Annotated in this window: 110 protein-coding genes, 9 tRNA genes, 3 rRNA genes, 1 other RNA gene and 1 pseudogene (2 of these 124 only partly in view); 101 read left to right on the forward strand and 23 right to left on the reverse strand. The window is 37.3% G+C overall.

Going from position 1 to position 115,343, the window contains the following annotated elements; genetic code table 11:
* On the reverse strand, positions 1-425 hold the beginning of the coding sequence (gene pbp1a, locus BTR42_RS02955) for a penicillin-binding protein PBP1A (protein WP_044555485.1). The gene continues 1,804 nt to the left of window position 1, outside the view; the window shows 425 of its 2,229 coding nt (coding positions 1-425); the start codon lies at positions 423-425; its stop codon lies beyond the left edge, outside the window.
* Entirely contained in the window at positions 412-1,020 is a 609-nt protein-coding gene (gene recU / locus BTR42_RS02960) for a Holliday junction resolvase RecU (RefSeq protein ID WP_009853556.1), read from the reverse strand. Before recU ends, pbp1a begins: the two co-directional genes overlap by 14 nt.
* Before the next feature lie 74 nt (positions 1,021-1,094).
* Here recU and BTR42_RS02965 point away from each other — a divergent pair, with 74 nt between their 5' ends.
* From BTR42_RS02965 to BTR42_RS02990, 6 genes are all read left to right on the forward strand, one after another.
* A complete protein-coding gene (locus tag BTR42_RS02965) occupies positions 1,095-1,613 on the forward strand; it encodes an SLOG family protein (RefSeq protein ID WP_061459003.1) in 519 nt (172 codons plus the stop codon).
* Positions 1,614-1,739: 126 nt separating this feature from the next.
* Entirely contained in the window at positions 1,740-2,081 is a 342-nt protein-coding gene (gene gpsB, locus BTR42_RS02970; RefSeq protein ID WP_009853558.1) for a cell division regulator GpsB, read from the forward strand.
* A gap of 88 nt (positions 2,082-2,169) precedes the next feature.
* An RNA gene (rnpB, locus tag BTR42_RS02975) (RNase P RNA component class B) lies at positions 2,170-2,539 on the forward strand.
* A gap of 171 nt (positions 2,540-2,710) precedes the next feature.
* Positions 2,711-3,883: a THUMP domain-containing class I SAM-dependent RNA methyltransferase gene (locus BTR42_RS02980; RefSeq protein WP_077496351.1), complete on the forward strand. Its 1,173-nt coding sequence runs from the start codon at positions 2,711-2,713 to the stop codon at positions 3,881-3,883.
* 58 nt (positions 3,884-3,941) lie between these two features.
* Complete coding sequence (locus tag BTR42_RS02985) at positions 3,942-5,468, forward strand: cell division site-positioning protein MapZ family protein (RefSeq protein WP_077496353.1); 1,527 nt, start codon at positions 3,942-3,944, stop codon at positions 5,466-5,468.
* Positions 5,469-5,763: 295 nt separating this feature from the next.
* On the forward strand, positions 5,764-6,528 hold the full coding sequence (locus tag BTR42_RS02990) for a (S)-acetoin forming diacetyl reductase (protein WP_077496355.1): 765 nt from the start codon (positions 5,764-5,766) through the stop codon (positions 6,526-6,528).
* Between the two features lie 81 nt (positions 6,529-6,609).
* Here BTR42_RS02990 and BTR42_RS02995 read toward each other — a convergent pair whose 3' ends face one another.
* Positions 6,610-7,095: an S-ribosylhomocysteine lyase gene (locus BTR42_RS02995; RefSeq protein ID WP_009853562.1), complete on the reverse strand. Its 486-nt coding sequence runs from the start codon at positions 7,093-7,095 to the stop codon at positions 6,610-6,612.
* Between the two features lie 150 nt (positions 7,096-7,245).
* Between BTR42_RS02995 and BTR42_RS03000 the strand changes: the two genes are divergently transcribed.
* The 13 genes from BTR42_RS03000 to BTR42_RS03060 all read left to right on the forward strand — a co-directional run bounded on the left by BTR42_RS03000 (position 7,246) and on the right by BTR42_RS03060 (position 21,864).
* Positions 7,246-8,853, forward strand: coding sequence for a ribonuclease Y (locus tag BTR42_RS03000; protein WP_012961531.1), 1,608 nt, complete (start codon positions 7,246-7,248; stop codon positions 8,851-8,853).
* Between the two features lie 252 nt (positions 8,854-9,105).
* Positions 9,106-9,723: a guanylate kinase gene (gmk, locus tag BTR42_RS03005; RefSeq protein ID WP_003063524.1), complete on the forward strand. Its 618-nt coding sequence runs from the start codon at positions 9,106-9,108 to the stop codon at positions 9,721-9,723.
* Positions 9,724-9,746: 23 nt separating this feature from the next.
* Positions 9,747-10,061 carry a DNA-directed RNA polymerase subunit omega gene (gene rpoZ, locus BTR42_RS03010; protein WP_003067343.1) on the forward strand — a complete coding sequence of 105 codons (315 nt, stop codon included), beginning with the start codon at positions 9,747-9,749 and terminating at the stop codon, positions 10,059-10,061.
* A 121-nt stretch (positions 10,062-10,182) separates the two neighbouring features.
* The gene (locus tag BTR42_RS03015; RefSeq protein WP_077496357.1) at positions 10,183-12,573 is read left to right on the forward strand and encodes a primosomal protein N'; all 2,391 of its coding nucleotides are present in this window, start codon (positions 10,183-10,185) and stop codon (positions 12,571-12,573) included.
* Between the two features lie 60 nt (positions 12,574-12,633).
* Positions 12,634-13,569: a methionyl-tRNA formyltransferase gene (fmt, locus tag BTR42_RS03020; protein WP_077496359.1), complete on the forward strand. Its 936-nt coding sequence runs from the start codon at positions 12,634-12,636 to the stop codon at positions 13,567-13,569.
* Positions 13,559-14,881 (forward strand): 16S rRNA (cytosine(967)-C(5))-methyltransferase RsmB, encoded by a 1,323-nt coding sequence (gene rsmB, locus BTR42_RS03025; RefSeq protein ID WP_077496361.1) that lies wholly within the window; start codon positions 13,559-13,561, stop codon positions 14,879-14,881. Before fmt ends, rsmB begins: the two co-directional genes overlap by 11 nt.
* 37 nt (positions 14,882-14,918) lie before the next feature.
* Positions 14,919-15,656, forward strand: a complete 738-nt coding sequence (locus BTR42_RS03030) for a Stp1/IreP family PP2C-type Ser/Thr phosphatase (RefSeq protein ID WP_009853567.1) — start codon at positions 14,919-14,921, stop codon at positions 15,654-15,656.
* Complete coding sequence (pknB, locus tag BTR42_RS03035) at positions 15,656-17,533, forward strand: Stk1 family PASTA domain-containing Ser/Thr kinase (RefSeq protein ID WP_012961536.1); 1,878 nt, start codon at positions 15,656-15,658, stop codon at positions 17,531-17,533. The genes BTR42_RS03030 and pknB overlap by 1 nt, the downstream gene beginning before the upstream one ends.
* Before the next feature lie 110 nt (positions 17,534-17,643).
* Complete coding sequence (gene liaF, locus BTR42_RS03040; protein ID WP_009853569.1) at positions 17,644-18,339, forward strand: cell wall-active antibiotics response protein LiaF; 696 nt, start codon at positions 17,644-17,646, stop codon at positions 18,337-18,339.
* Positions 18,336-19,361, forward strand: a complete 1,026-nt coding sequence (locus BTR42_RS03045) for an envelope stress sensor histidine kinase LiaS (protein ID WP_012961538.1) — start codon at positions 18,336-18,338, stop codon at positions 19,359-19,361. The genes liaF and BTR42_RS03045 overlap by 4 nt, the downstream gene beginning before the upstream one ends.
* Positions 19,345-19,989, forward strand: coding sequence for a response regulator transcription factor (locus BTR42_RS03050; protein ID WP_009853571.1), 645 nt, complete (start codon positions 19,345-19,347; stop codon positions 19,987-19,989). Before BTR42_RS03045 ends, BTR42_RS03050 begins: the two co-directional genes overlap by 17 nt.
* 118 nt (positions 19,990-20,107) lie before the next feature.
* On the forward strand, positions 20,108-21,508 hold the full coding sequence (locus BTR42_RS03055) for a Cof-type HAD-IIB family hydrolase (protein ID WP_077496363.1): 1,401 nt from the start codon (positions 20,108-20,110) through the stop codon (positions 21,506-21,508).
* Positions 21,508-21,864, forward strand: a complete 357-nt coding sequence (locus BTR42_RS03060; RefSeq protein WP_003063541.1) for a S1 RNA-binding domain-containing protein — start codon at positions 21,508-21,510, stop codon at positions 21,862-21,864. Before BTR42_RS03055 ends, BTR42_RS03060 begins: the two co-directional genes overlap by 1 nt.
* A 113-nt stretch (positions 21,865-21,977) precedes the next feature.
* Here BTR42_RS03060 and cysK read toward each other — a convergent pair whose 3' ends face one another.
* Both cysK and BTR42_RS03070 read right to left on the reverse strand, forming a co-directional pair.
* Positions 21,978-22,907 (reverse strand): cysteine synthase A, encoded by a 930-nt coding sequence (cysK, locus tag BTR42_RS03065; RefSeq protein ID WP_012961540.1) that lies wholly within the window; start codon positions 22,905-22,907, stop codon positions 21,978-21,980.
* A 103-nt stretch (positions 22,908-23,010) separates the two neighbouring features.
* Positions 23,011-23,637, reverse strand: a complete 627-nt coding sequence (locus BTR42_RS03070) for a YigZ family protein (protein WP_074658787.1) — start codon at positions 23,635-23,637, stop codon at positions 23,011-23,013.
* Between the two features lie 56 nt (positions 23,638-23,693).
* On the opposite strand from BTR42_RS03070, the gene BTR42_RS03075 reads away from it, so the two are divergent.
* The 14 genes from BTR42_RS03075 to BTR42_RS03145 all read left to right on the forward strand — a co-directional run bounded on the left by BTR42_RS03075 (position 23,694) and on the right by BTR42_RS03145 (position 32,306).
* Positions 23,694-24,995: an ATP-dependent helicase ComFA gene (locus BTR42_RS03075; RefSeq protein WP_074658789.1), complete on the forward strand. Its 1,302-nt coding sequence runs from the start codon at positions 23,694-23,696 to the stop codon at positions 24,993-24,995.
* Positions 24,992-25,654 (forward strand): ComF family protein, encoded by a 663-nt coding sequence (locus BTR42_RS03080; protein WP_077496365.1) that lies wholly within the window; start codon positions 24,992-24,994, stop codon positions 25,652-25,654. The genes BTR42_RS03075 and BTR42_RS03080 overlap by 4 nt, the downstream gene beginning before the upstream one ends.
* A gap of 75 nt (positions 25,655-25,729) precedes the next feature.
* Entirely contained in the window at positions 25,730-26,278 is a 549-nt protein-coding gene (hpf, locus tag BTR42_RS03085) for a ribosome hibernation-promoting factor, HPF/YfiA family (protein ID WP_003063557.1), read from the forward strand.
* A gap of 502 nt (positions 26,279-26,780) precedes the next feature.
* A 16S ribosomal RNA gene (locus tag BTR42_RS03095) occupies positions 26,781-28,329 on the forward strand.
* 57 nt (positions 28,330-28,386) lie between these two features.
* Positions 28,387-28,459: transfer RNA gene (locus tag BTR42_RS03100), tRNA-Ala, on the forward strand.
* A gap of 144 nt (positions 28,460-28,603) precedes the next feature.
* Positions 28,604-31,502, forward strand: a 23S ribosomal RNA gene (locus BTR42_RS03105).
* Between the two features lie 82 nt (positions 31,503-31,584).
* A 5S ribosomal RNA gene (rrf, locus tag BTR42_RS03110) occupies positions 31,585-31,700 on the forward strand.
* The 16S, 23S and 5S rRNA genes sit together here with 8 tRNA genes alongside, the layout of an rRNA operon.
* Positions 31,701-31,704: 4 nt before the next feature.
* Positions 31,705-31,777: transfer RNA gene (locus tag BTR42_RS03115), tRNA-Val, on the forward strand.
* A 22-nt stretch (positions 31,778-31,799) separates the two neighbouring features.
* A tRNA-Asp gene (locus BTR42_RS03120) sits at positions 31,800-31,872 on the forward strand.
* A 3-nt stretch (positions 31,873-31,875) separates the two neighbouring features.
* Positions 31,876-31,948 (forward strand) — tRNA-Lys (locus BTR42_RS03125).
* 9 nt (positions 31,949-31,957) lie between these two features.
* A tRNA-Leu gene (locus BTR42_RS03130) sits at positions 31,958-32,039 on the forward strand.
* Positions 32,040-32,053: 14 nt separating this feature from the next.
* Positions 32,054-32,126, forward strand: a tRNA-Thr gene (locus tag BTR42_RS03135).
* A gap of 24 nt (positions 32,127-32,150) precedes the next feature.
* Positions 32,151-32,224, forward strand: a tRNA-Ile gene (locus BTR42_RS03140).
* Positions 32,225-32,234: 10 nt separating this feature from the next.
* Positions 32,235-32,306: transfer RNA gene (locus BTR42_RS03145), tRNA-Glu, on the forward strand.
* A gap of 278 nt (positions 32,307-32,584) precedes the next feature.
* On the opposite strand, the gene BTR42_RS03150 is transcribed toward BTR42_RS03145, so the two are convergent.
* The 3 genes from BTR42_RS03150 to recX all read right to left on the reverse strand — a co-directional run bounded on the left by BTR42_RS03150 (position 32,585) and on the right by recX (position 34,351).
* Positions 32,585-32,896 (reverse strand): DUF960 domain-containing protein, encoded by a 312-nt coding sequence (locus BTR42_RS03150; RefSeq protein ID WP_009853578.1) that lies wholly within the window; start codon positions 32,894-32,896, stop codon positions 32,585-32,587.
* 58 nt (positions 32,897-32,954) lie between these two features.
* Positions 32,955-33,488, reverse strand: coding sequence for a nucleoside tri-diphosphate phosphatase (gene ntdP / locus BTR42_RS03155; RefSeq protein WP_003063565.1), 534 nt, complete (start codon positions 33,486-33,488; stop codon positions 32,955-32,957).
* 86 nt (positions 33,489-33,574) lie between these two features.
* Entirely contained in the window at positions 33,575-34,351 is a 777-nt protein-coding gene (recX, locus tag BTR42_RS03160; RefSeq protein ID WP_077496367.1) for a recombination regulator RecX, read from the reverse strand.
* Positions 34,352-34,422: 71 nt separating this feature from the next.
* Between recX and BTR42_RS03165 the strand changes: the two genes are divergently transcribed.
* A complete protein-coding gene (locus BTR42_RS03165) occupies positions 34,423-35,367 on the forward strand; it encodes a DNA-binding protein (RefSeq protein ID WP_077497996.1) in 945 nt (314 codons plus the stop codon).
* A complete protein-coding gene (gene rlmD / locus BTR42_RS03170; RefSeq protein ID WP_077496369.1) occupies positions 35,367-36,719 on the forward strand; it encodes a 23S rRNA (uracil(1939)-C(5))-methyltransferase RlmD in 1,353 nt (450 codons plus the stop codon). Before BTR42_RS03165 ends, rlmD begins: the two co-directional genes overlap by 1 nt.
* A 211-nt stretch (positions 36,720-36,930) precedes the next feature.
* On the opposite strand, the gene BTR42_RS03175 is transcribed toward rlmD, so the two are convergent.
* Positions 36,931-38,148, reverse strand: coding sequence for a helix-turn-helix transcriptional regulator (locus tag BTR42_RS03175; protein ID WP_077496371.1), 1,218 nt, complete (start codon positions 38,146-38,148; stop codon positions 36,931-36,933).
* Positions 38,149-38,289: 141 nt separating this feature from the next.
* On the opposite strand from BTR42_RS03175, the gene BTR42_RS03180 reads away from it, so the two are divergent.
* The 3 genes from BTR42_RS03180 to BTR42_RS03190 all read left to right on the forward strand — a co-directional run bounded on the left by BTR42_RS03180 (position 38,290) and on the right by BTR42_RS03190 (position 40,121).
* Positions 38,290-39,240, forward strand: a complete 951-nt coding sequence (locus tag BTR42_RS03180) for a carboxylesterase family protein (RefSeq protein WP_077496373.1) — start codon at positions 38,290-38,292, stop codon at positions 39,238-39,240.
* A 111-nt stretch (positions 39,241-39,351) separates the two neighbouring features.
* Positions 39,352-39,924 carry a GNAT family N-acetyltransferase gene (locus tag BTR42_RS03185; protein ID WP_012961552.1) on the forward strand — a complete coding sequence of 191 codons (573 nt, stop codon included), beginning with the start codon at positions 39,352-39,354 and terminating at the stop codon, positions 39,922-39,924.
* Between the two features lie 126 nt (positions 39,925-40,050).
* Positions 40,051-40,121 (forward strand) — tRNA-Thr (locus BTR42_RS03190).
* 44 nt (positions 40,122-40,165) lie between these two features.
* Here the strand turns inward: BTR42_RS03190 and pnuC are convergent.
* The 4 genes from pnuC to BTR42_RS03210 all read right to left on the reverse strand — a co-directional run bounded on the left by pnuC (position 40,166) and on the right by BTR42_RS03210 (position 43,219).
* On the reverse strand, positions 40,166-40,873 hold the full coding sequence (pnuC, locus tag BTR42_RS03195; protein WP_077496375.1) for a nicotinamide riboside transporter PnuC: 708 nt from the start codon (positions 40,871-40,873) through the stop codon (positions 40,166-40,168).
* Positions 40,874-40,879: 6 nt separating this feature from the next.
* Positions 40,880-41,518 (reverse strand): deoxynucleoside kinase, encoded by a 639-nt coding sequence (locus tag BTR42_RS03200; RefSeq protein WP_077496377.1) that lies wholly within the window; start codon positions 41,516-41,518, stop codon positions 40,880-40,882.
* Between the two features lie 381 nt (positions 41,519-41,899).
* Positions 41,900-42,406 carry a GNAT family N-acetyltransferase gene (locus BTR42_RS03205; protein WP_013642751.1) on the reverse strand — a complete coding sequence of 169 codons (507 nt, stop codon included), beginning with the start codon at positions 42,404-42,406 and terminating at the stop codon, positions 41,900-41,902.
* 45 nt (positions 42,407-42,451) lie between these two features.
* The gene (locus tag BTR42_RS03210) at positions 42,452-43,219 is read right to left on the reverse strand and encodes a nucleoside phosphorylase (protein ID WP_077496379.1); all 768 of its coding nucleotides are present in this window, start codon (positions 43,217-43,219) and stop codon (positions 42,452-42,454) included.
* 216 nt (positions 43,220-43,435) lie between these two features.
* On the opposite strand from BTR42_RS03210, the gene BTR42_RS03215 reads away from it, so the two are divergent.
* The 10 genes from BTR42_RS03215 to asnA all read left to right on the forward strand — a co-directional run bounded on the left by BTR42_RS03215 (position 43,436) and on the right by asnA (position 55,217).
* Entirely contained in the window at positions 43,436-43,690 is a 255-nt protein-coding gene (locus tag BTR42_RS03215; RefSeq protein ID WP_003063586.1) for a DUF1912 family protein, read from the forward strand.
* A 1-nt stretch (position 43,691) separates the two neighbouring features.
* On the forward strand, positions 43,692-44,009 hold the full coding sequence (locus tag BTR42_RS03220; protein WP_077496381.1) for a helix-hairpin-helix domain-containing protein: 318 nt from the start codon (positions 43,692-43,694) through the stop codon (positions 44,007-44,009).
* 246 nt (positions 44,010-44,255) lie between these two features.
* The gene (locus BTR42_RS03225) at positions 44,256-44,825 is read left to right on the forward strand and encodes a flavin reductase family protein (protein WP_077496383.1); all 570 of its coding nucleotides are present in this window, start codon (positions 44,256-44,258) and stop codon (positions 44,823-44,825) included.
* Positions 44,818-45,396: a GNAT family N-acetyltransferase gene (locus BTR42_RS03230; protein ID WP_077496385.1), complete on the forward strand. Its 579-nt coding sequence runs from the start codon at positions 44,818-44,820 to the stop codon at positions 45,394-45,396. Before BTR42_RS03225 ends, BTR42_RS03230 begins: the two co-directional genes overlap by 8 nt.
* Positions 45,397-45,402: 6 nt before the next feature.
* Positions 45,403-46,341 carry a ribosome-binding factor A gene (locus BTR42_RS03235; RefSeq protein ID WP_077496387.1) on the forward strand — a complete coding sequence of 313 codons (939 nt, stop codon included), beginning with the start codon at positions 45,403-45,405 and terminating at the stop codon, positions 46,339-46,341.
* Positions 46,342-46,362: 21 nt separating this feature from the next.
* Positions 46,363-49,014 (forward strand): valine--tRNA ligase, encoded by a 2,652-nt coding sequence (locus BTR42_RS03240; protein ID WP_077496389.1) that lies wholly within the window; start codon positions 46,363-46,365, stop codon positions 49,012-49,014.
* Positions 49,015-49,349: 335 nt separating this feature from the next.
* Complete coding sequence (locus BTR42_RS03245; protein WP_064592860.1) at positions 49,350-51,242, forward strand: NERD domain-containing protein; 1,893 nt, start codon at positions 49,350-49,352, stop codon at positions 51,240-51,242.
* Between the two features lie 193 nt (positions 51,243-51,435).
* Positions 51,436-52,521 (forward strand): MmcQ/YjbR family DNA-binding protein, encoded by a 1,086-nt coding sequence (locus BTR42_RS03250; RefSeq protein ID WP_077496391.1) that lies wholly within the window; start codon positions 51,436-51,438, stop codon positions 52,519-52,521.
* A 115-nt stretch (positions 52,522-52,636) separates the two neighbouring features.
* Positions 52,637-53,851 carry an MFS transporter gene (locus BTR42_RS03255; protein ID WP_074656269.1) on the forward strand — a complete coding sequence of 405 codons (1,215 nt, stop codon included), beginning with the start codon at positions 52,637-52,639 and terminating at the stop codon, positions 53,849-53,851.
* A 373-nt stretch (positions 53,852-54,224) separates the two neighbouring features.
* Entirely contained in the window at positions 54,225-55,217 is a 993-nt protein-coding gene (asnA, locus tag BTR42_RS03260; RefSeq protein ID WP_009853597.1) for an aspartate--ammonia ligase, read from the forward strand.
* Between the two features lie 128 nt (positions 55,218-55,345).
* Here asnA and BTR42_RS03265 read toward each other — a convergent pair whose 3' ends face one another.
* Together BTR42_RS03265 and BTR42_RS03270 are read right to left on the reverse strand one after the other, a co-directional pair.
* The gene (locus tag BTR42_RS03265) at positions 55,346-56,098 is read right to left on the reverse strand and encodes a hypothetical protein (RefSeq protein ID WP_077496393.1); all 753 of its coding nucleotides are present in this window, start codon (positions 56,096-56,098) and stop codon (positions 55,346-55,348) included.
* A 171-nt stretch (positions 56,099-56,269) separates the two neighbouring features.
* Positions 56,270-57,112, reverse strand: coding sequence for a coiled-coil domain-containing protein (locus tag BTR42_RS03270; RefSeq protein ID WP_077496395.1), 843 nt, complete (start codon positions 57,110-57,112; stop codon positions 56,270-56,272).
* A gap of 133 nt (positions 57,113-57,245) precedes the next feature.
* On the opposite strand from BTR42_RS03270, the gene rsmD reads away from it, so the two are divergent.
* The 16 genes and pseudogenes from rsmD (at position 57,246) to BTR42_RS03350 (ending at position 72,228) form a co-directional block, all read left to right on the forward strand.
* On the forward strand, positions 57,246-57,785 hold the full coding sequence (gene rsmD / locus BTR42_RS03275; RefSeq protein ID WP_077497997.1) for a 16S rRNA (guanine(966)-N(2))-methyltransferase RsmD: 540 nt from the start codon (positions 57,246-57,248) through the stop codon (positions 57,783-57,785).
* 32 nt (positions 57,786-57,817) lie between these two features.
* Entirely contained in the window at positions 57,818-58,315 is a 498-nt protein-coding gene (gene coaD, locus BTR42_RS03280; protein ID WP_077496397.1) for a pantetheine-phosphate adenylyltransferase, read from the forward strand.
* Entirely contained in the window at positions 58,293-59,378 is a 1,086-nt protein-coding gene (locus BTR42_RS03285) for a SepM family pheromone-processing serine protease (RefSeq protein ID WP_009853602.1), read from the forward strand. Before coaD ends, BTR42_RS03285 begins: the two co-directional genes overlap by 23 nt.
* A gap of 128 nt (positions 59,379-59,506) precedes the next feature.
* Complete coding sequence (locus tag BTR42_RS03290; RefSeq protein WP_009853603.1) at positions 59,507-59,761, forward strand: DUF3923 family protein; 255 nt, start codon at positions 59,507-59,509, stop codon at positions 59,759-59,761.
* A gap of 183 nt (positions 59,762-59,944) precedes the next feature.
* A complete protein-coding gene (locus BTR42_RS03295; protein ID WP_077496399.1) occupies positions 59,945-60,604 on the forward strand; it encodes an MIP/aquaporin family protein in 660 nt (219 codons plus the stop codon).
* Between the two features lie 138 nt (positions 60,605-60,742).
* Positions 60,743-61,252: a hypothetical protein gene (locus BTR42_RS03300; RefSeq protein ID WP_077496401.1), complete on the forward strand. Its 510-nt coding sequence runs from the start codon at positions 60,743-60,745 to the stop codon at positions 61,250-61,252.
* 111 nt (positions 61,253-61,363) lie between these two features.
* Positions 61,364-62,689, forward strand: coding sequence for a bifunctional metallophosphatase/5'-nucleotidase (locus BTR42_RS03305; protein WP_077496403.1), 1,326 nt, complete (start codon positions 61,364-61,366; stop codon positions 62,687-62,689).
* Positions 62,690-62,720: 31 nt separating this feature from the next.
* Positions 62,721-63,299 (forward strand): YutD family protein, encoded by a 579-nt coding sequence (locus BTR42_RS03310; protein WP_077496404.1) that lies wholly within the window; start codon positions 62,721-62,723, stop codon positions 63,297-63,299.
* 21 nt (positions 63,300-63,320) lie between these two features.
* Positions 63,321-64,427, forward strand: a complete 1,107-nt coding sequence (gene rlmN / locus BTR42_RS03315; protein WP_077496406.1) for a dual-specificity RNA methyltransferase RlmN — start codon at positions 63,321-63,323, stop codon at positions 64,425-64,427.
* 2 nt (positions 64,428-64,429) lie between these two features.
* Positions 64,430-64,948 carry a VanZ family protein gene (locus BTR42_RS03320; protein WP_174564813.1) on the forward strand — a complete coding sequence of 173 codons (519 nt, stop codon included), beginning with the start codon at positions 64,430-64,432 and terminating at the stop codon, positions 64,946-64,948.
* A 174-nt stretch (positions 64,949-65,122) separates the two neighbouring features.
* Entirely contained in the window at positions 65,123-66,868 is a 1,746-nt protein-coding gene (locus BTR42_RS03325) for an ABC transporter ATP-binding protein (RefSeq protein WP_012961574.1), read from the forward strand.
* Complete coding sequence (locus BTR42_RS03330) at positions 66,858-68,603, forward strand: ABC transporter ATP-binding protein (protein ID WP_077496410.1); 1,746 nt, start codon at positions 66,858-66,860, stop codon at positions 68,601-68,603. The genes BTR42_RS03325 and BTR42_RS03330 overlap by 11 nt, the downstream gene beginning before the upstream one ends.
* A 333-nt stretch (positions 68,604-68,936) precedes the next feature.
* Positions 68,937-69,814, forward strand: a pseudogene (locus tag BTR42_RS03335) (ABC transporter ATP-binding protein).
* Positions 69,811-70,542, forward strand: a complete 732-nt coding sequence (locus BTR42_RS03340) for an ABC transporter permease (protein ID WP_077496412.1) — start codon at positions 69,811-69,813, stop codon at positions 70,540-70,542. The pseudogene BTR42_RS03335 and the gene BTR42_RS03340 overlap by 4 nt, the downstream one beginning before the upstream one ends.
* Positions 70,539-71,630 (forward strand): sensor histidine kinase, encoded by a 1,092-nt coding sequence (locus BTR42_RS03345; RefSeq protein ID WP_174564799.1) that lies wholly within the window; start codon positions 70,539-70,541, stop codon positions 71,628-71,630. The genes BTR42_RS03340 and BTR42_RS03345 overlap by 4 nt, the downstream gene beginning before the upstream one ends.
* 1 nt (position 71,631) lies before the next feature.
* Positions 71,632-72,228: a response regulator transcription factor gene (locus BTR42_RS03350; protein ID WP_012961579.1), complete on the forward strand. Its 597-nt coding sequence runs from the start codon at positions 71,632-71,634 to the stop codon at positions 72,226-72,228.
* A 198-nt stretch (positions 72,229-72,426) separates the two neighbouring features.
* On the opposite strand, the gene BTR42_RS03355 is transcribed toward BTR42_RS03350, so the two are convergent.
* Positions 72,427-72,720 (reverse strand): WXG100 family type VII secretion target, encoded by a 294-nt coding sequence (locus tag BTR42_RS03355; RefSeq protein ID WP_012961580.1) that lies wholly within the window; start codon positions 72,718-72,720, stop codon positions 72,427-72,429.
* Between the two features lie 219 nt (positions 72,721-72,939).
* Here BTR42_RS03355 and essA point away from each other — a divergent pair, with 219 nt between their 5' ends.
* The 19 genes from essA to BTR42_RS03450 all read left to right on the forward strand — a co-directional run bounded on the left by essA (position 72,940) and on the right by BTR42_RS03450 (position 91,519).
* Positions 72,940-73,410, forward strand: coding sequence for a type VII secretion protein EssA (gene essA / locus BTR42_RS03360; RefSeq protein WP_012961581.1), 471 nt, complete (start codon positions 72,940-72,942; stop codon positions 73,408-73,410).
* Positions 73,391-73,657, forward strand: a complete 267-nt coding sequence (locus tag BTR42_RS03365) for an EsaB/YukD family protein (protein WP_012961582.1) — start codon at positions 73,391-73,393, stop codon at positions 73,655-73,657. Before essA ends, BTR42_RS03365 begins: the two co-directional genes overlap by 20 nt.
* The gene (essB, locus tag BTR42_RS03370) at positions 73,647-74,798 is read left to right on the forward strand and encodes a type VII secretion protein EssB (protein WP_077496416.1); all 1,152 of its coding nucleotides are present in this window, start codon (positions 73,647-73,649) and stop codon (positions 74,796-74,798) included. Before BTR42_RS03365 ends, essB begins: the two co-directional genes overlap by 11 nt.
* A 3-nt stretch (positions 74,799-74,801) precedes the next feature.
* Entirely contained in the window at positions 74,802-79,253 is a 4,452-nt protein-coding gene (gene essC / locus BTR42_RS03375; protein ID WP_077496418.1) for a type VII secretion protein EssC, read from the forward strand.
* A gap of 6 nt (positions 79,254-79,259) precedes the next feature.
* Entirely contained in the window at positions 79,260-82,091 is a 2,832-nt protein-coding gene (gene esaA / locus BTR42_RS03380; RefSeq protein ID WP_077496420.1) for a type VII secretion protein EsaA, read from the forward strand.
* Positions 82,092-82,176: 85 nt separating this feature from the next.
* Entirely contained in the window at positions 82,177-82,593 is a 417-nt protein-coding gene (locus BTR42_RS03385) for a DUF5082 family protein (protein ID WP_012961586.1), read from the forward strand.
* A gap of 11 nt (positions 82,594-82,604) precedes the next feature.
* On the forward strand, positions 82,605-82,886 hold the full coding sequence (locus BTR42_RS03390) for a hypothetical protein (protein ID WP_012961587.1): 282 nt from the start codon (positions 82,605-82,607) through the stop codon (positions 82,884-82,886).
* The gene (locus BTR42_RS03395) at positions 82,886-83,548 is read left to right on the forward strand and encodes a DUF4176 domain-containing protein (protein ID WP_077496422.1); all 663 of its coding nucleotides are present in this window, start codon (positions 82,886-82,888) and stop codon (positions 83,546-83,548) included. The genes BTR42_RS03390 and BTR42_RS03395 overlap by 1 nt, the downstream gene beginning before the upstream one ends.
* Positions 83,538-85,082: a T7SS effector LXG polymorphic toxin gene (locus BTR42_RS03400; RefSeq protein WP_077496424.1), complete on the forward strand. Its 1,545-nt coding sequence runs from the start codon at positions 83,538-83,540 to the stop codon at positions 85,080-85,082. Before BTR42_RS03395 ends, BTR42_RS03400 begins: the two co-directional genes overlap by 11 nt.
* A complete protein-coding gene (locus BTR42_RS03405) occupies positions 85,079-85,810 on the forward strand; it encodes a hypothetical protein (protein WP_013642779.1) in 732 nt (243 codons plus the stop codon). The genes BTR42_RS03400 and BTR42_RS03405 overlap by 4 nt, the downstream gene beginning before the upstream one ends.
* 10 nt (positions 85,811-85,820) lie before the next feature.
* Positions 85,821-86,279 carry a hypothetical protein gene (locus BTR42_RS03410; protein WP_013642780.1) on the forward strand — a complete coding sequence of 153 codons (459 nt, stop codon included), beginning with the start codon at positions 85,821-85,823 and terminating at the stop codon, positions 86,277-86,279.
* The gene (locus BTR42_RS03415) at positions 86,279-86,734 is read left to right on the forward strand and encodes a DUF5085 family protein (protein WP_013642781.1); all 456 of its coding nucleotides are present in this window, start codon (positions 86,279-86,281) and stop codon (positions 86,732-86,734) included. Before BTR42_RS03410 ends, BTR42_RS03415 begins: the two co-directional genes overlap by 1 nt.
* Before the next feature lie 112 nt (positions 86,735-86,846).
* Positions 86,847-87,797, forward strand: coding sequence for a hypothetical protein (locus tag BTR42_RS03420; RefSeq protein WP_077497998.1), 951 nt, complete (start codon positions 86,847-86,849; stop codon positions 87,795-87,797).
* 1 nt (position 87,798) lies between these two features.
* Positions 87,799-88,530, forward strand: coding sequence for a hypothetical protein (locus BTR42_RS03425; protein ID WP_077496426.1), 732 nt, complete (start codon positions 87,799-87,801; stop codon positions 88,528-88,530).
* A gap of 14 nt (positions 88,531-88,544) precedes the next feature.
* Positions 88,545-88,973 carry a hypothetical protein gene (locus tag BTR42_RS03430; RefSeq protein ID WP_013642785.1) on the forward strand — a complete coding sequence of 143 codons (429 nt, stop codon included), beginning with the start codon at positions 88,545-88,547 and terminating at the stop codon, positions 88,971-88,973.
* Between the two features lies 1 nt (position 88,974).
* Positions 88,975-89,436, forward strand: coding sequence for a DUF5085 family protein (locus BTR42_RS03435; protein ID WP_013642786.1), 462 nt, complete (start codon positions 88,975-88,977; stop codon positions 89,434-89,436).
* Positions 89,390-90,151 (forward strand): hypothetical protein, encoded by a 762-nt coding sequence (locus BTR42_RS03440; protein ID WP_013642787.1) that lies wholly within the window; start codon positions 89,390-89,392, stop codon positions 90,149-90,151. Before BTR42_RS03435 ends, BTR42_RS03440 begins: the two co-directional genes overlap by 47 nt.
* A 155-nt stretch (positions 90,152-90,306) precedes the next feature.
* Complete coding sequence (locus BTR42_RS03445; RefSeq protein WP_237394388.1) at positions 90,307-90,696, forward strand: hypothetical protein; 390 nt, start codon at positions 90,307-90,309, stop codon at positions 90,694-90,696.
* A gap of 133 nt (positions 90,697-90,829) precedes the next feature.
* Positions 90,830-91,519 carry a CPBP family intramembrane glutamic endopeptidase gene (locus BTR42_RS03450; RefSeq protein WP_077496428.1) on the forward strand — a complete coding sequence of 230 codons (690 nt, stop codon included), beginning with the start codon at positions 90,830-90,832 and terminating at the stop codon, positions 91,517-91,519.
* Positions 91,520-91,578: 59 nt separating this feature from the next.
* On the opposite strand, the gene BTR42_RS12965 is transcribed toward BTR42_RS03450, so the two are convergent.
* From BTR42_RS12965 to BTR42_RS03465, 3 genes are read right to left on the reverse strand one after another with little or no spacing between them, the layout of a single operon-like run.
* On the reverse strand, positions 91,579-91,836 hold the full coding sequence (locus BTR42_RS12965; RefSeq protein ID WP_077496430.1) for a GNAT family N-acetyltransferase: 258 nt from the start codon (positions 91,834-91,836) through the stop codon (positions 91,579-91,581).
* Positions 91,837-91,847: 11 nt separating this feature from the next.
* Complete coding sequence (locus tag BTR42_RS03460) at positions 91,848-92,039, reverse strand: hypothetical protein (protein WP_077496432.1); 192 nt, start codon at positions 92,037-92,039, stop codon at positions 91,848-91,850.
* Positions 92,029-92,634, reverse strand: a complete 606-nt coding sequence (locus BTR42_RS03465) for a TetR/AcrR family transcriptional regulator (RefSeq protein WP_077496434.1) — start codon at positions 92,632-92,634, stop codon at positions 92,029-92,031. Before BTR42_RS03465 ends, BTR42_RS03460 begins: the two co-directional genes overlap by 11 nt.
* Before the next feature lie 187 nt (positions 92,635-92,821).
* Here BTR42_RS03465 and BTR42_RS03470 point away from each other — a divergent pair, with 187 nt between their 5' ends.
* From BTR42_RS03470 to trpA, 13 genes are all read left to right on the forward strand, one after another.
* On the forward strand, positions 92,822-96,187 hold the full coding sequence (locus BTR42_RS03470) for a Cna B-type domain-containing protein (protein ID WP_077496436.1): 3,366 nt from the start codon (positions 92,822-92,824) through the stop codon (positions 96,185-96,187).
* Positions 96,188-97,104: 917 nt separating this feature from the next.
* The gene (locus BTR42_RS03475; RefSeq protein WP_013642795.1) at positions 97,105-97,422 is read left to right on the forward strand and encodes a hypothetical protein; all 318 of its coding nucleotides are present in this window, start codon (positions 97,105-97,107) and stop codon (positions 97,420-97,422) included.
* Between the two features lie 132 nt (positions 97,423-97,554).
* Complete coding sequence (locus tag BTR42_RS03480) at positions 97,555-97,860, forward strand: DUF2089 family protein (RefSeq protein WP_012961603.1); 306 nt, start codon at positions 97,555-97,557, stop codon at positions 97,858-97,860.
* 49 nt (positions 97,861-97,909) lie between these two features.
* Positions 97,910-98,659, forward strand: a complete 750-nt coding sequence (locus BTR42_RS03485; RefSeq protein WP_077496438.1) for a TraX family protein — start codon at positions 97,910-97,912, stop codon at positions 98,657-98,659.
* Between the two features lie 158 nt (positions 98,660-98,817).
* Positions 98,818-99,981: a permease gene (locus BTR42_RS03490; protein WP_077496440.1), complete on the forward strand. Its 1,164-nt coding sequence runs from the start codon at positions 98,818-98,820 to the stop codon at positions 99,979-99,981.
* Between the two features lie 698 nt (positions 99,982-100,679).
* A complete protein-coding gene (locus BTR42_RS03495; protein ID WP_043878524.1) occupies positions 100,680-100,967 on the forward strand; it encodes a chorismate mutase in 288 nt (95 codons plus the stop codon).
* A gap of 13 nt (positions 100,968-100,980) precedes the next feature.
* Complete coding sequence (gene trpE, locus BTR42_RS03500) at positions 100,981-102,336, forward strand: anthranilate synthase component I (protein WP_009853663.1); 1,356 nt, start codon at positions 100,981-100,983, stop codon at positions 102,334-102,336.
* The gene (locus BTR42_RS03505; protein WP_009853664.1) at positions 102,333-102,902 is read left to right on the forward strand and encodes an aminodeoxychorismate/anthranilate synthase component II; all 570 of its coding nucleotides are present in this window, start codon (positions 102,333-102,335) and stop codon (positions 102,900-102,902) included. Before trpE ends, BTR42_RS03505 begins: the two co-directional genes overlap by 4 nt.
* A gap of 14 nt (positions 102,903-102,916) precedes the next feature.
* Positions 102,917-103,921, forward strand: a complete 1,005-nt coding sequence (trpD, locus tag BTR42_RS03510; RefSeq protein ID WP_077496442.1) for an anthranilate phosphoribosyltransferase — start codon at positions 102,917-102,919, stop codon at positions 103,919-103,921.
* A complete protein-coding gene (gene trpC, locus BTR42_RS03515) occupies positions 103,918-104,685 on the forward strand; it encodes an indole-3-glycerol phosphate synthase TrpC (RefSeq protein WP_009853666.1) in 768 nt (255 codons plus the stop codon). Before trpD ends, trpC begins: the two co-directional genes overlap by 4 nt.
* The gene (locus BTR42_RS03520) at positions 104,672-105,253 is read left to right on the forward strand and encodes a phosphoribosylanthranilate isomerase (RefSeq protein ID WP_009853667.1); all 582 of its coding nucleotides are present in this window, start codon (positions 104,672-104,674) and stop codon (positions 105,251-105,253) included. The genes trpC and BTR42_RS03520 overlap by 14 nt, the downstream gene beginning before the upstream one ends.
* Entirely contained in the window at positions 105,250-106,452 is a 1,203-nt protein-coding gene (gene trpB, locus BTR42_RS03525; protein ID WP_061458945.1) for a tryptophan synthase subunit beta, read from the forward strand. Before BTR42_RS03520 ends, trpB begins: the two co-directional genes overlap by 4 nt.
* Before the next feature lie 3 nt (positions 106,453-106,455).
* Complete coding sequence (gene trpA / locus BTR42_RS03530; RefSeq protein WP_077496444.1) at positions 106,456-107,238, forward strand: tryptophan synthase subunit alpha; 783 nt, start codon at positions 106,456-106,458, stop codon at positions 107,236-107,238.
* A 66-nt stretch (positions 107,239-107,304) separates the two neighbouring features.
* Here the strand turns inward: trpA and BTR42_RS03535 are convergent, their stop codons facing one another.
* Positions 107,305-108,645, reverse strand: coding sequence for an Nramp family divalent metal transporter (locus BTR42_RS03535; RefSeq protein ID WP_009853670.1), 1,341 nt, complete (start codon positions 108,643-108,645; stop codon positions 107,305-107,307).
* 82 nt (positions 108,646-108,727) lie between these two features.
* On the reverse strand, positions 108,728-109,378 hold the full coding sequence (locus BTR42_RS03540) for a prepilin peptidase (RefSeq protein WP_061458947.1): 651 nt from the start codon (positions 109,376-109,378) through the stop codon (positions 108,728-108,730).
* A gap of 129 nt (positions 109,379-109,507) precedes the next feature.
* On the opposite strand from BTR42_RS03540, the gene BTR42_RS03545 reads away from it, so the two are divergent.
* The 5 genes from BTR42_RS03545 (at position 109,508) to BTR42_RS03565 (ending at position 112,832) form a co-directional block, all read left to right on the forward strand.
* Complete coding sequence (locus tag BTR42_RS03545) at positions 109,508-110,038, forward strand: Dps family protein (RefSeq protein WP_009853672.1); 531 nt, start codon at positions 109,508-109,510, stop codon at positions 110,036-110,038.
* A 171-nt stretch (positions 110,039-110,209) separates the two neighbouring features.
* Positions 110,210-110,419, forward strand: coding sequence for a YqgQ family protein (locus BTR42_RS03550; protein WP_012961615.1), 210 nt, complete (start codon positions 110,210-110,212; stop codon positions 110,417-110,419).
* Positions 110,412-111,380, forward strand: a complete 969-nt coding sequence (locus BTR42_RS03555; protein ID WP_009853682.1) for an ROK family glucokinase — start codon at positions 110,412-110,414, stop codon at positions 111,378-111,380. Before BTR42_RS03550 ends, BTR42_RS03555 begins: the two co-directional genes overlap by 8 nt.
* Before the next feature lie 10 nt (positions 111,381-111,390).
* Positions 111,391-111,771 carry a rhodanese-like domain-containing protein gene (locus BTR42_RS03560; RefSeq protein WP_003063685.1) on the forward strand — a complete coding sequence of 127 codons (381 nt, stop codon included), beginning with the start codon at positions 111,391-111,393 and terminating at the stop codon, positions 111,769-111,771.
* A 14-nt stretch (positions 111,772-111,785) separates the two neighbouring features.
* Positions 111,786-112,832: a hypothetical protein gene (locus BTR42_RS03565; RefSeq protein WP_077496446.1), complete on the forward strand. Its 1,047-nt coding sequence runs from the start codon at positions 111,786-111,788 to the stop codon at positions 112,830-112,832.
* An 87-nt stretch (positions 112,833-112,919) separates the two neighbouring features.
* On the opposite strand, the gene BTR42_RS03570 is transcribed toward BTR42_RS03565, so the two are convergent.
* Together BTR42_RS03570 and BTR42_RS03575 are read right to left on the reverse strand one after the other, a co-directional pair.
* Positions 112,920-115,127, reverse strand: a complete 2,208-nt coding sequence (locus BTR42_RS03570) for an alpha-galactosidase (RefSeq protein WP_077496448.1) — start codon at positions 115,125-115,127, stop codon at positions 112,920-112,922.
* A gap of 9 nt (positions 115,128-115,136) precedes the next feature.
* A protein-coding gene (locus BTR42_RS03575; protein WP_009853685.1) for a hypothetical protein crosses the window boundary here: on the reverse strand, positions 115,137-115,343 show its 3' end. The gene runs 234 nt beyond the window's last position; 207 of the gene's 441 nt are visible here — the last part of the coding sequence; the start codon falls outside the window, past its right edge; the stop codon is at positions 115,137-115,139.

A 115,343-nucleotide genomic window follows, 5' to 3' on the forward strand; every position in this document is an offset into this window, starting at 1 on the left:
CCACCTTGGGTGCTCGAGCTAGTGAAGTTGTTAAAAGCAGCTCCAAGAATACGGTAGACATCAATACCACGGTGTTTGAAGAAACGTTTATCTTCAATAGAAGTAATGGCATTTACCAAATTCAAAGGAATGTTATCAGCCGTAACACTTTCACGTTTTTCAGAACCAAGGTCCGCAATCAAATTGCCACTTGAATCGTAAATCAAACTAGAGTTAGTAGACGATAACTTGCTTTCAGATAATTTTGGGGCACTACTTACATAGTAAGCAAAGAGAGAGCCACCAGCCAAAACAGCTGCAATGACAAGTGTTAGTCCTGCAATCAAGCCGTATTTTAAGACTTTAAGAGCAGTTGCTTTTCTTGAAGAAGTAGTAGAATTAGTTTTTTTTCGTTTTCTTGTTATTTTCTTTTTAATTGTGATCACCGCCTAAAATTTTTTGATCAATAATATCTAAATAAGGAACTTGAGGTAGTGAACTTGTTGTCACCACATAACCATTTTTTCTGATATAATCAAGTGGCATGGATTTGGTGCCGAGATTGATTTGGTAAAAATCTACTAGAGCACTAGCAGGTAGAAAATAAGTTTCCTTAAGTGTCGAAAAATGAAGTAGAACAAAGCAGATGCCGTCTTGTTTTAAAACATTTGCCATGTGCTCAATCTGGTGAGCGTGGAAATTTTTCAATGGCATAGATGTCTTTTGCCGCGTTTCTTTGGCTTCAAAATCGATATAGCGCCCTTTATAGACACCAGAATAATCGGTCGTGGAAGCTTGTCGAAAGTAGGCTTCTACAATTTTGGCACGGCTTCTTTTCGGATAATCAACTTTAACAATTTGAATCGGTGTTGGTTTTTTATGAATGACAGCAATATTACGAGATAAGTAATAATTATTGGTTTCATTAATTGCTGCCTCAAAACTCATCCCACGATTAGCAAAGTTAACGGATGATTTTTTCACCTTTTTAGAAGCAGGAACTGCTTGTTTTCGAATAAGATGATGAGGGTAATTAACCATAGAACTCCTAACATTCATGCTTAAGTCAATATAAGCAATCTTATTATAACATATTTTTAGAAAGGAAACAGAATATGGCTGCAATTCTCGTGACGGGCTATAAGAGTTTTGAATTAGGAATCTTTCAAGATAAGGATGAGCGCATTAGTGTTATCAAAAAAGCTATCCGCCATGATTTGATTCGTTATTTTGAAGAAGGGATAGATTGGCTGATTTTTATGGGAAATCTTGGTTTTGAATATTGGGCTTTGCAAGTTGCCAAAGAATTGCAAGAAGAATATGAGTTTAGTATAGCAACGATTTTTACTTTTGAAAATCATGGTCAAAATTGGAACGAAGCTAACCAAGTAAAATTAGGTGAATTTAAGCAGGTTGATTTTGTCAAATATACCTATAAAAGTTATGAAAATCCAAGTCAATTTAAAAACTATAATCAATTTTTAGTAGATAACACAGAAGGAGCCTATCTTTTTTACGACACCGAAAATGAAACAACTTTAAAATATTTGTTGCAAGTGATGCAAGAAAAAGAGAACTATCCGATTAATTTTCTAACCTTTGACCGTCTTAATGAATTCTTAGAAGAATGGTAATAAAATTTTAATAATGAAATAAAGGTAAATGCTTGATTTTTCATTAATTTTTCTGTAACATATATCTTGATATGACGATTTCATATTCTTACTTTTAACTAGAATAGTTTTGTTTGGAGAGATAGAATGGCAAGTATTATTTACAGTCCTAAGGACATTTTTGAACAAGAATTTAAAACCAGTATGCGTGGTTATGACAAGAAAGAAGTAGATGAATTTCTTGATGACATCATCAAGGACTATGAAAGTTATATTTCACAGGTTCAAGAACTACGTGCTGAAAATGAAAAATTAAAACAACAACTCGCTGCAAAACCAAAAGCGGCGCCAACACCATCTTATGTTGGTTCGCATACGGTTAATGCAGAGCAACAAACACGCGTTGCTCAGTCAGCAACAAATATTGATATTTTGAAACGTATTAGCCGATTGGAAAAAGAAGTATTTGGAAAACAAATCACTGAATAAACAGCCTAACTAACGACAGTTAGTAAGCTGTTTTGATTTTGTGTTTAACTTATTTTGGAAATTTGTCAAAGTGAGTTTATAAATTGCAATTTTTGGATAATCGCGTGGTATTTTAATACCATGAGGAAAGTCCATGCTAGCACTGGCTGTGATGCCGGTAGTGTTTGTGCTAGGTGAATCAATAAGCCTAGGGACATCTTTTTGATGTTACGGCGGGCAAAAAGGCTAAGTTCTTTATGGATATGTCTGAATAGCCCTGAAAGTGCCACAGTGACGTAGTTCTTAGGGAAACCTAAGAAGTGGAACGCGGTAAACCCCTCAAGCTAGCAACCCAAACTTTGGTAGGGGCATGGGATAGTTGGAATCCGAACAATCTATCCTGACTGGAAACAGTAGACAGATGATTATCGAAGGAGATAAGACCTAGTTATCTCTGGAACAAAACATGGCTTATAGAAAATTGCATATAGGTATATAGCTAGCTTAGGCTAGCTTTTATTTTTGGTTGTATTTTAATACTAGATATTGGCTAATAATGGTGTTTGAAAATTAATTGATTTTTACTAGCTTAAAGCCAGTAAAACGTGTTAAACTTATAGATAAGTATTTGATGAAATAGGAATTAATGAATGAAAAAAACGTTTAATTTAGTAGCGACAGCGGCAGCAGGACTTGAAGCGGTTGTAGGACGTGAAATCCGTGATTTAGGCATTGACTGCCAAGTCGAAAATGGAAAAGTCCGTTTTCAAGGGGATGTTAGAACGATTGCGACAACCAACCTTTGGTTACGCGCAGCTGACCGTATTAAAATTGTAGTCGGTGAATTTCCAGCTCGTACCTTTGAGGAGTTATTTCAAGGTGTTTACAAATTAGATTGGGAAAATTATTTACCACTTGGTGCTAAGTTCCCGATTTCAAAGGCAAAATGTGTGAAATCTAAACTACATAATGAGCCAAGTGTTCAAGCTATTAGTAAAAAAGCTGTTGTTAAAAAACTACAAAAAGTTTATCATCGTCCAGAGGGTGTTCCGTTGCAAGAAAATGGAGCAGAATTTAGAATAGAAGTTTCCATTTTAAAAGATAAAGCAACAGTTATGATTGATACAACAGGAGCAAGTCTTTTCAAACGCGGTTACCGTGTGGAAAAAGGTGGGGCTCCGATTAAGGAAAATATGGCAGCAGCAATTATTGAGTTGTCAAACTGGTATCCAGATAAACCTTTTATCGACCCAACATGTGGTTCGGGAACCTTCTGTATCGAGGCGGCTATGATTGGCATGAACATTGCGCCAGGCTTTAATCGTGACTTTGCTTTTGAGGAATGGAATTGGGTTGACGACGATTTGGTTCAACAAGTTCGTGATGAAGCTGAAGAAAAAGCTAATTATGACATTGAACTTGATATTTCTGGATTTGATATTGACGGACGCATGATTGACATTGCGAAAAAGAATGCTGAGGAAGCAGGACTTGCAGATGTCATCAAATTGAAACAAATGCGACTTCAAGATTTAAAAACTGATAAAATCAACGGTGTTATCGTGTCTAACCCCCCTTATGGTGAACGATTGCTGGATGACAAAGCTGTGGACATCTTGTATAATGAAATGGGACAGACTTTTGCTCCGCTAAAAACATGGAGTAAATTTATCCTAACAAGTGATGAACAATTTGAACGAAAATATGGTTCACAGGCTGATAAAAAACGTAAATTGTACAACGGTACACTAAGAGTTGATTTGTACCAATTCTATGGGGAACGTGTTAAACGTTCAGTTGCTGCGCCAGCGCAAGAAAAGTAAAATACGGCGTTAAACAGCCTAATAAAAATGACAATCTGATTTAGAGAGGTGAACAAGCGTGTCAGACAAGAAAGAATTGCCGTCTTCTGAAGAACAAGAAGGACTTAATTTAGAAGATGTAAAAAATATGACCATTGGGGAGGCTGTTCGGAAGGATTCTGAATTAAAAGCTGGGGTGACTGAGTCTGATGGTGTTTTGGATAAATACATTAAACAGCACCGAGACGAAGTGACATCGCAAAAGTTTGAGGCTAAATTATCTGACTTTGACGATTTAGATACCAAAGCTTTGGACAATTTCATTAAAAAGCAGCGCGAGGAATTGGTTAACAACGGGATTGTTGGTGAGTCTGCTTTGAAAGAAAACGAAGCTATGCCTAAAGCTGTTGATTTTGAAGCAGAAAAGGTTGAGGATACTCAAGAGACTTCGCAAGAAGTACCAGTATCAGAAGATGTAGCATCTGAAAACGACTCAACGATTCAGCAAGAAAATGTTAGTATTGAAATACCAAATGCTGATTCAGCAGTTTCAGAGCCAACTCCAGAAGCTGCGTCAGCTGTGGTTGCTGATGACAAAAACAGCGAAGCTATTGCTCTTGAAACGGCAGATGAGCAGCCAACTTATAAAAATAAACGTGTGATTATTGGTGGCTTGGCAGCTCTTGTTGTCGCTATTTTTGGTGTGGCTTACGGTTTAAATTATACCAGAGAATCAAGCACGAGTGTTGCTAGCTCATCAACATCTACAACTAAGAAATCAACATCATCTAGTTCGTCTGCAGCAGCTAAAAAGGCAAAAACAGCATTTGACGATGCCTATGCAGCTTTCTTTACAGATGATACTAAAACAAAATTGAAAAATAGTGAATTTGATAATATTTCATCATTAAAAGAAAAACTAGATGACTTAAAAGACACAGATTACTATGACGATGCTAAGAAAGAATACGATACTTTGGCAGCTCAAATTACAGCTATCCAGACAATCAATGCTTTATTTGAATCAAATGTTATTGTAAATGGTGAAAAAGCTTCAGCAACTGTGAAATCTGATGCTAACTTTGATAATTTATCAAGTGACCTTTTGAATACAGGCAATGCTAATCTAGATACATTGTTGCAATCAGCGATTACCGATGGTAAGAATCAGTTAGCTGCTTTGGCGTCATCAAGTAGTCAAGAAGCAAGCGCAAGCACATCAAGCCAGACAGAAAGTGCATCATCATCTGATACGTCAACAACACAAACTGTCTCTGGAGCTAGTGGATATGGTATCACATCTTATGATGCTTCTACACTTCAACGTAGCTTGAGCCGTGTTCCTTATAGTGATTCAGCGATTGCGGATTCAAGCAATTCTGCTTGGACATTTGCGGATGGTGTACTTGATAAAATTGTGGCAACATCTCAATCACGTGGTTACTTCTCAGGAAATGATTACATTCTTGAAAAAGTTAATATCATTAATGGAAATGGTTACTACAATATGTTCAAGGCTGACGGAACATACCTTTTCTCAATTAACTGTAAAACAGGTTACTTTGTTGGGAATGCTTCTGGTAATTCGGATGCACTTGATTATTAAGAAAAAGAGGCTGAGACAAAAGTACTCAGCTTCTTTATTTATAAAGTTATTATTTACAAGGCGCAGTAGTTGAGTGGGTTCTAATGCGCTGATAAATCAGCTTTTACAACCCTACTCAACCTTGCGGGGGTGGGACGACGAAATCGAATTTCTTTGAAATTACCGATTTCTGTCCCACTCCCTTTTTATTTGATAAATAAAAGTAATGAAAAATGATTGAAAAAAGTTTCAAAAAATTGACAGAAAATTTTGTAAGCGCTATAATCAAGTTAACTTAAAGATAAGGGGTGATATTATGGTAAAAGTCGCTATTGTTACAGGTGCAGGTCAAGGAATTGGCTTTGCTATTGCAAAACGTCTGCATGAAGATGGTTTTAAGGTGGGAATCCTTGATTACAATCAAGAAACAGCTGAAAAGGCTGTTCAGGAAATTTCTCCAGCAAATGCCTTTGCTGTGGTTGCAGATGTGTCAAAACGTGACGAAGTAGCAAAAGCTTTCGCAAAAGTTGTTGAACACTTTGGAGATTTATCAGTTGTGGTTAATAACGCTGGCGTAGCTCCAACGACGCCTTTGGATACGATTACCGAAGAAGTGTTTGAACGCACTTTTGCCATTAATGTCGGAGGTACGATTTGGGGAGCCCAAGCAGCTTTGGCAGAGTTCAAAAAATTAGGACACGGTGGTAAGATTATCAATGCAACTTCACAAGCAGGTGTTGTTGGTAATCCTAACTTGACTGTTTACGGTGGTAGTAAATTTGCGGTACGTGGTATCACACAAACCTTAGCACGTGATTTAGCTAAAGATGGTATTACGGTAAATGCTTACGCACCTGGAATTGTTAAAACACCAATGATGTTTGACATTGCGCATGAAGTCGGTAAAAATGCTGGTAAAGATGATGAATGGGGAATGCAAACTTTTGCAAAGGACATCACTTTAAAACGTTTGTCAGAACCAGAAGACGTTGCAAAAGCTGTTAGCTTTTTAGCAGGACCTGATTCTGATTACATTACAGGTCAAACAATCATTGTTGATGGCGGTATGCAGTTCCATTAATCGATAATAAATAAAAAGGCAAGGAGAAATGCTTCTCTTTGCCTTTTGTGATTTAAAAAGCTAGCTAAGCTGACTTTAATATTAGATGACATGACGTTCAAATGGGTCGTCTGAAATACCGTCTTTTAAGATTAATTTTGCCCATTCTTTAGCGGTAAAAAGGCTATGGTCTTTATAGTTGCCGCAAGATTCAATGGTTGTTCCTGGAACATCTTCCCATGATGTTACGTTGGCAATTTCTTCTAAACTTGATTTGATGACTTTGGCGATTTCAGTTGTATTGTGTTTCCCCCACATAATCAAATGAAAACCAGTACGGCAACCAAACGGAGAGCAGTCAATCATTCCGTCAATTCGTTCACGAATAAGTTTAGCAAGCAAGTGTTCGATAGTATGTAAACCAGCTGTTGGAATAGCATTTTCATTAGGTTGCACAAGACGAATATCAAAGTTTGAAATAACATCGCCTAGAGGTCCAGCTTCTTCTGAAATAAGGCGGACGTAAGGGGCTTTAACGATAGTGTGGTCAAGTTCAAAACTTTCCACAGTAACTTCTTTTTTAGACATAGTACACTCCTTTTTTGTTCCTTGTAAATATCATAACACAAAATTTAGTAAAACGCTTTACAATTTTAAATTGTGAAAAAGCTTATTTTATGATAAACTTGAAAGTAGCTTTCTATTGATGAAATCTAAAATTTTTATTGAGGTAAAAACATGCCAAATATTATTATCTTGATTGTTTTTGCCCTCATTGGTTTGATAGTTGGTTATGTGCTGATTTCAGTTAGACTTAAGTCTGCGAAAGAAGCGGCAGAACTCACTCTTTTAAATGCAGAACAAGACGCTGTTAATCTACGTGGTCAAGCGGAGTTAGAAGCTGAGCACATCAGAAAAACAGCTGAACGAGAAAGTAAATCACATCGTAAAGAATTACTAATCGAGGCAAAAGAAGAGGCTAGAAAATATCGTGAAGAGATTGAAAAAGAATTTAAATCTGAAAGGCAAGAGTTAAAACAAATGGAAACTCGTTTAACAGAACGAGCTTCTTCTCTTGACCGCAAGGATGAAAACCTAACCAGCAAGGAAAAAGTGTTGGATAGTAAAGAACAAAGTCTAACCGATAAATCTAGACACATTAATGAGCGTGAAAAACAAATCGGAGAACTAGAAGAACAGAAAAAAGCAGAACTTGAACGCGTAGCGCTCATGACGATTGCTGAAGCGCGTGAAATTATTTTAACGGAAACGGAAACTAATTTGACGCACGAAATTGCTACTCGTATCAAAGATGCTGAACGTGAAGTCCGAGATAAATCTAGCAAACTTGCTAAAAATATTCTCGCGCAAGCTATGCAACGTATGGCAGGTGAATATGTTACTGAACAAACTATTACAACAGTTCACTTGCCAGACGATAGCATGAAAGGTCGTATCATTGGACGTGAAGGACGTAATATCCGCACACTTGAAAGTTTGACAGGAATTGACGTTATCATTGATGATACCCCTGAAGTTGTTGTTCTTTCAGGATTTGATCCGATTCGTCGTGAAATCGCTCGAATGACTTTGGAAGCTTTGATTCAGGACGGACGTATTCACCCAGCTCGGATCGAGGAATTGGTTGAAAAAAATCGTTTGGAAATGGATAACCGTATTCGTGAATATGGTGAGGCTGCTGCATTTGAAATTGGAGCCCTTAACTTGCACCCTGATTTGATTAAAATTATGGGACGCCTGCAATTTAGAACATCATACGGTCAAAACGTCTTACGTCATTCTGTCGAAGTTGGTAAGATGGCAGGTATTCTCGCAGGGGAACTTGGTGAAAATGTGACGCTTGCTCGTCGTGCAGGTTTCTTGCATGATATGGGGAAAGCCGTTGACCGTGAGGTTGAGGGAAGCCATGTTGAAATCGGAACGGAACTTGCTCGTAAATACAAGGAAAATCCGATTGTCGTTAATGCCATTGCTAGTCACCACGGTGATGTAGAACCAGAAAGTGTTATCGCTGTGATTGTTGCAGCTGCAGATGCGCTTAGCTCAGCTCGTCCAGGTGCTCGTAACGAATCAATGGAAAATTACATCAAACGCCTTCGTGATTTGGAAGAAATTGCCACAAGCTTTGATGGTGTTCAAAATAGCTATGCTTTGCAAGCAGGACGTGAAATCCGCATCATGGTGCAACCAACTAAAGTTTCTGATGATGAGGTAACAATCTTAGCTCACAAAGTTCGTGAAAAAATTGAAGGTAATCTTGATTACCCAGGTAACATTAAAGTTACCGTTATCCGTGAACTTCGTGCAGTTGACTATGCAAAATAAAACAATCTTTAAAGGAGGTGCTAATCTTAGCGCTTCTTTTTTAATCGACATTTATTTACTAAAAACAGTCACTGAAATTACTAGAATTTAAGTAGAATGTCTAACTAAGATTTAAACAGCATTTTTTATGAGGAAAGAGCCACGGAAGCTTTTAAAATTCCTTGAAAAATGGGTATATTTTTGATACACTAGTTTGTAGTCTAATTGATAAAAAGCAAGTCTTAACTTGTAGTCTATAATAAGGAGAGTGGCATGACCGAACGTGGTTTGTTAATTGTTTTCTCAGGACCTTCTGGGGTTGGTAAGGGAACAGTTCGCCAAGAAATTTTTTCAACACCAGATCATAAATTTGAATATTCCGTTTCTATGACAACACGCCAAAAACGGCCAGGAGAAGTCGATGGCGTTGATTATTTCTTCCGAACTCGTGAAGAATTTGAGGAGCTTATTAAAAATGGTCAAATGTTGGAATATGCTGAATACGTAGGTAACTACTATGGCACACCACTGACTTATGTTAATGAAACTCTTGATAAGGGGATTGATGTGTTCCTTGAAATCGAAGTGCAAGGAGCGCTTCAAGTTAAGAAGAAAGTTCCAGATGGGGTGTTTATTTTCTTAACGCCACCTGATTTGGACGAATTAAAAGATCGTTTGGTAGGACGTGGTACAGATAGCGAGGAAGTTATCCGCCAACGTATCGAACGTGCTAAAGAAGAAATCGCTTTGATGCGTGAGTATGATTATGCTGTTGTTAACGATGAAGTGCCTTTGGCAGCTGAACGCGTTAAACGCATTATCGAAGCAGAACATTTCCGTGTTGATCGTGTTATCGGACGATATAACGACATGATTAAAGATATTGATTAAAAAAGAGAAAAGAGAAAAAAGCTATGATGTTAAAACCTTCTATCGACACTTTGCTTGATAAAGTGCCTTCAAAATATTCACTTTGTATTCTTCAAGCCAAACGTGCTCACGAACTTGAAGCAGGTGCTAAACCAACTCAAGAATTCAAATCTGTAAAAGCAACTTTGCAAGCACTTGAAGAAATTGAATCTGGTAATGTTGTGATTCACCCAGACCCAGAAGCTAAACGCGCAGCTGTTCTTGCTCGTATCGAAGCAGAACGTCTAGCTAAAGAAGAAGAAGAACGTAAAATCAAAGAACAAATCGCTAAAGAAAAAGAAGAAGGAGAAAAAATCTAAGGTGTTTTATCTTAGATTTTTCTTGTAATAAATCATTGTGATAAGCTAGACAAACATTGGTCGCTATCATGATGATTATTCTTTTTCATGAATAGCTAAGGACTAGATAGAAAGGAAATTTATGGTAAAAATTGCTCAGGTCATCGTTGATGTCCCGCTTATGCAAACAGATAAACCTTTCTCTTACATCATTCCGAAAGATGTTGAAGACCAAGTGACCATCGGCTCACGAGTTCATGTGCCTTTTGGACGTGGTAATCGGCTTTTGCAAGGCTTTGTTATCGGTTTTTCTGATACTTTTGATAATACTGTGACTGACTTAAAAGCTATTAGCGAAGTTTTGGATTTTGAGCCTGTGTTGAATGCAGAACAGCTAGAATTGGCAGAGCAGATGCGTCATACGGTGTTTTCTTATAAAATTTCCATTCTGAAATCGATGATTCCTAACCTGCTGAATTCGCAGTATGATAAACGTTTAACGCCCACAGAAAGCTTATCTAGCGAAGAACATTTGGCATTGTTTGGCGAGAAAGAGAGCCGACTTCATTCGTCATTGACCGAGGAAGAAGCGAAAAAAGTCGCTCGCTTGGTTCAAGCAGGAAAAATTACCGTTGATTATTTAGCTAAAGATAAGAAAAATATCAAGACGGAAAAATATTATCACGTTCAAGCTGAAAAAATAGCTGCCGCAGACATCTCCAATCGTGCCAAAAAACGATTGGAATTACGTGATTATTTGTTAGAGCATCCTGAAGAAGGAAAATTATCAGATTTGCATCACCTTTTTTCACGTGATGTTGTCAAATTTTTTGTGGATAACCAGTTGATAACTGTTCTTAAAAGAGAGAAAAAACGTTCAGACGCTTATTTTGATGTAGCAACAACGGATTTTCTTGATTTAAATGCTGAACAAGCGGCTGTCGTTGAACAAGTAACTAGCCAAATTGGTCAGGAAAGTAAGCCGTTTTTACTGGAAGGTGTGACAGGCTCAGGAAAAACTGAAGTTTATCTGCATATCATTGACAAGGTTTTGAAACTCGGTAAAACAGCCATTGTCTTGGTGCCTGAAATTTCTTTGACACCACAAATGACCAATCGTTTTATTTCACGTTTCGGCAAGCAAGTAGCTATCATGCACTCTGCTTTGTCAGACGGTGAAAAGTTTGACGAATGGCGAAAAATCAAGTCTGGACAAGCGCGTGTCGTTGTTGGGGCACGCTCTGCCATTTTTGTTCCTATTGAAAATATTGGTGCCATTATCATTGACGAGGAACATGAGGCGACTTACAAGCAAGAATCCAATCCGCGCTACCATGCGCGTGATGTGGCTTTGCTTCGTGCTAAATACCATAAAGCCGTATTATTAATGGGTTCGGCAACACCAAGCATTGAAAGCCGTGCTCGTGCTAGTCGTGGTGTTTACCAATTCCTACAATTGATACATCGTGCTAATCCTATGGCAAAGATTCCCAAAGTTGAAATTGTCGATTTTCGCGATTATGTTGGACAGCAAGAAGTTAGCAACTTTACTCCGTACCTCTTAGAAAAAATTGCTGACCGTCTAGAAAAAAATGAGCAAGTCGTGCTCATGCTCAATCGTCGTGGTTACTCTAGTTTTATCATGTGCCGTGATTGTGGCTATGTTGATGAATGTCCAAATTGCGACATTTCCTTGACGCTGCATATGGATACCAAAACCATGAATTGTCATTATTGTGGTTTTGAAAAATCCATTCCACACACTTGTCCGAATTGCCATAGCCGTAGTATTCGGTATTATGGAACAGGGACACAGAAGGCTTATGATGAACTCGTGGAAGTTTTTCCACAAGCTCGTATTTTACGAATGGACGTTGATACCACACGTCAAAAAGGGGCTCATCAACGCATTTTGGATAAATTTGGCAACCATGAAGCCGATATTTTACTTGGCACACAAATGATTGCTAAGGGACTTGATTTTCCAAATGTTACTTTGGTAGGAGTTTTAAATGCGGATACGTCTTTAAATTTACCTGATTTTCGTTCTTCTGAACGCACATTCCAATTGTTGACACAAGTTGCAGGGCGTGCAGGACGTGCAGAAAAAGAAGGTGAGGTTCTTATCCAGACCTACAATCCGCAGCACTATGCCATTCAACTAGCGCAAAAGCAAGACTACGAGGCATTTTACGCTTATGAAATGGGAATCCGTAGGCAATTAGCTTATCCGCCTTATTATTTCACGGTCGGATTGACCTTATCACATAAAGATGAGCAGTCCGTTGTCCGTAAATCATTTGAACTCTTGCAATTATTGCGCCAGCAATTATCAGATAAAATCAAAATTCTCGGTCCGACACCAAAACCGATTGCCAGAACGCATAATCTTTATCATTATCAAATTATCGTTAAATATCGCTTTGAGGACAATTTAGAGAATGTCCTGAACCAGATTTTAGATTTGACACAATTACCAGAAAATAAAGATTTACGCTTAGTCATTGACTATGAGCCACAAAATTTCATGTAGCGGATGACTATGCTATAATAGAGAAAATTTAAGTAAGAAAATCCTTTGAAAGGAACTGAAATGACAAAATTAATTTTTATGGGAACACCTGATTTTTCAGCGGCTGTTCTAAAAGGTTTGCTAGATGATAGCAACTACGATGTCCTAGCGGTGGTAACGCAACCTGACCGTGCTGTTGGACGCAAAAAAGAAATCAAAATGACACCTGTTAAGGAAGTTGCTTTGGCGCACAATTTGCCAGTTTATCAACCTGAAAAAATGTCTGGTTCAGAAGAAATGGCAGAGCTGATGACTTTGGGTGCTGATGGCATTGTGACAGCTGCGTTTGGTCAATTTTTACCAACCAAATTGCTTGATTCTGTTGATTTTGCGGTCAATGTTCATGCTTCGCTTCTTCCCAAATACCGTGGCGGTGCACCAATTCACTATGCAATCATTAACGGAGAAGAAGAAGCTGGCGTGACAATCATGGAAATGGTTAAGAAAATGGACGCTGGTGATATGATTGCCAAGGCTTCAACACCGATTACTGACGATGATAATGTTGGAACAATGTTTGAAAAATTGGCTGTTATTGGACGTGATTTGTTGTTAAGAACATTACCAGATTACATTGCAGGCAATATCAAACCAGAACCACAAGACGAAAGTAAAGCCACTTTCTCACCAAATATTACACCAGAAGAAGAACGCATTGACTGGAATAAATCAGCACGTGATGTCTTTAATCACATTCGTGGCTTGTACCCATGGCCAGTAGCTCATACCCTTCTTGACGGCAAACGTTTCAAGATTTATGAAGCGACTTTAGCTGAAGGTCACGGAAAACCAGGTGAAATTATCGAAAAAGGTAAGAAATCACTTGTCGTAGCAACAGGTGACGGGGCGATTTCGCTTAAAACAGTACAACCAGCTGGGAAGCCACGCATGAGCGTTGTTGATTTCCTTAATGGTGTAGGACGTAAGCTCGAAGTAGGTGACCTTATTGGCGAATGATTGGAAAAATCAGGCACGTGGTTTAGTGCTTCTTGTCCTTGAAAATGTCTTTGAAGACGGAGCTTATTCTAATATTGCTCTCAATCAAGAATTAAGCCATACGACATTATCGCCAAAAGATAAGTCTTTAGTGACAGAAATCGTTTATGGAACAGTTGCACGAAAAATTACCTTAGAATGGTATCTTGCTCATTACATTAAAGACCGTGATAAGTTAGATTCTTGGGTTTATTACCTATTAATGTTGAGCCTTTATCAGCTCGTGTATCTTGATAAAATTCCTGCCCACGCTGTGGTAAATGACGCGGTTAACATTGCTAAAAATCGCGGTAACAAAAAAGGTGCAGAAAAATTTGTCAACGCTGTTCTACGACGTTTTACCAAGGAAGAATTACCAAATCCTAAAACGATTAAACGTAAGAATAAACGTTACTCTGTGCTTTATTCATTGCCAGTTTGGTTAGTCAAAAAATTAATTGATCAATTCGGTGAAGAACGCGCGGCAGCTATTATGCAAAGCCTTTTTGTCCGCAATAAGGCAAGTATTCGTGTGACAGATCCTGATAAATTAGCTGAGATTAAAGCTGCGACTGGTGCAGAGCAATCTATCTTATCGCCAGTTGGTTTGGTGAAAACATCAGGACATTTTGCTGGGACAGATTATTTTGCTAATGGTGATATCACAATTCAAGATGAATCTAGTCAACTAGTTGCTCCAACGCTTGATATTCAAGGAAATGAAGACATTTTAGATGCCTGCGCTGCCCCAGGTGGTAAGACAACTCATATGGCTTCGTATTTAAAAAAAGGGCACATCACAGCACTTGATTTATATGACCATAAATTAACGCTTGTCATGGATAATGCCAAGCGCCTGCATGTCGCTGATAAAATCAGCACACAAAAAATGGATGCCACAACTGTTCATGAGCATTTTGTGCCAGATTCTTTTGATAAGATTTTGGTAGATGCCCCTTGCTCAGGAATCGGCTTAATCCGCCGTAAACCAGACATTAAGTACAATAAAGAAAATCAAGATTTCTCGGCTCTGCAAGAAATTCAACTGCAAATACTTGATAGCGTTTGTCAAACGTTGCGTAAAGGTGGTATAATAACTTATAGCACTTGTACAATTTTTGATGAGGAAAATTTCCAAGTTATTCACAAATTTTTAGAAACTCATCCAAATTTTGAACAAGTAAAACTGAGTCATACGCAAGAAGATATTGTTAGAGATGGATGTATTGCAATTACCCCAGAACAATATCAGACAGACGGGTTCTTTATAGGACAAGTCAAACGTATCTTGTAATCTCAAGGAGGAAACTGACACAGTCAGAAGAAAAACTATGAAAATTTCACTTGTAACTGATATCGGACAAAAACGTTCAAACAATCAGGATTTTATTAACAAATTTGATAATAAAAACGGCATTACTTTGGTTATTTTAGCAGATGGCATGGGTGGTCATCGTGCAGGAAATATCGCTAGCGAAATGACTGTTACAGATCTTGGACGTGAATGGATTAATACCGATTACACTGAGTTAAGTCAGATTCGTGATTGGCTTTTAGTGACATTAGAAGCTGAAAATCGCAAAGTCTATGAACTCGGTCAAACTGATGAGTATAAAGGCATGGGAACAACAGTAGAAGCCTTGGCAATTGTTGATAACAATGTCATCTATGCTCACGTTGGGGATTCACGCATTGGTTTGCTCCACCAAGGAGAATACCGATTGTTGACAAGTGATCATTCTTTAGTTAATGAACTGGTAAAAGCTGGTCAATTGACTGAAGAGGAAGCTGCAAATCATCCTCAAAAAAATATCATTACACAGTCTATTGGACAAGCAAACCCTGTCGAACCAGATTTAGGTGTTCAGGTACTTGAAGAAAATGACTATCTCATTATTAACAGTGATGGTTTAACTAATATGATTACCAATGACGAAATTGTTAGCATTTTAAGTCAAGATAAAAATCTTGATGACAAGAACAATGAGTTGGTTACTCTTGCTAACGAACGTGGAGGTCTTGATAACATTACCATTGCTTTAATCCACGCCGAAAGTGAGGAAGCTTAATGATTCAGATTGGCAAATTATTTGCTGGTCGTTATCGGATCCTCAAATCTATCGGACGGGGTGGAATGGCAGATGTTTATCTGGCAAAAGATCTCATTCTTGATAATGAAGAAGTTGCCATTAAGGTGCTTCGGACGAATTATCAGACTGATCAAATTGCCGTAGCGCGTTTCCAACGGGAAGCGCGTGCCATGGCAGAACTGAACCATCCAAATATCGTCTCGATTCGTGATATTGGAGAAGAAGACGGACAGCAATTCTTAGTAATGGAATATGTTGATGGCTCGGACTTGAAAAAATACATTCAAGATCATGCTCCGCTTTCTAATAATGAAGTTGTTAGAATCATGGAAGAAGTCTTATCTGCGATGACTTTGGCGCATCAACAAGGAATTGTTCACCGTGATTTAAAACCACAAAATATCTTATTAACCAAAGACGGAACTGTTAAAGTTACTGACTTTGGTATCGCCGTAGCCTTTGCCGAAACAAGTTTAACGCAAACCAATTCAATGCTAGGTAGTGTGCATTATTTATCGCCTGAACAAGCACGTGGTTCAAAAGCGACTGTTCAAAGTGATATTTACGCTATGGGGATTATGTTGTTTGAAATGTTAACAGGTCACATCCCATATGATGGCGATTCAGCTGTTACCATTGCGCTTCAACATTTCCAAAAACCACTTCCTTCCATCATTGATGAGAATAAAAATGTGCCACAAGCACTAGAAAATGTTGTTATCAAGGCGACTGCAAAACGTTTAAGTGACCGTTATGCGTCAACTTTTGAAATGAGTCGTGATTTGATGACGGCACTTTCTTACAACCGTAGCCGTGAACCTAAACTTGTTTTTGAAGATACTGAAAATACAAAGACACTTCCAAAGGTAACAACATCAACATCTGTTCCTTCAACGACAGAACAACTCTTGAAGAAACAAAAAGCAGCTAAAGAAGATAAAGCAGCAACAGAAAACAAAGCGACTAAGGCTAAAACAAAGAAGAAAAAATCACGTCGTATGTTCGGCACATTGATGAAAATCTTTTTTGCAGTTGTGATTGTAGCTATTGCTATCTTTACTTACTTGACGTTGACCTCACCATCAACCGTGAGTGTTCCAGATGTTGCTGGCTCTAGTTTATCAGAAGCAAAAACAACGATAAAATCATCAGGTCTTAAAGTTGGAACCGTTCATAAAGTATCAAGTGATACCGTTGAGAGTGGTTATGTTATTAAGACAAGTCCAACTGCTGGTTCATCGAAAAAAGAAGGGTCATCAATTGATATTTACGTATCAAAAGGCTCATCAGGATTCAAGATAAAAGACTATACAGGTCAAGATTATCAAACAGCCGTTAAAGATTTGGTCAATAATTACGGTGTTTCAGAGTCGCAAATTGAGATTGAAGAAGTCTCAACGTCAGACTATGACGAAGGTGTTATCATCAGTCAAACGCCTAGCGAAGGTGAAACCTTTAAGGTAAGTGGCGATGATAAGATTACCTTTAAAGTAGCCGCAGAAAGCACAGTAACAATGCCAAATCTGACAGGCTATACTTATTCAGAAGCTATTGCTGCCTTGACGGCTCTAGGTGTGTCAAGTTCACATATTACGGTTTATCAAGCCGACCCAAATTCTTCTACGGGTTATGTGCAAGTAAGCTCACCATCTTCAACAGCAACTGTCACTGCTCAGACACCTTATTATGGTGAAACGTTAAGTGGTAACGTGGTACTTTACCTAGCAGCTGATGAAGAAGAAAGCTCACAGGCACCATCGTCATCAAGCTCAGAATCCTCTGAATCAAAAGAATCAAGTTCATCAAGCAGTAGTACAGATGACAGTAGCTCATCGACAGAAACAAGTGATGAATAATGACTTAAAAGTCTAGGAGAATTTCCTAGGCTTTTAATGTTGCTTTTTTAGTTAGAAACCTGCAATTTTGGCAGCTTTTTGGTAAAATACAGAAAAAGAAAGGGTATGATATGAGGAAAGTTCAATTTTTTGTCATTGTAGAAACGATTTTGATTGTGATGGGCTTGATGACTATCATGGCAAATAATCTATCGAGTTTTATTCTTATTCTTGTTTTGATTTTATTGGCGCTGCGATTTTATAATCAAGATAAACGGAACAATTTTTTATTGACCATTGGTCTTGTTCTTTTATTTTTGATTTTTATGCTTAATCCTTATATTATCATGGCGGTGGTATTAGGCGTTGTTTACGTTGTTATCAATCATTTTTCACAAGTTAAGAAAAAAAATCGCTATGCTTTGGTGCGTTTTCGTGAGGAAGAATTAAAGGCAAAGCCTGTCCGTAATCAATGGATTGGAATGGATACGCACGATAGTGATTTTTATGCATTTGATGATATTAATATTATCCGTTTGACAGGAAGTGATACGATTGATTTAAGCAATGTCATTATAACTGGAAAGGATAATGTCGTTGTCATTCGAAAAGTTTTTGGTCCAACAAAAATTTTGGTGCCTATTGATGTTGCCGTGAAATTAGATGTTAGTGCGATTTATGGTAGCGTTCGGTACTTTGATTTTGAAGAATATGATTTACGTAATGAATCGTTAAAATTATGGCATAGTGAGGACGAAGAGTATTTAAAAGCAGTGAAAATTATCGTTAGTACGCTTGCTGGAGATGTTGAGGTGGTGCGCAAATGAAAAAACATCATTTTATATTATTTATTCTTTATGCGAGTATTATTATCATCTCAATCGTTATCGTTGTTTTGGATAGTTTAAATCTGCATCTGAAAAATCTTATCACAGATTTCTGGATGGGAGAACAATTTGTCTTTTCAATTGTCTTTTTAATCCTAGCAGTAACGATTTTGTTGCTTTTGCTTTGGGTTATTTTAGATGATAACAGCAAACGTGGCATCAACCAAAACTTACGCCGTATTTTGAATAATCAGCCTATCAGTCTAGACGAAGATACAGAAATCAATACGAATTTATCGCGTTTGTCTAAAAAAATGACGCATTTGACAAATAGTTTGCAAAATACAGAAAATAGTCGTATTCTAAACAGTCAAGAAATTGTTGAGCAAGAACGAAAACGAATTGCGCGTGACTTGCATGACACGGTTAGTCAAGAATTATTCGCCTCTTCGATGATTCTTTCAGGCGTGTCTGCTAATCTTGACCAAATTGAAAAAGAGCAATTAGAATTTCAATTGACGGCTGTTGAAAGCATGCTACAAAATGCTCAAAAAGATTTGCGAATTTTGCTATTGCATTTACGACCAACAGAATTAGAAAATAAAACCCTTTCAGAAGGTTTTGATATCCTCTTGAAAGAATTGACAGATAAGAGTAGTATAGAGGTTGTTTATAAGAAAAATATCGGTCAACTACCTAAGAAAATAGAGGATAACGTTTTTCGAATTGCACAAGAATTCATTAGTAATACCCTTAAACACGCTAAAGCCAGTCGTTTAGAGGTTTATCTAAATCAAACAGAAACCGAGCTTCAACTTAAAATGGTCGATAACGGTGTCGGTTTTGATATGGATGAAAGTCATGATTTAAGTTATGGTATTAGTAATATTGAAGAACGTGTTGATGATATGGCTGGAACAGTTACATTGCTGAGTCAAAAAGGTAAAGGAGTATCAATGGATATTCGTTTGCCACTGGTAAAGGGAGGAAACGAGGAGAAAGAAGATGACCCAGAAAATTAAAGTTATCCTAGTTGATGACCATGAAATGGTACGTTTAGGGTTAAAAAGTTTTTTGAATTTGCAACCAGATGTTGAGGTGGTTGGCGAAGCTGGAAATGGTTTAGATGGTATCAATTTGGCTTTAGAATTAAAACCAGATGTGGTTGTTATGGATTTGGTAATGCCAGAAATGAGCGGTGTCGAAGCAACATTGAAGCTTCTGGAAGAATGGAAGGAAGCTAAAATTCTTGTTTTAACATCTTACCTTGATAACGAAAAAATTTATCCTGTCATTGAAGCAGGTGCTAAAGGTTATATGTTAAAAACATCTAGCGCAGCAGAAATTTTAAATGCCATTCAGAAAGTTGCACGTGGTGAGTTAGCTATTGAAACAGAAGTCGATAAAAAAATCAAAGCTCATGATATGCAACCAGAATTGCATGAAGATTTGACAGCGCGTGAACGTGATATTTTGAGATTACTTGCTAAAGGGTATGATAATCAAACTATTGCTGATGAGCTATTTATCTCACTAAAAACCGTCAAAACACACGTTTCAAATATTCTAGCTAAGTTAGAAGTTGATGACCGTACACAAGCAGTCGTTTATGCCTTTAAACATCATTTAGTACCGCAAGATGACGAATAATGATATAATATAACCATGGCTTTTCTTTGATTTTTAATTAGAAAGGAAAATGGGAAAGTGATGTCACTTTTATGGAAAATGAGATTCTGATGACCTTTTCCTTTCCCATAATTTTCAGATGGATGTAAAAACTAAATACAAGGCTAAAAAAACTAAAATTGTCTTTTTTGACATTGATGACACCTTGCGCGTAAAAGCAACAGCCTATATGCCAGAATCAATTAAGTATGTTTTTAAAAGCTTAAAAGAAAAAGGTATCATGACTGGGATTGCAACCGGGCGTGCCCTTTATGGCGTTGTGCCAGAAATTCGCGCTCTAGAGCCTGATTATTTCGTGACGATTAATGGCACATATGTCATCGATAAAAAAGCAACAGAAATTGTTAATGACCCGTTGCCACGAGACATTGTCGAAAAATACGTTGCTTGGGCTAAGTCAGAAGGAATTGAATACGGTTTTGCTGGAAAAGATAAACCAATTGTTTCAGCTCGTTGTGACCTAATCGATGACGCAATGGTACCAATCTACGGTGTCTGCGACGTTGAGCCTGATTTCTATTTGACAAATGATGTTTATCATATGTGGACCTTTACGGAAAATAATGCTCAGTTGCAATTACCTGATGAATTAGCTACAGAAATTCGTTTAGTCCCTTGGCATGAACATTCATCTGATGTCGTCAAAAATGGTATTTCTAAAGCTTCAGGTGTTGCGCACGTACTAGAAAGTCAAAACTTAAAACCAATCAATGCCATGATGTTTGGTGATGGTCCAAATGACATGGAAATCTTTGATTATGTTGGCTTGAAGATTGCTATGGGCAATGCAGTCCCTGAACTCAAAGAAAAAGCAGATTTTGTAACAAAGACAGTAGAAGAAGATGGCATTTTATATGCTTTGGAGGAACTCGGTTTGGTAGAAAAACAATTAAATTTCCCACAAGTTGACTTAACAACAGTTGAAGGTCCAGTTGCGACAATCAAAACTAATCACGGTGATATGAAGATTCAACTCTTCCCAGAACACGCACCAAAAACAGTTGCAAACTTTATTGCCTTGTCAAAAGATGGCTACTATGACGGTATTATTTTCCACCGTATTATTCCTGAATTTATGATTCAAGGTGGTGACCCAACTGGTACTGGTATGGGTGGACAATCTATCTATGGCGATAGCTTCGAAGATGAATTCTCAGAAGAACTTTATAACGTTCGTGGGGCTCTTTCAATGGCCAATGCTGGACCAAATACAAACGGCAGTCAGTTCTTTATCGTTCAAAACAGCAAAATTCCTTATGCACAAAAAGAATTAGAACGTGGTGGTTGGCCAAAACCAATTGCAGAATTTTATGCGACAAATGGTGGAACGCCACACTTGGACCGTCGCCATACCGTATTTGGCCAAATCATGGACGACGATTCATACAAAGTTTTAGATGAAATTGCTAACGTTGAAACTGGCGCTCAAGACCGCCCAGTTGAAGATGTCGTTATCGAAACAATTGAGGTAGTGGACTAATGAGAATTGGCGACAAAATCACTGGAACAATAACAGGTATAAAACCTTATGGTGCCTTTGTCGCATTAGATAATGGGACAACAGGTCTTATTCATATTTCAGAAATTAAAACAGGTTATATTGAAAACATTTACCAATTACTCAGTGTTGGTGAAAAAGTTTTAGTCCAAGTTGTTGATTTTGATGAATTTACGCAAAAAGCAAGTTTATCTCTTCGCACACTGGAGGAAGAAAAACATCACTTACACCGTCGTCACCGCTTTTCAAATAGCCATCTAAACATTGGCTTTCAACCATTGGCGGACAATTTACCAAAATGGACAAAAGAAAGCCTAGAATTATTGACGAAAGAATAATAAAAAAGCCTATCACAGTGACTGTGATAGGCTTTTGCTTTTATACATAGATAATTATTTTAATGATAGAGGAGAGAAATGTAACCTAAGGAAAGTTAACATAATTGGTGACATTAGTCGTTAAAATCATAAAGAGATGTTGAAAGGTAACGTTCACCGTTATCTGGGAGAAGTGCGAGAACCTTTTTACCTTTACCAAGTTCTTTTGCTTTTTCAATAGCTGCATAAATAGCTGCACCAGAAGAAATACCAGCAAGGAATCCTTCTTTTCCACCGAGATTGCGGCTAGTAATGATAGCATCGTCAGAAGCTACACGAATAACACCGTCATAAGCTTTGGTGTCAAGAGTGTCAGGGATGAAACCAGCTGAAATACCTTGGATTTTGTGTGGACCAGGTTTTTCACCAGAAAGCACGGCAGATTCATCAGCTTCAACAGCATAAACTTGAACGTTAGGATTAGCTTTTTTAAGAGCATGAGAAACACCTGAAACTGTTCCACCAGTACCAACACCAGAAACAAAGGCATCAAGACCCGTTGGACCAAAAGCTTCGATAATTTCAGCACCTGTTGTATCTTCGTGCACAGCAGGGTTAGAAGGGTTAGCAAATTGAAGAGGCACCCAACCATTTTTTTCTTCAGCAATTTCTTTTGCTTTGGCAATAGCCCCTTTCATTCCTTCACTTCCAGGAGTTAAAACGAGTTCAGCACCATAAGCTTGAATAATTTTGCGACGTTCAACACTCATTGTTTCAGGCATAACGATAATCACTTTGTAGCCTTTAGCTGCGCCAACCCATGCAAGACCAATTCCTGTATTTCCAGAAGTTGGTTCAACAATAATATCGCCTGGTTTGATTGTGCCTGCTTTTTCAGCATCTTCAATCATACGAAGGGCAATACGGTCTTTGACAGAAGAACCAGGGTTGAAAGCTTCGATTTTAACATAAACATCAGCAGCATCTTCAGGGACAATGTTGTTAAGTTTTACGATTGGTGTATTTCCAATTAATTCAGTAATTGAATTGTAAATTTTTGACATATGTTCACCTCTTATTGATTTAAAAATTTATAGATAAAAGTATATGCCTAATCAATTCCTTTGTAAAATACATATTTCTTATCAAGGTGATAAAAAAATACTATCACAAGGGAACTTCGACAATTTTTGAACCTGATTTAGTAAAGTCAACTTTGCCTTGGTAAAATTCAATCAAACGCCCACTAACTTCTTTAACATTGTCAGGGTCAAGGTAAATATAGGTTGTGACATTTTCAAGAAATTCTGTATCAAATTCTTGCAGGTTTTCAGCCTGTAAAAAGTTAGTAAAGGTTTGGTATTGAGGATAAGAAAGGGTGATTTTGAGCCCCTCTTGCTCTTTTACCTCAACCAGACCAATTTCCTTGAGAGCATTAGCAACACTGCCTGAATAAGCCCGAATAAGCCCACCAGCACCTAATTTAATACCACCAAAATAACGTGTCACAACGGCAACAACGTTGGTCAAGCCTTGTTTTTCTAGAACAGTTAGCATTGGAACACCAGCAGTTCCACTTGGCTCACCATCATCGCTAGAACGCTTGATTTCAGCATGTTCACCAATAATCATAGCCGAGCAAGAATGTGTTGCTTTATAATGTTCTTTTTTGATTTGTGCAATTAATTGACGTCCCTCTTCCTCTGTGTCAACTCGTTTTAACTGACAGATAAAGCGTGACTTTTTAATTTCTTCTTCAAAAATACCATCATTTTTAATCGTTTTATAGTTCATACCAAAATTTTACAAGATTTTAAGCTATTTAGCAAAATTTTTCGAATAAATAAAGTATGGATAAACTGGATAATTATTATGGAAGACTATTTACACAAGCTCAACTTTCGGATGCCTTAAAAAAGCATGCTAAACAGTTGCCAGCAATGACAAAATTAAATCATCATTATGTTTGCAATCGTTGTGGTAGTCAAGTGTCTTTACAAAATAAACTTCAAACAAACGTTTTTTATTGTCGAAATTGCCTTGTTTTTGGAAGAAATACGAGTAATGGACATCTCTATTATTTTCCACAAAAACGTTTTTCTAAAAAAGATTCTCTTATTTGGAAAGGAAAATTGACTCCTTACCAAGATGACGTTTCAAAAGGGATGTTAGAAGGCATTGATGCTAAGAAAGACCTACTTATTCATGCTGTTACAGGTGCTGGAAAAACAGAAATGATTTACCAATCTGTATCCAAAATAATTGATGACGGTGGTTGTGTTTGCCTAGCAAGTCCGCGAATTGATGTTTGTCTGGAGCTTTATAAACGCTTGTCACGTGATTTTTCGTATCCGATTACATTGCTTCATGGAGATTCTGAACCCTACAAACGTGCCCCTTTAATCATTGCCACAACACATCAACTTTTAAAATTTTACCAAGCTTTTGATTTGTTAATTATTGATGAAGTTGATGCCTTTCCATTTGTGGATAATGCCGTGCTTTACCATGCTGTTGATAAAGCTATCAAACCTAATGGAACCAAGATTTTTTTAACAGCGACATCAACAGATGAATTAGATAAAAAAGTAAAAACAGGAACTCTGACCAAATTGCACCTTGCTCGACGCTTTCATGCCAATCCATTAGTTGTGCCACAAAAAATCTGGTTGTCTGGCGTTTTATCCAATATGCAAAAGAAGAAAATTCCCCAGAAATTAATAAATCTTCTAAAAAAACAACGTCAAACCTGCTATCCTTTGCTAATTTTCTTCCCAAATATCGAACAAGGAGAAGCCTTTACTCAAATTTTACAAACTTACTTTCCAGAAGAACAAATCGCTTTTGTGTCTAGTAAAACAGAAAATCGCTTAGAAATTGTAGAAAAATTTAGGAAACAAGAACTTTCTATTTTGGTAACAACAACCATTTTAGAACGTGGTGTCACTTTCCCATGCGTAGATGTTTTTGTAGTGCTTGCCAATCATAGATTATACACCAAAAGCGCGCTAGTTCAGATTTCAGGGCGAGTTGGGAGAGCAGCAGAGCGTCCAACAGGAGAACTGTTATTCTTGCATGACGGTAGCACTAAAGAAATGAGAAAAGCTATTGCTGAAATTAAAGCGATGAATAAAAAAGGAGGATTTGCATGATTTGCCTGCTCTGCGGACAAGAATTTTCCAAAAAAGAACAATTTTTAAACCTCATCTTAATGAAGAAAGATGACAACGGCGTTTGTCTGGAGTGTCAAAAAACATTTGAAAGAATAGGAGATGTTCATTGCCCTAACTGCTGCCGAAATGGATTTTCTCAGCAATGTCCAGATTGTCAAGCATGGGAAAAACAACATCATCACGTCTCTCATGAAGCGCTTTTTACCTACAATTCTTCAATGAAAGATTATTTCTCAAAATATAAATTTCAAGGAGATATCCTTTTAAGTCACGTTTTTTCAAAAGAACTCAAACAAGCATTAAAAAAATATAAAAATTATACCTTTGTTCCAGTTCCCATAAGTCCAAAACGGCTAAAAGAAAGACAATTTAACCAAGTAACAGCGCTTTTACAAGCAGCTAAAATCTCCTACGAAGACTTACTAATCAAGAGAGAAATCAGTAAACAGTCCGATAAAACACGAAAAGGGCGCCTAGAAACTCTCAATCCTTTTTCTTTAAAAAATGTTTCAAAGGTGCCAGAAAATGTCTTGATTATTGATGATATTTACACAACTGGCGCCACTTTAAAAGGAATATATCAACTTTTCTATGAAAATGGCGCAAAAAATGTAAAAAGTTTTACGATTGTGCGGTAAATGCTTGCAAATTTTCATGAAAGCAGTATAATAAAGGAGTAAAGAAAGCGCTTTATAGCGAGAAAGAGGTGTTTTATGATTAAATATAGTATTCGTGGAGAAAACATCGAAGTAACTGATGCTATCCGTAACTATGTCGAATCAAAACTCGGAAAGATTGAAAAATACTTCCATGCTGAACAAGGTTTAGACGCTCGCGTTAACCTTAAAGTTTATCGTGAAAAAACTGCCAAAGTTGAAGTGACCATTTTAGTTGATTCTATTACGCTAAGAGCAGAAGATGTCTCACAAGATATGTATGGTTCAATTGATTTGGTAACTGACAAAATTGAACGTCAAATCCGTAAAAACAAAACAAAAATTGCTAAAAAGCATCGTGAAAAATTACCAGCTAGTCAAATTTTTACAAGTGAATTTGAAGCAGAGCCTGTGGAAGAAGGACCAGTGGTAAAAGTTGTTCGTACGAAACACGTTAGTCTAAAACCTATGGACATCGATGAAGCGCTTCTTCAAATGGATCTTTTAGGACACGACTTCTTTATCTACACAGATGCAGAGGATGGTGTTACAAACGTTCTTTATCGTCGTGAAGACGGTGAACTTGGCTTAATTGAAGCAAAATAATTTACTAACAAATCAGAAATCCGCAATTTGCGGATTTTTTATTAAGACCAAAATATCAATGATAATCTGCATTTTTAAGTGTTAATTTAAGACATTGAGATAAGTTTTTATTCCTAAGAGTCTGAAAAATACCAAAAAAGATATTGACAAAATAGGTCATGAAATGATAAGCTATTATGGCTGTCAATTGAGCAGCGAATTTATCAGCAATCAAGAATTGCAACCTTGAAAATTTTTTGAAAAAAGATGTTGACAAAAAATTTCTTGGATGATACACTAATATAGCTGTTGTCCGAGAGGGGTGCGGCGGAAATCGGATTGAAACAGAGTTGAAAAAAACTTGAAAAAGTAGTTGACAAGCTGTTTCAGATTTGATAGAATATAGAAGTTGTCTCGCAAGAGGCAAAGACCTTTGAAAACTGAACAAGACGAACCAAACGTGCGGGTTGAGAAATCGACCTGTTAAGAAAATAAATCTGTCAGTGACAGAATGAGAACAAGATTAAATGAGAGTTTGATCCTGGCTCAGGACGAACGCTGGCGGCGTGCCTAATACATGCAAGTAGAACGCTGACTACTTTAGCTTGCTAGAGTAGAAGGAGTTGCGAACGGGTGAGTAACGCGTAGGTAACCTGCCTACTAGCGGGGGATAACTATTGGAAACGATAGCTAATACCGCATAACAGTGTTTAACACATGTTAGATGCTTGAAAGATGCAAATGCATCACTAGTAGATGGACCTGCGTTGTATTAGCTAGTTGGTGGGGTAACGGCCTACCAAGGCGACGATACATAGCCGACCTGAGAGGGTGATCGGCCACACTGGGACTGAGACACGGCCCAGACTCCTACGGGAGGCAGCAGTAGGGAATCTTCGGCAATGGGGGCAACCCTGACCGAGCAACGCCGCGTGAGTGAAGAAGGTTTTCGGATCGTAAAGCTCTGTTGTAAGAGAAGAACGTGTGTGAGAGTGGAAAGTTCACACAGTGACGGTAACTTACCAGAAAGGGACGGCTAACTACGTGCCAGCAGCCGCGGTAATACGTAGGTCCCGAGCGTTGTCCGGATTTATTGGGCGTAAAGCGAGCGCAGGCGGTTTAATAAGTCTGAAGTTAAAGGCAGTGGCTTAACCATTGTTCGCTTTGGAAACTGTTAAACTTGAGTGCAGAAGGGGAGAGTGGAATTCCATGTGTAGCGGTGAAATGCGTAGATATATGGAGGAACACCGGTGGCGAAAGCGGCTCTCTGGTCTGTAACTGACGCTGAGGCTCGAAAGCGTGGGGAGCAAACAGGATTAGATACCCTGGTAGTCCACGCCGTAAACGATGAGTGCTAGGTGTTAGGCCCTTTCCGGGGCTTAGTGCCGCAGCTAACGCATTAAGCACTCCGCCTGGGGAGTACGACCGCAAGGTTGAAACTCAAAGGAATTGACGGGGGCCCGCACAAGCGGTGGAGCATGTGGTTTAATTCGAAGCAACGCGAAGAACCTTACCAGGTCTTGACATCCCGATGCTATTTCTAGAGATAGAAAGTTTCTTCGGAACATCGGTGACAGGTGGTGCATGGTTGTCGTCAGCTCGTGTCGTGAGATGTTGGGTTAAGTCCCGCAACGAGCGCAACCCCTATTGTTAGTTGCCATCATTCAGTTGGGCACTCTAGCGAGACTGCCGGTAATAAACCGGAGGAAGGTGGGGATGACGTCAAATCATCATGCCCCTTATGACCTGGGCTACACACGTGCTACAATGGTTGGTACAACGAGTCGCAAGTCGGTGACGGCAAGCAAATCTCTTAAAGCCAATCTCAGTTCGGATTGTAGGCTGCAACTCGCCTACATGAAGTCGGAATCGCTAGTAATCGCGGATCAGCACGCCGCGGTGAATACGTTCCCGGGCCTTGTACACACCGCCCGTCACACCACGAGAGTTTGTAACACCCGAAGTCGGTGAGGTAACCTTTTAGGAGCCAGCCGCCTAAGGTGGGATAGATGATTGGGGTGAAGTCGTAACAAGGTAGCCGTATCGGAAGGTGCGGCTGGATCACCTCCTTTCTAAGGAAAAAACGGAAGCACGTTTGGGAAGTCTTGTTTAGTTTTGAGAGGTCTTGTGGGGCCTTAGCTCAGCTGGGAGAGCGCCTGCTTTGCACGCAGGAGGTCAGCGGTTCGATCCCGCTAGGCTCCATTGAATCGAAAGATTCAAGATGATTGTCCATTGAAAATTGAATATCTATATCAAATTCCACAATTAGAAATAATTGTAGAAAGTAACAAGAAATAAACCGAAACGCTGTGATTTAATGAGTTTAAGGTCAGAAGACCAAAATAAGGTTAAGTTAATAAGGGCGCACGGTGGATGCCTTGGCACTAGAAGCCGATGAAGGACGTGACTAACGACGAAATGCTTTGGGGAGTTGTAAGTAAACATTGATCCAGAGATGTCCGAATGGGGGAACCCGGCATGTGATGCATGTCACTCATTACTGTTAAGGTAATGAAGAGGAAGACGCAGTGAACTGAAACATCTAAGTAGCTGCAGGAAGAGAAAGCAAACGCGATTGCCTTAGTAGCGGCGAGCGAACTGGCAAGAGGGCAAACCGATGTGTTTACACATCGGGGTTGTAGGACTGCGTTGTGGGACGCAAGATTATAGAAGAATTACCTGGGAAGGTAAGCCAAAGAGAGTAACAGCCTCGTAATCGAAATAGTCTTAAACCCTAGCAGTATCCTGAGTACGGCGAGACACGAGAAATCTCGTCGGAATCTGGGAGGACCATCTCCCAACCCTAAATACTCTCTAGTGACCGATAGTGAACCAGTACCGTGAGGGAAAGGTGAAAAGCACCCCGGGAGGGGAGTGAAATAGAACCTGAAACCGTGTGCCTACAACAAGTTCGAGCCCGTTAATGGGTGAGAGCGTGCCTTTTGTAGAATGAACCGGCGAGTTACGATATGATGCGAGGTTAAGTTGAAGAGACGGAGCCGTAGGGAAACCGAGTCTTAATAGGGCGGCTTAGTATCATGTCGTAGACCCGAAACCATGTGACCTACCCATGAGCAGGGTGAAGGTGAGGTAAAACTCACTGGAGGCCCGAACCAGGGCACGTTGAAAAGTGCTTGGATGACTTGTGGGTAGCGGAGAAATTCCAAACGAACTTGGAGATAGCTGGTTCTCTCCGAAATAGCTTTAGGGCTAGCGTCGATGTTAAGTCTCTTGGAGGTAGAGCACTGTTTGATTGAGGGGTCCATCCCGGATTACCAATATCAGATAAACTCCGAATGCCAATGAGATATAATCGGCAGTCAGACTGCGAGTGCTAAGATCCGTAGTCGAAAGGGAAACAGCCCAGACCACCAGCTAAGGTCCCAAAATATATGTTAAGTGGAAAAGGATGTGGGGTTGCACAGACAACTAGGATGTTAGCTTAGAAGCAGCTATTCATTCAAAGAGTGCGTAATAGCTCACTAGTCGAGTGACCCTGCGCCGAAAATGTACCGGGGCTAAAACATATTACCGAAGCTGTGGATACCTTTTAGGTATGGTAGGAGAGCGTTCTATGTGTGAAGAAGGTGTACCGTGAGGAGCGCTGGAACGCATAGAAGTGAGAATGCCGGTATGAGTAGCGAAAGACAGGTGAGAATCCTGTCCACCGTAAGACTAAGGTTTCCAGGGGAAGGCTCGTCCGCCCTGGGTTAGTCGGGACCTAAGGAGAGACCGAAAGGTGTATCCGATGGCCAACAGGTTGATATTCCTGTACTAGAGTATATAGTGAAGGAGGGACGCAGTAGGCTAACTAAAGCGTGCGATTGGAAGAGCACGTCTAAGCAGTGAGGTGTGATATGAGTCAAATGCTTATATCTATAACATTGAGCTGTGATGGGGAGCGAAGTTAAGTAGCGAAGTTAGTGATGTCACACTGCCAAGAAAAGCTTCTAGCGTTAATTATACTCTACCCGTACCGCAAACCGACACAGGTAGTCGAGGCGAGTAGCCTCAGGTGAGCGAGAGAACTCTCGTTAAGGAACTCGGCAAAATGGCCCCGTAACTTCGGGAGAAGGGGCGCTGGCTTAGAGTCAGCCGCAGTGAATAGGCCCAAGCAACTGTTTATCAAAAACACAGCTCTCTGCTAAATCGTAAGATGATGTATAGGGGGTGACGCCTGCCCGGTGCTGGAAGGTTAAGAGGAGCGCTTAGCGTTAGCGAAGGTGTGAATTGAAGCCCCAGTAAACGGCGGCCGTAACTATAACGGTCCTAAGGTAGCGAAATTCCTTGTCGGGTAAGTTCCGACCCGCACGAAAGGCGTAATGATTTGGGCACTGTCTCAACGAGAGACTCGGTGAAATTTTAGTACCTGTGAAGATGCAGGTTACCCGCGACAGGACGGAAAGACCCCATGGAGCTTTACTGCAGTTTGATATTGAGTATCTGTACCACATGTACAGGATAGGTAGGAGCCTACGAAATCGGGACGCTAGTTTCGGTGGAGGCGTTGTTGGGATACTACCCTTGTGTTATGGCTACTCTAACCTAGATAGGTAATCCCTATCGGAGACAGTGTCTGACGGGCAGTTTGACTGGGGCGGTCGCCTCCTAAAAGGTAACGGAGGCGCCCAAAGGTTCCCTCAGAATGGTTGGAAATCATTCGCAGAGTGTAAAGGTATAAGGGAGCTTGACTGCGAGAGCTACAACTCGAGCAGGGACGAAAGTCGGGCTTAGTGATCCGGTGGTTCCGCATGGAAGGGCCATCGCTCAACGGATAAAAGCTACCCTGGGGATAACAGGCTTATCTCCCCCAAGAGTTCACATCGACGGGGAGGTTTGGCACCTCGATGTCGGCTCGTCGCATCCTGGGGCTGTAGTCGGTCCCAAGGGTTGGGCTGTTCGCCCATTAAAGCGGCACGCGAGCTGGGTTCAGAACGTCGTGAGACAGTTCGGTCCCTATCCGTCGCGGGCGTAGGAAATTTGAGAGGATCTGCTCCTAGTACGAGAGGACCAGAGTGGACTTACCGCTGGTGTACCAGTTGTCTTGCCAAAGGCATCGCTGGGTAGCTATGTAGGGAAGGGATAAACGCTGAAAGCATCTAAGTGTGAAGCCCACCTCAAGATGAGATTTCCCATGATTTAATATCAGTAAGAGCCCTGAGAGATGATCAGGTAGATAGGTTAGGAGTGGAAGTGTGGTGACACATGTAGCGGACTAATACTAATAGCTCGAGGACTTATCCAAAGTAACTGAGACGAATTGACAGCGCGTCGGAAACTTGTTAGAATATATAGGTATTCAATTTTGATTGGATAATCAATCAGAGTTAAGTGATGATAGCCTAGGAGATACACCTGTTCCCATGCCGAACACAGCAGTTAAGCCCTAGAACGCCTGAAGTAGTTGGGGGTTGCCCCCTGTTAGATATGGTAGTCGCTTAGCAAAAGGGAGTTTAGCTCAGCTGGGAGAGCATCTGCCTTACAAGCAGAGGGTCAGCGGTTCGATCCCGTTAACTCCCATTAAGAAGGTAAATATACCAAAGGTCCCGTGGTGTAGCGGTTATCACGTCGCCCTGTCACGGCGAAGATCGCGGGTTCGATTCCCGTCGGGACCGTTAGACTCGTTAGCTCAGTTGGTAGAGCATCTGACTTTTAATCAGAGGGTCACTGGTTCGAGCCCAGTACGGGTCATATTAATATGCGGGTTTGGCGGAATTGGCAGACGCACCAGATTTAGGATCTGGCGCTTAACGGCGTGGGGGTTCAAGTCCCTTAACCCGCATTAATAAGAAAGTAGCCGGCTTAGCTCAGTTGGTAGAGCATCTGATTTGTAATCAGAGGGTCGCGTGTTCAAGTCATGTAGCCGGCATAACCTTTTATAATTGTAGCGTTCGGGCGCATAGCTCAGCTGGTTAGAGCGCACGCCTGATAAGCGTGAGGTCGGTGGTTCGAGTCCACTTGTGCCCATTAGAAATATGGTCCGTTGGTCAAGGGGTTAAGACACCGCCTTTTCACGGCGGTAACACGGGTTCGAATCCCGTACGGACTATTTTATTTATTTTTTAAAAAGGTTGAGGAAGACTACTTGGTCTTCTTTTTTGGTTTTGTTTCGATTTTTAGTAGTTGGGATTCTACTTAAAAGTTACAGAGCTTTTTTGAGCTGTGCTGTTTCGAATGGTTCCAAAACAATGCTAACACAGGCGGACAAAAACTATTTTGTTTTAAATATATAAAAACTCTCTACACAATTTGTACTGAATCCAAAAGTTAGGCATAAAATCTAACGATTGGGGTGTAGTTCAATTAGTATAGTAGAGAGTTTTATTATTAATCAAGTTCGTGTGGGAGTAGGAGTGTTTCTACGCCTGCTTGGTCAATGATGTGTACGATTTCTGGGAAAAAGGGATCAAACGGGAAGTTGTAATCAAAACCAATGAAGATTTTTCGTTTGCTGTCGTGATATTCAAACGTTACATTGTTATGATTATTAGCTAGTCTAAATGTTAAAATTGGGTCAAGTGGAACAACATTTTTTAGGTAGTGGTCTAATAAATCCCAAAATGTATCTATAATTTCATGTGGTAAGCTAGTAGCGACGCCAAAGCTTGCGTAACGTTCTTTGGTTTTTTCAAATGCCATTGTGAGTTACTCCTTTCAAGTAGTGTAAAAGCACTCCAAAAAGGAGTGCTTGCAACTTTTAACGATTCTTCAGTTCAAGATAACGTTTGTACCAAATATTAATATAGGCTTGTGAAAACGGTCCTTTGCCATTATTAATCCAGTCAACGAGAATTTTGACATTCTCTTTTAGAATAAAATCAATGTCTGGAGAGTAGCCCATTTCTTGCTTATGTAATTCGTACTCATCGACGTCAAGTAGTCTTTTTTCTCCATCTGCAAAAACTTTGACGTCTAAATCATAGTCAATATACTTAAGAGCCTCCTCATCCATAACGTATGGACTGGCAAGATTGCAGTAGTATGAAACACCGTTATCTCTTATCATAGCAATAATGTTAAACCAGTATTTTTTATGAAAATAAAGGATAGCTGGTTCTCGCGTAACCCAACGTCGCCCATCACCTTCTGTGACTAGTGTATGATCGTTAACTCCTATAACAGCATTATCTGTTGTTTTTAGTACCATAGTGTCGCGCCATGTACGGTGCAAACTACCATCATGCTTATAACTTTGAATTGTAATAAAGTCGCCTTCCTTAGGTAATTTCATGCCTTACCAACTTTCTACAATTAAACTTATCTGTTATAGTTTATCATAATTTTCTGAAAAAAGACACTTAGAAATGTTATTTATTTCTATAAATAGTCTCTGAGGGCGCTGGCTATGTCATCAAAACTGAAGCCTTTTCGTGCGAGTGACTGGGTTAGTCGTTGTTTTAATTCGTAGCCGTCATATTTTTTACTATATTTTCGGTATTGTTTATCGAGTTCTTTATAAAGTAATTCAAATTCTTGTTCGTTATCTTTTTCAACTTCAAGGTTTTCAAAAGCTATTTTGGCTTCTGAGTAGGAAAAACCTTTATTCATCATATTTTGAATGATTTTATCTTTAAGTGTTTTTGTTGAGAGTTTATGCTGATATTTTCGGAGAAGTTTTTGCGCTACTTTTTCGGAGAGAGGTGAGAAGTCTAAATTGGCTAATTTTTGGTCAATGAGTTGGGAATTAATTCCTTTTTGAATGAGTTTTTGTTTTAAAACGTAGGTACCTTTGTCACCTGTATTGAGATTTTGTGATAAATACGTCTCAACGTATTGCTCGTCGTTAATCCAGTTTTCTTTTTTGAGATTTTCAAGAATTTCAGGGATATAAAGGCTGTCAATATCATGCTGTTCAAGGTATTTTTTGACTTCGGCAGCTGTACGTTGTTTAAAAGAAATGTGATAAAGCGCTAGATTTTTGCCATAAGAAAACTGAGCAAACTTTTGAATGTCTTTGAGTGTTGCTTCGTCAATTTCCATATTTTTACTTAACATGAAGTGAACAATAGTGTCTTCTGTAACGTAAAGTTTATCATCAGCGTCGATTTCTAAAAGATAAAGTCGTTTTTTCTTTTCAATTTTAGTGATTTTCATATATTCATTATAACAAAAATGTTAAAATAGAAGGGATTAGAATTAAAGTGTAGAGATGGGAGGGTGAGATGATGAAAGGTGATAAGAATAAAATAATTGATTGGGAGACAATTCTTCAGAAAAAAGAGCTTTCTGAGTTAGCAGGGGAAGATTTTTGGGATTTGGATGATTTCATGTTTGACGATGATGTGCTTGATTTTGCTGGCAAAAGAGATGAACAAGTTGTACCTAGAGATGTTCGGTTATCGGATGATTTGTATTTTGATATCAAGGCTCTTGAAGAGATGCTCGATTCTTTGGCTGGGAATTCTGAACAAATGTCTTTTGCTTTTTTTAGTGAAAAATTGAGATTAGCATCGCTTTATAAGGTAAATGGACTTTATCAGAAGGCTTTAACACAGTTTGAGGAGTTAAATAAATTTGATGAAAATGGTGACCATGGTTGTCATTATGAAATTGTGTCACTTTATATTTTGATGTCGGATTATGCTTCAGCTAAGGCTTTTTGTGAGAATTGTGTTTCTTATGAACATGATTATTTGCTACAAACGCTTCTTTTGATTGGTGCGATTCTTGCGGATGATGATTTTACTGCTCATGAATTGCTCAAACGATTATTTGATGAAGTTGAGGGATTTGAGGACTTTTGTTTACGTTCGGATTTGTCATTGAGCAAGGTCTTGGCAGAAGATGATTCTGGTTTAAAACTTGAGTATGCTGAAAATGATATTGAGGTTGTTTATGCGGCGTTTCGTCTTGTTTTGCCGTTGGTGGAGAGAGCAGCAAGTTATCTTTCGGGGTATTTGAGCAGTTATTGTTTGGATACGGTAATGGATATACTGTTGGATGAGCTTGATTTTTTGACGACAGCGCAGCTTGATGTCTTTGAAGAAAATGGTATTTATAGCATCAATGATTTCAAGGTATGGTCTGAAGAAGAGATTTTGGATTTGCCGAAAATTGGAAAAATTACGATAGAAAATTTAAAAGATATAGGAGTCATATTTAGTCACTAATGAATTTAAAAGTAAAGCAAAAAATTCCTTTGAAAATTAAGCGTATGGGAATCAATGGTGAAGGGATTGGATTTTATAAGAAAACCTTGGTGTTTGTCCCGGGTGCTTTGAAGGGTGAGGATATTTTTTGTCAGATTACAGCGGTTAAACGTAATTTTGCACAAGCAAGACTGATAACCATTAATAAAAAATCGAAATTTCGTGTGGAGCCCGCGTGTCCGATTTATCGAAAATGTGGTGGTTGTCAAATCATGCATCTTCGTTATGATAAGCAGTTAGAGTTTAAGGATGATTTGATTGCTCAGTCGTTGAAAAAATTTAAGCCTGCTGGCTATGAGAATTATGATATTCGCCATACGCTTGGTATGGAGGTGCCATATCATTATCGTGCCAAGTTGCAATTTCAAACACGTTCATTTAAAGGAAGTGTAAAATCTGGTCTTTTTGAAGAAGGTAGTCATCGTTTGGTTGATATTAGAGATTGCTTGGTGCAAGATGAATTGACGCAAGCGATTATTAATCGTGTGACTGAACTTTTAGAAAAGCACCACATTCCAATTTACGATGAACGTAAAATTGCTGGGGTGCGTACGGTTATGATTCGTAAAGCTATTGCGACCAATCAAGTGCAGTTGATTTTTATCACTAGTCGAGATGTTTTTTTAGTCCCTGTCATTAAGCAATTAACAGCTGAATTTGACATGATTAAGGGAATTGCTGTTAATGTTAACCGTTCTAAATCAAGTGAAATTTATGGTGAAAAAACTGAAGTTATCTGGGGAAATGCTGATATTTCCGAGGAAGTTTTAGATTATCAATTTTCGCTTTCGCCACGAGCTTTTTACCAGTTGAATCCACAGCAAACAGAAGTGTTGTATGGCCAAGCTGTTGCAGCGCTTGATGTTTCAGAAAATGACCATGTTATTGATGCTTATTGCGGTGTTGGGACAATTGGTTTTGCATTTGCAGCTAAGGTGAAGAGCGTTCGCGGTATGGATATTATTCCAGAGGCGATTGCTGATGCCAAGAAAAATGCGCAGCGTATGGGCTTTGAGAATACTCACTACGAAGCTGGGCGCGCAGAGGATATTATTCCTAAGTGGTACAAGGAAGGTTACCGTGCAGATGCTTTGATTGTTGACCCACCACGTACGGGACTTGATGATAAGCTTTTGGATACTATTTTGAAATATCAGCCTGCTAAAATGGTTTATGTGTCATGTAATACTGCAACGTTAGCTCGAGATTTGGTCAAGTTGAGTAAAGTTTACGACGTTCATTACATTCAGTCGGTGGATATGTTTCCGCATACCGCACGGACAGAAGCGGTAGTGAAATTAGTGCGTAAGTGATTTCTATTTTGGGCAAAAGCCTGAAATCAACTACTCCTACATATAGCAAATACGGACAGAAGCAATGGCAAGTTGATGCGTGAGTGAAAAATGGATGATTGACTAAGAAGTAACTATAATAATAAACAAAAAAGCTGAGCGCTTTGTACTGCTACTAATTGTTAGAGTTTTTATCTAACTTTTGGTGTGGTACATTGTCTCAGTTTTTTTGTTATTTTAATCGTACTCGATATTGTTTTGGTGTGATTCCATAGGTTTCTTTAAAACGTTCTGTGAAATGGCTTTGGCTAGAAAAAGCTAACAACTCTGAGATTTCCTGAATCGAAATGTTTGTTTGTATTAATAGGCGACAAGATTCTTTTAATTTTTCTTGTAGGATATATGCTGCTGGTGTCAGGTTTAAGTCTGCTTTAAAATAGTGAGTGAGGCTAGAACGATTAACACCGACTTGTTTAGCTAAATCACTAACCGTTAGGGCTTGATTAAGCTGGGAATGGATAATATCAACAGCTAAGTGTGTATAATAGGAAAGGTCAGCAAGACCTTTTTTCTGTTGCACTTTTTGACAAATCTCTCGTAAACACTTGTGTTCGTAATTTTCAATTGCTTGTATTGTTTCCAGCTGGTCCATTTGTAAATAAAAATAATCTCCCAGAACTTGCATAGATTGCCAAGGAATTCCCGCAGAAATGGCTGCATTTTGTCCTAATGTAATATTGGCAATAAAATGATAACGGGCTTGTTGAAGTTGAGAGTGGCTTAGTTGCCGAATATTAGTATTTGGAGCTTGGAGCAAGTGTTCAAGCTCATACAGGTTGCCTGAAGCAATCGTTTGGAAGATAGCTTCTTCTTTGGTGGGAGTTTTGGGAGTATTTGCTGGAAGAGGTGTTTGCTGACTCAATTCAAAAGCATTAGGGGATTTTTCTTGCGATAATTGATGGCGTTCTTGGTGGGAATTTTGATAGTGAATATTTAGTCCTTCAGGCATTTCTTGGTGATAGAGGAAATAGGCTAATTCTCCAAAGGCTTTTAATTGTGCTAAATTTTGACACGGAATAGACAGTAATAAACGATGAAATGCTGTTATATGTTTAGAAGTAAAGCCGATATTTGGCTCGTGGACGAAATCTAAAGAAGCTTCGGGGTGTGTGCGAATCGGAGCTGTCACAAAAATAGTTTGTGGGTCTAATTTCCAGATAACAGAAAAAACAAGAGGAGCTCTTTCAAATAAACTAACGCCGTCAAAATAGTGCTCCCTATCTGTGGGAGTTCCTCGATTTTGTTTCCAAAAGTTAACGTCGTAAAACTTTTCTAATCCCACAGGAAATGAGTAAAATGGACCGTCTTTCAATGAGAAAAGCGTAAACGGAATTTGGCTCATCTCATAAAGATTTTGAAATCTTTTTAGGGTATTTTGTGATAAATTCATAGGTATTTCTTTCAAATATAATAAAAAATAAACAAAAATGATAATAACTTTATTGTATATAAACTATAATAAGCTTGTCAATTGAAAGACACAACTCACTATGAAAGGAATTTGCAATGACAAAAAAAAGTTAAGAAGAAAATGGCGTTATGGAAGAAAATAATTCTTGGTGTTTTAATTGCGCTTTTGGTAGCTTTGATTGCAACTTGGTCAACATTTTCTTACTATATAGGTGTCCTTTTGGCGGCACATAGTAGTTCTGTTCAGTCTTTGAAGTCTGAGGTCGCCGATAAATTTACAACGGGAACTTATACTGATAGTGAAACAGGGTTAACGATTAATTATAATCTTTATGTGCCAGAGGATATGACAAGTGATGAGACTGTCCCTATGGTGGTCTTTATTGCAGACTCGAGTTCGGCTGGTGATTATGAAACAACAGCGCCACTTTATCAAGGGTTTGGTGGTATGATTTGGGCGAGTGATAGTGAGCAAGCTAAGCACAAGAGTGCTGTCTTGGTACCACAATACCCAGAAATCATCTTAGATGACCATGATGGTTATACCATGACTGATTATGTAGAAGCAACGGCACGGATGATTGAGTCAGTTGCTGGAGAAAATCAAGTGGATACGAATCGGATTTATGGAACTGGTCAATCTATGGGAGCTATGACTACAATGTATCTTCAAGCTACGCATCCTGATTTGTATGCGGCGACCATTTTAGTTGATGGTCAATGGGATATTTCGACATTATCTGGTTTGCAAGATGCGACATTTACTTATTTTGCTGCTGGTGGTGATACGCGTGCGGTAACTGGTCAAACAGAAGTCAAAGACATGCTAAGTGAAGCAGGAATTAGTTATGGCGAATTAACGGATGTGGATGCACAGGCGGATTCAAGTGAGCTAAATACGCTTGCAAATGATATGTATAGTGATAATTATAAACAAAATTTCATTACTTATACGAAAGGCTCAGTATTGCCATGGTATGTCCCAACAGGTGCTGAGGAACACCTGTTATCGTTTAACTATGGTTATACTATTGAGGCGGTGCGTGATTGGTTATTCGAACAGAGTAAATAACGTTTTAAGAGTAGAAAATAGCTAACGAAAGATGTCACTTTATTTTTGACAGTAAAGGATTTTCTCGATATACTGGTGAAAAATTACGTTCGAGAGGGTATTTTGGGAAATATGACAGTTATCATTCGTTTGGCTCGTTTAGAGGATGCCAAAGATTTACTTGCTATTTATCGTTATTATGTTGAAAAGACGGCTATTACTTTTGAGTATGAGGTGCCAAGTTTAGAGGAATTTCAGGAACGAATGCGCTCTATTATGGCTTTTTATCCGTATTTGGTAGCAGAAGAGGCAGGGCAGATTTTGGGTTATGCTTACGCGTCATCTTTTCATCCAAGAGCTGCTTATGCTTGGTCGGCTGAGGCAACGGTGTATTTGGACAAGGCTGCGCGTGGAAAAGGTGTAGGACGTCAAATTTACCGTGCTTTGGAAGAATACTTGATAAAAATGGGAATTTTGAATCTCAATGCTTGCATTGCTTCAACTGAGACAGAAGATGCTTATTTGACAAATGGCAGTGAAAAATTCCACCGTGCCCTTGGTTACCAGTTAGTCGGAAAATTTCATCAGTCTGGCTATAAATTTAACCATTGGTATGATATGATTTGGATGGAAAAAATGTTAGGTGAGCACGATAACCATGTAAAACCTGTCAAATCAATTCATGAAGTTACACAAAAAGCTTAACTCATATTCTGAGTTAAGCTTTCATTTATAAACATGAAATGCAGGTTTAGTGGAGTAGTTTGACAAGAATGAGTTCGGTAACTTTTTCTTGCTAGGAAAGTGATTTCATGTTACTATAAGTAGGTAGCCGCTATAGTTAAATGGTATAATAGAGCAATGGTAATGCTCCGTTCCGAGTTCAATTCTCGGTGGCGGCAAAGATAGTTTGGAAGCCTCGCGTGAGGCTTTTTTTAGTGGAAATTTAAGCTTGTCCTTTGCCTTTCTTCCAAATCATAATCCCAACCAATCCTTGAGCAAACATGCCGAGGTAGCTGAAAGCGACGATTTGGTTTCCAATGGAAATAAATAGTATAAAACTAAGAAAGTCAACCAAAAGCCAAATGTAGTAGCCATCAAGGTGCCCTTTTACTTGTCGTTGTTGGGCGGTGAATGATAGTCCGTTTGTCAAAGCATCGAGGACAATTTTTTGTCCACCCATCCAGTAAGACAGAAAGCCAAGTCCAATTGTCCAAAAGAAGATAGCGAGAAAGACGTCTTTGGCTCCGAATTTTTTATCGACAACAAGTTCACCATTATCATTACGGCGTTTTTTCCAACTGTAATGCCCGATAAATTCGGTTACGAGGTAATAAAAACTTGTAAACATATCACCGTAAATGCCTTGCATTCCAGCAACTAAAATCCCAGCGACGTTTTGAATCCCATTTGCCTTAAAGGTGTGTTGCCATTGGAGCGCCAAAGTCCATGTTCCGATAAAGCCAAAGATTGACATGATAATTGAGAGAGTATTTAAGGTGGTAAAATCACCTGTGACTAGTGTCGATAACATGCCATAGAGGGTAAAGCTAAGTGACGCCAGAAAAGCGATAATGACAAACAGTTTTTCTTTAGTGTTTAGGCGATTCCATGCAAGGTTGAAAGAATTTTTAAGTGATAATTGTTTTTTCAAAAAATGTTAATCTCCAATTCCAATTGATTTCATTTCTTGACGGATCATTTGATAAACTTTTGCCCAGTCCTCTGATTTTGTAACATCGATATGGTCGGTGTTGATTTTCATTTTAGGACTGTATTGGTAGTTTTCATACCAGCTGTTGTAGTGTGTGTGAAGGAGTTTGTAGTAATTAGTGAGCCCGTTAGCATTATCAGGCTGTTCAAAATCACGTCCACGTTTTTTGATGTTGTTCATGATGTGGTCAAAACTGCCTTCGAGGTAAATGAGCAAATCAGGGGATTTTTTAGGAAGTCCGTCAATCTCCTCCATCATGTTATCTAACAATTCTAGGTAAATCTTATATTCTTGTTCGCTGATACTGCCTTGAAGGGTATTGATATACGTAAAGAGAGCATCTTCGTAGATGGAACGGTCTAAGACATTATTATCAGTATCATAAGCTTTTTTTATGGCTTTAAAGCGTTTATTTAGAAAATAAATCTGCAAAGCAAAGCCGTATTTTTCAGGGTCTTCATAATATTTATCTAAAATAGGGTTGTTATCAACAGGTTCAAAGAAAGCTGTTGTGCCTAATTCTTTGGCTAAAAGAGAAGTATAGGTAGTTTTTCCAACTCCTATCATTCCTGCTAGAATAATCACGATGGTAATGCACCTCCAATATGCTAATGTAAGTGAGAATAGTTATGGAAATAGATTTGAGCATCTATTTAAAAAATGGTAGTAAATGTTTGGTGGAAGTTATGGTATTGTGGAAATAAGAAGATAGCCTCCTTTCTCTAAGTATTATCTATGTAGTGGCAAGAAATCGTTCTTGTTGAAACTGCATATTAAACACAATATCTTGTGTTCTGTATAAAATCTTAGCACTATATTTTGTGTTTTGCAAGACTTGAAAATTATTATTTTTGTGCTATACTGATTACTTTTATCTGAACGGATAGCTTGAACAAAATAACAAAAAGCCTCCTGCTAGGTTACCATAAAGGTAATATCAGAATGCTTTTATTGATGTGAATCTGCTTAATCAGGCAGTTTGGTTAAGTCGTAATAGTGTGGAATAATGTCCTCGTACTCATTGTTTTTATTGAGGAATCCTGCAGGAATCGTTCCAAGTTGGTGGAAGCCTAGTTTTTGATAGAGGGCAAGTGCGGCTTGGTTTGATTTGACAACGGCATTGAATTGAAGAATTCTAAATCCTAATTTTTTAGCAGTCACCATAGAATGGCGGACGAGTTTTTCACCGATATGTTGTCCACGAAAATGACTATCAATAGCGTAGCTGGTGTTGCAAATATGTCCACAACGTCCCACATTATTTGGGTGAAGAATATACAGACCGACAATTTGTCCAGTATCCGCTTGGTAGGCAACGCCTGTGTAAGTTTGGGCTTTGAAAAAGGCTTTTCCTGTCTCAAGGGTTAAGGTTTCAGTTTGTGGAAAGGCTACTCCGTCGGTCACGATTTGATTCCAAATCGCAATGGCTTGAGCGGTATCTTCGTCAGTAAATGATTTAAATTGAATGTCCATGTTTCTCCTTTTTTCGGAAAAAAAGTTATCACTATTATAATGATTTTAACGGAATAATTCAACGGCAAAACTTAAAGCAATGTTTGCAATACGGTCTTTGGTTTCAAGGTCAGCATCGTTAGCCAAAGTTCGAGGTTCCCAAGTTTCAACGTCTAGATTGTCAGCCGAATAAAAGAATTGAAAATGATTAATCTTGCGGAAGTTGGCAAATGCGGCAATCGCAGAGCATTCCATATCAACGGCGATAGCACCTTGTGTCTTTCGATTTGCCGTCTTTTGATGGGTTTCACGGTAAATACCGTCAGTTGTCCAAACCTTTCCTTCTGTATAGGAGATATTTTGCGCGTCAAGAAACTGTTTAAACTGTTTGCGATAGGTGTGATTGAGCGCAATTTCACTTGTTGGCGGAGCGTAGTGATAGCTTGTGCCTTCGTCGCGAATAGCGCTTGTAGGAATGATGATTGACGTTTCTTTGATACTGCTATCTAGGACACCACACGTACCAAAAACAAGGATATTTTCAGCGCCCATAGCAATAATATCCTCTAAAATAGCAACACAGCCACTTGCTCCAACATAGGAGTTGAAAAAAGCAATTTTTTGACCCTGAAAATTTAGCTCATAGATTGGAATTTCCAAATTTGCGACACTTGTTTTTGCGATTTCACGGTGAGGAAATTCAGCTAAGATTCGTGCGAAAGTTCCTCTTGCAAAACAGGTCACAGCTGTCTTTGGAAAATCTGGCAAAGCTTGGATGACATCCCCTGGGTTAATAATCGCCGTTTGCTTATGGTCAAATTGTGATAAAATCATGCCAACACATCCTCCTTGAATTTCAAAATATTTTTAACATTTTACTTAAAAACTCTGGAAAAAACAAGATAATTCACTAAAAATGATGGTTTTTCTGAAAATTTCCCTGTAAAAAGAAATGATTCGTGGAAATCATGTTACAAATCCTTTACAAACTTCTCTTTTTGCCTATGTTTGTGTTATAATATGACCTAGGAAATCAGACGAGAGGTGTTTATGACTTACGAACAAGAATTTTTAAAAGAATTTGAAGCTTGGGTAGATTCACAAATCGCAATCAACGAAATGGCGATGGAAGCTAGTCGTAAGATTGTGGAAGAAGATAAGGATGAACGCGCAGCTGATGCCTACATCCGTTATGAAAGTAAGTTAGATGCTTACAAATTTATCCAAGGCAAATTTGCTAATTATAAAGCCGGAAAAGGTTTCCACGAATTACCAGATAATCTTTTAGGGGAGAGAAATTACTAAAATGGCAAAGAAAAAGAATCGAAAAAAAGAGTACTTATTGAAATTGAAACGCGCAGGTATTATCAAAACAGCTGCAACAGCAACTGTTAAAGTAGCTACTAATGTTGTTTCAAAAGCGACTCTTAGTTTGGAAGAATTTTCAGCGATTTCTGCCGTAGAAGGCATTCGACCAAAACTTATTGAAACACTTTACAATGAAGGGATTAAATCAGTTTCTGATTTCAAAAACTTCACTGAAAAAGACGTTTTGGCCTTTAAAGGAATTGGTCCAGCAACTGTTAATAAATTGAAAGAAAATGGCGTAGCTTTCAAAGCTTAATCTATTTGCGTTAGCTGACTAAATCTGTTAAAATAAAAACATTCAGAGGTGTCTTAAAGACCATTTGTTACAGAAAGCGGTGTGGTTGAGAAATCCGTACAAATGTTAAGGCTGGTTGCTGAACGTTGTAACTGAATAATCAAGTTGCGAGTGCTAGTCACTCGAATGTGGGTGGTACCGCGGATTTATAAAAAGTTCGTCCCTGTCGAAAGACAGGGGCGATTTTTTGATTGTAGGTGTTAACAGATGAAAAAAACGTTTAATACTTCAAAATTTTATTATGCTTTTCCGATTTTTATATTAGGTTATAAAGATGAAAAATTTTCCTATAACATTACGACATGCAGTTCATCGTTTAGTCTGGGTGATATGGTAGTTATTGGGATGTTTAAGGGGAGTAATGCAGTTAAGCAAATTAGTAAATTTAAAGAATTTACGATTAATATTCCAACTAAGGAACAAGGTTTTTTAATGGAAAAAGCCGGTTTCTTAACAAAAAGAGATAAGTTGACATTATTATCAGTTCCTTATGAATTATCCTCTGTAATAGATGCTCCATTATTAGAAAAATGCCCTGTATCTATGGAGTGTCGGGTAGAGCAGATTCAAGAATTTGGTGAGTATGTCAATTTTACAGCTCATATTATTAATCGTTGGTGTGATGAGACATTACTTGATACTAAAGGGAATTTTAAGAGTGCTATATTCTCTCCAATTGAGTATATTGGTGATGAAAAGCGACGTGTTTATCGTTATTTAGATGACAAGAATAGTGATAAACTAGGAACTTTTATAAGGAGTTCAAAATATGATTAAAATTTTAGGTCAGATTAAGGACAGTAAACGTCCTGATATTGAGACAGAACGGCTATATTTACGCCCACGTCTGGTCTCAGATGCTGAGGATATTTTTGCTTATGCGAGCTTGCCAGAAGTGACTTGGCCAGCTGGTTTTCCACCTGCAGAAAGTGTGGAAGCAGAGGCATATTATCTTGAAAACATTATGCCAAAGCGCTGGGTTGAGCGAAAGGTGCCGTCTGGTTATGGTATTTGCTTAAAAGGGACAAATAAAGTCATTGGCTCGGTTGATTTTAATAAGCGCCATGCTGATGATGTTCTTGAAATGGGCTATCTGCTTCATCCAGATTATTGGGGTCAAGGACTCGTGCCAGAAGCTGCGCGTGCGTTGTTGGAAGTTGGATTTACCCTACTCAATCTCCACAAAATTGAAATTGAATGTTATGGTTACAACAAAGCAAGCCAACGTATTGCTGAAAAACTAGGTTTCACCCTCGAAGCTCGAATCCGTGACCGCAAAGACGCACAAGGAAAACGTTGTGACCTATTGCGCTACGGACTATTAAAAAGTGAGTGGGAGGGGAGATGATTGAAGATGATTATAGAAAATTCTATTTTAACAGAAGAACAAATAAAAGGAATCGATGAAAAATATTCTCATTTGAAAGATACTGATGTTATTGAAAGTCTGGGACGCTATGAAATGGATTCTGAACAAAATAATTTGGTTATTACTGAATTTCCAATTAATAAGGAAGATTTAATAGAAATTTCTAATCAAATTTCCAACATTCAACAGGAATTTGAAAGACTTAAAGTAATGTATAAAATGTTTATTTCGGACGTTTTTGATTTTTTGAAGTTGAATTCTGAGTTAGAGAAGAAAAATAAGGTGACTAATGAGCTTGATGTAAATCGTTTCATGATGCACTTACTTTCTAGTGGAAAATTATTTGTTGATTTTGCTGAAAATCAGATAAAAACAAAACATAGGCAAAAATTTAAAAAATTTCATAAACTTACTAGTCAACAATATGACAATAGTTTTGCTTATCGATTTTGCTATAATCTTAGAAATTTTTCACAACATGTTGGAATTCCAATCTCTGCACTTCATAAGAAACAAGATTACGTCGATGACGAAAAGGCAATTATTAGTCTTTGGATTGAAAAAGACTATTTATTAAATTCTAGTTTCAATTGGAAAAAATTGCGCAATGAAATAGAGGCAAGAAATGATATTGATGCAGTTGAGTTGGTTAAATCTTATATGGAAGCAATTACGATTTTATATGGTGAATATAATAAATTTCTTTTGAATATACACCATTGTAATTTAATAAATTTAAAACTTTCACTTGAAAATTTTGGATTAGTACATAAAAAATACTGTATAGTTGAAAGAACAAAATACAATTTAAAGTACAATCCAGCTAATATCACAACAAGACCTTTACTGGGATTAGCAGATATTGATGCAATTTATGCGCATCTTAGTGAAATTGGAATTGTAAAACTAGTTAATAAAGAATAATATAAATTTAGGAGACATATTATGTCAAAAGAACTTTCACCAAAATATAACCCAGCTGAGGTTGAGGCTGGGCGTTATCAAAAATGGTTAGATGAGGATGTTTTCAAGCCTTCTGGCGATAAGAAAGCTCATCCGTATTCTATCGTTATTCCACCACCAAACGTAACTGGTAAACTTCACCTTGGTCACGCTTGGGATACTACTTTGCAAGATATTATTATCCGTCAAAAACGTATGCAAGGTTTTGATACTTTATGGCTTCCTGGTATGGACCATGCGGGGATTGCAACACAAGCAAAAGTTGAGGCACGTCTTGCTGAAGATGGTATCTCACGTTACGACCTTGGTCGTGAAAAATTCCTTGATAAAGTCTGGAAATGGAAAGATGAATACGCATCAACAATCAAACAACAATGGGGTAAAATGGGTATCTCTGTTGATTATTCACGTGAACGTTTCACCCTTGATGAAGGATTGTCAAAAGCGGTTCGTAAAGTCTTTGTTGAACTTTATAAAAAAGGTTGGATTTATCGTGGTGAATTTATCATCAACTGGGATCCAAAAGCTCGTACAGCCCTTTCTGATATCGAAGTTATCCACAAAGATGTCGAAGGTGCTTTCTACCACATGAACTACATGTTGGAAGATGGTTCACGTAGCCTTGAAGTTGCCACAACTCGTCCTGAAACAATGTTCGGTGACGTAGCCGTTGCGGTTAACCCAAATGATGACCGTTACAAAGATTTGATTGGTCAAAATGTTATCCTTCCAATCGTTAACAAAGCTATTCCAATCGTCGGTGATGAACACGCTGACCCAGAATTTGGTACTGGTGTAGTTAAAATCACTCCAGCACACGACCCTAATGACTTCTTAGTTGGTCAACGTCATAACTTGCCACAAGTCAACGTCATGAATGATGACGGTACAATGAACGAACTTGCTGGTGAATTTGCTGGTATGGACCGCTTTGAAGCTCGCAAAGCTGTTGTTAAAAAATTGGAAGAAATCGGTGCGCTTGTTGAAATCGAAAAAATGGTTCACAGCGTTGGTCATTCAGAACGTACTGGTGTGCCAGTTGAGCCACGTTTGTCAACACAATGGTTCGTTAAAATGGACCAATTGGCTAAAAATGCCATTGCTAACCAAGACACTGATGACGAAGTAAAATTCTACCCACCACGTTTCAACGATACTTTCCTACAATGGATGGAAAACGTTCACGACTGGGTTATCTCTCGTCAATTATGGTGGGGTCACCAAATTCCTGCATGGTACAATGCTGAAGGTGAAATGTACGTCGGTGAAGAAGCTCCAGAAGGTGACGGATGGACTCAAGACGAAGATGTGCTTGATACTTGGTTTAGTTCAGCACTATGGCCATTCTCAACAATGGGTTGGCCTGACACAGAAGCAGAGGACTTCAAACGTTACTTCCCAACATCTACATTGGTAACTGGTTATGACATCATCTTCTTCTGGGTATCACGTATGATTTTCCAATCATTGGAATTCACAGGACGCCGTCCATTTGAAAACGTGCTTATTCATGGTCTTATTCGTGACGAGCAAGGACGTAAAATGTCTAAATCACTTGGTAACGGTATTGACCCAATGGATGTTATCGAGAAATACGGTGCTGACGCGCTTCGTTGGTTCTTATCAAACGGTTCTGCACCAGGTCAAGACGTTCGTTTCTCTTACGAAAAAATGGACGCCGCTTGGAACTTCATTAACAAAATCTGGAACATTTCTCGTTACATTTTGATGAACAATGAAGACCTTACACTTGACCAAGCTAGCGCAAATGTTGACAAAGTTGTTGCTGGTACGGCTGGTAACGTAACTGACCGCTGGATTCTTCACAACTTGAATGAAACAATTGCTAAAGTTACTGAAAACTTTGATAAATTTGAATTTGGTGTGGCTGGTCATATCCTTTACAACTTCATCTGGGATGAATTTGCTGACTGGTACGTTGAATTGACAAAAGAAGTGCTTTACAGTGACAATGAAGATGAAAAAGTTATCACTCGTTCAGTTCTTCTTTACACCCTTGATAAGATTCTTCGTTTGCTTCACCCAATCATGCCATTTGTTACTGAAGAAATCTTTGAACAAATTTCTGAAGGTTCAATCGTAACAGCTGAATACCCAACAGTTAACCCAACGTTTGAAAATGAAGCTGCGCATAAAGGTGTTGAAAGTCTTAAAGACCTTATCCGTGCTGTCCGTAACGCACGTAGCGAGGTGAATGTTGCTCCAAGTAAACCAATCACACTTCTTGTGAAAACAAGTGATAAAGAATTGGAAGACTTCTTTAACAGCAATGTGAACTATATCAAGCGCTTCACAAATCCTGAAAAACTAGAAATTTCTTCTGCCATTGAAGCACCAGAATTGGCGATGTCTAGCGTTATCACAGGTGCTGAAATCTTCTTGCCACTTGCTGACCTTCTAAATGTTGAAGAAGAATTGGCACGTCTTGATAAAGAACTTGCTAAATGGCAAAAAGAATTGGATATGGTTGCACGCAAACTTGGCAACGAAAAATTCGTTGCTAACGCTAAACCAGAAGTTGTCCAAAAAGAACGCGACAAACAAGTCGACTATCAAGCTAAATACGACGCAACAGTCGCTCGTATCGAAGACATGAAAAAATTGGTGAAATAAGTTATTATATACAACCTTAAGTGAGATGGAGAAGTTGGAAGATAGTCTATTTAAATGAGCTATAAATAAACTTCCTACAGTTTTCTGTAGGAAGTTTTTGAGTATTTTAAAAAGAACAAAGTATAAAAATTAAATAATCTAATGGATTTTAGAATATTTGGTATATTGTAAAAATAAATTGAAGATTTGAGAATAATCTTTTGAAGAAATTATTGATTGTAGTTTAGCGAATAGATATTATAAAATTGACTTAATTGGATAAAAAGTTTTTGTTGTAGCAATGTGCTGATTTTACAAAAGTTTATGGAAAATACCAAGAAAGAGGTGTAAAAATTATGATTGAAAAATTTTCCTATAATCTTCATGAATATGATGGATTAGTTAAAATAAAAACTAACAAAAGTTTAGATAGACTAAGCAACGATTTTCTTCTTAAATTAGATGGAAAATCAATTCAAGATATAATTCATATTTTGAAAGTTAGTAATATTGTTGGTGATTTAAGTCTCGGAAAAATTCATGACTATAGGGAAGTTTTGTTAAAAAGAACAAATAACTATGTAAGACATAATTTTTCTAAGGAAGATATTAGTGTTTGGGAGGATTTCTATACGCAAGTAATAATGTTGAACCAGTTATATAAACTTTTTTTACAAAAAAGGGAGGAATATTTTGAAGAAAATGTTATAAAATCAAAGCTTAGTATAAATTTATTATTAGTATGTCTTGAAAAGGTTTTAAGAGATTATTCGAGTAATCAATTGATAAAAAGTGATATTGAAGATTTTGAAAAATTATCGCATATTAGAGATATTTTAAAAGGTTATGCGGCTGAGATTTTAAAATATTTTATGTTCATCGATAAAGAAAAAAATATTTCTCATCAAATCTACTCCGAGAGAGATGTGAATACAGTATGTGAGCATTTTACTTTTTATGATACATATGAATCGATTAAAGATATTATGGAATATTTTAGATTTTCCCAAATTAATGTCTCGTTGGATGACAAATTTAGTATTGAAATATTAGACAGAGAATTTAATGAGAGTGTGTTAGTTTCTAATTTTAGGGAGAAGGGGTCTAGGAATAGTAGTTATAACCATTTAGTTAGTAATTTACATAGATCAAATTTGAATCTAACAAAAAACAGTCAAGAATTGTTTTCCGTACAAGAATTAACAAAGATATTTGGAACTGATTGGAAAAATATGGAATTAGGAGGAATCTCACTCTATCACCTACATAAAGCATATTTATACATCTCGGAACTATGTGATGAAAAATTAAAAAAATCTAGTAAGATTAATCAACTTTATAAGATGTGTATCGTAAAAAAGAAGATAGAATGGATTAATAAATTAGCTCGTTTTCTTAATGTCTCTAAAGACTACTCACAAAAAATTATTGATTATTTAACTTTTAGCAATGCATCATACGATTTAATTGATACCCCTTTCATTGAATTAGAAGATAGTTTAATAATAGTTCCATCAATATCTGAAGGTACTTCTATTGCATATGCAATCATATCGAATTTTTCAAAGCACTTAGGTGAAATTAGCGAATTATCTAAAAAAGGTTATGTCCTTGAGAATAAAATTGCAAACAAATTGAAAGAAGCAAAAATAACTTTTGTATCAAATATAAAAGATAATCTAGATGGAGAAGACTATGAAATAGATCACATATTTGTAATTAATAAAACTATATATTTCGTAGAATGTAAGACTCTTCCTTTTCCCTATACTGTTAAAGAACATGCTGAACAGCAATGTCAAATTTTTCAGTATTTAAGGAAATTTTCGAGAAATGTAAAACATTTTTTAGAGAAAAAGGAATTATTTATTAGTGATTTACGTTTGAATAGCGCAGATGATATAAGAGTAGAGAAGATATTTGTTACTTCTACAATGCGAGGAAATAGTGATAACTATAATGGTATAAATATTGTAGATGAATCAGCATTTTCATCCTTTCTTTCTAGACAAGCTCCTATGGTTTGGGATCCCACTAATGGTAAAAAAGTACTAGAACAAAATATTTCATATTACAAAGGTGAGATAACAACTCATAAGCTTAGTCAATTTTTTAAAAAGCCCGCTTCTATTTTATCTATGAGAGATAAAATGGGAATTCGGAGAGAAGATTATTTAACACATTCGTTAAGAAGTTATGAGCTTGTTAAAAATAGCCAATATTTATTTTTGAATAAAAAGTGGAGATAAAACTTATAAAATTAGTCAATTTAATTTTTTCGAAAAATTTATCCTCAAGCAAGCTCTTCGTAAGACAGAAGGAACCTGATATTGAAAAAAACTCTTACGAGAATATTACCTCATTCAATGATGAAAAGAAAGGGCTGGAAAATGTTATTCCAGCCTTTTTTTGTTATACTTATGCTAAACGAAAGGAGTCCTTATGTCATTTGAATCGGATATTTTTAGGAAGAAGCGGGTGGTGTTTGAGCGCTTGGTACCGTTTGGTTTTCAGAAATCACAGGGTGGTTATGAGTTCCGCGAAACTATTTTGGACGGCGCTTTTGAAGTGCGTGTTCATGTTGCGGCAGGTGGGGAGGTGTCAACTCATGTGATTGATACTGATTTGAACGAGGAATATCTTGCCATTCATGTGGCGCAAGCAATGGGAAATTTTGTTGGGCAAGTCAGAGAAGCTTATCTTGCGGTGCTTGAACGTGTGGCGACAGCTTGCTTTGAAGCTCTGCCATTTCTCAATCCACAAACCAATCGTCTCGCACACTACTTGCAAGCGACATATGGCGACATGTATGACCATCCTTTTGAAAAATATCCTGAGTTTTCGTCTTACCGTTATCCGCAGAATCATAAGTGGTATGCGTTGATTATGACGGTTGCGCGTGGAAAGTTGGATTTGGGCGATGAAACGTGGTCAAAAGAGGCATTGGAACAGAAAATCGAGATTATTAATATCAAAGTTAACCCCAAAGACTTGCCCCGATTGCTTGAAATAAGCGGCATTTACCCGTCTTACCATATGAGCAAGAAATCGTGGGTGTCGCTAGTGCTGGACGAGACGGTTTCGGATGATTTGCTTTTTTCTTTGGTGGAAAATAGCAGAGCTTTAGTTGCAGGGAAAAGTCTTGGAAGCTTATCTGGGCCTGATTATTGGATTATCCCTGCCAATCTGAAATATTACGATATCGATGCGGAATTTGCTGCAAATTCGATTATTAATTGGACACAAAAAGCCAGTATTAAAGCGGGTGATTATGTTGCCATTTATATTACGGCACCAACACGCGCCCTTCGCTACCTTTGCCGTGTCTTAGAATCCGACATTCCAAATAGCGGTTATCGGGAAGAAAAATCAATTAAAAAATTAATAAAAATTGAGCTATTGCAAACTTTTTCGGATAGCCAATTTCCAATCGCTGTGCTGAAAGAATGTGGTGTCACTAACATTCGTGGACCACGCCGTATGACAAAAGAATTAATTACCTTGATTGATTCGAACATAAAATCGTGAAATCTTGTGCGAAAGTGCAAGATTTTTTGTGTTTTATTTTAAAAAGAATTGAAAGAATATTGCAAAAAATACTTTGAAGGTATATACTATTTTAAGAACGGGGGAGATTTATTATATGAAAAAAGTAGAACAGAAAAACGCTAGTTTGCTTGTTTCAAGCAGCGCCATTTCAAAAATTGGGGACGTTTTATTTGATTATGTTAACAATTCATTCTTAGCTAGCTTGAATATGAATTCAATGGTGTTAGTTGGGGTATATCAATCACTTGAAAACATTATGGGAGTCCTTTTTAATCTTTTTGGTGGTGTGATTGCTGACCGTTTTCGTCGAAAGAAAATCATCATTTTGAGCGATTTTTTAAGTGGTCTAGCTTGTATAGCCTTGTCATTTATCAGTGATAATACATGGTTAATTTATGCGATTATTGCAGCCAATGTGTTTTTGGCATTTTTATCATCTTTTTCAACACCTGCTTATAACGCTTTTACGAAAGAAGTGGTGGAAAAAGACAATATTGCTCTACTAAATTCTTACTTGCAAACAGCGGCTACGGTTGTCAAGATTGTGATTCCAATCGTTGCGGTCGGCGTTTATCGCTTGATAGGTATTCATGGTGCTCTGCTTTTGGATGGTGTTTCCTTTATATTATCAAGCATCATTGTAGCCTTTGTTTCTCCGATTTTAGAAGAAAATACAAAAAACAGTCATTTTTCAATGGCTAGTATTTTTCAGGATTTAATCAGTGGCTTTCGTTATTTGGCACAAAAACGCCAAGTTTCGGTTTTGATTGCTCTATCGGCTTCTGTGAATTTTTTTATGGCTGCTTATAATCTATTACTGCCTTACAGCAACCAAATGTTCCCGAAAATTACTGAGAATATTTACGGAACATTTTTGACAGCTGAAGCGGTTGGTGGGCTTATTGGTGCTCTTATCAGCGGTAGGGTTAATAAAAAATTATCAACTGACTTGTTAATGACTTTCTTGGCAGTTGCTGGTTTATTTCTTGGTTTAGCACCAATTTTGTATCATATTTTTCCAAATGTTGTTTTTCTGGCGCTATCACCAGCTTTTTGTAGTATCTTTTTGACGGTCTTTAACATTCATTCTTTTTCGCTTGTTCAAAGAGAAGTTGATAGCGATTATTTGGGGCGTGTTTTGGGAATTGTCTTTACAATAGCGGTGCTCTTTATGCCTCTTGGAACAGCTATTTTTACAATCATATTGCGCCCAGACTATGAATTTAATTATTTATTCGTTGGCTTGGCGGTAATCATCTTATCTTTCATTTTCTTGGTTTTACTACGCAAAACGAATGATAAAGAATAATATTTGGTTAGAAAAAAATTTTTTAGAAAACTTTTGAAAATTATAACAGTTATTAAAAAAGAATCATTTTAACAATATAAAAAGACTTTGAAGAAGATTGCACACACAACTTTTTCAGGTCTTTTTTCTTGTATTTTTTTTGGTAAAAATAGCTGAAATTCCTTGATATGATTGACTTATTCCAAATATATGTAAGGTTTTCTAACATAAACTTAAAAAATATTGTAGAAATTTTCAAAAAAGTATTTATTTTTTAAAAGCTTAGGTGTATAATAGCTCTATCGTTGTAAAAGCGGTCACGAAATACAAAATTATCTCACTATCTTTATTTATCATTTTGGTATTTCAATAAAAAATTTTTAAGGAGGAGCATATGAAGAAAAGCTTTATTCATCAACAGCAGGAGATTTCTTTTGTCAAGAATACTTTCACTCAATATTTGATTGATAAACTTGACATCGTTGAAGTGCAAGGACCTATTCTCAGTCAGGTCGGGGATGGTATGCAAGATAATTTGAATGGTATTGAAAATCCCGTATCAGTGCACGTAAAACGTATTCCTGATGCTGAATATGAAGTTGTTCATTCACTTGCTAAGTGGAAACGTCATACCTTAGCACGTTTTGGCTTCAATGAAGGAGAAGGGCTTTTCGTACACATGAAAGCTCTCCGACCAGACGAAGAAGAATTAGATCCAATCCACTCTATTTATGTTGACCAATGGGATTGGGAAAAAGTTATTCCAAATGGTCGTCGCAACATCGAATATTTGAAAGAAACAGTTGAACAAGTTTATAAGGCTATTCGTTTGACAGAATTGGCTGTTGAAGCTCGTTTTGATATCGAAGCTGTTTTGCCTAAGAAAATCACATTCATCCACACAGAAGAATTGGTAGAACGTTATCCAGATTTGACACCGAAAGAACGTGAAAATGCTGCCGCTAAAGAATTTGGAGCAATTTTCCTTATCGGTATTGGTGGTATTTTGCCAGATGGTCAACGTCATGATGGTCGTGCACCTGACTACGATGACTGGACTTCTGAATCAGAAAATGGTTACCACGGTCTTAATGGTGATATCATTGTTTGGAATGAAGCTTTGGATTCTGCCTTTGAATTGTCATCAATGGGTATTCGTGTTGACGAGGAAGCTCTCAAACGTCAAGTTAAAATCACTGGTGACGAAGATCGTTTGCAACTAGAATGGCATAAAGCTCTTCTTAATGGTCTCTTCCCACTTACTATTGGTGGTGGTATCGGTCAATCTCGTATGGCAATGTTCTTGCTCCGTAAGAAACATATCGGAGAAGTTCAATCAAGTGTTTGGCCAAAAGAAGTTCGTGACACTTACGAAAATATTCTTTAAGTAGAAGAAATCTTATTTTAAGGACTAAGAAAAGTCGGCTAGGATAACTAGTCGGCTTTTTGATTTTGGGAATAGAAAAAGTTGTTAGAGCGAGTTTCTAACAACTTTTGTAAAATTATTTAAATTGCTTACCAAGGAAGACCTGCTGCAGCAATTTCAGCTTTTGAAGCGTATTGTCCATTTGGACGATGCCATCTGCCACGAGCATCTCTAGAGTATCCACTAGCAGCTTGTTGTTGTGCCTGTTGAGCCGCTGCCTGTTCTTGTGCTTGGCGTGCAGCTTCTTCGGCTGCAGCTTGTTCTTGAGCCTGTCTAGCGGCTTCTTCAGCCTGTCTAGCCTCTTCGGCTTTTCTTGCTTCTTCAGCTTGAGCCGCTTCCTCGGCTTCTTTAGTCTCAATAGCTGAAACAACGGCGTTAATACGATTGTTAAAATCACCTTTTTTAGCTGTGTCTGTTACCGCATCAACTTTATTTTTAGCATCGTCAACATTTTCACGAGTTTGATTAGCTTCTAAGTTTGCAACAGCAGTTTCAGCCGCTGCCTGAGCTGTCTCTTCTTGTTTTTGTGTTTCTATCACAGTCTTGACAGTTGCGATACGTTTTTTAAGCTGTTTTTTGACTTTTATATTTTTTACGGCTTTAACTTTTTTGCTAGCTAAATCAAGATTTTCTTGGGTCTGGTCCTTTTCAAGTTGTTTAACAGCTTTTTTTGCTGCTTTAGTAGCTTTATCGTCTTTTTTGGTGGTTTTACTTTTAGACTTAGTATCCGCTAAAACAACATGATTGTTTTCGACTGGTGTTGTTAAAAATCCTTGGTCTTGAGAGACTCCGATGAGGGCAGTTGTCATTAATAATATGGCGAGTTTCATTTTCTTCTTCATGTTTGATTCCTCCTGAAAAAACTTTGAATGATAAAATTTTTACACTAAAAGAATACCATTTTGGAATAATTCTGTAAATCTCTTTTTAAGGAAAAATTAAGCAAAAAATGTTTGCGTAAAAATACTATAAAAAAGCCGCTAGAGCAATCTCTAACGACTTAAAATAATCTATTATTCAAAACCACAGAGTGTTAAGCCTAAGGCTTGTGCTTCTGATAAGCTAACTGGTGTAGTGCTTTTTGAGCGATTTAAGCCACGGCAATTTGGATTGAGGTGGTAGTGGCTACCAGTTCTTGTAATGTAAACTGTTGTGGTATCTCCTGGTTGGGCAGCTGCTTGGTTTTGTTGTTGCTGTGACTGTTGAGCAGCAGCTTCAGCAGCGGCTTGTTCTTGAGCTTGTTTAGCAGCTTCGGCTTCTTTGGCTTCGATAGCTGAAACAACAGCGTTGATACGGTTGTTGAAAGCTTCCTTTTTAGTTGAATTATTTACCGCATTAACTTTATTTTTAGCGTCATCAATGTTATCACGCGATTGGTTATTTTCAAGGTTTTTAACCGCAGTTTCTGCTTTATCTTCTAGTTCTTTTTCTTTTTTAGCTTCAATGGCTGTTTTGACAGTTGCGATACGCTTTTGAAATTTCTCTTTTTTGTCAGCGTCTGTAACAGCGTCAACTTTACTTGTTGCTAAATCAAGATTAGCCTGCGTTTGGTCTTTCTCGAGATTTTTTACGGCAGTTTCTGCACTGTTTTCAATCTCTTTAGTCTTTTGAACTTCTTTTTTGCCGACTTCAATGTAATCAGCGTTTTCTTCTTTAAAATCAGCCAGTTCATCTTGGCTATCTTTTAAGTCTGATTTGGCTTGTTTGACATCTTGGCTAAGCTGTTCAATCTTATCCTCTGCTTGGGATAATTCTTGACTTTGGTTACCTTGACTAGAAAAACTAGCAATCAATAATACCGATAAAATGGTAATGGCAAGATTTTTCTTGTCTTTAAAGAATGTTTTAAAATTCATCATAACTCCTTTATCCTAAAAAACTTTGACAATTAAAATTATCACAACAATCATATCAAATCTCATTTTTAGTGTAAAGATGACTTGATCATTTTTTAAGGTATTTTATTTGAATTTTGCTATAATGGTTGTTATGAGAGTTGTAGCAGGAAAATTTGGTGGGCGTCCTTTAAAGACGCTAGATGGAAAAATTACGCGCCCGACAACAGATAAGGTTAAAGGTGCTATTTTTAATATGATTGGTCCATTTTTTGATGGTGGACGTGTTTTAGATTTGTTTTCTGGTAGTGGAAGTTTAGCGATTGAAGCTATTTCACGCGGAATGGATGAAGCTGTATTGGTTGAACGCAATCGTCAAGCGCAAGCTATTATTTTAGAAAATATCAAAATGACAAAGTCTGAGCAGCAATTTCATTTGTTAAAAATGGATGCTAATAAGGCAATTGGCGTTGTCAGCGGACCGTTTGATTTGGTGCTTTTAGACCCACCATATGCTAAGGAAGAAATTGTCAAAAATATTACGGAATTAGAAGAAGCAGGGCTTTTGTCTGAGGATGTCATGCTGGTTTGTGAGACGGATAAGGCTGTTGATTTACCAGAAGAAATTTCAAATTTTGGCATCTGGAAACAAAAAACATATGGCATTAGTAAGGTTACGGTATATGTTAGGTAGAATTGAGTGATTTTATCACTAATGGAGGCAATATGGCTAAAATTGGTTTATTTACGGGGTCTTTTGACCCTGTGACAAATGGGCATCTTGATATCATAGCGCGTGCAAGCAAGTTGTTTGACACACTTTTTGTGGGCATTTTTTACAATAAAGATAAGAATGGCTTCTTTAGCGTTGACGAGAGACGGCAGATGTTAGAAGAAGCACTGCAAGAATTTCCGAACGTTAAAGTGATTACGGCGCGTGATTCTTTGGTGGTGGATATTGCCAAGCGTTTAGAAGTTAGTTATCTCGTGCGAGGTCTCCGTAATGGGAAAGATTTAGAATACGAGGCTGATTTAGCGTTTTATAATCATTATCTGGCATCAGAGATTGAGAGTGTTTTTTTATTGAGCTCTCCTGATTTGGTTCATGTCTCATCAAGTCGCATCCGTGAATTGATTTATTTCCATTCAGATATTTCGGATTTTGTGCCAACAAGTGTTGTCAAAAAAGTGGAGGAAAAATATGGCAATCTTAAAAAGATTTAAAGAGATTTTGAAAAAGTTGGGTCGTATTTTATATCGCTTTAAGTGGTGGATATTAGGTGTTGTAGGCATTGTTTTTTTACTATTTAGCTTGTTGTATCCGCTTGATTACTATATTGAAATGCCTGGTGGTGCTTATGATATTCGTAGCGTTTTAACGGTTGATAATAAGGAAGATGACGAAGATGGCTCTTATAATTTTGTGGCTGTCACGGTTAGTCAGGCGACCTTGGCACAATTGGTTTATGCTTGGTTAACTCCCTACACAGAAATTTCGACAGCCGCAGATGTGACTGGTGGTTATAGCAATGCTGATTATCTTCGTATCAATGAGTATTACATGGAAACCTCTCAAAATACAGCGACTTATCAAGCCTTAACCTTGGCAGGAAAGGAAGCGACGCTTGATTATCAAGGGGTTTATGTTTTAAATGTTAGTGATAATTCGACGTTTAAAGGGATTTTGAATATCGCTGATACGGTAACTGGGGTTAACGGTCAGACATTTAACAGCTCGGCAGAATTAATGGCCTATGTGGCTGATTTGGATTTAGGGTCTGAGGTAACAGTTCAATATACATCAGACGGCGAAGCAAAAGAAGCCACAGGAAAAATTATTGAATTGTCAAATGGAAAAAATGGTATCGGAATCGGTTTGGTAGATCATACGTCGGTGTCATCAGATGTTGATGTTGATTTTGATACGAGTGGTGTCGGTGGTCCAAGTGCTGGTTTGATGTTTACGCTTGATATTTATGACCAATTAAATAGTGAAGATTTGCGTAAAGGTCGTAAAATTGCTGGTACAGGTACGATTGAATCAGATGGTTCAGTCGGGGATATTGGTGGCGCAGCACTTAAAGTTGTTGCTGCTGCTAAAGCTGGTGCGGATATTTTCTTTGTTCCAAATAACCCTGTGGATGAGGAAACATTGAAAAAAGATCCTGATGCAAAAACGAACTATGAAGAAGCTGTCGAAGCTGCTAAAGACCTCGATACCGATATGAAAATCGTCCCAGTAACAACCGTCCAAGAAGCAATTGACTATCTACGAAACAATGATTAAAACGAAAACATCTCTGTGAATACGGAGATGTTTTTTGTTCACTTTAAATTAATTTTTTCTTAAGCTTCATTGGGTAAAATTTCCTTAAAATGTAGCAGTAGATTAGTAATAATAGATAGGAGGGAGTTATGACGAACTGGCAAAAGCGATTTGTGATTTGGTTTAATCTTGCCATTTTATTTATTTTTTTAGATGTGACTTTGTTGATATTTATTCGGTCGATTAATAGTGATGGTGTTTATCAGACAATGCAAATGAAATGGCTAACGTTTTTAATGTGGATTCTCTGTTATGCTTTTGTTTGGATGTGTCAGGGTGTGGGGTATATGTTTTTTAAACACATTAAACAAGCAAGAAAACAAGAAGATAGGCATGTGGTTTAATAGTAGATAATGAGTTGGATTTACAGAATCTGATTCATTTTTTATGCTTAGTTTAATAAAAATAATGCTTTAAATAGGTGCAAATGTGCTAATTTTTAAAATGATTATAATTAACGAGTCGTTTTATTTACGAATTCTTAAGAAAAGTGTTATAATACACATAATTTTAAGGAGGAGATTTTTATGTCAAAAAAATTCTTTGCAGAACTAATTGGGACATTTGTTTTGGTTTTTCTTGGGACAGGAGCAGCTGTCTTGGGCGGCGGAGCAGATAGTGTTGTTGGCTATGCGTCGATTGCATTGGCATTTGGCTTAACGATTGTGGCTTCTGCTTACAGTATTGGTACAGTTTCAGGTGCGCATTTGAATCCAGCGGTTTCGATTGCAATGTACTTGAATAAACGTATTGATAGTAAGGAACTTGGTACTTATATTTTAGGACAGGTTGTGGGAGCACTTCTTGGCAGTTTTGCACTTTTGGTCATTACTGGTGATAATGCTACTTTAGGGCAAAATGTTGTTGCGGATGGCTACAGTCTTGTGACAGGCTTCTTAGTAGAAGTGATTCTAACCTTTATCTTTATTCTAGTTATTTTAACGGTAACTTCGAGTCGAAAAGGCAATGCTCAGTTGGCAGGTTTGGTTATTGGATTGACCTTGACGTTAATTCATTTTGTTGGTATTCCAGTAACGGGTATGTCAGCTAATCCAGCACGTAGTTTAGCGCCAGCGCTTTTGGCAGGTGGAGATGCTTTAAGTCAAATTTGGATTTTCATCTTGGCACCAATTGTTGGTGGAGTTCTAGCTTCTATTGTTTCGCAAAGTTTACTTGAAACAGAATAACATATGATAATCTGCATTAGTTTTAACTAGTGCAGTTTGTGTGTACAGATGTTTTTTAAAGGGCTTTCATTTAGGATGTTAATTAAAAAGAGTAAAAGGAGATGTAAAAAATGATGATTAAGTTTCGGAGAAGTAGGCATGTCGGCTAAAGGTAAGCGGTTATTGGTAGTGATAACGCTACTTGGTATCACGACAGTTTGTTCTGTTATTGGCTATCATGTTTACCGCCGTAACGATTTTAAAAGGGCTTATGAACATGGAACGTTATTTGAGCAGCTAGATGTGTTAATGAACAGTCAACGTTATGTAACTGTTATTGAAGAGGCTGGCTATGAAGTGGATAAAGTTGATTACGTCATGTATAATTGGATTGTAACGCTCACGACAACTGGTACGCCAGCGATTACGATTGAGTCATCAAGCGATAGTAGTGCCTTTTTTGTGACATTTGAAACGACTGAAGATGAGCAAGAAGTGTCGGTTTATTTTGAGTTAGATGGTGATTTTAATATCGCTTATCAAACGGTAAGAGATGCTCAAGGAAATGATGTTGCTATAACAACGACGCAACAGACGAAATTACTCAATATCGTCAAAAAAGAAGTAAGAAAGATGCTTAAAACGATTTATCGGACAATGTATCCTTAAAAAGTAGTAGGATGAGTTAGATTTTTAAAGTCTGGCTTATTTTTTTGTGATAAAAATGGCTTAAAAACGCTAGAATATCACTATTTACGCGGAAAATGCTATAATAAAATTATGACAGAAAAGCTAACGATTTTACATTTAAATGATTGGCATTCGCATTTTGAAACCTATCCAAAATTAAAACGATTCTTCCAAGATTATGCTGACCAAGATGCTGAGGTTATCAAGATTGATGTTGGTGACAATATTGATCGTTGGCATCCGATGACTGATGCAACGCAAGGAAAATATAATGTTCAATTGATGAATGAGCTAGGCATTGATTTTGCGACAATTGGGAATAACGAAGGCATTGGACTGGCTAAAACGATGCTCAATCAAGTCTACGAAAGTGCCAATTTTGATGTGATTTTAGGAAATTTAGAGGATAAAGCAGGGCGTCCAACATGGGCTAAGCCTTACAAGATTTATGAGACAGCTCTTGGAACCAAGATTGCCTTTCTAGCCTACACTTTTCCTTATTACCTGACGTATGAACCAGGTGGTTGGCAAGTGTTGGACCCAATCACATGCTTAAAGCGTGATTTGGAAATTCCAGAGGTCAAATCAGCAGATTTCCATATTTTATTGAGTCATCTTGGTTTGCCATTGGATGAAAAAATCACCGCAGAAGTGCCAGAAATTGACTTGATTATTGGTGCTCACACGCATCATGTCTTTGAGGACGGTGCTTGTCTTAACGGCACTTATTTAGCGGCTGCTGGAAAATATGGTCAGTTTGCTGGTGAAATCAACTTGACCTTTGAGCACCATGAGCTGAGCGATATCACCATTCATGCCCACGAAACGAGTCATATGCCAAGTAAGCCTGGTGATAAAAAATGGATAGAAACAGTTGAAGCGAATGGCCGCAAACTGTTAAGCCAAGAAGTAGTCAAATCTTTTGACCATGAATTAAGCCTTGATGAGTCAGGTCAAATCGTTATGGCAGCAATGAAAGAATACGCTAATGCAGATATTGCCATGATAAATTCTGGTTTAGTGGTGACCCCATTTTCTAAAAAGGTCACCAAGGATACACTACAGCATTCCTTACCACATCAAATGCGTTTGGCAAGACTAGAAGTGACGACTGACGAATTAACGACGATTTGCCAAGACGTCTTTTCACAAGCAGAATTGTTAGCTAATCAACAAATCCGTGGCATGGGCTTTCGCGGAAAGGAATTTGGTAGGGTTTTAACTAGCGGCTTTGATTACAAAAATGGAAAAATAGTGTATAATAAAAAGGTTACGAATGAAAAGGACACTATCAGTTTAGTCTTAGTTGACCAATATTACTTTGCACGTTATTTTGAGACCATAAAATCTCACCAAGCAGAGTTACTTTTTCCCGAATTACTACGTGAACTGGTAGAGACCTACCTAAAAAAATAATATGAATTTTAGCGATTAAGAGAGGAGACCGATGAGAAAAGATATCTCTCCTGAAATGTACAATTACAATAAATTTCCTGGTCCGCAATTTGTGGTGTTCTCTGACCGTGTCAAGAGTGATGATATTGAATTGTTAATTTTGGAAAATGAGAAGAATGCTTTTGATGCAACTGTTTTTAGTCAACGTTTTTCAGAAATTTTACTAAAATACGATTATATTGTCGGTGATTGGGGAAATGAACAGTTACGTTTGAAGGGATTTTACAAGGATGACCGAGATGTTAAGAAAACAAATCGCATCTCACGTCTAGACGATTACATTAAGGAATATTGTAATTTTGGTTGTGCTTATTTTGTGCTTGAAAATTTAGAGCCTCGTCGTGTTAAATCTGACGACGATAAGCCAACGAAACGTCATAAATCACAAAAACGCTCATCACAGAAAAAGAAATCAGAACCTAAAAAATCTGACCGCTCGGCAAATAAACATTTTAAGAGCCAAAAACGTAAAGATACAAAAGTACGTGGTGAACGTCAACAAAAACGAGAACAACAAAAAGAAATTCAATCGGCAAAAAAACAATTTGTGATTCGCCGAAAAGAGAAATAGGAAGGATTTGGTATTTACAGAATGCAAACAGAAACTAAGGACATGAAGCCCTCGATTTACGTTTTAACACGTGATGAATTGATTGAATGGGCAATCGAACACGGGGAAAAGAAATTCCGTGCGACACAAATTTGGGATTGGCTTTACCGTAAACGTGTCCAATCTTTTGAAGAAATGACAAACATCTCAAAAGATTTTATTGCTGTTTTGAATGAAAACTTCTGCGTGAATCCTTTGAAACAACGTGTGGTTCAAGAAGCTTCTGACGGAACAGTCAAATATTTGTTTGAATTGCCTGATGGCATGTTGATTGAAACAGTATTGATGCGCCAGCATTATGGCTTATCAGTCTGTGTGACATCACAAGTTGGTTGTAACATGGGGTGCTCATTCTGCGCTAGCGGATTGATTAAAAAACAGCGTGATTTGACAAGTGGCGAAATTACATCACAAATCATGATGGTACAAAAATATTTTGATGAACGTGGTCAAGATGAGCGTGTGAGTCACGTGGTTGTCATGGGAATTGGTGAACCATTTGACAATTACAACAATGTTTTACGCTTCCTACGTACGATTAATGATGACAATGGTTTAGCAATTGGTGCGCGTCATATTACGGTTTCAACATCAGGTTTAGCACATAAAATCCGTGATTTTGCCCACGAAAGCTTGCAAGTGAACCTTGCTGTGTCACTTCACGCGCCAAACAACGAATTGCGTTCACAAATCATGCGTGTCAACCGTTCATTCCCGCTTGAAAAACTTTTTGCAGCGATTGAATATTACGTTGAAACAACAAATCGTCGTGTGACATTTGAGTATATCATGCTAAATGAAGTCAATGATTTTCCAGAAAATGCGCAAGAATTGGCTGATTTGACGAAGAAAATCCGCAAGTTGTCTTATATTAACTTGATTCCGTACAACCCAGTATCAGAGCATGACCAATACAGCCGTTCAAGTAAAGAACGTGTGGCTGCTTTTTACGATGTTCTCAAGAAAAATGGGGTTAACTGTGTCGTTCGTCAAGAACACGGAACTGATATTGATGCAGCTTGTGGACAGTTGCGCTCAAATACTATGAAACGTGACCGTCAAAAAGCCGTTGCTGAAAAAACAAACTAATGATGTCAAGATTTTTGGATAAGACTGCTGAATTAACGCCACTGGGACATCGGATTATAAAGGTGCTTGTGGTTTTATACGCCATAGCCATTTGTTTGATGTGCTTTAGCCCACAAACGACCATTGATGGCATTGAAACACCAAATATCATTTATTACGGTCGTTTACGTTTCTTGCTTGTGCCGTTTAACACGTTTGTTGGATTTAGCCAATTAGATGGATTTTTGGAGATTTTTTGGGTAATTGCGCAAAATGTGATGAATATTTTTCTGCTTTTTCCCTTAATGCTAGGGGTGGTAGCATTATGTCCAAAATTGAGAACATGGCAAAGAGCTACGTTATTGGCGTTTATTATCAGTCTTTGCATTGAAACTACGCAGCTTGTGGTGGATTTGCTGTACAATGCTAATCGTGTTTTTGAAATTGATGACCTTTGGACAAATACCTTGGGTGGTTTGCTAGCCTTTTTAGCTTATCAGTGGTTTGTCAAACGATATCAGAAATATCAAAGAGAAAATTAGGTTATAAAGAGTGAGATGACTATTTTCCAATGAATAGTTGTCTTGCTCTTTTATTATTGAAGTCGTGTTTTAGTTTGCGTGGTGTGAGATAATGCTAAGATGAGTTGAAGAGGAAATATAACTTGACTTGGAGTTTACTCCAAGGTGTATAATAGCAGCTAGAAAGCAGGTTTTATGAAAATTATAAAAGATCTCTGGTGGTTTTTTCGTCAGGAGAAAAGGCGCTATCTTATTGGGATTATTTCTCTGAGTTTGGTGGCGGTTTTAAACCTTATTCCACCTAAAGTTATGGGAACAGTTATCGACCGTGTGACGGCGGGCGATTTAACACACTCTGAATTACTATTAAATTTATTGTGGCTAGTCTTATCAGCAGTTGCCATGTATTTTTTGCGTTACATTTGGCGCATGTACATTTTTGGAACGTCTTATCGTTTGGGGCAAATTATGCGTTTTAGGCTTTTTGACCATTTCACAAAAATGTCACCGAGTTTTTATCAAAAATACCGAACAGGTGATTTGATGGCGCATGCAACGAATGATATTAATGCCTTGACACGTTTAGCTGGTGGTGGTGTGATGTCAGCAGTTGATGCCACGATTACAGCCATGGTAACCTTAATTACCATGTTTTTTACGATTTCTTGGCAAATGACCTTGGTTGCCATTATTCCGTTGCCGTTCATGGCTTATGCAACCAGTCGTTTAGGACGTCAAACGCACAAGGCGTTTAGTCAATCTCAAGCGGCTTTTTCAGAGCTTAATAACAAGGTTCAAGAGTCGGTTTCTGGTATCAAGGTGACTAAATCTTTTGGTTATCAAGATGATGAGTTACAGTCTTTCCAAGAGACCAATGAAATGACTTTCAAGAAAAATATGACGACCATGAAGTATGATGTCATGTTTGACCCTTTGGTGCTTTTATTTATCGGAGCAAGCTATGTGTTAACGTTATTTATGGGAGCAATCATGGTTGCGGCTGGTCATGTGACGGTCGGTAGTCTGGTAACGTTTATTACTTACTTAGATATGCTTGTCTGGCCTTTGATGGCGATTGGTTTTTTATTCAATATGGTGCAACGTGGATCGGTTTCCTATGAGCGAATTAGTCAACTATTGCAACAAGAATCAGATGTTAAAGAAGCCGAAAATCCACTCCCAACGATTAAAAATGGGCGTTTGGTTTACGATATCGATGCTTTTCACTATGAAAATGAAGAAACGCTTGCGGATATTCATTTTGCGCTTGAACAAGGTCAGACTTTGGGCTTAGTTGGGCAAACAGGTTCTGGAAAGACAACTTTAATTCGCTTGCTACTGCGGGAATATGATTTGCAAGAGGGACAAATCACGCTTGACGGGCATGATATTAGAGAATATCGATTGGCTGATTTACGTCGCTTGATTGGCTATGTTCCCCAAGACCAATTTTTATTTGCGACGAGTATTTTAGAAAATATTCGTTTTGGGAATCCGAAAAGCTCTTTGGCGCAGGTTGAAGCAGCGGCTAAATTAGCAAGGGTTTATGACGATATTGTAGCAATGCCTGACGGTTTTGAGACAGTGATTGGTGAAAAGGGTGTCAGTTTGTCTGGTGGGCAAAAGCAACGTATTGCCATGAGTCGTGCCATGATTCTTGACCCTGATATTTTGATTTTAGATGATTCTCTTTCAGCGGTTGATGCCAAGACCGAGCATGCGATTATTGAAAATCTTAAAGAAACACGGCAGAATAAGTCAACGATTATCACGGCGCATCGTTTAAGTGCAGTGGTTCATGCTGATTTGATTTTGGTGCTGCAAGACGGGCATATTATTGAGCGTGGTCGTCACGAGGAACTTATTGAACAAGGTGGTTGGTACGCTGATACCTATGAAGCTCAACAATTAGAAATGGAAGGAGATGCTGATGAAGAATAATGCAAATCAATGGCGGGTTTTTAAGCGTCTCATGAGCTATCTCAAACCATATAAATTTTTAACAATCTTGGCTTTAGCTTTGCTATTGTTGACGACGGTGGTAAGAAGTGTCATTCCTTTGATTGCTTCTTACTTTATCGACCATTTTTTGACTGATATGAATCAGACAGCCATGTTGATTTTGGTTGGTTATTATCTCATGTATGTCTTGCAGACGATTATCCAATATTTAGGGAATTTCTATTTTGCGCGTGTGTCATACAGCGTTGTCCGAGACATTCGTCGAGATGCCTTTGCCAATATGGAAAAACTGGGAATGGCTTATTTTGACCAGACGCCAGCAGGTTCGATTGTGTCGCGTTTGACCAATGATACGGAAGCTGTCAGTGATATGTTTTCAGGGATTTTGTCTAGTTTTATTTCAGCGATTTTCATTTTCACGGTAACGTTATTGACCATGTTAAGATTGAACGCTGTTTTGACGGGCTGGGTTGCCATTTTTCTCCCCTTTATTTTTATTTTGGTTAATCTTTATCGTAAGAAGTCGGTTGCAGTCATTGAAAAGACACGTGCTTTGTTGTCGGATATTAACAGTAAACTTTCTGAGAGTATTGAAGGGATACGTATCATTCAATCTTTTAGTCAAGAGGACCGTTTGAAAGACGAATTTGAAGCGATTAATGAGGAGCATGTGCTCTATGCTAATCGTTCCATGGCGTTAGATAGTCTTTTTCTTCGCCCAGCTATGTCGCTGTTAAAACTCCTTGCTTATGCTATTTTAATGGCTTATTTTGGTTTTCGTGGCATGGAAATTGGGATTTCAGCAGGGTTAATGTACGCTTTCATTCAGTATGTTAATCGATTATTTGACCCTTTGATTGAAGTGACGCAGAATTTTTCAACGCTACAAACGTCAATGGTTTCAGCTGGTCGTGTGTTTGATTTGATTGATGAACGGCAGTACGAACCTGAACAGAAAAATGGCGAAGCAACCGTGCAAGCTGGGAATATTGAATTTAAAAATGTCAGCTTTTCTTATGACGGTGAACGCCAAATTTTAGATAATATCTCATTTAAGGTAAATCAAGGCGAAACGATTGCCTTTGTTGGCTCGACAGGTTCTGGCAAATCATCGATTATCAATGTTTTCATGCGCTTTTATGAATTTCAGTCTGGAGAAGTTTTGCTTGACGGCGTTGATATTCGTGAGTATCCTAAAGAAGAGTTGCGCCGTAATATCGGTCTCGTTTTGCAAGACCCTTTCTTATATCATGGTACAATTAAGTCCAATATCAAGATGTATCAGGATATTTCAGACGAAGCTGTTCAAGCCGCTGCGGCATTTGTAGATGCTGACCAATTCATTCAAAAATTACCTGAAAAATACGAGACAAAAGTCACCGAACGTGGTTCGAGTTTTTCAACAGGGCAACGTCAATTATTAGCCTTTGCAAGAACCGTGGCTAGTCAGCCTAAAATCCTTATCCTTGATGAAGCGACAGCCAACATTGATTCTGAAACTGAAACCATTGTTCAAGAATCATTGAAAAAAATGCGCCAAGGTCGGACAACGATTGCTATTGCGCACCGTTTGTCAACGATTCAAGATGCTAATTGCATTTACGTGCTGGACAAAGGCAAGATTATCGAATCTGGCAGTCATGACGAACTCCTTAGCCAAAAAGGCACTTACTATCGCATGTATCAATTACAAGCAGGCATGATGGAAAACTAAGGGAGTGAGACAAATGAAGTCTCCAGTGGAGACTTTATTCATGAGTCTAAAAAGCAAAAAGCGAAGTTTCGCAGAAACTTGATTTTCAGCAAGTCTTAATTTCTTGTTGCTGACCTAAAACGGTCTATCCCCAGATTGTTGAAGTCCAAACCACTGCGTCTTGTAAATAATAACTATGTAAACAAAGAAGCTGAGCACTTTTTGTCCCAGCTTCTTTTTTAGTCTCCAAAACATGACAAAAGTCATGTGATGTTATGACATTATGAGCTAAAAAGCTTGGCTATTTTTTCATAAAATAAATTTATCACAGATGAGAAAATTGGAGATAATGAAATGATAACAGTTGAGAATTTATCTAAAACAATTAAAGGAAAGCCGATTTTGCAAGATATTTCCTTTGAAGTAGGTGCTGGAGATTGTGTGGCATTGATTGGTCCTAATGGCCTGGCAAAACAACCTTGATGTCATGCTTGTTAGGTGATTTGAAAATCAGCAAAGGAAAGATAGTCATCAATGCTTTAGCACCGAAAAGTCAGCAATTAAAAGAAATCGTCGCCGTGTTACCACAGGAAAATCGTTTGCCGCAAAAGTTAAGAGTGTCTGAACTCATTGAATTTTTCAAGTCCATTGCCAAGACACCTTTAGCAGACCAAGAAATTGATAAGATTTTACAATTTAGCGAGGAACAAAAAGCACAATTGACAGAGAAATTGTCTGGTGGACAAAAACGCTTATTAGCATTTGCCTTATGCCTCATTAGCCAACCAAAAATTCTTTTCTTAGACGAACCAACGGCAGCAATGGATACCTCAACACGTCAGCATTTTTGGCAGATTATCCAAAGTCTGAAAGCAAAGGGCGTAACGATTTTTTATTCGAGCCATTATATTGAAGAAGTGGAACATACGGCAGAACGCATTTTGGTCTTGCATCATGGAAAATTGCTGCGTGATACGACACCGTTTGCCATGCGAGAAGCTGAACACGAAAAACAGTTGACTTTACCAAAAAACTTTTTGTCGATAGTGGAAAAATTACCACATATTGATAATATTGAACTGAAAAACGACACGGTGACATTCATGACTAAAGAAATTGATAGTGTCTGGCAGAAATTGCAAGAGCAAGGTTGTCAGATTGCCGATATTGAAATTCAAAATAAAACGTTATTAAACACATTGTTTGACCAAACACAGGAGGATGAAAAATGATTGCTTTATTGAAAATTGAATGGATTAAAACATGGCGTTTTTGGATGACCTTTGTTTTGTCGATTGGTATGCCTGTTTTCTTTTTCTTGTTTTTCTCAGGTATGGAACTGTCGTCGAATCCTGAAGAACAAAAAGAGCTTGTGACAGCTTATATGCTGACAATGACTGCTTTTTCTATGTCAAGTTTTGGATTTTTCTCATTTCCAGCTATGCTTGTTGAGGATAAAACAAGCTATTGGTTGACTTATATTGAACATTCTTCTGTTCCTATTTGGCAGTATTATTTGGCAAAAGTGATTCGTGTTTTGTTTTGCTTCTTACTTTCTATCGTGGCGACTTTTTTATTTGGAGCTATTTTCCGCGGGGTGAGCATGCCACTTAGTCGTTGGTTTGGAGCAGGTGCTTTGTTATTAGTATCAAGTTTTCTTTTCTTAGCATTTGGGCTATTGATTTCACAAATTAAATCACAACAATTAATGACGATTGTCGGAGATATTTCTTTTATTGGTTTAGCCATTATCGGTGGTTCATGGATGCCAATTGAGAATTTCCCAGACTGGATGCAAAAGATTTCTAAAGTAACACCAGTTTATCATGTGAATCAATTGGTGACACAGTTTGCTCAAAAAGGAGAGGTAAACGGCAAGTCCTTGATTATCATACTCGGCTATGTCATAATAATAGCAGCATTAGCGCTTATGATTAAGAATAAAACTGAGGTTAAATGATGTTGAAAAGAATTAGGGGCATTCATCCGTTATTTTATATGCCATTAGCATTCCTAGCATTCCCCGTTTTAGGGGTATTCTTTTTTGATTACCCAACTTGGACACTTGGGATAACTTTTCTGTTTTTACTAAGCTATTTATTTCTCACACATTTTGAAGAAAATATCCTAACAAACCTTTGCTGGATTTTTATGCTACTTTATGTTGTTTATATGACCATTTATGTAGATGGTGGCATGATGTGGTTTACCTTTTATTTTAATAGTTTGCTAGTTTTTCGATTTCAAGATAACTACGCTTCCTTTCGATTTCTCGCTTATGATTTAGCAATGCTGTTTATGACTATTGCTGGTGTCAGTTTGGCAGATGACTTATCGTCACAGGTAATGATTTTTTTGGTTCCTGTTGTCAATTATGGCATTTTAGTTTATTGGATGGATGATCGAAAAAATGAAATTCAACGAAAAGCAATCATGGAAAAGAATAGCACTATTAATCTTTTATTGGCTGAAAATGAGCGAAACCGTATTGGGCGTGATTTGCATGATACTTTGGGGCACGTTTTTGCGGCAATGACCTTAAAAACAGAATTAGCACTCAAGCAATTGGAAAAAGGCAAATATGACCTTGTCAAAAAAGAGTTGGAAGAATTGAATCAAACCAGCCGTTCTTCCATGCATGATGTCAGAAACATTGTCAATAATCTCAAATTCAGAACGGTGAGCGAAGAGATTGAGCATTTGAATGAGTTTTTTGCTATGACAGATATTGATTATCAGCTGCAAAATGATTTGAATGTGGAAGCCATGGCACCCTTGATGCAGTCAAGTATCGGTATGATTTTGCGTGAATTAAGCAATAATGTTATCAAGCACAGCCAAGCGCAAACTTGCCGTATTCACCTTTTTGAAAACCAAGAAAAATTAGTGATGACCATTACAGATGATGGAGTTGGTTTTGACGACTTAACAGGAAATGAATTAAAATCCATTCGTGACCGTTTGCTGTTGGTCAAGGGAGATGTGGAGATTTTATCCCAAGTTAAACCAACCATGATTCAAGTTAGTATCAGTTCAAAGGAGAATTAAGATGAAATTGTTAGTTGCCGAGGACCAATCCATGTTGCGAGACGCACTGTGCCAATTGCTTCTTATGGAAGATGATGTTGATGAGATTTTGCAAGCAGGAGATGGCGCGCAAGCTATTGGCATATTGCAAGTGGAAAATGTTGATGTGGCTATCCTTGATGTGGAAATGCCGAAAAAATCAGGTCTGGATGTTTTGGAATGGATTCGAAAACATAAGGAAATGAAAGTGATTATTGTGACCACGTTTAAGCGCGTGGGCTATTTTGAACGAGCCGTTAAGGCAGGTGTTGACGCTTATGTCCTAAAAGATCGCTCAACATCAGAACTCATGACGACCATTCACACGGTGCTTGCCGGGAAAAAGGAATACTCACCAGAGCTCATGGAAACCATGATGACCCAAGATAACCCACTTAGCCAACAAGAAAAACGCATATTACAATTAATATCACTTGGCAAAACAAACCAAGAAATCGCTGATACCCTTTACCTCTCAAACGGAACTGTCCGAAATTACATCTCATCTATCCTTAACAAATTATCCGCCAACAACCGCGTAGAAGCCACAAGAATCGCCGAAGAACACGGATGGGTGTAGGGGGAAATGAAAACTTATCCAATACTGCTAAGCTAGCAGATAATAGTATTTGGTTTATTTGTGAATAGAAAAATCCCTTGTAAGCTTAAGCTTACAAGGGATTTATGTTAGAGTACAAATGTTGTGATAAAGGTGGTTATATTCAACGACATTGCATTGAAAATCTCCCATTTCACCTTTAAGCAGAAAACTTGAAAATTAGTTAAGTCCAAATGAAGCAGAGTCTTGTGCATCACGTTCTGCAACAGTTTCAGCATAATTGTTCAATTGTTGATTGATGCTTGCAAGTAATTCTTCAAATTTTTGAACTTGAGTATAAAGCTGATTGTATTGTTCAAGATAAGCGTTGAAAGCTTGACCTTTCCATTCTTCAGCAATTTGGCTATTCATGCTGTTAACAGATTGAATAGCTTGCTCAATTTGTTCTTTAGAACGTGTGTAGACTTGAGCTTGTTCCTTAAGTTGTTCTGGCGTTACGCTAATAGCGGTCATAAAAATCTCCTTTAAATTTTATTTTTTTATAAAATTATACCGTTTTATTTTTATTTGTAAAGTATTTAGTCAAAAAATAATATTTAATTTTCGAATTTAGCAAGTTTTTTTAGTTAAAAATAGCCCATTATATGCGATTTGGGTATTGGTATGTTGCTAAAAAAAATGGTATAATTATTAGACGTAAATAAATGGGAGATTTATACGAGGGATATAGTCGTGAAAAAATTAACATTGGGAGTTTTTTTAGTTTTTTTATTAATAAATACACAATCTGTTTTAGCAGAAGACGGTAATTTGAATTTAAATACGGATTCTATCGCTAACACTGAGCAAAAATCAGCAGGTAATAGCATTGAAGAACTTTATGCCCCTAACCTTTTTCTGGATAGGACGCAGAAAGTTGTTGACAAAGAACATCAAGATGAAGAAGAGATGTTAGAAACTGCTGAAAGTCGACTTTTTACTAGTGATAACCAACAATCTAATTATTATCACTTAGATACAGAGTCGATTGATGAAAAGCAATTTGTTGATTATCAAGTTGATGAAAGTTACACAGTAGCCAGTGTTGAGAATAGTCAAAAGAAGTCGTATATGAATTCAATTGTCGTTTTTTGCTTTTTTGTTTTGATGACAATATTTGGAGTTTTTTTGGGAAGGATACGTTATGGCATTCGAAAACATTGATATAACAATTGAGTATCAGAATAAGCAAATTGATTTACGTATTTCTCGTGGATTAACCCTTATCAGACTCGAAGAACTGCTAAAAGAATTAAATATTTTAGAGCAGCTTGGGCTGAATGAAGATTCTGATAAGAAATGGGAACTTCACTTGAAAAATAAAAATATTACTGTGAATCGTTTTGAAATGTTAGTCAATTTTCCACTTGGAAATGGGGATATTTTGGAGATAGAAACTTATGATATTTGAGTATAATCATCTTAAACTTGTAGAAAAAGAGAATTATTTAACTGTAACTGTACAACCAGCTGATTATGACCGTAAAAGTCAAACTTTTATTGAAAATTATGTTAATGCCGAGATTTCATTTGTAGAAAATGGAGAACTTGTTCTTTCGTATGCTATCCCAGAGTTTTCAAAGAGCTTGAAAGATTGTATTGCAGAGGCAAAAACAGATTTGGAACGTTATTCTTTAGCACAAAAAATGGCTGCTATTGTTACTAATAAAAGTGATTTTAACATCATTTACCTTCACCCACAGAATATTTATATCTCAGGAAATGATGTTAAACTGTTGCATTATGGTATTACTAATATTTTAGCACCACAAACGTTTCAAACGGAACATTACTTGAACGTTTATAAAGCTTTGATAGCTTCAATTTTACTACCTAAGATAAATTTTGATTTAGCAATCGAAGGGCTTGATGCTATTCGTGAAAACATTGCTGAAAAGATTAATGCTTTCGACTCAATCGAATCAATTAATCAATTTGTCAGTGAAGAGTTTCATAAATTAGAGCAAAAAAATAAGCAAAATAATATACAGGTTAATAAAAAACGTTGGAGAATTTTGTTAGTTACAGCGGTGATTCTAACTTTAGCAACTTTAACTTTAGGTGTTTTCACTTATAGATCTTACACGAGAGACTTGCCATTAAAGAATGCGGTTATAAAAGCTCAATCAGCTTTTATGGCAACAGATTATGATAAAACGATTGATGCTTTAGACTCTTATAGTGTCAATCGACTTCCAAAATCTGCCAAGTATGTTTTAGCGACTAGCTTTGTAAAATTAGATAATCTCAGCTCTGAGCAAACAGAAGCGGTGCTCAACACAATTACACAATCTTCAGATGACATGATTTTAAACTATTGGATTTATTTGGGACGTGGAGATTTAGAAAAAGCACTTGATGTGGCACAAAATATTGGAGATACGCAGTTAATTTTACACGCTTATACAAATTTGTATGAAAAAATAAAAGCAGATACAGATATGAGTGGTTCAGAAAAACAAAAGAAACTGAAAGAATACGAAAAAGAAATTAGTGAGCTTTCAGATGAGCTCAACGAAACAACAAGTTCACAATCAAGTGGGGAAGAATGATTTATGATTCAAAATGATAATATGACTTACTATCACCATTTGGGAGATTATTTGGGAGAAGAGATAACTTCAAAAGCCTTTTTAGTGTGTTTGTCTGATAAGTTATCATATATGCAATTTTCAGATGATGTTCCTCTTAGTTTTGAAGGGGTTCGTTATAGTCTTCAAAATGGCGATATTTTCCGAAATGGTGATAAATTAGAAGGGCATAAAATACAAGACAATCAGGTAGATTACTATCTCTTAAAACCTAAGACTGATATATTTACTCTCTATTTTTATCCACCTTATACAGATTTTGTTTTATCATCTATGGATACGGCTGATATTCATTTAGATGGAGAAACGATTGTTCTGTTTTCACAAAATAGGCTATTTATTGACTATGATGCTAATTCGGTTGTATATGTTAATGGTGTTCGCATTAGTGATAATTTATCGGTGTCATTTAATGTTGGGGATTCTGTTTTTATTGAAGATTATTTGATTGAACGTCGTCGTCATCAATGGCGAGTAATACGATTTTACGATAAACCCAAATTTACACGACCAGATAAAATTTTACTTCAGGCACCAGTAAGTGATTTTCCAAGTGATTTCCCAGATTATCATCGAAGTCCACGTGTTATTCCAACTATATATAGTGATGCCATTAAATTGGATAGTCCAATGGAACCAGCATCTATGGGACGTAATTCTTTATTACGTGCCATTGTACCACCACTTGGGATGTTTGCTATCACTGCTTTGACAGGTTTAGTTAGCCGTCGTAATCCGTGGATGATGCTTGGCATGGGAGGATTTAGTCTACTTACTGCTGGAATGACGATGACACAGTATTTTCAAGACAAAAAATATTATAAAAAGCAAGAGTTAATACGTGTCGAGGATTATGATTCTTATCTCTTAAAGCAAATTTCACAGATAAGTCATTATCACAATGAAGAAAGAGATATTTTAAACTACAATCAACCAAACATTGATACTTTATCCAAAATGGTTTTTGATTATGATTCTCGTATTTATGAACGAATGAATTATAATGCAGATTTTTTACAAGTGTCTCTAGGAACTGGTGATATTGAAACAAATTTGAATCTCCAAACTTCTTTTAAAGAACAAAGTAAGGACGAGCAAGCAATTTTTGCTAAAAAAATTGTTGAAAAATATAAGATGCAACATGATGTCCCTATTACATTATCTCTTAGCCAAGCAACTTTAGGTATTATTGGTACTTATGATACGACTCGACCAGCAATTTTTAATCTTTTGACTCAATTAGCTGTTTTTCACAGCTATCAAGATATTAACTTTGTTATTTTGGTGCCTGAAGAGTCATATGCTAATGATTGGTATCAGTGGCGTTTCCTACCTCATCTTAAACTTCAGGAACGTAATGTTCGAGGAATTGTTCATGATGCTCGCAGTCGTGATGCTGTTTTAAACGCTTTGTATCAAATTATCCAAAAGCGTATGCAGCTTAAACGTGAAATGGGAAATAAAGATGTTCGTTTTGCTCCGCATTATATTATTACGGTATTCGATGATTCTTATTTGGTCGGCCATAGTTTAAATGAGTATCTGGCTGAAGATTTGACAGAATTAGGTGTAACAGTTATTTGGATAAAAGAAGCACAACGTTTTTTACCAGAAACAGTTACAACTCTGGTTGAGTACCAAAACCAAAATGTTGGTCAAATTATTAATGACAATGGTGAGTATCTAGCACAACGCTTTATACCATATCCAGAAAGCAAAGATTATGAGTTAGTTGCAAGAACATTAGCTAACTTAAATCACGTTGAGATTGAAAAAAATTCAATTCCGAAATCAGTTACATTCTTGGAGCTTTATAAAGTTCAAAAAGTTGATGAATTACGATTAGGTGAACGTTGGGCGAAAGCAGACACCTCTAAGACTTTGGCAGTTCCTTTAGGACTTCGTGGGAAAGAGGATATTGTTGAGCTGAATTTACATGAGCGTGCACACGGTCCACATGGTTTGGTTGCTGGAACTACTGGTTCAGGAAAATCGGAAATTTTGCAATCTTATATGTTATCATTAGCAGTTAATTTTGGACCAGAGGATGTTGGCTTTTTACCAATTGACTTCAAGGGTGGTGGAATGGCTAATCTCTTTAAAGGTCTTCCGCATCTTATGGGAGTGATTACCAACTTAGATGGTGCAGCTAGTGCGCGTGCCCTTGCCTCAATTAAAGCAGAACTTCAGAAGCGTCAACGCTTCTTTGAAGCATTTGGCGTGAACCATATTAACGGCTATACGAAGTTATATAAGCAAGGAAAAACAGCAACTGATGGTGGTCATTATCCAACTAAGCCATTACCGCATTTATTCCTGATTAGTGATGAGTTTGCGGAATTAAAAGCTAACGAGCCCGAATTTATGACAGAGTTAGTTTCTGCAGCGCGTATTGGTCGTTCACTTGGGGTTCATTTGATTTTAGCAACACAAAAACCTTCTGGAGTTGTTGATGACCAGATTTGGTCAAACTCACGTTTTAAATTGGCTCTGAAAGTATCAGATAAATCTGATTCAAATGAAATTATTAAAACCCCTGATGCCGCTAGTATCGTTGAACCAGGGCGTGCATATCTGCAAGTCGGAAATAATGAAATTTATGAACTCTTCCAATCGGCTTGGAGCGGTGCAACTTATCAGCCTAATAAGTCAGATAAGGAAGAAGAAGTTGACGATCGCATTTGGTTAATTAATGATTTAGGGCAATATGAGCTCTTAACTGATAACCTTGCTTTAGAAGAGGAACTTAGTGTTCAATCAGAAAAAAATCAGACGGAATTGGAAGCTTTAGTCGACTATATTTCAAACTATGCACAAAGTACAGAGGTTAACATTCCTGATAAACCTTGGTTACCACCGTTGAAAGAGAAGATAGCTTCTCCAGCTTTGACTGTTTCTTGGTCCGACGAAAGAAAATTAGCTGTACCTTTTGCAATGATGGATGTTCCATCTGAACAATCCCAACGCAATTTTGATTTCGATGTCGAAGAATTAAGTCATACTGTTATTTATGGTTCTCCAGGTTTCGGAAAATCTGTTGCTCTTCAAACATTAATAATGAATTTTGCTCGTCTTAATACGCCAGAACAAGTGCAATTTAATCTTTTTGATTTTGGGACAAATGGGTTGTTGCCATTAAAAGATTTACCACACGTGGTCGATTTAACGCGTTTGGATGAGGAAGAAAAACTTCTTAAATTCTTGAAGCGAATTGACAGTGAATTAAAAAGACGAAAAGATTTATTTGCTGAATATAGTGTAGCAACTCTTGCGCAATATGAGCAAAAAACGGGTGAGAAGTTATCAGTTGTTTTCACAATTGTAGATGGTTTTGATGCCATCAAAGATAGTCCGATGGAAGAAACTATTGAAGCAAGCTTGAACCGTATTTTACGAGAAGGGTCAAGTCTCGGTTGCTATCTTATCATAACCGCTTTACGTGCTAATAGTTTGAAAATCAGTATGTCAAGTAACGTTTCGACTAAGATGGCACTTTTCTTAGTTGAGGACAACGCTGTTAAGGATATTATTGGACGCAATGCTTTGATTCAACAAGAAATATTTGGCCGAGGGCAAGTACGTGATGACGTACCTTATGAAATTCAAATTTACTTACCAAGCAAAGGTGAAGAAGATATTGAACGCTTGCGTTATTTGGAAGAAGAAGTTGCTACAATTGATAAAATGTGGACAGGTCAACGTCCTAAAGCTATTCCAATGTTACCAAATGAACTTGATTGGGATGATTTCTATGGTAACAGCTATACAATAAGAATGCTAAATCAAATGCAATTACCACTTGCCTTTGATAAGGAATCAACAGATGTTGTTGGGTTTATACCAGAAGAACATGGTTATTTTGTAATTATGGATGATACCCCAACTCAGACACGATTGTTGGAATCAATTATTGTTCAGAATATGACTTACTTCCAAGGACAAGCCCAACGAATCATTTTTGATTCTGACCAACGTTTTGAAGGAGCTATTGAAAGTTTTGATTTAATAGCAACAGAAGAAACTTACAATACTGTTATGAATGATTTACTTGGAGAATTAAATTCACGTTCACCAGAAAATCCTAATCAGCCAATTTTTGTTTATATGCCAGATGCTCAAGGAATTAATGATAAGATGATGATGTCTAATAGCACTTTGGATACAATTTTGAAAAAAGCTGCTAAAGTGGGGATTTACTTTATTTTCCAAGCACATCAAAAAACACTTGAAACACGTTTTGATGAATTTAGTAAACGTCTACGTTCAAATATTCCAGCAGGAATGTTTGGCACGAGATTTGCTGACCAAAATATCATAAAGGGACGTACACGTTATGGTGAACCGTTATTAGAAGAAGACGAAGCACATTTCTTCGTAGGAAGAGATGTCTATCGTGTTAAAATAGCAAAGGAATAAGGGGAAATGAAAAAATTTAAGATAAAACCAAGAGTTATTGTGGTAGCAATTAGTGTCTTTATTTCACTACTAGCTATTATTTCAGGAGTATTTGTTTATACGCAGGATAAGGAAGTCTCTGTGACAGATAAAGCTAAGAAAACAGAGCATTTGACTGTTGCTTTAGTTAATGAAGATGCCGGTGGTAGCTTAAATGATGTAAACTATAATTTTGGACAAGAATTCACTAACTTGTTAACCAATGCTGATAATACAAGTGACAACTGGATTACAATGTCACGAAGTTTAGCTGAAAGTAAATATAGTGACGGTAGTGCGGATGTAGTTATTTATATTTCAAAAGATTTCTCAGAAAAAATTCTGCAATTAGAAAGTTTTAATCCTTCCCAAGCTGAAGTGAGCTACAAAGTAAAAACGTCAACTGATACTGTTAAAGAAAAGAATGTTGAAAGCCAAGTTGGAACATACTTGAATTTAATTAATCAACGTGTCATTAAAATGTACTTTTCAAGTGTCATTGGTAATTTGGATGACGCTAAGCGTAATGTATCAAATATTGTTAGCGATCAAGAAGCTAGCTATACTAGCTTATCAAGTTACATTTATTCGCCATCAAATTCGGCAAGTCAAAGTTTAAGTGGTTTAACGAGTGCTGCTAATGCATTACAGACGAGCAATAAAAGCTTTGAGGATACTCAAAGCAACTATGTTAGTAGCATTTCTGAACTCTTAAATTCAACTAGTAGTGGTTTAAATAGCGAACTACCTGAAGTTAAAAGTTTTGTAGACTTGCAACAAGATATTGCTAAAACAAACGTAGCAACTGCGAATACAGCAATTTCAGACCAATATCAAACAGATACAGAACTTTACGATGCTTTAAATAGTAACATTCTTAGCAGCTTAAGCAGTTTTTACACTTCTACATCAGATATTACAACAGAATCAACAAGCAATGGTACTGTTTATAAGTTATTTGAAAACCAAATTACAGCTTATAACGAAGAAGTTGAAAATTACCGTTCAAAAGTTGAAAATGCGAGAACTGAGTTATCTGATTTATTAGAAGAGGTAAAAGCAACTCGTTCTAAAGTTTCTAATCAATATTTTAATTCTGATTTAGCGCTTGATATAAATAGTTACTTCGCAACAACTAATCAAGAAGAACGTAAATTAGCAATTAAAACAGATCTGCTTAATCAAGTAACAGACGATAGTGTTAAGTCTGCCTTAGCTAATCAAATTCAAGAATCACTTGGTGGAACACTTCCTTCTGAATATGAGACAGAAATTGCTAGCCTTATGGGAAGTGTAGATGTAGCTGCTTCTGATTATGCAACTCTATTTTCAAAATTAGAAGAAATGGGAGCAATGACGTCTGATGAGGTAAGTGATTATCAATCAAAATTGGCCTTGTTAGGCAAATATAAATCTGCTAAAGGCGTGACAACTGCTTCTGGTGCTACATACTCATTCTTAACAGCTGAAGATGCGAAGCCTGAACAGAGCAATGTTATTTCTGTAGATGTTGCTCCAACTTCAACACAGATAATAACAACGACTACTTCATCAACTTCAGAAGATGAATCAAATACAGATGATACTTCTTCAAATTCATCAGAAGGGAATGAGCAAGAAACAACACCAACAACTACAGAAAATACAGAAACCAAGGAAGATCCAACAACTGTTACAATTTCTAATGTTTCAGGAGGAACAGTTGTTTTTGCAGATGATAATTCAGTAAGCAAGACAATTTCAAAAGCGCAATCATTAAAAATTTCTTATACTTTTGATTCTTTATCTGTAGGAACTCATACGATTACCTTTGATTTAAATATTGGAGATAATCGTATTCCAATGACTTATACAATTTACGTGACAGATACAGCTGATGATGTTAGTCTTGTTAAGGATGATTTAAAAACAATTTTTGCTCAATTAAGCAAGATTGATACTGCCTCTGCGATGATTCAAACACTTTATGGAGAACCTGGTCAAACTGATTTAAGTCAAATTGATATTACTAATCCATCTGCTAATTCCGTGGCTAATATGTATGGTAACTTAACATTTGATAATATCGATGGTCTTGATGTGACAAATTTCAAAGAAAGTGGAGTTACTTTATACACAGAGTTGACTAATGAAATTATTGAATTGCAATCTACCATTGATAGTTTGCCAACTTTACCAGAAGGCTATATGCCAACAGACTATTTTTCAACAGAATTGCAAAGTCTTGTTAATTGGTATAAAACAACCTCACAAAGTCTGAATAATGAGTATGCAAAATGGTCACAAAATCAAGCTAAAGAGCTTAACGTGGGTTCTTATGGTAGTGGAAATTCAGATAGTTCAACGCTTTATACAGATACTGCTAGTGGAGATGCTCTTTATGATGGTATTTCAGAACTTGTCAAATCAACGGCTGATAGTGCTCAATCAACAACAAGTAATTATGAAGCAATTGGTACAATGACAGATGATTTTGAACAGCTTGTTTCACAAGTCGGTACCATTCAAACAAATGTTGACGATACCATGACAAATACTAACAAACTCATTAGTGCCCAAGCAGAAAATATTGAAGAAAGTACAACGTATGCCAATAATTTTGCTAAAGTATTAAAAAATGCACGTAGTGGTGGTACAGATAATGAGGCTGTTATGAACTTCTTGTCAAATCCTGTTAACATCACAAAGAAAACAACTAGTGGAGTAACATCTGATAAAGATAATACTATTTGGATTATTGTGACAGCAGCTATTTCAAGTGTCCTTTCAATTATTGTTACTTATTTCTTAACGAAATCAAGCAAGAGTAAAAACAGTTGATTGGTGACAGTCGCAATTGATAAGACCAGATACTTTGGTATCTGGCTTGTCTTGTATTTTAATAACTTTAATATGGGAGAATGTTGTGGGAAGTAAGGAAGTAAAATATTACCGAGGTTGTGCTAGAACTTGTCGTAATCATAGTAAAGCTTTACGCTCAAATCGCCAAGCTGCTATAGATAAAAAGGAAAAATTAGAGACAGCAAAATCAAAAATTACTAGTAAACTAAGCCAAGTATCTAGTCAAAAATCAACATTGTCAAATTTAAATAATGTCAATACGGGAGAATTTAGTGGTGCTCGTCAAACAAAATATCAAGGAAAAATGTCATCAGCACTTCAAAAATTATCAACCTACAAAACAACTGAAAATCAGAATGTAACAACTATTAATAATAAAATCGCTGAACTAGAAAGTAAAATTACAAGTTTAACGTCACAAATTAATAGTTGGGACCAACAAGCTTTAATGTATGATCGTATGGCAGCAGGTAGTATGTAAAGGGAGATTTTATGGCAAAGACAGGAGTAGATTTAGAAGAATGGAAAAGTTTGACTGATGGTGTATCATCATCGACAAGTAATATTAGTAAAATCAAATCACTAACGTTTACCGAAACAACTTTAAAACCATTTACAGAATTCAGTAGTATCATTGATAAGTTTAATAAATCTATTAAGAAGCTAAAAACTTATACAAAAACCGACGCGGAGAAAATGTATAAAGCTGGTAAAAATAAATCTGATGATGATTCAAATGAAGCTAAGAACACACGTAGTAAAGGAGGCAAATAATGCAAAATGAATGGCTAACTTTACTTAGAAAGGCTTTAGAAAATTTACCGATAACTGATGAGGATACAGTTTTCTTAGAAAATCTAGCATTGGTATTTTCTGGACATCCAGATATTTTTAAAGCTTGTCAATTGGCTTATTTGGATGAGGAAAAAGAGTATCATTATCATCCTGTCATTGGAGCTCCTTATGATTTTATATTTGATTATACATTGGGGCAGGTGACAATTTACCAATCAGATAAGCAGTTGATTTTGGAGTTACCTATTTTTCAAAGTTACTTGTCTTATGTAGATTTATTGTTTGGAAAAATTTATCCAGTAGGTAGCATTGTAGAGCTTGATAAAGAGCTTTTACCAGATGATTTGGTAGCAGCATTTGCTAGAGAAAACATGGATTTTAATGTTGTTATTTCGGGACGTCGTGTCTTGATAAATAATCAAACATCCTATGTCGACTATGTTGGTTATATTTGGCCTTATGGGTTTGATTTTGAGGCACACCCATTATTGCTTAGTCATCTTTTTATCAAACGTGTCATTTCTGAAGGTTATACAGATGTGCGTGATAAACATTATTGTGATGAAGAGTTACGTCGTGCTTACTATTATGATAAGATTTTTTCAGTGATGTATCCAAAGGGAGAGAGTTATGAAGATTAAGATGAGCGAGGTCTTGTCGCAAAAGGAGAGCCTTGCCAGTTCCATTAGTAGCGCTAAAAGTCAGTTGGAAAGTGCTAGTCGCAAGCTAAAAAGCACAGCTGATTCAGACGCACTTCAAGGGAATGTTAAGGAGGCTATTGATAACAAAATCACCAACTATCAAGTGCCTTTATTGACCAACTACGTGAATAGCTTAGCGGTTATCTCACAAGGGTATGATAATCTGATTAGTACCTTTAAAGAAACCGTTAGTGAAACGAGCGATAGTGCCATTATTGACACGGATATCTTACAACAAATGGTGGACAAATTTGATTCCCCCTTAGAACAATTAAAGACTTGCTCTGATGAGATTAATAAAGCAATTGACGAGGTTGCTGACATTGTTTCATTAACCAAAGTGACAACTGCTGATGCGATTTCAGAGTTTAAGAGTGCTAAGAAAGTCCTGACCAACACGATTAAGGATATGGGGATTTTCAATAGCACAGTCCTTACAAGTGAAGCAGGGGATATTCTAGAGGAGCAGAATACGCAACTCAGTAGCTTGTCAGATTTAGGAAGTAGCTCATATACAAGTAAGAAAGCCAAAGATTTTTACAAAGATAGCACCTTTAAAGCTGAGGTCAAAGAGGTCAAGTCAGTTGTTAACGGCAAGGCTAGAAGAGACCAACTTAAAAATGCTCTTGCTAAGAATTTGTATGATTCCAAGTATAGTGGGTATATGTTGGAAACAAGTGGTTTAGAAGTAAAAGCTGGCATATTGATTACTTCGACTAAGAAATCGATAGGTAAGGGGAAAAAAGTTGTAAAAATTTTGGATGCAACTGATAAAGCTTTGAAGCAGAAGAAATTTATTGGTGGTCGTGAACTCACGGTCGATTCAAAAGGTCGTGTGAAAGTTGGCGAACGTTTCTTGTATAAAAAGCCAAGCAAAGGTAAAACAAAAACAGTTCACCTTTATTCCAAAGGTACTAAAGAATATAAAAAGACTGTTGGCGAGGATTTTTCATTTAAAAAGACAACACTTTATAATGGTCGAAAACTTAAGGCAAATGGAAAAGTAGGAATAGACTGGAAAGGTGTCGGAACTTCAGGGAAAGAAGCTTTTAAATCTGGTTTAAAAGATAATTTTAAATCAACAATTAACCCGCTTAATGAATTTAAAGGGTTTAAAGAGGCTTCTAATTTCTCTAAAGCAGGAAAAGTTTTAGGCTTTGCAGGGACGGTAATGACGATTGGTTCTAACATCAAAACTGACTTTATTGACGATAGAAGATCATCTACAAAAGAAAAAGTCAGAAATTTTGCAGTAGACACTACAGTCGATGTTGTATCAAGCTCAAGTGCAGCAGCTACAGGTGCTGCAATAGGAACGTTAGTAGGTGGACCATTGGGAACTGTGGCAGGAGCAATAGTTGGAATTGCAGTATCTGAATTCATGAATACGAATTTAGAAATATTGGGAAATAAATCATTAACGGGAGTTGCCAAGAGTGGCTTGAAAGGATTAGCAGGGAAATTTGGATTATGAGTAAATTAAAAAAACAATCAAAAAAAAATCAAGAAGAGGATATTTTAGAACGTTATCATGGACCTTTAATCACGAATGGTGTGGAACTAGGGTATATAAAAATTGTCCCGTGGTTAAATTTGATATTTGACTTATTGTTATATTTTATAGCGGGTTATGGGGATAATTTGGGATTATTGAAGGGAATTTTTTTAATCTGTACACTTATCAACTTATTTAGTATTTTGTATTCATTTTTTAATTTTATTATTATAAGATATAAGGTCTTAACCTATTTTTTGCTAATGTTAAATTTTGTTACCATGGTAATTTGGTTAAATTTTTTAACTTTAATGATGTTTATTCCCTCTAAAGAGGCTTTTGGTGCCAGTACCTTATACGATTCTTCGCTAACGTTATTTTATGTCATTCCTATGATTGCTCTTTTTGTTATTATGGTTTTCTTTGTCTATCCCTATTTTTACAGACGAGATCGTCGTACAAATGGTGCATACCGAGAAAAAGAATCGAAATTTAATAGTGAGGATAATAAGTTATTCTCAAGTAATTTTTTGATTATTTTCGGTTTAGTTGTTTTTGTTCCACCGTTTTTAACAGGGTATCTGGAAAATGTTTTTGGTTTTGTTGGAGGAATTCTTTTTACACTTGTTATTCCAGCTTTGGTAGTAGACGCTTTTTATGCGGCGCTTTATGCTAAACAACATCCAGAAGAGATTGATGAGCTTTAGGAGAGAAAAAATGGATATTAAATCGAAAAAATTAAGTCTCGTTCAAATCGTTGGCTTCGAAGCAAGTTTGCCTGAAGAATTTATTTTAGAAGAAATGTGTGCAGAAGCCTATACGTCTTGTCAAGAATTTATCGGAGATATGCTGGATGTGATTTATTCAGACGGACCAGTTTATTTTAAGTTCTACCCTTTATCAAGTAGCAAGAGTGATATTGAAATATTTACAACATTTGGCAATGCGATTAATCCAACAGGTAAAGAACCTCAACTATTATTTAAAGAAAATCTATTGATTGACAGCAAAGACTTTGCGCAGATTAGTGCAGAAGAGTTGGCTGATTATTATACTTATTTAGTTTCCAAATATTCAGAAGATGAACATGAACGTTTAGCGGTTTATCATGTTTTATCACTTTCTTCAGATGATGAGTTGATGGTTGATGTATACAGTGATTTGGAGGTAGACTAATGGAATATACTGTAGCTGAGGGAGTTACTGTTCAAGATGCTTTTCAAGCACAAAACGTCCTTAGGAAACGAAAGACTTTTCATATCACAGAATTAAAAGAAGAATTGGATACTTTTTTAACTGCGGTAGAAACGGCTGGCGCACATCCATCAGGACCGCTTGTTTATAGCTTAAACAACGTTCCAGAAGATGGTAATATGGATATTGAATTTTTCTTGCCTGTTGAAGAGGATTATATTGAGATTGAAGGAATGAGATTTTCATCTTATTTTGAAATTGATAATATTATTTTAACAGCAATTGACCGTGATTATGAGGAATTAACTAAAGAAGCATATGCGCGATTATTGTGGACATTGGAACAAAATGACCGAGAATTGAACACTCCGTTTTATCATGTTTTACCAGATGATGGGGCAGAAAAAGTCATTATTTTAGTTGGGTATGCGTATTAATTAAGTGGCACACTTGTGCCCTTTTTATTTAAAGGTTTACTTTGGATAATTTTAGTAACAGAATAATGCTCTTGCTAAGAATTTGTATGATTCCAAGTATAGTGGGTATATGATGGAGCAGACAAGACTGGAAGTGACTGTTGCTAGCGTTACAACACCTTATTTGGTTGGAAGAAAATATTACAAAAAAGCTAAAAAATGGGCAACATCAGCTTATGCAGAACATCGTTTTTCAAAAGATTGGATGGGAAATACAATCATCAAAAAATCTGAGAAAACCGTTGATCATGCTCTAGACTTTATTTTTGGAACAAGCAAAACTCTTAAAAAGAAAAAGTCACATAGTATTGTTCAATATCATGGCAATAAAACAGTGACTAAGAGTTTTGAAAATCTGATGAAAACGCTAGGTGAAACGGACTATTCAAAAGAAATCAGTAAGGCAAAAGAAATTGCTAAAGGTGTTCTGAAAGGCACAAAATCTAATTTGATTTCTGAAGCAGAAGAAGCATTTTATGTCAAAACACTAAAAAATGTGGCTAAGGCTACTAAAAAAACTGGTCAAATCACTAAGGGAGTAAAAACAGCATTTAAAGAATCAAATGTTGTAACAGCTCTAAAAACAGGCTCAAAATTTACTAAAGGTGTGGCAGTCCTTAATGTAATTGATGGTGTAGCTGAGACTTTTGACAATGTTAGTAAAAATAAAACCCAAGCTAAGAAGCAAGGATTACAAGGTGCGGAAGTTTCAGCTAGTGTAGCGACAGGTTTTGCCGTGGACGCAGCTAAAGCAACTGTTAAAGGTGTCGCAAGTACAGCAGCAGCTACAGCAGGAGCGACACTTGCAGAGGCGGGAATTGGAGCTCTTGCAACAACGTTTGGTCTTACAGTTGGAGCACCAGTGTTACTTACTGGTATAGTAGCTGTGGCAGCAGGAGCTGGGGCAGCGTATTTGATTGATAAATTTGATAAGAGTACTAATCTAACCAAGAATGTAAAATCTACGGCTAACTCTTTTATTAAAGGGTGTGGTGATTTTGTAAAAGGACTGAAGGGATGGTAATATGGGACTAATTGAGCGTTTTAAAATATTGTTGAAGTATCATGAAGGAAATGTTAAGAGTGGAGTATCCCGTTCAGGAAATTTATCAGGATTATTTATTTTATATCCTATTGTATTTTTTATGTTTTATGCCACTATGAATGACTCTGAACTTCCAATGGTATTAAATAAAATGATTTTTTATTTGGGTATTATTATTTGGGTGACATCCTTCTTTTTAACTATTTGGGATTTTTTTCATGATAATCAATTTCTTGTTGGGATTTCAACTGGTCTGATGTTTGCTTATTATCTATTTACCTCACCCATTTCATCATCAGCTGCTTGGAGTGATGGTAATTTGAACTTTATTATTTTTCAAGAAACTTCAATTATCTTATATCCTATAATGTGGGAATTTATTTTAGCATACAGCATTGTAAAAAATAACGGAGAAATTTGTTCAGAAAAAACAAGAAGAAGGTTAGCCTATTTAATGTGTACCCCTCTTTTGATTATGGGGATACCAGCAATTCTAATGGCTGAATTTATTTCAGATTATTACTTTGTTTATTTAGTCTGGGGATTAAATTCAGTATTTTCTTTTTCGATAATTTCTGGATGGTTTATTATTCTCTACCCACTCCGCCACAAGGCTGACTTAGCAGTCGCTTCAAAGGTTCAAAATCAAGCAGTAGATGCATTAGGTGATATGTTACAGGAAAAACATTTTGATAAAGAGAGATTTAAATAAAAAGGGGAGTTAAAATGATTGAAAAAACTATTATTAAACAGACACATTTGATAAAAAAGACGGTTCGTATTGAGGTAGAACAATTGCCTGCTTTATTTGAATATACAGAATATCTGCCATTTGAATTTGGAATTTATAAGGACGGACCGACATTCTTTGAAATTACCCCTTCACAATTTCAAGAAGAAAAACAAACATATGGTGTTTATATTCCAATTAATACAGAGGTTACTTCAACGGAAGATTTTACTTATGTACCGAGCTTAGAAATTAAAGGTGTTCGTAAGCGTGTACCTTTTGAGGAAGGGCTTGATGAACATTTAAATAGTATGAAAGATTATATGAGAGAAGAAGGATTAGTTATTCCTGATAAACTCTTTTTGATTATTACGCCTGTTTATGGACAATTATTTGCAGATATTATTATTCCAGAGGAGAAGTGAGATGACAGAGTTTTTAGAAGGACGTAATCAAACGATAACGTTATCTAACGTTTGGAGTATTAATTATACCGTTGAGGTAGATAAGATAGGTATTGCTTTTAAAGATGCTTTAGATAGTATCACGACTGCTGGTTACACACTAAAGACTGACCTATTTTATTCAACACCACAAGTAGAAGGACATGATGGTGTGTTAGATATCACGGTTTATCTGCCTGTGAATGAAGACTATTTAGGAGAAGAGGTTGAATTAGCAGAATTTAATAGCTATTTTTCAATTCCCACCATGTATGGTGTTCGCATTTCGAGTACAAAACCTGAAGATTTTGATAAGGCTTTGGATAGGCTGCAAGCAATGTTATTAGAAGATAAGTGCCAAGAAGCTTCGCCAATCTTTTTCATGTCTTCAAAGATTAATGGAACTGTTTATACAGACATTAGAATCGGTGTTCGTTTTGAGTAGAGTTAAAAAACAACAGGAAGAAATTATTTTAGAACGTTATCACGGTCCATTAATTACAAATGGTGTGGAATTAGGGCATATTAAAATAGTTCCATGGTTGAATTTGATATTTTCAAGTCTTTTTTATATTTTTAATTCTTTAATGGGGTATGATGTAGATTCAGAATTCGTTAAGCGAGTGTTCTTGATTTGGTTGTGCATAGACATATTATCTATAGTATATTCTTTTTTTGATTCCATTATTGTGAAACATCAAGTTTTTACCTACATTTTGTTAATTATTAACTTTGTAAATCTTTTATTTTCTTTAAATTATATGGGATTTATTCTGGCAACATCGGCAGAAGGTACAGGTAATTTTTTCTCAAGTAACCTTTTTGTTATGGGAAACGCACTACTAATAACACTTATTTCTCTCATCATGACATTCTTTGTCTATCCGTACTTTTACAGACGTGACCGTCTAACAAATGGTGCTTATCGTGAAAAGGAATCGAAATTTAATAGTGAGGATAATAAGTTATTCTCAAGTAATTTTTTGCTTATCTTCGGTTTAGTTGTTTTTGTTCCACCACTTTTAACAGGTTACTTGGAGAATGTATTTGGGCTTGTTATCGGAATACTATTTTCACTTGTTTTTCCAGCTTTGGTAGTAGACGCTTTTTATGCGGCGCTTTATGCCAAACAACATCCAGAAGAGATTGATGAGCTTTAAGAAAATTCATTAGGCAGAATGTACGCTATCATTATAATTTTCGTATCTTTGCCAATATGATTTGGCTGTTTATAGAAATGAATTTGTTCTTTCTTTCAGTATATACTCCTACTTTTACTGTCTGGGGAGTTTTATTTCTCTTTATATTAGTTATTATGGCAGGGTATGTAATGGTAAATACACAGTTAAGACGACTTAAGCGTATATTATATGGTGAAGATAATCCGATTTCTGCTATGGAAAGAATTGTAAAAAAAATATCTATTTATGGTATGGGAATATTAGGTATAGGTGTTATTATAAATATAATAACGAAGTTATTCTCAGTAAATATTGCCGAAAGATTAGAGTATTTTCTATTTTCTTTAGTCTGGCCAGTCGGTAATCTTGCATTTTTAGTATTATTTATATTCGTAGAGCTGTCTCACTTTCTTCCAGCCTACTACAAACTTAAATATCCCGAACTATATCGTAAATATGAAGGGAAATCCGTTGAGGAATGGTACGGTAAAAAATATTTGAAAAAACACACACTCTCCTCATAACCTCAAGCTATTCCTATGTTTTGGTTGACCGTTTGGAAGCAATATGATATAGTTATTGTATTAATGATATAATACGGAAAAGTTAAATTTACGGTTTCCTGTGTTTTTCTGCTTATACAGAAAGTGGGTGCTTATGAAAATTTTTCTCAATGTTCTCAAAGTTTTAGGGATTATTTGTTTGTCTCTTACCTGCAACTCTATTCCGATAGTGTTGTTGTGGGTTCAAAATGACTTGTCAACTCCGATTAAATGGTTGTTAGGAATTGCTTATGTGATCTTTATCCTAGCGGTTATTTTTTTCCTTTGGAAAAAGTTGTCTGCACATGATAAGGAAAACTTATTTAAACAGCCAATTAAGCTTAAAGATTTCGGCTTTGTTGTGCTTTACTGGTTGGCCGCACGTATTATTGCCGCTGGAGGAACGGTGATTATCACTGCCTTAACAGGAGCGTCTTCGACAGCAAATGATGAATCTCTAATGAGTGTGGCCACTTACTTTAGTGGTGGTTTCTTTTTCTACACTGTGTTATATTGTTTATTAATTGGTATTTTTGGTCCCATTATCGAGGAAATGGCTTATCGTGCTTTTCCAACCTACCTTCTGTTTAACGGAAAATTAACTTGGGTAACAGGTGTCGTCACAACAGCCATTTTTGCGCTACCACACGCAACGACTATTCTTGAATTCATCCTTTACTTTGGCATGGGAAGTGCTTTTTACCTTGCTTATCGTCGTCGTGGCAATATCAAAGATTCGATGTTGGTGCACATTCTCAATAATATTCCAGGGGCAGTCCTATTTTTGCTCTTACCATTCGTTTAATATATTAAATAAAAATCCTTTGAAATGCTTCCAAAGGATTTTCTTATGCTTAAAAAGTGTTAGGATTTTGGAGTGACAGACTTAACCATTTTGGTAATTTCTTTGTTAAAGCCTAACCTTTCATAAAAGGAAATGGCTTTTTGATTAGCGCTAAAAACGTCTAAAACAAGTTCTGTGCAATGCTGTTCTCTACACCAATCTTCTGCTTTTGTCATCAATAGTTGCCCAACTCCCTGACTTTTTTGCGGTTGAAAGCACAGCGATAGCTTCAATGTAAGCAACTTTTTTTGAGTGAAATAATTTTTTAGGCTACTCATTTCTAAGTAGCCTAAAAATGCCCGTTTGATTCCGCGACAAAAATATTAGAAGCGTTGCTTGCTATCGATTTTTGTGCAAGTTCTAATTGCTTTTGAGTCATAACATCACGGTCGCGATAGGTTAAAAAGTCTATCTCGTTAAAACGTGAAGATAAAGCTAAAATTTGAGGAGCATGTTCTGATTTAAAAGCTCTAATTTGCATGATTAACCTCTTTCTGATTTGAAGTTTTATTGTCGTCAACATTCAGATAGGTAGAAAGTGGAGCATTGATGAGCCTTAGAAAATCGTCTTTAAATTCATCAGGTGGTGTGGGATTTTCTTGGATAATCCAATTTTTGATAATGACCATGGTCTGTTCGACGATTAATTGGGTTAAAACATCGTCTGGTAAGTGGAATTTCTCACTTTGTGGATGGACGTTTTCCATGCCCCATTTGGTATAAGTAGAGACAATAAATTGCTCAAAAGAAGAGTCAATCGCAGAAGTGTATAGACAAGTAATCCACGTTCTTCCCTCGTAAATGACAGGAAGGACATTATCAGCCACGTAGTTAAATGGGTTGCCGTCTGTCGTCATATCATAATCACTATAAACTTGATGAATCTGCTTATCAATCAGAGTATGTACGTAATCGATAATCTCTTGAAGACTTCGAAAATGTTTCCGATATATAGCTTGACGCGTCAGGCCAGCTTGGCGAGCAATTTCTGACATGGTAAAAGTAGTTTTTTCGGGATTGTTTATAGCCAACTCAAAGAAAGCATTGATAATTCTTTCACGGGTGCACTTTGCCATAGAAACTCCTTTAAATGATGAATAAAACGTTTGCATAAATTATAACTTAGAACTTAAAGATAATCAAATTAAAATAAAGATAAAAAAATAAATTTACACTGTGTAAATTTATAATTCTTTTCATTTTTTAATTTGTATATTAAAATTATTTTGTATATATTTTAAGGTTATTTTAAGGAGGAGACAAATGGCTAAGCTAAGGAAGATACTCATTGCCCTACTATTACTTTGTAGTAGTATTTTCTCTGCTAGAGTAGCATTTGCTGATACCGTAGATATTACTGTTAGTAATACTTCGCTATCTACGAATGCCATTAATGGAGGAACTTCTACGGAATTTTCGTTTGACTTTGCAGTGCCAAATTCAGCAAAATCTGGAGATACAACGGTTATTTCATTACCAGATGAATTAAATTTTCAACGCAATCAAACATTTAACGTTTATGCTTCAGATGGTACAACAGTGGTAGCAACTGCGGTCATTGATACCACAACTAAAACATTGACATTAACTTATACGGATTATGTTGATACGCATGATGATGTTACAGGACATCTCTCAATGAATGTTGTTGTGGATAGAACAGTTGTAACAGAGGCGACAACAGTACCAGCAACAGTAACGATAAATGGAACAACGACTATTACGATTAGTAGTGGTGGTATTAATTATACTGTTAGTACCGGTGATAGCGATGATATTGACTTTTGGAAATATGGAGTCAGTTATAGTGATGACGAAGTCATGTACTTGATTAATGTCAATACATCTGCAGCTACTGTATCTAATGTCGTTATTTCTGATACGATTAATTCTGCTGGATTGGAATATGTAGATGGAAGTTTTGAAATATTTGAAGGGACTTGGTATAAAAATGCTCAAAATTATTGGGCGCTAGGTGGTTCAACGAATGTTACTAGCAATTATAATATTGAGCTTTCTGCTGATAATACCTCTTTTTCAATTAATCTTGGAACAATTTCTAAAGGGTATATGATTAGATATAGAGTTAAAGCTAACTATACTCTTATTAACGGTGAGCAACTTAGTAATTCGGCGACTTATTATTCTGAAAATACTGCACTAAATAATGCTGATAATACTTTTACGTATCAAGGGGCTTCTGGCACAGCGAGCGGTTATAACTATAGTTTAACCGTTCAAAAAGTGAATGAAGCTGGCGAAGCGCTTGCTGGAGCTGAGTTTACAGTAACACGTGAATCAACTGGACAAGTTGTTGGGACTATTACGACTGGTTCAGATGGTACTGCGACAATCAGTGGATTGTTAAAAGATAATTATATTATCACAGAAACCAAAGCACCGACAGGTTATGCTATTGCAGACCCAGTTACAGCAGAAGCTGATAATTCAACGGTCACAGTAACCGATAAAAAAGCAACTGTTGAGGTGACGGGAACTAAAACATGGGATGACAACAATGACCAAGATGGTAAACGTCCAGATTCGATTATCGTTAACCTACTAGCCAATGGCACAGTCGTTGACACTAAGACAGTAACAGCGGATGACAATTGGACATATGCTTTCTCTGATTTAGAGCAATATGATGCTGATGGTAATGAAATTGCTTACACAGTTTCAGAGGAAATGGTAGATGGTTATACAACAGTTGTAGATGGCTATAATATTACGAATACCCATACCCCAGAAACAACAGAAGTTTCAGGCACGAAAACGTGGGCTGACAATGATGACCAAGATGGTAAACGTCCAGATTCGATTACCGTTAACCTTTTAGCTAATGGTACAGTTGTTGACACTAAGACAGTGACAGCCGACAGTAATTGGAGCTATGTATTTACCGATTTACCTAAATATGCTAACGGTAATGAAATCACTTATACGGTGACAGAAGATGCTGTAGCTGATTACACAACAACTTATGATGGTTACAATATCACTAACAGTTACACCCCGGGTGAAACAAGCATTACAGTCACAAAAGCTTGGGATGATAATAATGACCAAGATGGTATCCGTCCAGACGCTATCCAAGTGCAATTGTACGCAGACGGTGAAAAATCAGGTGACGCGATTACCTTGACAGCAGCTGAAAATTGGACCTATACATGGACAGGTCTTGCGGAAAAAGCAAACAAACAAGACATTACTTATACTGTTGAAGAAGTGTCAGCTGTAGATGGTTATGCAACAACTACAGGTGTGGTTGAAAACGGAAATGTTACGATTACAAATGTGCATAATCCAAGCACAACATCTCTTAAAGTTGATAAAGTCTGGAATGACAATGATGACCAAGATGGTCTTCGTCCGACTTCAGTAACCATTAACCTTTTGGCTAATGGCGAAGTGGTTGATACAGTGGATGTGACACCAAATGCTGATGGTGATTGGACTTATACCTTTACCGATTTAGCAGAATACAGTAATGGTGAAAAAGTTACTTATACCGTTGAAGAAGTCAATACTCCAGAAGGTTATACGTCATCTGTAGACGGCACAACTATTACCAATACCCACACTCCAGAAACAACAGAAGTGTCAGGAACTAAGGTCTGGGATGATAATAACGACCAAGATGGACTTCGTCCAGATTCGATTATTATTAACCTTTTGGCAAATGGTGAAGTAGTGGCTAGTCAAACGGTAACAGCCGATAATGATTGGAACTATGCCTTTACTGATTTACCTAAGTATGACAATGGTAATGAGATTGTTTATACGGTTGATGAAGCAACAACACCAGATGGCTATACGTCATCTGTAGACGGTACAACTATTACCAATACGCACACCCCAGAAACTACCGAAGTTTCAGGCACGAAAACGTGGGATGATAATGATGACCAAGATGGTAAACGTCCAGATTCCATTACTGTGAACCTACTAGCTAATGGTACAGTTGTTGATACTAAGACAGTGACAGCGGATGATAATTGGAGCTATTCATTTACAGACTTACCTAAATATGACAATGGTAACGAAATCACTTATACGGTGACAGAAGATACTGTAGCTGACTATACAACAACTTATGATGGTTACAATATCACTAACAGTTACACCCCGGGTGAAACAAGCATTACAGTTACAAAAGTTTGGGATGATAACAATGACCAAGATGGTATCCGTCCAGACGCTATCCAAGTACAATTGTACGCAAACGGTGAAAAATCAGGTGATGTCATTACCTTGACAGCAGCTGACAATTGGACTTATACATGGACAGGTCTTGCGGAAAAAGCCAATAAGAAAACTATTACTTATACTGTTGAAGAAGTTTCAGCTGTTGATGGTTATACCGCAACAGTTGGTGAGGTTGAAAATGGTAATGTGACCATCACAAATACGCATACGCCAACGACACCAGAAACACCATCATCAGATGAGCCAACAACACCAAGTCAGTCAAATAAAAAATCTGATAAAGAGCAAGATAAAAACATCATTGCAGCTCTTCTCCCGTCAACAGGAAGCCGTAGTGGCTTGGGATTGACAATTCTTGGCTTAGTGCTTGTTATTGCGCTCCTTGCTGGATTGGTTTATCACAAAGTTAAAAAGGCTTAGGAAACTTTTTAACTCAAATAATATACACTTTTAACACTTTAACACCTAGAGGCTGAGATAAAATTCTCAGTTTCTTTGTTTATGTAGTTATAATTTACAAGATACAGTGGTTTGGACTTTAACCAAATGATACTTTGCGCTGCTTAAACAATTTTGGAAATTGTTTAAGGTTGCGGATAAGAGAAACGAAGTATCTCCTACATCTCCTACATCTCGGAAGCTTTAAGAACTCCTTTGATTCTTCTAACAGACCACTGTATTATTAGACTTACGATGACTTAAAGCATCCAGTAGATGCTTTGAGGTCTGAACCTAGAAATTGAAAAGCAAGGAAGCTAAGGAAAATATCAAGAAAGACTTTCTTTTCAGTTTTAAATCTTTACTAAAGATTTTTTCTTTTTATAATCAATAAAAAAGGTTTACATAGTGTGAATTTATAATGATTATATTTCATAATTTTCTGTGATAAAATAAAATTATGGGGGATGGGAAACGATATGAAAGACTAACAAACTCATAAATGCTGTTTATGTTTTAGCTTGCTAGCAGAATACTTTGCATTATTAATCAGTTTAATTATTCTTTTCCTTTAATAGTAGAATTGCTAGTGGTATGTTAGCTTTTCATACGTCCTCTCGTATTTGGTAATACAAGTGACTTTACTAATTTAGAAGTGATGGGGAAATATCTGTGTTCAGGAAGTATGATAAGATATTTGCTACTTCGTTTGTTTTAGCAACTTGTATCACTATATTTTTATTTTTTACCAATGATAATTTTTTTGAATGGTCCTTTACACGTCATCAGAATATTTTGAGTTGGTATATTAGACCGCTGTTTATTATCCCTATTATGATAGGTGCACTAAGAAAATCTTATACAGTTATCTTTGGTTCAATTTTTATCTGTTTACAAGTATGTTTTGGTTTGCAAGACCTGATGAGATAGATGATAGTGTTATAGAATTTTTAAATTTTGAACGAAACTATTTAACAGCAGGGTGGAATTTGGATAAAATTTTTGTGGTAACTGCTGTTATACATTTCTTTATTTTCTTAATTTATACAACGTGGAAATGGTTGCTAGTTGTTATCATCATTAGTGCAATATTAAAAGTTATACATAGTGTTATTTTTGGTGGCAGTAGTGGTTTATTAATTATTAAGCCTGCTATTCTTGGAATTATTATATGTACCTTAGTCATTTGGGGATTTTTTAGAAAAAATGATAAATAATTTTTTGTGAGTTATCAAAAAGTATACATTGTTAAACTATTTGATGATTTTTTATGCTATTTCTTATGAAACGATATTTAAATAATAATTTTAATATCGTTAAGGTATACGGTTACTAGGGAAGGTGAGGGTATGACAAATAATAATCAATTGCCACCGTGGTTAGCGGTGCTGACCGAGAAAGACCTTGATTTCATTAGGCAATTTATTATAAGCTCAGGTTCATTAAAGGAAATGGCGAGCTACTATGATATTTCTTATCCGACTGTTCGATTAAGGCTAGATAAATTGATTCAAAAAGTATCAGGTGATGGTATGGTTGAAGATGATAATTATATTCAGTTGATTAGGCAGTTAGCTTTGGATGGTAAGATGAGCTATGACACGGCTAGAGAGTTGATACTTTCTTATAGGAAAGAACGACGGTATTTATGGTGACACACTGTCAACCGAAAGTGGTTTATATCTAAGGATTCCTTTTGATATAATGAAAATAGGAGAAGCGGTATGGAAAAAATTCAAGTTGAATCGAAATCAGTTAAAAGCTCTTGCGACTATTTTTATGGTCTTTGATAATATTTATCTTCGTTTTGCTGGTTTGCCAAGCATTATTCATTTATTAACTCGATTTGTTGCTCCTTTATTTGCTTGGTTGATGGTTGAGGGATTCTTTCATACCCACTCTCGAAAAGAATATTGCAAAAGGTTGTGGATAGCTGCTGTTTTGATGCAGATTGGTGACTTTATTTCACTGGCTTTGTTGAAAGAAAATGGTATTTCTGACAATATCTTTCTGACCTTAGCGATATCATTTAGTGTGATATGGCTGATTGATACAGCTAAGAAAGCAAAAGGAAATAAAAAAATTTTGCTAAATTTGGGTGCGGTAGCACTTGCTGCTGTGGGCATGGTAATAAGTGAAGGTGGTTTATCCATTATTCCATTTGTTTTTATCACGTATTTGTTTTATCATCAAAAAACAAAACAAGCGGTGGTTTATTTCCTTTATTGCTTTATTCTTTTCTTTACGCTTTATGGTGGCTTGAGTTTAGCCATAAAACAAGGTTTTGAGATGTTCTGTGTGAATTCGGACTGGATGGGATTTTTAGTGATTCCTTTTATGTACCTCTATAATGGTGAAAAAGGGCAATCAAGACCTTATCAAAAATGGTTCTTCTATGTTTTCTATCCTTTGCATTTATGGATTTTAGCCATTATAAGTGTCGTTATAAAGTGAGATTATTTTAGAAGAGGTTGAGGCAAAAGTGCGTAGCCTCTTTGTTTATGCAATCAAAATTGATTATCGTGGAAAGGCAATTTTCGTCGGTCTAAAAATATATTTTCCCCTGAGAATAAGCTGTTTTGAAAAAACATGTTAGATGGTATAATGATGATATGAACAAAGAAAGATTGCATATTGTTTTAAACAAAGACATTATTGACCAGTTGAATCTTGCTAGTGGGCAGGAGCTGGAAGCCGAGTTATACGCTGATAAATTAGTGCTGCAAAGAGAAGAAGAGCCTGAACGGCGTACCCTTTCGAGTTGGGTATTAATTATTGCGACTGTTTTGCTGAGTGTGGTCTTTTTTGCCATTAGTTCTATGCAAAATAGGAGCCAGATTTTATTGGTTGGCGACTACTCGATTATCACCTTTTTGATTGGCTTTGGTGGGGTGCTTGGAATGGCAATTTTCACCATTACCTTCATTCTCAACCGTCATCTGTTTCTGGGTGGGCTGAAAGCGCGTGTTTTCTGGCGGATGCTTCCCGTCATCATCATGTCCTTTACGGTTATTTTATTGTTAGCTTTATTAGGCTTTGGCTGGCTGCTGGAGCAGATTTTTACAGGAGCGTCTTTTGATAAATTAACAGCTACCTTGATTTTAGGAGTTTCGATTTATGCTGTAAGCGCGCTTTGGGGGCAAATAGCAGAGCAGATTAGAGCGACTTGGTTGACGACAGTATTTACGGTTATTATGATTAGCGGCGTCTTTATTTCCATGGCAACCAATAGTTCATTGCAATGGTGGCACTTTAATCTTAGTTTTTTAGGAACAAAAGAAGCTAAAGACAGTTGGCAATTCAATTTGACCTTAATGTTGTCGGCGCTGATTTTAGTTGCCTTGGTTGATTACCTTTTTGTCGCTCTCGGTGAAAAATACGGCAGAAATTGGAAATTACGACTGATGCGTGTGATGCTAACCGTGCTAGGGCTTGATTTGGGCGCTGTTGGCTATTTTCCAAATAATGCCAGCTCACATCTTTTGCACACTCGTGTTGCTGGTTACTTGGTTTTCATTATCATTGCCTTGATTATTAGTGTCAAATGGCTTTTGCCAAATGTGACCCGAGATTTTCTGGTAATGTCATATGTGATTGGCGGCATGTTGGTTGGGCTAGAGGTAGCTTTTGAAGTTATCCATTACTTGTCCTTAACAGCATTTGAAATGAGTGCTTTCTTGTTAGCATTTACGTGGTTGATTAGGCTCATCAATCATTTAGAACGCCTACTCGTTCCAGAAAAGAAAGTCATGACTGTTACGCTTGAATCATTTTAATCTTTTTAACATCATCTCTAAGCTTTTAGTCTGAAAATACGGATGACTAGTGGTTTAGAGATATTTTTTCACATTAAAGCTCTTTTTAGTGGCTAAAAACGTACATTTTGGTGAAAAATGTTGTATTTTTTAGAAAATTCGCAAAAAATGCTTGACAAGGAGAAAAACGGTGGGTATAATGTTAATCAATCAGAAAGTAACAAGGATTTGCTTACAGGGAGCCCGTGGTTGCTGTGAACGGGTAGCAGGTGGTTGTGAAATTGGGCTGATGGTATATTGTTGAAGATAAGAAATAGTTTTCAGGTGAGCACCCCTTATCGTGCAGCTCCTTGCTAGAGGAGATAGAGATGACGGAGTATGATTTTCCGTTAAAATGAGGTGGCACCGCGCTAATAGATTAGACGTCCTCACACAGAAGTTTTTTCTGTGTGAGGTTTTTTGTTTAGCATAAGTGAGTTAGGTAGCAAACTGCGAAAAGATTTCTTAAAAACAAAGTGAAGCAAACGCTGATGAGTTGAGAATTAGTGGTACGCTTCAGGTGGGCACCCCTTATCGTGCAGCTCCTTGTTGGAGGAGATAGAGATGACGAAACTTATTTTTCGTTAAATGAGGTGGCACCGCGCTAACTAGCTTTAGACGCCCTCACACAGAAGTTTTTTTCTGTGTGAGGTTTTTTGTTTAAAAATGGAGGAGAGGTAATGAGAGATTTAGCAACAGTTCGTCAAGAAATAGATAAGATAGACGAACACTTAATCACATATTTAGCTAAGCGACAGCGCTTAGTTGAAGAAGCGGGACTCTTAAAACCTAAAAATGACCTTCAAGCGGTAAATGCACAAGAACGTGTTGAAGAAGTCATTAGAAATTGTTGCGAGCGTGCACGAGCAGCAAATTTATCTCCTCGCGTTGCAGAAGCTATCTGGCGAACGATGATTGGAGCGTTTATAGCGTTAGAGACAGAAGTAAATAGTCAGTCAAAAAAATAGAAAAGAGTTTTTTATGCGAAAAATTTTAACTGCTGATACTTTAACACCTATTCTTGCTTATATGCGAGTTCAAGGTGAGCATAAGGTTATTCTTGAATCAATTCCACGAGAAAAAGAAAATGCGCGTTTTTCAATCGTGGCTTATAATCCCGTTTTTGAAATCAAATATGAAAATGGCGAGTTAACCGAAAATGGTCAAGTCATTACTGGTGACCCACTTGATTATCTTAATCACGTAACGGTCAAAGGAGAAGCTACTGATCTGCCTTTTGGTGGCGGTGCGATTGGTTTTGTCGGTTATGACATGATTAGCCTTTATGAAAATATCGGAGACATTCCTGAAGATACTATTGGAACGCCAGATATGCATTTCTTTGTTTACGAGTCTTATTTGATTTTTGATCATAAGACAGAAAAAGTTTACGTGGTTGAAGATAATATTTACAGTCATCGTGACAATGATGCGACACGTCAAGCGCTTGGTAAGGTCGTCAAAGATTTGCAAACACAAGCGCCAAATGAATTTTCTCCACAGGAATTACATTCTTTAACCTTCAAGCACCATATTGAAAAAGAAAAATTTGAACAGATGGTTGACACGGCTAAGAAACTGATTCGTGAGGGAGATATGTTCCAATGCGTGCTTAGTCAACGTTTCTCAAGCCCGTTTGAGGGTGACCCGCTTGATTACTATCGCAATTTGCGCGTGACAAATCCGTCAAATTATCTCTATTTCTATGATTTTGGCGATTATCAGATTATTGGCGCAAGCCCAGAAAGTTTGGTTTCTGTGAAAAATGGCGAAGTCACTACAAATCCGATTGCAGGCACACGTCCAAGAGGGGCAAACGATGCTGAAGATGCTGCGCTAGCTAAAGACTTGCAAGCTGACATCAAAGAAACAGCTGAGCACCGTATGCTAGTGGATTTAGGACGAAATGATATTGGAAGAATTTCTCAAAACGGTACGGTCAAGGTGACGAAATACATGGAAGTTGAGTATTTCCGTTATGTCATGCATTTGACGAGCGTGGTTAAGGGGCAATTGCTACCAGATGTGCAAAGTATTGATGCTTTGAAAACGACTTTACCAGCTGGTACTGTATCAGGCGCGCCGAAAATTCGTGCTATGAAACGTATTTACGAATTGGAAGAAGAAAAGCGTGGCGTTTATGCGGGAGCGATTGGTTATCTTTCGGCAACTGGTGACATGGATTTTGCCATTGCGATTCGGACAATGATTCTCAAAAATCAAAAAGCTTACGTGCAAGCAGGAGCAGGAATTGTTTATGATAGCGTAGCAGAAAATGAATTTTACGAAACGATTAATAAAGCTAAAGCAATGACACGAATAGGGGATAGCCAATGATTTTACTAATTGATAATTATGATTCTTTTACCTATAACCTAGCACAATATTTGGGAACTTTTTCAGACGTTCAAGTGTTGCGAAATGATGATGCGGCATTGGAAGCAGCTGCTCAAACAGCTGATGCGCTTGTTTTATCACCAGGTCCTGGTTGGCCAGCTGATGCTGGAAAATTGGAAGAAATGATTCGTTTATTTGCTGGAAAGAAACCTATTTTAGGAATTTGTCTTGGGCATCAAGCGATTGCTGAAACCTTTGGTGGAAAGCTCGGCTTGGCTAAAAATGTCATGCATGGCAAGCAAAGCGATATTGAGCTCTTGGCAGAATCACCTGTTTTTTCAAATCTAGCAAATGAATTACCAATCATGCGTTATCATTCGATTGTTGTGACGGAGATGCCAGAAGAGTTTGAGGTCGTGGCAAAAACAACGGACGACCAAGAAATTATGGCAATTCAACACAAGAACTTGCCAATCTATGGGCTTCAATTTCACCCAGAAAGTATTGGCTCACCAGACGGGCTTCAAATGATTGAAAACTTTGTGCGATTGGTTGTTGAGAAATAAAGTGAGGAAAAACAATGAAAGAACTTTTTAATCAAATTGCTAACAGAGAAGATTTATCCGAAGAACAAGTTGAGGCACTTTTTGATGGCATTTTAAATAATGATGTCTCAGAAAGCGAGATTGCAGCTTTTCTCATGGGGCTTAAGGTTAAGGGAGAAATGCCTTCTGAAATTACTGGAATTGTGCGTGCGCTTAAAAGTCATGCGGTCGATTTACCGCAAGTATTTGACGACGCCATGTGTAATTGTGGCACAGGTGGTGACCAATCTTACAGTTTTAACATTTCAACAACAGCTTGTTTTATCCTAGCAGCAGGTGGTATCCGCATGGCTAAGTTTGGAAATCGTTCGGTTTCATCAAAATCAGGTTCTGCCGATGTCCTTGAAGAATTGGGAATCAATATCACAGCCTCACCAGAGACGCTTTCTAAAGCACTAGACGAAGTTGGCGTTGCCTTTATCTTTGCGCAAACCATGCTTCCTGCTATGCGTTTTATTGGTCCAGCTCGTCAGGTTCTAGGAATCCCAACGATTATGAATATTGTTGGACCTTTGGCAAATCCACTTGACCTTGAAACTCAATTAATGGGTTTGTATCGTGCAGATTTGCAAGAAACGGCTGCGCAAGTTATGCAAAAACTCGGTCGTAAACGTGCCATTATCATTACTGGTCCAAATAACATGGATGAAGCAGCGCTATATGGTACCAATACCTATACGCTTTTAGATAATGGCAAGATTAGCCAACATCAGTTTACTTATCAAGACCTTGAAATGCCAAAAGTTGAACTTGATGATATTGTTGGTGGAGATGCCAAGCAAAATGCAGAGATTTTGCTGAGTGTTCTTCAAAATGAACCTAGCCCTTACCTTGAAACAACGGTATTGAATGCTGGACTTGGCTTTTATGCTAATGGAAAAGTGGATAGTTTAGAAGAGGGTGTTGCCCTTGCTCGTCAGTTGATTGCAGACGGTTCAGCCCTTGCTAAGCTTCGCCAATTACAAGAGGTGCAAATATGAGTAAAGAATTTCTCCCAACTATCTTGAAGCAAAAAGCAAAAGAAGTGGAAGAGTTAGAAACGGAATCCTTACAACCACTTCGTGAGACTTACAAGCTGTATGACTATCTCAAAAATAATGCCAAGAAACTTCAAGTGATTGCTGAAGTCAAAAAAGCTAGTCCTAGCCTTGGTGACATTAACCTTGATGTTGACATTGTCAAACAAGCTAAAACTTATCAAGATAGCGGTGCGGCAATGATTTCGGTGCTGACAGACCCTTTCTTCTTTAAAGGTGACATTGATTACCTCCGTCAGATTTCTAGTCAAGTGAGTATTCCAACACTTGCCAAAGATTTCATTATTGATGAAAAACAAATCATTCGTAGTCGTAATGCAGGAGCAACAGTGATTTTGTTGATTGTGGCAGCTTTGCCAGAAGCTCGTTTGAAAGAGCTTTATGATTTTGCGACAGGGTTAGGACTAGAAGTTTTACTCGAAACGCATAATTTACCTGAATTGGAAGTCGCACATCGCATTGGTGCTAAAATTATCGGCGTTAATAACCGTAATTTAGTGACTTTTGAAACAGATATTAATACCAGCTTAGAATTATCAGCGCATTTCAAAGAAATGCCAGTTTATATTTCAGAATCAGCTATTTTCACCAAAGACGACGCTGCCTTGGTTGCCCCATTTTTCAATGGCATCTTAGTTGGCACGGCATTGATGAAAGCAGATAATGTTTCTGAAAAAGTGAAGGAGTTGCAAATTGACAAAGGTTAAAATTTGCGGGCTTTCAACACAAGCAGCCGTTGAACAGGCAGTCAAAAGCGGAGCAGATTATATCGGTTTTGTCTTTGCCAAAAGTAAGCGGCAAGTTGGCATAAAACAAGCTAACTATTTAGCACAGTTTATTCCAGAAACTGTCCAGAAAGTGGGTGTTTTTGTAAGTCCAACATTGGTGGAACTTCAAGAAGCGATTACTAAAGTGCCTCTTGATTTTGTACAAATCCATGGAGATTTTGAAGAAGAGCTCTTTAAGAAAATTGATGTTCCAAGTATTCGTGCCATTCCTGTCCAAAAAGCACTGGAAGAAATTGATAGTCAAGCGGATTATTTATTATTTGACGCCCCCTTGGCTGGTTCGGGCAAGACATTTAATTGGGAATTGTTAAAAGATAAGAAAATCACGAAGCCATATTTTTTAGCAGGCGGATTAACTGTCGATAATGTCCAGCAGGCCATAACTTTCTTTCATCCTTACGCTGTTGACGTTTCTTCTGGTGTTGAGACGGATGGTGAAAAAGATTTATTGAAGATTGCAAAATTTATAGAAAGTGTGAAAAAATGAGCTATAACCAACCAGATACTAATGGATTTTACGGAAAATTTGGTGGACAATTTGTTCCCGAAACACTGATGACTGCGGTTATCGAACTTGATGAAGCTTACCGCGAAGCTAAGGCAGACCCAAGCTTTCAAGAAGAACTCGATGCGCTTTTGAAAAATTATGTCGGTCGTGAAACACCGCTTTATTATGCAGAGCGTTTAACAAAACATATCGGCGGTGCGAAAATTTACCTCAAACGTGAAGACCTTAACCACACAGGTGCTCATAAAATTAATAACGCCCTCGGTCAAGTTCTTCTTGCTAAACGAATGGGTAAAAAGAAAATTATTGCCGAAACGGGTGCTGGTCAACACGGGGTTGCAACAGCAACAGCAGCTGCACTTTTTGACATGGAATGTACGATTTATATGGGTGAAGAGGACGTGAAACGCCAAGCACTCAATGTTTTCCGTATGGAATTGCTAGGCGCTAAAGTCTTTTCTGTAACTGATGGTTCACGCGTTTTGAAAGATGCCGTAAATGCAGCCCTTCGCGCGTGGGTAGCTAATATCGAAGATACACACTATATCATGGGGTCAGCTCTCGGACCTGCACCTTTCCCTGAAATGGTTCGTGACTTCCAATCTGTTATCGGTCAAGAAGCAAAGAAACAATATGCAGAGATTTCAGGAGGAAAATTGCCTGATGCTGTCCTAGCCTGTGTTGGCGGTGGTTCAAATGCGATTGGTCTTTTCTATCCATTTGTCGAAGATGAATCAGTTGCTCTTTACGGTGCTGAAGCAGCAGGACATGGACTTGATACTGAAGAACACGCTGCAACATTTGCCAAAGGACGTATAGGTATTTTGCATGGTGCTTTGATGAATGTTTTGCAAGACCGTCATGGACAAATCATGGAAGCTTTCTCAATCTCAGCTGGTCTTGATTATCCAGGCGTTGGTCCAGAACATTGCCATTTCAAAGACATTGGTCGTGCAACATACGATTCTATTACCGATGATGAAGCACTTGAAGCATTCATGCTTCTATCACGTTTGGAAGGGATTATTCCAGCTCTCGAATCAAGTCATGCCATTGCTTTGACTCAAAAAGTGGCTAAGGAATTAGGACCAGATAAATCAATCATTGTTTGTCTATCTGGACGTGGTGATAAGGATGTTGTGCAAGTAAAAGAACGTTTGGAAGCAGAAGGGAAATAGACTATGACTAAGACACTCACAAAACATCTTGAAAACATTGGAGCAAGCGGTAAAGGAATTTTTGTGCCATACATTATGGCAGGAGACCACGAAAAAGCTTTAGACGGTTTGTTTGACACCATTACTTTTTTGGAAAATAGCGGAGCTTCTGCTATTGAAGTGGGCATTCCATGGTCAGACCCCGTTGCTGACGGACCAGTCATTGAATTGGCAGGGCAAAGAAGCTTGGCTAACGGTGTGAATTTAACAGCGATTGTTCAAAAATTACAAGAAAAACAAACGACAGTTCCTTTGGTCATCATGACTTACATCAATCCTGTCTATCAATACGGCATTGAGAAATTTATTGCTGACTTGAAAAATACGTCTGTTAAAGGGTTGATTATTCCTGATTTACCACACGAACACGAAAATATGGTAAAACCATATCTTACCGACACAGATATTGCGCTTGTGCCACTCGTTAGTCTGACAACAGGTATTGAACGTCAAAAAACGTTATGTAAAGATGCTGAAGGCTTTATCTATGCCGTTGCTATTAACGGTGTTACTGGTAAAACTGGCAATTATCGTGATGATTTGGATAAACATTTGACCAATCTTAAAACCATTGCAGACATTCCTGTTTTAACAGGTTTTGGTGTCTCAACTCCAGCGGACATTGAGCGCTTTAACAAAGTATCAGACGGTGTTATTGTCGGAACGAAAATTGTTAGAGACTTACACGAAGGAAAAACAGATGATGTTGCTGACTTCGTCAAATACGGCTCAAATTATCAAAAATAAACTCATTTCAGCAAAAAAAAACAGAGATTCCTTTGATGTGGAGTCTCTGTTTTTAATTTATTTTATTTAGAACAAATCAATGATGAGTTTTAAATTGAGCAGTGTTAATACAATAGCGACGAGATAGCCGAGAATAGTGTTCCATTTGGCATTGACAAATTCTCCCATAAGTTTGCGGTTTGATGTGAAATAAACCAATGGAAAGATTGAAAATGGCAAAGCTACCGAGAGAAAAACTTGTGAGTAAACAATGAGTTGGTCAAGGACACTTTCGCGACTACCATAGAGCACAGCCACAATCATAACGGGAGCAAGAGCAGCCAAACGTGTCACCAAACGGATAACCCATTGTGGCAAATGGAGTTTCAAAAAGCCTTCCATGACAATTTGTCCAGTTAGCGTGCCTGTAATGGTTGAATTTTGCCCACTAGCAAGCAAAGCGATAGCAAATAAAGTTGATAGAGCAGCACTAGCAACACTACCTGCAATTTCAGAATTTTGAAGAGCGTCATACATTTGTGAAAATGCGTTGATTTCACTAGCATGCCCATAAAAGAGTGAAGCTCCTAAAATGAGCAATAGGGAATTAACCACAAAAGCAAGCGAGAGTTGAATATTGGAATCCCAAGTCATGAAACGCACAGCTTGTTTAATGGAATCTTGACTCTTATAATTAACTTTTCGAGTTTGTGAGATAGAAGAATGGAGATAAAGATTATGTGGCATAACTGTCGCCCCAATAATCCCCAAAGCTAATGTCAATTTACTATTAACGCCACTTTGTTTTAAATCTAAAATCGACGCATTAGGGAGATAGCCGTGCAAAATTCCTGAAAGACTTGGCTTTGATAAGATGACCAAGTAAAGGAAAATAATCAAAATCGTTGCAATCAAGGTCGATACGATAGCCTCAATTTTACGGAATCCCAATTTCATCAAAGATAAGAGAATAAAGACATCTAAAATCGTGATGAAAATCGAGAATAACAAAGACCAACCAAAAAGTAAATGAAGAGCGATTCCCGAACCAATGACTTCAGCCAAATCTGTCGCCATTAATGCTAATTCAATCACAATAAAAAGTAAGTAGCGGAGCTTCTTTGGCAAATGTGCAGCTGTTGCTTGAGCCAAATCCAATTTGGTCACGATACCTAATTTTCCAGCCATTTGTTGCAACTGCATCGCAATCAAAGATGAAACAAGGATAACAGACAAAAGCAGGTATTTATAAGTTGCTCCACCGACTACGCTAGTAATCCAGTTACCAGGATCCATATAACCAACGGCAACCAGAGCTCCTGGTCCAATAAAGGCTCTAAGGGTACGCCAAAATGAGGCATTTTTTGGGACAGCAATACTTTGATTAACTTCACTGAGTGATTTTTGGTAATGTGTAGAAGTTTCCAAGGCACTACCTCTTTTCTAAATCTCTTATTAATGCCTATTATAGCAGAAAATTTTAAAAAATAAAGCATATTTAATTAAAAAATTAAGTATGGTTAAAAATAAACAAAATTAGGTATCCTAAAAATAAAAATGGCACAAAGGGAATCCGTTTATTTGTCTGGAAAAAGTAGTAAATAATACCTGAAAGAGAGCCAAGCTCGATAATCCATAAAATAGTTTGAAGGTCAAGAAGCAGACTCAAACTGGCAAGGTAGAAAAAATCACCGCTACCGATTTTCAAATCAATCAGCTCTGCCATTATCCCAAAAGCCAAAAGAATAATAGCTAGCGCATTAATCGGCGTGACAAAAAGCAAAAAAATACTTGGAAGGAGCCAAACCAACAATGGAAACTCTTGACGTTTCAAGTCATAAAGACTAAGAGTTGTGCTAAAAAACAAGATAAAAACTTGGTCGAGTGAGAGAAGTGCGCAATAGTAAAGTACGACAATGACCCCAAAATAAAGCTCTAACAGCCCATACCAGAAAGGAATTTTGGTGTGGCAAAAACGACAACGTGAATGATTTATCAGTTGAGAAAAAATGGGAATCAAATCACGAACGGCAAGTTGTTTTCCACAAGAATCACAATGACTGGCAGGAAAAATGATTGATTTTTCAGGAAATCGATCAACGATTAAACTAAGAAAAGAAGCAATAGAAGCCCCTAGAAAAAAGAATAATAAAATGTCCATACTAGTTTATTCGAAAAATAATTAAAAAAGTGAGCATATTATTTGCTCTTTATTTAGAATTATTCTAAAATAGCATTGTAAAGTAAAGGATGAGAAATCCTAAAATGTCATTTGACGAGGAGGTTTACTATGACTCAAACAATCACTGAAAACATTTACGCATCTGTAACACATAATATCTCACAAAAATCAACTGCTAAAAATGCTAAAACAAAAGCTGTTCTTAACCAAGCGGTTGCTGATTTGTCAAAAGCTGCCTCAATTGTTCACCAAGTTCATTGGTATATGCGTGGAGCAGGCTTCTATTACTTGCATCCAAAAATGGACGAATTGATGGACGGTCTTAACGCTTCATTGGACGAAATGAGTGAACGTTTGATTACAATCGGTGGTGCTCCATATTCAACGTTGAAAGAATTTGACGAAAATTCTAAACTTGAAGAAACAACTGGTTCATTTGATAAAACAATGGATGAACATTTGGCACGTTTGGTTGACGTTTATACTTACTTGTCAGCACTTTACCAAGTTGGGCTTGATGTCACTGACGAAGAAGGTGACGCACCTTCTAACGATATTTTCACAGCTGCCCAAGCAGACGCTGAAAAGACAATCTGGATGCTCCAAGCCGAACGCGGACAAGCACCAGGAATCAAATAATTTTCAAAATAGATAAAAAAAACGTCCAGTGGACGTTTTTTCACTCGCCTAGAAACAACAAAGCAGGTCGCATGACCTGCTTTTAGTTTATGTTAAAAGTATGTAAAAACCAGAGAAACCGATTGCATATTCTTATTGAAAATGCTTGCTTTTTTTGATAAAATGCTTCATATGAAAACATTATATGATGTGCAACAATTGTTGAAACGATTTGGTATTTATGTCTATATCGGTAAGCGTCTTTATGATATTGAAGTCATGAAACTGGAATTAGAAAAATTGTATGAAAATGGGTTGATTGACAAGACGGATTACCTGACAGCTGAATTGATTTTGCGACGTGAGCACCGTTTAGAAATGGAGAAAGAAAATAATGACTAAAAAACTTTTAGGGATTGACCTTGGTGGGACAACGATTAAATTCGGTATCCTAACACTTGAGGGAGAAGTGCAAGAAAAATGGGCAATTGACACGAATATCCTTGAAGATGGTAAACACATTGTCCCTGATATTGTTGAATCAATTAAACACCGTTTGAATCTTTACGGTTTGACAAAAGATGATTTTGTAGGTATCGGTATGGGGTCTCCAGGTGCTGTTGACCGCGCTAAAAAAACAGTTACAGGTGCTTTCAACTTGAACTGGGCACACACTGAAGAAGTCGGTTCAGTTATCGAACGTGAACTTGGCATTCCATTTGCTATTGATAACGATGCAAACGTAGCTGCACTTGGTGAACGTTGGACAGGTGCTGGCGCAAACAATCCAGATGTTGTTTTTGTAACACTTGGAACTGGTGTTGGTGGCGGTGTTATCGCTGACGGTAACCTTATCCACGGTGTCGCTGGTGCTGGTGGAGAAATTGGTCACATGAATGTTGAACCAGTTGATGGATTTGAATGTACTTGTGGTAACAAAGGTTGTCTAGAAACAGTTGCTTCAGCAACAGGTGTTGTGCGTGTGGCTCGTCATTTGGCTGAAGAATACGAAGGTGATTCAAGCATCAAAGCTGCCATTGACAATGGTGATGCGGTGACAAGTAAAGACATCTTTGTCGCTGCTGAAGCGGGTGACCATTTTGCCGATTCAGTTGTTGAAAAAGTTGGTTTCTATCTTGGTCAAGCAACAGCAAATATCGCAAACATCTTGAACCCAGATTCAGTTGTTATCGGTGGTGGTGTTTCAGCGGCAGGCGAATTCTTGCGTAGTCGCGTTGAAAAATATTTTGTCAGCTACGCTTTCCCACAAGTGCGCAAAACAACAAAAATCAAAATTGCCGAACTTGGAAATGATGCTGGTATCATTGGTGCAGCAAGTCTTGCAAGTCAATTTGTAGATTAAGGGGTGCAACATGAACTGGATTATCGTTTTAGTTATTTTAGTTGCTATCGTTGCTTGGATGGCTTGGACTTATTTTAGTCTCCGCCGTGCAGCGAAATTTATTGATAATGCTGAGTTTGAAAGCATGATTCACACAAGTCAATTGATTGATGTGCGTGAGGCTGGCGCTTTCAAAACAAAACATATCATGGGAGCTCGTAATCTTCCAGCTAGTCAAATTCAACTCTCAATGTCTGCTATTCGTAAAGATAAACCTGTTCTTTTATACGATAGTAGCAGAAGTTCAGCACTTCCACGTGTTATTAGAACACTTAAAAAAGCAGGCTACACTAATCTTTATGTTCTTAAAGATGGCTTTGACTACTGGACAGGAAAAGTTAAAGAAAGTTAATCATTTACCAACATATGGAATTTGAAAAAGAAAATTTAAAGAGAAAAAACGATGAGAGTAAGGATGCCCTGAAATCAAAATACCTCAAAAATCAGATTTTTCAATTGGATTTGGAATTAAGCCAAGTAACAGACGAAGATGATAAAAAGAGACTTGAAGCGTTACGCAATGTTTACATCGAAAAATTGCAAGAAAACAAGAAACGTCGTTTAATCAGGATTCTTTTAATCAGTCCATTGGTTTTCTTGGCTCTGATTATTTTGTATCTCGTCACAGCTTTCAATCGCGAAACAACCGCCAATAATAAGGCGGAATGGTCGCCATCTACAACGGCTACGTCAACAAGTACATCTAGTTCTTCAAGTTCATCAAGCACGAGCGAGACCAAGACCTCTTCAACGATAAAACAAGGTGTCCCTGCGGAGCTTGTTGGAGATTGGAAAACAGCTGATTTTGACGGAGTTATTCTGACAATTAGTGAAGATGGCACAATGACTAAAAATCAGTCTAATTATATTGTTACAGAGCGTGTTTCTGGTTATGAAGAAGTGGCACAAGGTGTCTATCGTTTTTATCCTGCTGATGGAAGTGATAGTGAAGCCATCGGGGCACTTATTTTTGGTGGTATCGGTGGTAGTTACCAAACAACACCAAAATTTGCTTCGGGAATTTATGTCAAAAATGGCTATATTTATCCACAATTCTGGACAACAACCTCTAGCAAATTCACTTATTCGTTAAATACTAATCTCAAATTAGTATCAACCGACCAAGCAGCTGTTGCTGATGCCATTGATACTAAAAATTTAACGACTGAGCAAGTGGAAGCTTGGGTTCTTGCCATTTATGCTTCGCAAAATCAATTATCTGATGAAGATAAAGAGAATTATTTTGTAAATGTCAAAGCATATGATGACAATTTGGTTTATGCTAGTGTCCGTAAAAACAGCGATTCAAAAACACGTTTAGCCTTATATCGTGTTAATGCAGACGGCTATCTTGAACAAGGCACACTCGAAGCAACAAATTGGAGCGTTGTCAGCACCGCTTATGTCGAATAAGACAATGCTGAAATAGTTAAAACATAACAAAAGATGGGACGTGGTTCCCATCTTTTTTGGGTTATGGAAAGAGGAAGATTGGTGATATCAATGTTTTCTGAGGAGGAGAAGTTTTGATTGAAAATCACCAACCAAAGCAGCAGTTTCTTGATTAGTTCCGTTTAGGGCGATTGGAACAGGCATACCACGATATTTCAACAGACTGCCACTGACAGTTTGATTGTCCACAATATCATATGTAGTTTTAGAATCTACAAAAGGAAGGGTGAATGTTTTGCTGGTACTTTGATTAATATCAGCTAGGATTGAAAAGTACCCAACCAAGATAATCTGTGGACTTTGAAGCGCCCAAATGTGCTGGTTTGGACGCTTCAGAACTTGGTAGAAACGTCCAGTCATGATGTCATGTCTAAGGTTTTTGTACAGTGTAATCTGCTGTTTTATAATATTTTTTGAGTGTTCGTCTAAACTTAATAAATCCAGTTCATAGCCAAGAATTCCAAAAATAGCAACGTTGAAACGTGTCTCTAAAGGGGTAATACGTTGAATTTGACCATTTGGAACTTGAGAGACGTGGTTAGAGAGGCAAGTGATTGGGTAGGCAAGAGCAGTATTTTCTTGAATATCCAATCTGGCAATCGCATCGGTATTGTCGCTAACCCAGATTTGAGGGCTATAATAAAGAATACCTAAATCAAATCGTCCGCCCCCTGATGCACAACCTTCAATGAGGAGATTTGGGTAACGTTCAAGTAATTTTTCGTATAATTGATAAACACCTTGAACATAGCGATGGAAAAATTCTCCTTGTCTGATGCCGTTTTTGGCGAGATAATTGGAATAAACTTCGGTTAAATTTCGGTTCATATCCCATTTGAGATAATCTAGTTGTGTTTCATCGATAATTCGAGACATTTGTTCAAAAATATTTTTGACAACAGCTGGATTGGTAAAGTCAAGCACTAATTGACCACGACCGTATGAATAACGTCCTTGTGGTGGCTCAACAATCCAATCAGGATGCTTACGATAAAGCTCGGTATCCTCGTTAACCATTTCGGGTTCAAACCAAAGACCAAATTGTAACCCCATTTGGTGAATTTTTTGGGCAAATACTTGTAATCCATTTGGAAATTTTTCAGGATTTGGGTACCAATCACCTAATGATGAGCGGTCGTTGTTGCGTTTAGCAAACCAACCATCATCAACGACAAAACATTCAATGCCCAATGCTACGGCTTCTTTAGCAAGGGTTAAAAGCTTGTTTTCATCGAAATCAAAAACGTAAGTCTCCCAGCTATTTAGTACAATTGGTCGCTCTCGTTTTGTCCAGAATGGAGAAATGATATGTTCAGAAATAAAATCAGCGTTTTCTTGTGCTAAGCCATTGAGACCGTCTTGACTAAAACTTAAAACAGTTTGCGGTGTTGCAAAATTTTCATTTGGTTTTAGTTGCCAAGAAAAAGTATAAGGTGAAATCCCACTCATTAATCTTGCTTGATTCCATTCATTAACATCGATTTGTTGAATGAAATTACCAGAATAAACCAAGTTTGCTCCATAACACATGCCTGTGTCAAAAGTCGTTTCTTTTTTGGCAATAGCGACAAAGGGATTGTGTTGATGACTACTTGTCCCAGTTAAACTTTCGACTTTAAAACTTCCTTGTTGAAGTGGGTATTTTTTTAATTGACGTTCTGAAATCCAAGCACCTGAAAAATGATAAGCTTGATAGTCGTTGGCATCTTCTAGCCAAAAGGTTGAGGAGAGTGCGCGTGTTAAGACAATATCATGTTGTCCATTGTTGTTAATAAGGACGCGTTTGCTGATATTTTTTCCTTTTTTAAAAAAAACATATTCTAAAGTGACTTGTAATTGCAACCCAGCATCTTCTAGCCTAAGGCTTAATATTTCAGCGTCATCATTTAGTCTGACATGTGGTCCAGAATAGGAGAGCTTTTCTTTTTGAGTATCGTAATCAAGGTATTTTAACTCTAAATAGTGTGGGGTATCATGGACGGTCACTTCAAGTGAAGCTTCTTGGAAAGCCGTTGTCCCATAAAGGGCACATTCTTGATGTTTATCAGCTAATGTAAAACTGCTATTTTTGGCATATTTAACAGTGCCAGCAGCTTTGCCTTCTGAGTGTTCTAAAAGGGAAAAGTCATCTTCTTTTAGCACTAATGTTGGACCAAAATACAGTTGTTCAAGTTGTCCATTTGGCATGATTTTGATGAGGTAACTCATATCAGTATTTGACAAGTGAAAAATATTGTTTATTTTTGTAATTGACATGAATACCCCCTAAGCAACCTTTGTGGCAATGTACTTGAGACGTTTGGCTGCTTTGTATTTGAAAACAAAGCGGTATAATAACGAGACAATAAAGAAATTAACTTGCTTGCTTTTATCAGTGAAACTATTAGCTTCTTGATACTCGATTTTTGTCTTACCATTAACTGTCTCAAAAAGAAAACATTGTAAAATATTGCCACCAGCGTAACTACTTGA

Origin of the sequence: Streptococcus gallolyticus subsp. gallolyticus DSM 16831 (genome assembly GCF_002000985.1) — a bacterium.
Classification (GTDB): domain Bacteria; phylum Bacillota; class Bacilli; order Lactobacillales; family Streptococcaceae; genus Streptococcus; species Streptococcus gallolyticus.

Bases quoted from the DNA above. Each gene is read 5' to 3' on its own strand.
- BTR42_RS03185 (WP_012961552.1), top strand. From the start codon at position 39,352: ATGACAGTTATCATTCGTTTGGCTCGTTTAGAGGATGCCAAAGATTTA.
- BTR42_RS03070 (WP_074658787.1), bottom strand. From the start codon at position 23,637: ATGAACTATAAAACGATTAAAAATGATGGTATTTTTGAAGAAGAAATT.
- BTR42_RS02980 (WP_077496351.1), top strand. From the start codon at position 2,711: ATGAAAAAAACGTTTAATTTAGTAGCGACAGCGGCAGCAGGACTTGAA.
- BTR42_RS03460 (WP_077496432.1), bottom strand. From the start codon at position 92,039: ATGCAAATTAGAGCTTTTAAATCAGAACATGCTCCTCAAATTTTAGCT.
- BTR42_RS03540 (WP_061458947.1), bottom strand. From the start codon at position 109,378: ATGGACATTTTATTATTCTTTTTTCTAGGGGCTTCTATTGCTTCTTTT.
- BTR42_RS03045 (WP_012961538.1), top strand. From the start codon at position 18,336: ATGAAAAAACATCATTTTATATTATTTATTCTTTATGCGAGTATTATT.
- BTR42_RS03340 (WP_077496412.1), top strand. From the start codon at position 69,811: ATGATTGCTTTATTGAAAATTGAATGGATTAAAACATGGCGTTTTTGG.
- BTR42_RS03495 (WP_043878524.1), top strand. From the start codon at position 100,680: ATGAGAGATTTAGCAACAGTTCGTCAAGAAATAGATAAGATAGACGAA.
- BTR42_RS03345 (WP_174564799.1), top strand. From the start codon at position 70,539: ATGATGTTGAAAAGAATTAGGGGCATTCATCCGTTATTTTATATGCCA.
- BTR42_RS03055 (WP_077496363.1), top strand. From the start codon at position 20,108: ATGGATGTAAAAACTAAATACAAGGCTAAAAAAACTAAAATTGTCTTT.
- essC (WP_077496418.1), top strand. From the start codon at position 74,802: ATGATTCAAAATGATAATATGACTTACTATCACCATTTGGGAGATTAT.
- essB (WP_077496416.1), top strand. From the start codon at position 73,647: ATGATATTTGAGTATAATCATCTTAAACTTGTAGAAAAAGAGAATTAT.
- BTR42_RS03565 (WP_077496446.1), top strand. From the start codon at position 111,786: ATGGAATTTGAAAAAGAAAATTTAAAGAGAAAAAACGATGAGAGTAAG.
- BTR42_RS03240 (WP_077496389.1), top strand. From the start codon at position 46,363: ATGTCAAAAGAACTTTCACCAAAATATAACCCAGCTGAGGTTGAGGCT.
- asnA (WP_009853597.1), top strand. From the start codon at position 54,225: ATGAAGAAAAGCTTTATTCATCAACAGCAGGAGATTTCTTTTGTCAAG.
- BTR42_RS03355 (WP_012961580.1), bottom strand. From the start codon at position 72,720: ATGACCGCTATTAGCGTAACGCCAGAACAACTTAAGGAACAAGCTCAA.
- BTR42_RS03395 (WP_077496422.1), top strand. From the start codon at position 82,886: ATGCAAAATGAATGGCTAACTTTACTTAGAAAGGCTTTAGAAAATTTA.
- BTR42_RS03270 (WP_077496395.1), bottom strand. From the start codon at position 57,112: ATGAATTTTAAAACATTCTTTAAAGACAAGAAAAATCTTGCCATTACC.
- BTR42_RS03285 (WP_009853602.1), top strand. From the start codon at position 58,293: ATGGCAATCTTAAAAAGATTTAAAGAGATTTTGAAAAAGTTGGGTCGT.
- BTR42_RS03000 (WP_012961531.1), top strand. From the start codon at position 7,246: ATGCCAAATATTATTATCTTGATTGTTTTTGCCCTCATTGGTTTGATA.
- BTR42_RS03480 (WP_012961603.1), top strand. From the start codon at position 97,555: ATGACAAATAATAATCAATTGCCACCGTGGTTAGCGGTGCTGACCGAG.
- BTR42_RS03250 (WP_077496391.1), top strand. From the start codon at position 51,436: ATGTCATTTGAATCGGATATTTTTAGGAAGAAGCGGGTGGTGTTTGAG.
- BTR42_RS03175 (WP_077496371.1), bottom strand. From the start codon at position 38,148: ATGAATTTATCACAAAATACCCTAAAAAGATTTCAAAATCTTTATGAG.
- BTR42_RS03050 (WP_009853571.1), top strand. From the start codon at position 19,345: ATGACCCAGAAAATTAAAGTTATCCTAGTTGATGACCATGAAATGGTA.
- BTR42_RS03415 (WP_013642781.1), top strand. From the start codon at position 86,279: ATGGAATATACTGTAGCTGAGGGAGTTACTGTTCAAGATGCTTTTCAA.
- rlmD (WP_077496369.1), top strand. From the start codon at position 35,367: ATGAATTTAAAAGTAAAGCAAAAAATTCCTTTGAAAATTAAGCGTATG.
- trpA (WP_077496444.1), top strand. From the start codon at position 106,456: ATGACTAAGACACTCACAAAACATCTTGAAAACATTGGAGCAAGCGGT.
- BTR42_RS03150 (WP_009853578.1), bottom strand. From the start codon at position 32,896: ATGGCATTTGAAAAAACCAAAGAACGTTACGCAAGCTTTGGCGTCGCT.
- BTR42_RS03290 (WP_009853603.1), top strand. From the start codon at position 59,507: ATGACGAACTGGCAAAAGCGATTTGTGATTTGGTTTAATCTTGCCATT.
- BTR42_RS03505 (WP_009853664.1), top strand. From the start codon at position 102,333: ATGATTTTACTAATTGATAATTATGATTCTTTTACCTATAACCTAGCA.
- BTR42_RS03210 (WP_077496379.1), bottom strand. From the start codon at position 43,219: ATGATTTTATCACAATTTGACCATAAGCAAACGGCGATTATTAACCCA.
- trpD (WP_077496442.1), top strand. From the start codon at position 102,917: ATGAAAGAACTTTTTAATCAAATTGCTAACAGAGAAGATTTATCCGAA.
- BTR42_RS03245 (WP_064592860.1), top strand. From the start codon at position 49,350: ATGATTGAAAAATTTTCCTATAATCTTCATGAATATGATGGATTAGTT.
- BTR42_RS03430 (WP_013642785.1), top strand. From the start codon at position 88,545: ATGATTGAAAAAACTATTATTAAACAGACACATTTGATAAAAAAGACG.
- gmk (WP_003063524.1), top strand. From the start codon at position 9,106: ATGACCGAACGTGGTTTGTTAATTGTTTTCTCAGGACCTTCTGGGGTT.
- BTR42_RS03060 (WP_003063541.1), top strand. From the start codon at position 21,508: ATGAGAATTGGCGACAAAATCACTGGAACAATAACAGGTATAAAACCT.
- BTR42_RS03465 (WP_077496434.1), bottom strand. From the start codon at position 92,634: ATGGCAAAGTGCACCCGTGAAAGAATTATCAATGCTTTCTTTGAGTTG.
- BTR42_RS03400 (WP_077496424.1), top strand. From the start codon at position 83,538: ATGAAGATTAAGATGAGCGAGGTCTTGTCGCAAAAGGAGAGCCTTGCC.
- BTR42_RS03545 (WP_009853672.1), top strand. From the start codon at position 109,508: ATGACTCAAACAATCACTGAAAACATTTACGCATCTGTAACACATAAT.
- BTR42_RS02965 (WP_061459003.1), top strand. From the start codon at position 1,095: ATGGCTGCAATTCTCGTGACGGGCTATAAGAGTTTTGAATTAGGAATC.
- BTR42_RS02990 (WP_077496355.1), top strand. From the start codon at position 5,764: ATGGTAAAAGTCGCTATTGTTACAGGTGCAGGTCAAGGAATTGGCTTT.
- ntdP (WP_003063565.1), bottom strand. From the start codon at position 33,488: ATGAAATTACCTAAGGAAGGCGACTTTATTACAATTCAAAGTTATAAG.
- BTR42_RS03475 (WP_013642795.1), top strand. From the start codon at position 97,105: ATGTTTTGGTTTGCAAGACCTGATGAGATAGATGATAGTGTTATAGAA.
- recX (WP_077496367.1), bottom strand. From the start codon at position 34,351: ATGAAAATCACTAAAATTGAAAAGAAAAAACGACTTTATCTTTTAGAA.
- BTR42_RS03265 (WP_077496393.1), bottom strand. From the start codon at position 56,098: ATGAAGAAGAAAATGAAACTCGCCATATTATTAATGACAACTGCCCTC.
- rsmD (WP_077497997.1), top strand. From the start codon at position 57,246: ATGAGAGTTGTAGCAGGAAAATTTGGTGGGCGTCCTTTAAAGACGCTA.
- coaD (WP_077496397.1), top strand. From the start codon at position 57,818: ATGGCTAAAATTGGTTTATTTACGGGGTCTTTTGACCCTGTGACAAAT.
- BTR42_RS03075 (WP_074658789.1), top strand. From the start codon at position 23,694: ATGGATAAACTGGATAATTATTATGGAAGACTATTTACACAAGCTCAA.
- BTR42_RS03365 (WP_012961582.1), top strand. From the start codon at position 73,391: ATGGCATTCGAAAACATTGATATAACAATTGAGTATCAGAATAAGCAA.
- BTR42_RS02995 (WP_009853562.1), bottom strand. From the start codon at position 7,095: ATGTCTAAAAAAGAAGTTACTGTGGAAAGTTTTGAACTTGACCACACT.
- BTR42_RS03390 (WP_012961587.1), top strand. From the start codon at position 82,605: ATGGCAAAGACAGGAGTAGATTTAGAAGAATGGAAAAGTTTGACTGAT.
- BTR42_RS03435 (WP_013642786.1), top strand. From the start codon at position 88,975: ATGACAGAGTTTTTAGAAGGACGTAATCAAACGATAACGTTATCTAAC.
- rpoZ (WP_003067343.1), top strand. From the start codon at position 9,747: ATGATGTTAAAACCTTCTATCGACACTTTGCTTGATAAAGTGCCTTCA.
- BTR42_RS03300 (WP_077496401.1), top strand. From the start codon at position 60,743: ATGTCGGCTAAAGGTAAGCGGTTATTGGTAGTGATAACGCTACTTGGT.
- liaF (WP_009853569.1), top strand. From the start codon at position 17,644: ATGAGGAAAGTTCAATTTTTTGTCATTGTAGAAACGATTTTGATTGTG.
- BTR42_RS03440 (WP_013642787.1), top strand. From the start codon at position 89,390: ATGGAACTGTTTATACAGACATTAGAATCGGTGTTCGTTTTGAGTAGA.
- BTR42_RS03230 (WP_077496385.1), top strand. From the start codon at position 44,818: ATGATTAAAATTTTAGGTCAGATTAAGGACAGTAAACGTCCTGATATT.
- BTR42_RS03325 (WP_012961574.1), top strand. From the start codon at position 65,123: ATGAAAATTATAAAAGATCTCTGGTGGTTTTTTCGTCAGGAGAAAAGG.
- BTR42_RS03235 (WP_077496387.1), top strand. From the start codon at position 45,403: ATGATTATAGAAAATTCTATTTTAACAGAAGAACAAATAAAAGGAATC.
- BTR42_RS03490 (WP_077496440.1), top strand. From the start codon at position 98,818: ATGAACAAAGAAAGATTGCATATTGTTTTAAACAAAGACATTATTGAC.
- BTR42_RS03405 (WP_013642779.1), top strand. From the start codon at position 85,079: ATGAGTAAATTAAAAAAACAATCAAAAAAAAATCAAGAAGAGGATATT.
- BTR42_RS03470 (WP_077496436.1), top strand. From the start codon at position 92,822: ATGGCTAAGCTAAGGAAGATACTCATTGCCCTACTATTACTTTGTAGT.
- BTR42_RS03030 (WP_009853567.1), top strand. From the start codon at position 14,919: ATGAAAATTTCACTTGTAACTGATATCGGACAAAAACGTTCAAACAAT.
- rlmN (WP_077496406.1), top strand. From the start codon at position 63,321: ATGCAAACAGAAACTAAGGACATGAAGCCCTCGATTTACGTTTTAACA.
- BTR42_RS03560 (WP_003063685.1), top strand. From the start codon at position 111,391: ATGAACTGGATTATCGTTTTAGTTATTTTAGTTGCTATCGTTGCTTGG.
- trpC (WP_009853666.1), top strand. From the start codon at position 103,918: ATGAGTAAAGAATTTCTCCCAACTATCTTGAAGCAAAAAGCAAAAGAA.
- BTR42_RS03220 (WP_077496381.1), top strand. From the start codon at position 43,692: ATGGCAAAGAAAAAGAATCGAAAAAAAGAGTACTTATTGAAATTGAAA.
- BTR42_RS03080 (WP_077496365.1), top strand. From the start codon at position 24,992: ATGATTTGCCTGCTCTGCGGACAAGAATTTTCCAAAAAAGAACAATTT.
- BTR42_RS03215 (WP_003063586.1), top strand. From the start codon at position 43,436: ATGACTTACGAACAAGAATTTTTAAAAGAATTTGAAGCTTGGGTAGAT.
- BTR42_RS03255 (WP_074656269.1), top strand. From the start codon at position 52,637: ATGAAAAAAGTAGAACAGAAAAACGCTAGTTTGCTTGTTTCAAGCAGC.
- BTR42_RS03225 (WP_077496383.1), top strand. From the start codon at position 44,256: ATGAAAAAAACGTTTAATACTTCAAAATTTTATTATGCTTTTCCGATT.
- fmt (WP_077496359.1), top strand. From the start codon at position 12,634: ATGACAAAATTAATTTTTATGGGAACACCTGATTTTTCAGCGGCTGTT.
- pknB (WP_012961536.1), top strand. From the start codon at position 15,656: ATGATTCAGATTGGCAAATTATTTGCTGGTCGTTATCGGATCCTCAAA.
- BTR42_RS03410 (WP_013642780.1), top strand. From the start codon at position 85,821: ATGGATATTAAATCGAAAAAATTAAGTCTCGTTCAAATCGTTGGCTTC.
- BTR42_RS03425 (WP_077496426.1), top strand. From the start codon at position 87,799: ATGGGACTAATTGAGCGTTTTAAAATATTGTTGAAGTATCATGAAGGA.
- recU (WP_009853556.1), bottom strand. From the start codon at position 1,020: ATGGTTAATTACCCTCATCATCTTATTCGAAAACAAGCAGTTCCTGCT.
- BTR42_RS03015 (WP_077496357.1), top strand. From the start codon at position 10,183: ATGGTAAAAATTGCTCAGGTCATCGTTGATGTCCCGCTTATGCAAACA.
- BTR42_RS03165 (WP_077497996.1), top strand. From the start codon at position 34,423: ATGAAAGGTGATAAGAATAAAATAATTGATTGGGAGACAATTCTTCAG.
- BTR42_RS03320 (WP_174564813.1), top strand. From the start codon at position 64,430: ATGTCAAGATTTTTGGATAAGACTGCTGAATTAACGCCACTGGGACAT.
- BTR42_RS03305 (WP_077496403.1), top strand. From the start codon at position 61,364: ATGACAGAAAAGCTAACGATTTTACATTTAAATGATTGGCATTCGCAT.
- cysK (WP_012961540.1), bottom strand. From the start codon at position 22,907: ATGTCAAAAATTTACAATTCAATTACTGAATTAATTGGAAATACACCA.
- BTR42_RS03180 (WP_077496373.1), top strand. From the start codon at position 38,290: ATGGCGTTATGGAAGAAAATAATTCTTGGTGTTTTAATTGCGCTTTTG.
- BTR42_RS03445 (WP_237394388.1), top strand. From the start codon at position 90,307: ATGGCAGGGTATGTAATGGTAAATACACAGTTAAGACGACTTAAGCGT.
- BTR42_RS03295 (WP_077496399.1), top strand. From the start codon at position 59,945: ATGTCAAAAAAATTCTTTGCAGAACTAATTGGGACATTTGTTTTGGTT.
- gpsB (WP_009853558.1), top strand. From the start codon at position 1,740: ATGGCAAGTATTATTTACAGTCCTAAGGACATTTTTGAACAAGAATTT.
- BTR42_RS03450 (WP_077496428.1), top strand. From the start codon at position 90,830: ATGAAAATTTTTCTCAATGTTCTCAAAGTTTTAGGGATTATTTGTTTG.
- BTR42_RS03420 (WP_077497998.1), top strand. From the start codon at position 86,847: ATGGAGCAGACAAGACTGGAAGTGACTGTTGCTAGCGTTACAACACCT.
- esaA (WP_077496420.1), top strand. From the start codon at position 79,260: ATGAAAAAATTTAAGATAAAACCAAGAGTTATTGTGGTAGCAATTAGT.
- BTR42_RS03555 (WP_009853682.1), top strand. From the start codon at position 110,412: ATGACTAAAAAACTTTTAGGGATTGACCTTGGTGGGACAACGATTAAA.
- BTR42_RS03570 (WP_077496448.1), bottom strand. From the start codon at position 115,127: ATGTCAATTACAAAAATAAACAATATTTTTCACTTGTCAAATACTGAT.
- BTR42_RS03205 (WP_013642751.1), bottom strand. From the start codon at position 42,406: ATGGACATTCAATTTAAATCATTTACTGACGAAGATACCGCTCAAGCC.
- BTR42_RS12965 (WP_077496430.1), bottom strand. From the start codon at position 91,836: ATGAGTAGCCTAAAAAATTATTTCACTCAAAAAAAGTTGCTTACATTG.
- BTR42_RS03330 (WP_077496410.1), top strand. From the start codon at position 66,858: ATGAAGAATAATGCAAATCAATGGCGGGTTTTTAAGCGTCTCATGAGC.
- hpf (WP_003063557.1), top strand. From the start codon at position 25,730: ATGATTAAATATAGTATTCGTGGAGAAAACATCGAAGTAACTGATGCT.
- trpE (WP_009853663.1), top strand. From the start codon at position 100,981: ATGCGAAAAATTTTAACTGCTGATACTTTAACACCTATTCTTGCTTAT.
- BTR42_RS03350 (WP_012961579.1), top strand. From the start codon at position 71,632: ATGAAATTGTTAGTTGCCGAGGACCAATCCATGTTGCGAGACGCACTG.
- BTR42_RS03310 (WP_077496404.1), top strand. From the start codon at position 62,721: ATGAGAAAAGATATCTCTCCTGAAATGTACAATTACAATAAATTTCCT.
- trpB (WP_061458945.1), top strand. From the start codon at position 105,250: ATGAGCTATAACCAACCAGATACTAATGGATTTTACGGAAAATTTGGT.
- BTR42_RS03550 (WP_012961615.1), top strand. From the start codon at position 110,210: ATGAAAACATTATATGATGTGCAACAATTGTTGAAACGATTTGGTATT.
- BTR42_RS03485 (WP_077496438.1), top strand. From the start codon at position 97,910: ATGAAAATAGGAGAAGCGGTATGGAAAAAATTCAAGTTGAATCGAAAT.